Origin of the sequence: Pseudomonas hydrolytica, assembly GCF_021495345.1 — a bacterium.
GTDB lineage: Bacteria > Pseudomonadota > Gammaproteobacteria > Pseudomonadales > Pseudomonadaceae > Aquipseudomonas > Aquipseudomonas hydrolytica.
The window spans coordinates 3672557-3782760 of record NZ_CP099397.1 but is presented as its reverse complement, the minus strand read 5'-3'; the positions used below and the strand labels follow the sequence as shown (position 1 = coordinate 3782760).

The 110204-nt window shown below is 65.7% G+C and carries 112 protein-coding genes, 1 tRNA gene and 3 riboswitches (2 of these 116 running past the window's edge); of the genes, 43 read left to right on the top strand and 70 right to left on the bottom strand.

Annotated elements, in window-relative coordinates; all coding sequences use genetic code 11:
• Positions 1-1173, bottom strand: partial view of a transcriptional regulator GcsR gene (gene gcsR / locus L1F06_RS17710; RefSeq protein WP_012017952.1) — the 5' portion only. Its footprint begins 348 nt before the window's first position; 1173 of the gene's 1521 nt are visible here — the first part of the coding sequence; the start codon lies at positions 1171-1173; the stop codon falls past the left edge of the window.
• Positions 1174-1246: 73 nt separating this feature from the next.
• On the opposite strand from gcsR, the gene L1F06_RS17705 reads away from it, so the two are divergent.
• Entirely contained in the window at positions 1247-1453 is a 207-nt protein-coding gene (locus L1F06_RS17705; protein WP_096825968.1) for a hypothetical protein, read from the top strand.
• Positions 1454-1738: 285 nt separating this feature from the next.
• Here the strand turns inward: L1F06_RS17705 and L1F06_RS17700 are convergent, their stop codons facing one another.
• From L1F06_RS17700 to L1F06_RS17690, 3 genes are all read right to left on the bottom strand, one after another.
• On the bottom strand, positions 1739-2437 hold the full coding sequence (locus tag L1F06_RS17700; RefSeq protein WP_129481582.1) for an endonuclease: 699 nt from the start codon (positions 2435-2437) through the stop codon (positions 1739-1741).
• Between the two features lie 141 nt (positions 2438-2578).
• Positions 2579-3232, bottom strand: a complete 654-nt coding sequence (locus L1F06_RS17695; RefSeq protein WP_129481581.1) for a DsbA family protein — start codon at positions 3230-3232, stop codon at positions 2579-2581.
• Between the two features lie 106 nt (positions 3233-3338).
• Positions 3339-4469 carry a mechanosensitive ion channel family protein gene (locus L1F06_RS17690; protein ID WP_003245709.1) on the bottom strand — a complete coding sequence of 377 codons (1131 nt, stop codon included), beginning with the start codon at positions 4467-4469 and terminating at the stop codon, positions 3339-3341.
• A gap of 216 nt (positions 4470-4685) precedes the next feature.
• Here L1F06_RS17690 and L1F06_RS17685 point away from each other — a divergent pair, with 216 nt between their 5' ends.
• Complete coding sequence (locus tag L1F06_RS17685) at positions 4686-5240, top strand: GNAT family N-acetyltransferase (protein WP_129481580.1); 555 nt, start codon at positions 4686-4688, stop codon at positions 5238-5240.
• A gap of 247 nt (positions 5241-5487) precedes the next feature.
• Here L1F06_RS17685 and L1F06_RS17680 read toward each other — a convergent pair.
• The 9 genes from L1F06_RS17680 to L1F06_RS17640 all read right to left on the bottom strand — a co-directional run bounded on the left by L1F06_RS17680 (position 5488) and on the right by L1F06_RS17640 (position 15826).
• Positions 5488-5561 (bottom strand) — tRNA-Gly (locus tag L1F06_RS17680).
• A gap of 85 nt (positions 5562-5646) precedes the next feature.
• Positions 5647-6534, bottom strand: coding sequence for an alpha/beta fold hydrolase (locus tag L1F06_RS17675; RefSeq protein WP_003245680.1), 888 nt, complete (start codon positions 6532-6534; stop codon positions 5647-5649).
• Between the two features lie 391 nt (positions 6535-6925).
• Positions 6926-7618 carry a pseudouridine synthase gene (locus tag L1F06_RS17670; protein WP_129481579.1) on the bottom strand — a complete coding sequence of 231 codons (693 nt, stop codon included), beginning with the start codon at positions 7616-7618 and terminating at the stop codon, positions 6926-6928.
• A gap of 3 nt (positions 7619-7621) precedes the next feature.
• The gene (locus L1F06_RS17665; protein ID WP_129481578.1) at positions 7622-7828 is read right to left on the bottom strand and encodes a cysteine-rich CWC family protein; all 207 of its coding nucleotides are present in this window, start codon (positions 7826-7828) and stop codon (positions 7622-7624) included.
• Entirely contained in the window at positions 7828-9297 is a 1470-nt protein-coding gene (locus L1F06_RS17660; RefSeq protein ID WP_129481577.1) for a sensor domain-containing diguanylate cyclase, read from the bottom strand. Before L1F06_RS17660 ends, L1F06_RS17665 begins: the two co-directional genes overlap by 1 nt.
• A 149-nt stretch (positions 9298-9446) precedes the next feature.
• A complete protein-coding gene (gene uca / locus L1F06_RS17655; RefSeq protein ID WP_129481576.1) occupies positions 9447-13142 on the bottom strand; it encodes an urea carboxylase in 3696 nt (1231 codons plus the stop codon).
• A 166-nt stretch (positions 13143-13308) separates the two neighbouring features.
• Positions 13309-13944, bottom strand: coding sequence for an urea amidolyase associated protein UAAP2 (locus L1F06_RS17650; protein WP_129481575.1), 636 nt, complete (start codon positions 13942-13944; stop codon positions 13309-13311).
• A gap of 10 nt (positions 13945-13954) precedes the next feature.
• A complete protein-coding gene (locus L1F06_RS17645; RefSeq protein ID WP_129481574.1) occupies positions 13955-14683 on the bottom strand; it encodes an urea amidolyase associated protein UAAP1 in 729 nt (242 codons plus the stop codon).
• A gap of 75 nt (positions 14684-14758) precedes the next feature.
• On the bottom strand, positions 14759-15826 hold the full coding sequence (locus L1F06_RS17640; RefSeq protein ID WP_096825975.1) for a putative urea ABC transporter substrate-binding protein: 1068 nt from the start codon (positions 15824-15826) through the stop codon (positions 14759-14761).
• Positions 15827-15893: 67 nt separating this feature from the next.
• Positions 15894-15993: riboswitch (guanidine-I (ykkC/yxkD leader) on the bottom strand.
• A gap of 333 nt (positions 15994-16326) precedes the next feature.
• On the opposite strand from L1F06_RS17640, the gene L1F06_RS17635 reads away from it, so the two are divergent.
• Together L1F06_RS17635 and L1F06_RS17630 are read left to right on the top strand one after the other, a co-directional pair.
• Positions 16327-17352 carry an isopenicillin N synthase family dioxygenase gene (locus L1F06_RS17635; protein ID WP_129481573.1) on the top strand — a complete coding sequence of 342 codons (1026 nt, stop codon included), beginning with the start codon at positions 16327-16329 and terminating at the stop codon, positions 17350-17352.
• A complete protein-coding gene (locus L1F06_RS17630) occupies positions 17349-18281 on the top strand; it encodes a hypothetical protein (RefSeq protein ID WP_129481572.1) in 933 nt (310 codons plus the stop codon). Before L1F06_RS17635 ends, L1F06_RS17630 begins: the two co-directional genes overlap by 4 nt.
• A 163-nt stretch (positions 18282-18444) precedes the next feature.
• On the opposite strand, the gene L1F06_RS17625 is transcribed toward L1F06_RS17630, so the two are convergent.
• The 3 genes from L1F06_RS17625 to L1F06_RS17615 all read right to left on the bottom strand — a co-directional run bounded on the left by L1F06_RS17625 (position 18445) and on the right by L1F06_RS17615 (position 21648).
• Positions 18445-19269, bottom strand: coding sequence for an ABC transporter ATP-binding protein (locus L1F06_RS17625; RefSeq protein WP_129481819.1), 825 nt, complete (start codon positions 19267-19269; stop codon positions 18445-18447).
• A gap of 41 nt (positions 19270-19310) precedes the next feature.
• Positions 19311-20126, bottom strand: coding sequence for an ABC transporter permease (locus L1F06_RS17620; protein ID WP_003245663.1), 816 nt, complete (start codon positions 20124-20126; stop codon positions 19311-19313).
• Positions 20127-20311: 185 nt separating this feature from the next.
• A riboswitch (guanidine-I (ykkC/yxkD leader) is annotated at positions 20312-20412 on the bottom strand.
• A gap of 174 nt (positions 20413-20586) precedes the next feature.
• A complete protein-coding gene (locus tag L1F06_RS17615; RefSeq protein ID WP_012017966.1) occupies positions 20587-21648 on the bottom strand; it encodes a putative urea ABC transporter substrate-binding protein in 1062 nt (353 codons plus the stop codon).
• A 53-nt stretch (positions 21649-21701) separates the two neighbouring features.
• Positions 21702-21819: riboswitch (guanidine-I (ykkC/yxkD leader) on the bottom strand.
• Between the two features lie 204 nt (positions 21820-22023).
• On the opposite strand from L1F06_RS17615, the gene L1F06_RS17610 reads away from it, so the two are divergent.
• From L1F06_RS17610 to L1F06_RS17600, 3 genes are all read left to right on the top strand, one after another.
• Positions 22024-22203, top strand: a complete 180-nt coding sequence (locus L1F06_RS17610) for a hypothetical protein (protein WP_129481571.1) — start codon at positions 22024-22026, stop codon at positions 22201-22203.
• On the top strand, positions 22203-22358 hold the full coding sequence (locus tag L1F06_RS17605) for a hypothetical protein (protein ID WP_003245659.1): 156 nt from the start codon (positions 22203-22205) through the stop codon (positions 22356-22358). The genes L1F06_RS17610 and L1F06_RS17605 overlap by 1 nt, the downstream gene beginning before the upstream one ends.
• 79 nt (positions 22359-22437) lie before the next feature.
• Positions 22438-22887: a hypothetical protein gene (locus L1F06_RS17600; protein ID WP_129481570.1), complete on the top strand. Its 450-nt coding sequence runs from the start codon at positions 22438-22440 to the stop codon at positions 22885-22887.
• Positions 22888-22890: 3 nt separating this feature from the next.
• Here the strand turns inward: L1F06_RS17600 and L1F06_RS17595 are convergent, their stop codons facing one another.
• Positions 22891-23802, bottom strand: a complete 912-nt coding sequence (locus L1F06_RS17595; RefSeq protein ID WP_012017967.1) for a LysR family transcriptional regulator — start codon at positions 23800-23802, stop codon at positions 22891-22893.
• Between the two features lie 97 nt (positions 23803-23899).
• On the opposite strand from L1F06_RS17595, the gene L1F06_RS17590 reads away from it, so the two are divergent.
• The gene (locus tag L1F06_RS17590; protein WP_129481569.1) at positions 23900-25687 is read left to right on the top strand and encodes an alkyl/aryl-sulfatase; all 1788 of its coding nucleotides are present in this window, start codon (positions 23900-23902) and stop codon (positions 25685-25687) included.
• Positions 25688-25765: 78 nt separating this feature from the next.
• The gene (locus tag L1F06_RS17585; RefSeq protein ID WP_003245652.1) at positions 25766-26011 is read left to right on the top strand and encodes a DUF1145 domain-containing protein; all 246 of its coding nucleotides are present in this window, start codon (positions 25766-25768) and stop codon (positions 26009-26011) included.
• A gap of 356 nt (positions 26012-26367) precedes the next feature.
• Here the strand turns inward: L1F06_RS17585 and mmsB are convergent, their stop codons facing one another.
• From mmsB to L1F06_RS17550, 7 genes are all read right to left on the bottom strand, one after another.
• Positions 26368-27252 carry a 3-hydroxyisobutyrate dehydrogenase gene (gene mmsB, locus L1F06_RS17580; protein ID WP_129481568.1) on the bottom strand — a complete coding sequence of 295 codons (885 nt, stop codon included), beginning with the start codon at positions 27250-27252 and terminating at the stop codon, positions 26368-26370.
• Between the two features lie 28 nt (positions 27253-27280).
• Positions 27281-28117 (bottom strand): isocitrate lyase/PEP mutase family protein, encoded by an 837-nt coding sequence (locus L1F06_RS17575; protein ID WP_129481567.1) that lies wholly within the window; start codon positions 28115-28117, stop codon positions 27281-27283.
• A gap of 132 nt (positions 28118-28249) precedes the next feature.
• A complete protein-coding gene (gene dspII, locus L1F06_RS17570; RefSeq protein ID WP_129481566.1) occupies positions 28250-29353 on the bottom strand; it encodes an enoyl-CoA hydratase/isomerase DspII in 1104 nt (367 codons plus the stop codon).
• A gap of 115 nt (positions 29354-29468) precedes the next feature.
• On the bottom strand, positions 29469-30287 hold the full coding sequence (locus tag L1F06_RS17565) for an enoyl-CoA hydratase (RefSeq protein WP_003245646.1): 819 nt from the start codon (positions 30285-30287) through the stop codon (positions 29469-29471).
• Between the two features lie 94 nt (positions 30288-30381).
• The gene (locus L1F06_RS17560; protein ID WP_003245644.1) at positions 30382-31545 is read right to left on the bottom strand and encodes an acyl-CoA dehydrogenase family protein; all 1164 of its coding nucleotides are present in this window, start codon (positions 31543-31545) and stop codon (positions 30382-30384) included.
• Between the two features lie 6 nt (positions 31546-31551).
• The gene (locus L1F06_RS17555; RefSeq protein ID WP_003245642.1) at positions 31552-32799 is read right to left on the bottom strand and encodes a substrate-binding protein; all 1248 of its coding nucleotides are present in this window, start codon (positions 32797-32799) and stop codon (positions 31552-31554) included.
• A gap of 97 nt (positions 32800-32896) precedes the next feature.
• On the bottom strand, positions 32897-34393 hold the full coding sequence (locus L1F06_RS17550; protein WP_129481565.1) for a CoA-acylating methylmalonate-semialdehyde dehydrogenase: 1497 nt from the start codon (positions 34391-34393) through the stop codon (positions 32897-32899).
• Positions 34394-34516: 123 nt separating this feature from the next.
• Here L1F06_RS17550 and L1F06_RS17545 point away from each other — a divergent pair, with 123 nt between their 5' ends.
• The gene (locus L1F06_RS17545; RefSeq protein WP_003245638.1) at positions 34517-35398 is read left to right on the top strand and encodes an AraC family transcriptional regulator; all 882 of its coding nucleotides are present in this window, start codon (positions 34517-34519) and stop codon (positions 35396-35398) included.
• Positions 35399-35611: 213 nt separating this feature from the next.
• Here the strand turns inward: L1F06_RS17545 and L1F06_RS17540 are convergent, their stop codons facing one another.
• Entirely contained in the window at positions 35612-36025 is a 414-nt protein-coding gene (locus L1F06_RS17540) for a PaaI family thioesterase (RefSeq protein WP_003245635.1), read from the bottom strand.
• A gap of 97 nt (positions 36026-36122) precedes the next feature.
• Complete coding sequence (locus tag L1F06_RS17535) at positions 36123-36935, bottom strand: HDOD domain-containing protein (RefSeq protein WP_129481564.1); 813 nt, start codon at positions 36933-36935, stop codon at positions 36123-36125.
• Between the two features lie 137 nt (positions 36936-37072).
• Here L1F06_RS17535 and ung point away from each other — a divergent pair, with 137 nt between their 5' ends.
• Complete coding sequence (gene ung, locus L1F06_RS17530) at positions 37073-37762, top strand: uracil-DNA glycosylase (protein WP_012017976.1); 690 nt, start codon at positions 37073-37075, stop codon at positions 37760-37762.
• A gap of 49 nt (positions 37763-37811) precedes the next feature.
• Here the strand turns inward: ung and L1F06_RS17525 are convergent, their stop codons facing one another.
• From L1F06_RS17525 to L1F06_RS17500, 6 genes are all read right to left on the bottom strand, one after another.
• Complete coding sequence (locus tag L1F06_RS17525) at positions 37812-38672, bottom strand: DUF6279 family lipoprotein (protein WP_129481563.1); 861 nt, start codon at positions 38670-38672, stop codon at positions 37812-37814.
• A gap of 192 nt (positions 38673-38864) precedes the next feature.
• The gene (locus L1F06_RS17520) at positions 38865-39566 is read right to left on the bottom strand and encodes an ABC transporter ATP-binding protein (RefSeq protein WP_003245626.1); all 702 of its coding nucleotides are present in this window, start codon (positions 39564-39566) and stop codon (positions 38865-38867) included.
• A 3-nt stretch (positions 39567-39569) separates the two neighbouring features.
• Entirely contained in the window at positions 39570-40337 is a 768-nt protein-coding gene (livG, locus tag L1F06_RS17515; RefSeq protein WP_003245625.1) for a high-affinity branched-chain amino acid ABC transporter ATP-binding protein LivG, read from the bottom strand.
• The gene (locus L1F06_RS17510) at positions 40334-41605 is read right to left on the bottom strand and encodes a high-affinity branched-chain amino acid ABC transporter permease LivM (protein WP_129481562.1); all 1272 of its coding nucleotides are present in this window, start codon (positions 41603-41605) and stop codon (positions 40334-40336) included. The genes livG and L1F06_RS17510 overlap by 4 nt, the downstream gene beginning before the upstream one ends.
• Positions 41602-42525 carry a high-affinity branched-chain amino acid ABC transporter permease LivH gene (livH, locus tag L1F06_RS17505; protein ID WP_003245622.1) on the bottom strand — a complete coding sequence of 308 codons (924 nt, stop codon included), beginning with the start codon at positions 42523-42525 and terminating at the stop codon, positions 41602-41604. The genes L1F06_RS17510 and livH overlap by 4 nt, the downstream gene beginning before the upstream one ends.
• 117 nt (positions 42526-42642) lie before the next feature.
• On the bottom strand, positions 42643-43764 hold the full coding sequence (locus tag L1F06_RS17500) for a branched-chain amino acid ABC transporter substrate-binding protein (protein WP_012017980.1): 1122 nt from the start codon (positions 43762-43764) through the stop codon (positions 42643-42645).
• 294 nt (positions 43765-44058) lie between these two features.
• On the opposite strand from L1F06_RS17500, the gene L1F06_RS17495 reads away from it, so the two are divergent.
• Positions 44059-44376 carry a DUF2288 domain-containing protein gene (locus L1F06_RS17495; protein WP_012017981.1) on the top strand — a complete coding sequence of 106 codons (318 nt, stop codon included), beginning with the start codon at positions 44059-44061 and terminating at the stop codon, positions 44374-44376.
• A gap of 92 nt (positions 44377-44468) precedes the next feature.
• Positions 44469-44837 carry a DUF5064 family protein gene (locus L1F06_RS17490; protein WP_003245616.1) on the top strand — a complete coding sequence of 123 codons (369 nt, stop codon included), beginning with the start codon at positions 44469-44471 and terminating at the stop codon, positions 44835-44837.
• Positions 44838-44910: 73 nt separating this feature from the next.
• Here the strand turns inward: L1F06_RS17490 and L1F06_RS17485 are convergent, their stop codons facing one another.
• The 3 genes from L1F06_RS17485 to pyrC form a co-directional block, all read right to left on the bottom strand.
• Complete coding sequence (locus tag L1F06_RS17485) at positions 44911-45129, bottom strand: bacterioferritin-associated ferredoxin (RefSeq protein WP_003245614.1); 219 nt, start codon at positions 45127-45129, stop codon at positions 44911-44913.
• A gap of 169 nt (positions 45130-45298) precedes the next feature.
• Positions 45299-45973, bottom strand: coding sequence for a ribonuclease T (rnt, locus tag L1F06_RS17480; RefSeq protein ID WP_003245612.1), 675 nt, complete (start codon positions 45971-45973; stop codon positions 45299-45301).
• Entirely contained in the window at positions 45970-47016 is a 1047-nt protein-coding gene (pyrC, locus tag L1F06_RS17475; protein WP_129481561.1) for a dihydroorotase, read from the bottom strand. The genes rnt and pyrC overlap by 4 nt, the downstream gene beginning before the upstream one ends.
• Before the next feature lie 194 nt (positions 47017-47210).
• On the opposite strand from pyrC, the gene L1F06_RS17470 reads away from it, so the two are divergent.
• The 4 genes from L1F06_RS17470 to L1F06_RS17455 all read left to right on the top strand — a co-directional run bounded on the left by L1F06_RS17470 (position 47211) and on the right by L1F06_RS17455 (position 51094).
• Positions 47211-48158: a flagellar protein MotY gene (locus L1F06_RS17470; protein WP_129481560.1), complete on the top strand. Its 948-nt coding sequence runs from the start codon at positions 47211-47213 to the stop codon at positions 48156-48158.
• Positions 48159-48273: 115 nt separating this feature from the next.
• Positions 48274-49491, top strand: a complete 1218-nt coding sequence (locus tag L1F06_RS17465) for an argininosuccinate synthase (RefSeq protein WP_003245607.1) — start codon at positions 48274-48276, stop codon at positions 49489-49491.
• A gap of 70 nt (positions 49492-49561) precedes the next feature.
• A complete protein-coding gene (gene gloA, locus L1F06_RS17460; RefSeq protein ID WP_003245604.1) occupies positions 49562-49954 on the top strand; it encodes a lactoylglutathione lyase in 393 nt (130 codons plus the stop codon).
• A 123-nt stretch (positions 49955-50077) separates the two neighbouring features.
• Complete coding sequence (locus tag L1F06_RS17455) at positions 50078-51094, top strand: GGDEF domain-containing protein (RefSeq protein WP_003245602.1); 1017 nt, start codon at positions 50078-50080, stop codon at positions 51092-51094.
• A 44-nt stretch (positions 51095-51138) separates the two neighbouring features.
• Here L1F06_RS17455 and L1F06_RS17450 read toward each other — a convergent pair whose 3' ends face one another.
• The 9 genes from L1F06_RS17450 to metG form a co-directional block, all read right to left on the bottom strand.
• Positions 51139-51318, bottom strand: a complete 180-nt coding sequence (locus L1F06_RS17450; RefSeq protein WP_003245600.1) for a PA3496 family putative envelope integrity protein — start codon at positions 51316-51318, stop codon at positions 51139-51141.
• Between the two features lie 111 nt (positions 51319-51429).
• Positions 51430-52068, bottom strand: coding sequence for an endonuclease III (nth, locus tag L1F06_RS17445; protein WP_003245598.1), 639 nt, complete (start codon positions 52066-52068; stop codon positions 51430-51432).
• On the bottom strand, positions 52065-52772 hold the full coding sequence (locus tag L1F06_RS17440) for an electron transport complex subunit E (protein WP_129481559.1): 708 nt from the start codon (positions 52770-52772) through the stop codon (positions 52065-52067). The genes nth and L1F06_RS17440 overlap by 4 nt, the downstream gene beginning before the upstream one ends.
• Complete coding sequence (gene rsxG / locus L1F06_RS17435) at positions 52769-53404, bottom strand: electron transport complex subunit RsxG (RefSeq protein ID WP_129481558.1); 636 nt, start codon at positions 53402-53404, stop codon at positions 52769-52771. Before rsxG ends, L1F06_RS17440 begins: the two co-directional genes overlap by 4 nt.
• Positions 53405-53406: 2 nt before the next feature.
• A complete protein-coding gene (locus L1F06_RS17430; RefSeq protein WP_129481557.1) occupies positions 53407-54438 on the bottom strand; it encodes an RnfABCDGE type electron transport complex subunit D in 1032 nt (343 codons plus the stop codon).
• A 299-nt stretch (positions 54439-54737) separates the two neighbouring features.
• Positions 54738-57377, bottom strand: coding sequence for an electron transport complex subunit RsxC (rsxC, locus tag L1F06_RS17425; protein ID WP_129481556.1), 2640 nt, complete (start codon positions 57375-57377; stop codon positions 54738-54740).
• A complete protein-coding gene (gene rsxB, locus L1F06_RS17420) occupies positions 57374-57949 on the bottom strand; it encodes an electron transport complex subunit RsxB (protein WP_012017990.1) in 576 nt (191 codons plus the stop codon). The genes rsxC and rsxB overlap by 4 nt, the downstream gene beginning before the upstream one ends.
• The gene (rsxA, locus tag L1F06_RS17415; RefSeq protein WP_003245591.1) at positions 57946-58530 is read right to left on the bottom strand and encodes an electron transport complex subunit RsxA; all 585 of its coding nucleotides are present in this window, start codon (positions 58528-58530) and stop codon (positions 57946-57948) included. Before rsxA ends, rsxB begins: the two co-directional genes overlap by 4 nt.
• A 123-nt stretch (positions 58531-58653) precedes the next feature.
• Positions 58654-60690, bottom strand: coding sequence for a methionine--tRNA ligase (gene metG / locus L1F06_RS17410; RefSeq protein WP_129481555.1), 2037 nt, complete (start codon positions 60688-60690; stop codon positions 58654-58656).
• Positions 60691-60850: 160 nt separating this feature from the next.
• Here metG and apbC point away from each other — a divergent pair, with 160 nt between their 5' ends.
• Positions 60851-61939, top strand: a complete 1089-nt coding sequence (gene apbC / locus L1F06_RS17405; protein ID WP_096825996.1) for an iron-sulfur cluster carrier protein ApbC — start codon at positions 60851-60853, stop codon at positions 61937-61939.
• A gap of 262 nt (positions 61940-62201) precedes the next feature.
• Here the strand turns inward: apbC and L1F06_RS17400 are convergent, their stop codons facing one another.
• Positions 62202-62411, bottom strand: a complete 210-nt coding sequence (locus tag L1F06_RS17400; protein WP_003245585.1) for a cold-shock protein — start codon at positions 62409-62411, stop codon at positions 62202-62204.
• 301 nt (positions 62412-62712) lie between these two features.
• Here L1F06_RS17400 and dcd point away from each other — a divergent pair, with 301 nt between their 5' ends.
• Both dcd and L1F06_RS17390 read left to right on the top strand, forming a co-directional pair.
• Positions 62713-63279 (top strand): dCTP deaminase, encoded by a 567-nt coding sequence (dcd, locus tag L1F06_RS17395; protein WP_003245582.1) that lies wholly within the window; start codon positions 62713-62715, stop codon positions 63277-63279.
• A 136-nt stretch (positions 63280-63415) separates the two neighbouring features.
• On the top strand, positions 63416-63628 hold the full coding sequence (locus tag L1F06_RS17390; protein ID WP_012017993.1) for a hypothetical protein: 213 nt from the start codon (positions 63416-63418) through the stop codon (positions 63626-63628).
• Between the two features lie 95 nt (positions 63629-63723).
• On the opposite strand, the gene nadE is transcribed toward L1F06_RS17390, so the two are convergent.
• Genes nadE through L1F06_RS17375 form a run of 3 tightly spaced genes read right to left on the bottom strand, consistent with a single transcriptional unit; the run spans position 63724 to position 66402 of the window.
• Positions 63724-64551: an NAD(+) synthase gene (nadE, locus tag L1F06_RS17385; RefSeq protein WP_129481554.1), complete on the bottom strand. Its 828-nt coding sequence runs from the start codon at positions 64549-64551 to the stop codon at positions 63724-63726.
• A 10-nt stretch (positions 64552-64561) separates the two neighbouring features.
• Positions 64562-65761 carry a nicotinate phosphoribosyltransferase gene (gene pncB, locus L1F06_RS17380; RefSeq protein WP_012017995.1) on the bottom strand — a complete coding sequence of 400 codons (1200 nt, stop codon included), beginning with the start codon at positions 65759-65761 and terminating at the stop codon, positions 64562-64564.
• The gene (locus tag L1F06_RS17375) at positions 65758-66402 is read right to left on the bottom strand and encodes a nicotinamidase (RefSeq protein WP_129481553.1); all 645 of its coding nucleotides are present in this window, start codon (positions 66400-66402) and stop codon (positions 65758-65760) included. Before L1F06_RS17375 ends, pncB begins: the two co-directional genes overlap by 4 nt.
• 140 nt (positions 66403-66542) lie before the next feature.
• Here L1F06_RS17375 and L1F06_RS17370 point away from each other — a divergent pair, with 140 nt between their 5' ends.
• On the top strand, positions 66543-67232 hold the full coding sequence (locus L1F06_RS17370; RefSeq protein WP_129481552.1) for an NUDIX domain-containing protein: 690 nt from the start codon (positions 66543-66545) through the stop codon (positions 67230-67232).
• A gap of 258 nt (positions 67233-67490) precedes the next feature.
• Here the strand turns inward: L1F06_RS17370 and L1F06_RS17365 are convergent, their stop codons facing one another.
• From L1F06_RS17365 to L1F06_RS17350, 4 genes are all read right to left on the bottom strand, one after another.
• Entirely contained in the window at positions 67491-70004 is a 2514-nt protein-coding gene (locus L1F06_RS17365) for a penicillin acylase family protein (protein ID WP_129481551.1), read from the bottom strand.
• 173 nt (positions 70005-70177) lie between these two features.
• Positions 70178-70642, bottom strand: a complete 465-nt coding sequence (locus L1F06_RS17360; protein ID WP_129481550.1) for a DUF2489 domain-containing protein — start codon at positions 70640-70642, stop codon at positions 70178-70180.
• Between the two features lie 7 nt (positions 70643-70649).
• Entirely contained in the window at positions 70650-70841 is a 192-nt protein-coding gene (locus L1F06_RS17355; RefSeq protein ID WP_003245566.1) for an SEC-C metal-binding domain-containing protein, read from the bottom strand.
• Positions 70842-70846: 5 nt separating this feature from the next.
• Complete coding sequence (locus L1F06_RS17350) at positions 70847-71344, bottom strand: LEA/WHy family protein (protein ID WP_177490996.1); 498 nt, start codon at positions 71342-71344, stop codon at positions 70847-70849.
• Positions 71345-71536: 192 nt separating this feature from the next.
• Between L1F06_RS17350 and L1F06_RS17345 the strand changes: the two genes are divergently transcribed.
• Complete coding sequence (locus L1F06_RS17345) at positions 71537-72091, top strand: hypothetical protein (RefSeq protein WP_012018001.1); 555 nt, start codon at positions 71537-71539, stop codon at positions 72089-72091.
• Between the two features lie 108 nt (positions 72092-72199).
• Here the strand turns inward: L1F06_RS17345 and L1F06_RS17340 are convergent, their stop codons facing one another.
• From L1F06_RS17340 to L1F06_RS17330, 3 genes are all read right to left on the bottom strand, one after another.
• On the bottom strand, positions 72200-73321 hold the full coding sequence (locus tag L1F06_RS17340) for a hypothetical protein (protein ID WP_129481549.1): 1122 nt from the start codon (positions 73319-73321) through the stop codon (positions 72200-72202).
• A 66-nt stretch (positions 73322-73387) separates the two neighbouring features.
• Positions 73388-73870, bottom strand: a complete 483-nt coding sequence (locus tag L1F06_RS17335; RefSeq protein WP_129481548.1) for a YchJ family protein — start codon at positions 73868-73870, stop codon at positions 73388-73390.
• 4 nt (positions 73871-73874) lie between these two features.
• On the bottom strand, positions 73875-74372 hold the full coding sequence (locus tag L1F06_RS17330; protein ID WP_129481547.1) for a DUF6231 family protein: 498 nt from the start codon (positions 74370-74372) through the stop codon (positions 73875-73877).
• A 163-nt stretch (positions 74373-74535) separates the two neighbouring features.
• On the opposite strand from L1F06_RS17330, the gene L1F06_RS25035 reads away from it, so the two are divergent.
• The 4 genes from L1F06_RS25035 to L1F06_RS17310 all read left to right on the top strand — a co-directional run bounded on the left by L1F06_RS25035 (position 74536) and on the right by L1F06_RS17310 (position 77248).
• Positions 74536-75168, top strand: a complete 633-nt coding sequence (locus L1F06_RS25035; protein WP_003245555.1) for an OmpA family protein — start codon at positions 74536-74538, stop codon at positions 75166-75168.
• 131 nt (positions 75169-75299) lie between these two features.
• Positions 75300-76034: a PA1041 family peptidoglycan-binding anchor lipoprotein gene (locus tag L1F06_RS17320; protein WP_012018005.1), complete on the top strand. Its 735-nt coding sequence runs from the start codon at positions 75300-75302 to the stop codon at positions 76032-76034.
• Between the two features lie 118 nt (positions 76035-76152).
• Positions 76153-76494, top strand: coding sequence for a DUF1145 domain-containing protein (locus L1F06_RS17315; protein WP_232460365.1), 342 nt, complete (start codon positions 76153-76155; stop codon positions 76492-76494).
• The gene (locus tag L1F06_RS17310) at positions 76487-77248 is read left to right on the top strand and encodes a hypothetical protein (RefSeq protein ID WP_012018007.1); all 762 of its coding nucleotides are present in this window, start codon (positions 76487-76489) and stop codon (positions 77246-77248) included. Before L1F06_RS17315 ends, L1F06_RS17310 begins: the two co-directional genes overlap by 8 nt.
• A gap of 18 nt (positions 77249-77266) precedes the next feature.
• Here L1F06_RS17310 and L1F06_RS17305 read toward each other — a convergent pair whose 3' ends face one another.
• Complete coding sequence (locus tag L1F06_RS17305; protein ID WP_003245547.1) at positions 77267-77731, bottom strand: CopD family protein; 465 nt, start codon at positions 77729-77731, stop codon at positions 77267-77269.
• Positions 77732-77870: 139 nt separating this feature from the next.
• On the opposite strand from L1F06_RS17305, the gene dinG reads away from it, so the two are divergent.
• Positions 77871-80015, top strand: coding sequence for an ATP-dependent DNA helicase DinG (dinG, locus tag L1F06_RS17300; protein ID WP_012018009.1), 2145 nt, complete (start codon positions 77871-77873; stop codon positions 80013-80015).
• A gap of 1 nt (position 80016) precedes the next feature.
• Here dinG and mnhG read toward each other — a convergent pair whose 3' ends face one another.
• From mnhG to mbhE, 6 genes are read right to left on the bottom strand one after another with little or no spacing between them, the layout of a single operon-like run.
• Positions 80017-80358, bottom strand: a complete 342-nt coding sequence (gene mnhG, locus L1F06_RS17295) for a monovalent cation/H(+) antiporter subunit G (RefSeq protein WP_003245543.1) — start codon at positions 80356-80358, stop codon at positions 80017-80019.
• The gene (locus L1F06_RS17290; RefSeq protein WP_003245540.1) at positions 80355-80666 is read right to left on the bottom strand and encodes an MrpF/PhaF family protein; all 312 of its coding nucleotides are present in this window, start codon (positions 80664-80666) and stop codon (positions 80355-80357) included. The genes mnhG and L1F06_RS17290 overlap by 4 nt, the downstream gene beginning before the upstream one ends.
• Entirely contained in the window at positions 80663-81160 is a 498-nt protein-coding gene (locus tag L1F06_RS17285) for a Na+/H+ antiporter subunit E (RefSeq protein WP_096826009.1), read from the bottom strand. The genes L1F06_RS17290 and L1F06_RS17285 overlap by 4 nt, the downstream gene beginning before the upstream one ends.
• Positions 81160-82656 carry a proton-conducting transporter transmembrane domain-containing protein gene (locus tag L1F06_RS17280; RefSeq protein ID WP_129481546.1) on the bottom strand — a complete coding sequence of 499 codons (1497 nt, stop codon included), beginning with the start codon at positions 82654-82656 and terminating at the stop codon, positions 81160-81162. The genes L1F06_RS17285 and L1F06_RS17280 overlap by 1 nt, the downstream gene beginning before the upstream one ends.
• Positions 82653-83057, bottom strand: a complete 405-nt coding sequence (locus L1F06_RS17275; RefSeq protein ID WP_003245535.1) for a Na+/H+ antiporter subunit C — start codon at positions 83055-83057, stop codon at positions 82653-82655. Before L1F06_RS17275 ends, L1F06_RS17280 begins: the two co-directional genes overlap by 4 nt.
• Positions 83057-85777 (bottom strand): hydrogen gas-evolving membrane-bound hydrogenase subunit E, encoded by a 2721-nt coding sequence (gene mbhE, locus L1F06_RS17270; RefSeq protein ID WP_012018013.1) that lies wholly within the window; start codon positions 85775-85777, stop codon positions 83057-83059. The genes L1F06_RS17275 and mbhE overlap by 1 nt, the downstream gene beginning before the upstream one ends.
• A gap of 239 nt (positions 85778-86016) precedes the next feature.
• Here mbhE and L1F06_RS17265 point away from each other — a divergent pair, with 239 nt between their 5' ends.
• The 15 genes from L1F06_RS17265 (at position 86017) to L1F06_RS17195 (ending at position 100751) form a co-directional block, all read left to right on the top strand.
• Positions 86017-87162: an EstA family serine hydrolase gene (locus L1F06_RS17265; protein WP_003245532.1), complete on the top strand. Its 1146-nt coding sequence runs from the start codon at positions 86017-86019 to the stop codon at positions 87160-87162.
• An 82-nt stretch (positions 87163-87244) separates the two neighbouring features.
• Positions 87245-87898, top strand: a complete 654-nt coding sequence (locus L1F06_RS17260; protein ID WP_003245530.1) for an OmpA family protein — start codon at positions 87245-87247, stop codon at positions 87896-87898.
• A gap of 34 nt (positions 87899-87932) precedes the next feature.
• Positions 87933-88580, top strand: coding sequence for a pyridoxamine 5'-phosphate oxidase (gene pdxH / locus L1F06_RS17255; protein ID WP_012018014.1), 648 nt, complete (start codon positions 87933-87935; stop codon positions 88578-88580).
• A gap of 73 nt (positions 88581-88653) precedes the next feature.
• Positions 88654-89769 carry a sugar diacid recognition domain-containing protein gene (locus L1F06_RS17250; protein ID WP_012018015.1) on the top strand — a complete coding sequence of 372 codons (1116 nt, stop codon included), beginning with the start codon at positions 88654-88656 and terminating at the stop codon, positions 89767-89769.
• Between the two features lie 194 nt (positions 89770-89963).
• Positions 89964-91331: a GntP family permease gene (locus tag L1F06_RS17245; RefSeq protein ID WP_129481545.1), complete on the top strand. Its 1368-nt coding sequence runs from the start codon at positions 89964-89966 to the stop codon at positions 91329-91331.
• 55 nt (positions 91332-91386) lie between these two features.
• Positions 91387-92529, top strand: coding sequence for a glycerate kinase (locus L1F06_RS17240; protein ID WP_129481544.1), 1143 nt, complete (start codon positions 91387-91389; stop codon positions 92527-92529).
• 124 nt (positions 92530-92653) lie between these two features.
• A complete protein-coding gene (locus L1F06_RS17235) occupies positions 92654-93115 on the top strand; it encodes an outer membrane lipoprotein (protein ID WP_003245518.1) in 462 nt (153 codons plus the stop codon).
• Positions 93116-93494: 379 nt separating this feature from the next.
• Positions 93495-96287 (top strand): monovalent cation/H+ antiporter subunit A, encoded by a 2793-nt coding sequence (locus tag L1F06_RS17230; RefSeq protein WP_129481543.1) that lies wholly within the window; start codon positions 93495-93497, stop codon positions 96285-96287.
• Between the two features lies 1 nt (position 96288).
• On the top strand, positions 96289-96618 hold the full coding sequence (locus tag L1F06_RS17225; RefSeq protein ID WP_003245515.1) for a Na+/H+ antiporter subunit C: 330 nt from the start codon (positions 96289-96291) through the stop codon (positions 96616-96618).
• Entirely contained in the window at positions 96615-98120 is a 1506-nt protein-coding gene (locus tag L1F06_RS17220; protein ID WP_129481542.1) for a monovalent cation/H+ antiporter subunit D, read from the top strand. Before L1F06_RS17225 ends, L1F06_RS17220 begins: the two co-directional genes overlap by 4 nt.
• Positions 98117-98614, top strand: a complete 498-nt coding sequence (locus L1F06_RS17215; protein ID WP_003245511.1) for a Na+/H+ antiporter subunit E — start codon at positions 98117-98119, stop codon at positions 98612-98614. Before L1F06_RS17220 ends, L1F06_RS17215 begins: the two co-directional genes overlap by 4 nt.
• Positions 98599-98868, top strand: a complete 270-nt coding sequence (locus L1F06_RS17210; protein ID WP_003245509.1) for a K+/H+ antiporter subunit F — start codon at positions 98599-98601, stop codon at positions 98866-98868. The genes L1F06_RS17215 and L1F06_RS17210 overlap by 16 nt, the downstream gene beginning before the upstream one ends.
• Positions 98869-98880: 12 nt before the next feature.
• Positions 98881-99219: a Na+/H+ antiporter subunit G gene (locus tag L1F06_RS17205; RefSeq protein WP_003245508.1), complete on the top strand. Its 339-nt coding sequence runs from the start codon at positions 98881-98883 to the stop codon at positions 99217-99219.
• 94 nt (positions 99220-99313) lie between these two features.
• Entirely contained in the window at positions 99314-100219 is a 906-nt protein-coding gene (locus L1F06_RS17200; protein WP_129481541.1) for a DMT family transporter, read from the top strand.
• Between the two features lie 16 nt (positions 100220-100235).
• A complete protein-coding gene (locus L1F06_RS17195; RefSeq protein ID WP_129481540.1) occupies positions 100236-100751 on the top strand; it encodes a GNAT family N-acetyltransferase in 516 nt (171 codons plus the stop codon).
• Positions 100752-101081: 330 nt separating this feature from the next.
• On the opposite strand, the gene L1F06_RS17190 is transcribed toward L1F06_RS17195, so the two are convergent.
• The 3 genes from L1F06_RS17190 to L1F06_RS17180 form a co-directional block, all read right to left on the bottom strand.
• Positions 101082-102695 (bottom strand): NAD(P)/FAD-dependent oxidoreductase, encoded by a 1614-nt coding sequence (locus tag L1F06_RS17190; protein ID WP_129481539.1) that lies wholly within the window; start codon positions 102693-102695, stop codon positions 101082-101084.
• An 85-nt stretch (positions 102696-102780) separates the two neighbouring features.
• On the bottom strand, positions 102781-103788 hold the full coding sequence (gap, locus tag L1F06_RS17185; RefSeq protein WP_129481538.1) for a type I glyceraldehyde-3-phosphate dehydrogenase: 1008 nt from the start codon (positions 103786-103788) through the stop codon (positions 102781-102783).
• Positions 103789-103946: 158 nt separating this feature from the next.
• Positions 103947-104615, bottom strand: coding sequence for a COG3650 family protein (locus L1F06_RS17180; protein WP_129481537.1), 669 nt, complete (start codon positions 104613-104615; stop codon positions 103947-103949).
• Between the two features lie 226 nt (positions 104616-104841).
• Between L1F06_RS17180 and L1F06_RS17175 the strand changes: the two genes are divergently transcribed.
• The gene (locus tag L1F06_RS17175; protein WP_129481536.1) at positions 104842-105723 is read left to right on the top strand and encodes an RluA family pseudouridine synthase; all 882 of its coding nucleotides are present in this window, start codon (positions 104842-104844) and stop codon (positions 105721-105723) included.
• A 116-nt stretch (positions 105724-105839) separates the two neighbouring features.
• Here the strand turns inward: L1F06_RS17175 and L1F06_RS17170 are convergent, their stop codons facing one another.
• From L1F06_RS17170 to L1F06_RS17150, 5 genes are all read right to left on the bottom strand, one after another.
• Positions 105840-106862 (bottom strand): AbrB family transcriptional regulator, encoded by a 1023-nt coding sequence (locus L1F06_RS17170; protein WP_129481535.1) that lies wholly within the window; start codon positions 106860-106862, stop codon positions 105840-105842.
• On the bottom strand, positions 106846-108366 hold the full coding sequence (locus tag L1F06_RS17165; RefSeq protein ID WP_012018027.1) for a tripartite tricarboxylate transporter permease: 1521 nt from the start codon (positions 108364-108366) through the stop codon (positions 106846-106848). Before L1F06_RS17165 ends, L1F06_RS17170 begins: the two co-directional genes overlap by 17 nt.
• 1 nt (position 108367) lies before the next feature.
• Entirely contained in the window at positions 108368-108811 is a 444-nt protein-coding gene (locus L1F06_RS17160; RefSeq protein WP_003245491.1) for a tripartite tricarboxylate transporter TctB family protein, read from the bottom strand.
• Positions 108812-108877: 66 nt separating this feature from the next.
• The gene (locus L1F06_RS17155) at positions 108878-109855 is read right to left on the bottom strand and encodes a Bug family tripartite tricarboxylate transporter substrate binding protein (RefSeq protein ID WP_003245489.1); all 978 of its coding nucleotides are present in this window, start codon (positions 109853-109855) and stop codon (positions 108878-108880) included.
• Between the two features lie 31 nt (positions 109856-109886).
• On the bottom strand, positions 109887-110204 hold the end of the coding sequence (locus L1F06_RS17150; protein ID WP_230090059.1) for an OprD family porin. Its footprint extends 948 nt past the window's final position; the window shows 318 of its 1266 coding nt (coding positions 949-1266); its start codon lies off the right edge, out of view — the gene reads right to left on this strand; its stop codon occupies positions 109887-109889.

Below are 110204 nucleotides of genomic sequence, written 5' to 3'. Positions count from 1 at the left end.
GATCTGCGCGCAGGCCTGGGCCATGAAGTGCTGGGCCAGCAGCAGGATGTCCTGGCCGCGCTCGCGCAGCGGCGGCACTTCCAGATTGAGCACGTTGAGGCGGTAGAACAGGTCTTCGCGGAAGCTGCCTTCGGCCACCATCTTTTCCAGATCGCGGTGGGTGGCGCTGAGGATACGCACGTCCACCTTCACCTCGCGGTCACCACCGACGCGGCGGAAGCTGCCGTCGCTCAAAAAGCGCAGCAACTTGGCCTGCAGATAGGGCGACATTTCGCCGATTTCGTCGAGAAACACCGTGCCCTGGTTGGCCAGCTCCAGCAGCCCCGGCTTGCCGCCGCGCTGGGCGCCGGTAAAGGCGCCGGGGGCGTAGCCGAACAGTTCGCTCTCGGCCAGGTTCTCCGGCAGCGCGGCGCAGTTCAGGGCGAGGAAGGGCGCATTGCGGCGCACGCTGACGGTATGACAGGCGCGTGCCACCAGCTCCTTGCCGGTACCGGTTTCGCCATGGATCAAGAGCGGTGCGTCGAGCGACGCCACGCGCAGGGCGCGGGCCTTGAGCGCACGAATCGGAGCGGACTCGCCGAGCAGCGAGTCGAAGCCCTCTGCATGATCATGATGCAGGGCGGCCAGGCGCTGACCCATGCGGCTTGGTGCATACAGGGTGAGCAGGCCGCCGGTCAGGCGTCCGTCTTCGGTGATCGGCTGGGCATCGAGCAGCAGCGGCTGGCCGGCGAAATGCACCTCGCGCAGCGGCTGGTGGAAACCGGCGGCGAGCAGCGATTGCTGCAGTGCGTCATCGGCGAACAGCGCGGCGATGCTCAGGCCTTCGGGCGTGCGACCGCACAGCTCCACCAGCGCCGGGTTGGCCAGCAGCACGGTGGCGCGGTCATCCACCGCCAGCACCGGGTCGGGCATGGCCGCGAGCAGGGCATCGAGCTGCAGGCGGCGACGCTGGCCGGGCAGAATGTCCACCACCTCCACGCTCTGCACGCCATGCACCTGCAGCAGCGCGCCGCGCAGCTCCTCGAGCACCGCGGCGCTCAGGGTCGGTGCGTCGATGTAGACGTTTGGCGGTACCATCTCCACCGCATCGAGGTTCAGATTGCGCCCGCCAAGCAGCGCCAGGACTTCCTGGGTGATGCCGACGCGGTCGATGAAACTGACGTGGATGCGCATTGATGACGGTCGAAATGGGCGAACAGGCGGCGATTATGCCTGCTCCGCCGCGCATGAGGAAAAGGGCAACACCGTGAGCACAGAAAAACCGAGCCGCGCCGACTACCACCGCGAGCACCAGGCCCGCGCCGACGCCGAGGCCCAGCGCCTGCTGGCGCGCAGGGCCGAGCTGCAGGAGCGCTGGCTGCCCTGGGTGGCGCAGGAGCTGTACCAGCTCAGCCCGCCGGAGTTCGCCAACATGGTGCGGCGCGAGCTGCAGCGGTTGACGAGCTCTTCGTAGGGTGCGCCGCGCGCACCGACCCACGGTTGCCGGCGAACACCCTTCCCGCTACCGGCACCTAGGCTGTGGCAGGGGCTCTAGCCGCGACCCATGATCGCTGGCCAACTCCTGCAATTGCCGTTTTGGTCGGTGCGCACGGCGCACCCTACGGGCCTCTTTTCCCCGCCGATCTCGCGCGCTATCGGGACCTGCTGCCGTAGGGTGCGCCATGGGCACCTGCTCTCAGCGATTCGGTGGCGATCGTGGAATATCGGGTGAAATGCGCTGCGCACGGCGCTCCCTGCGTTAGCCACGCCCCCGCGCGCACCGGCTCATATCCACCTTGCTCACGTACGGATTGCCCCAGCCCATCACGCAGGCCACCTGCTGGTTGCGCTGCTGCTCCCAGGGTTTGACCGGGTAGGCCTTGCTCCAGGCTTCGTAGAGCTGGCGATCCTGCTTCGACAGGCGCAGTTGGTAGCGGTCGGACATGTAGAAGTAGGTGCGCGCGATCATCCCGCGGATGGCCGGACGCGGCATCACCTTGCGCGCCTTGAAGTCCACCACCGTCTCGCATTGCCCGTACTGATGCGGTTTCTGCGGCAGCCAGGCGAAGCTGTAGTTGCTGCGGTCGCCGTTCACCTCGCCGATGCTCGGCACCAGGTTGTGCAGGTCGGCCTCGGCCTTGCGGAACTGCGCATCGTTGGCCGCGCAGTTCTTGCGGCCGCCTTTCTGCCAGCACTGGCGCTGATGGCCGATCACCCAGGCCGGGACGATATGTTCCCACTCGATGCGCTGGGCGCGATTGGCGTTCTTGCGGGGTGTGTAACCACAGGAGCGCAGATCGACCCGCTTGCCGCTGTACTTGCAGCCGCAATAGAACTCGGTGGACTGCTTGGCGTACAGCGGCCAGGCCAGGCGCTTGGCCTCGGCGAAAGTGGCGGGTGCGGCGTGCAGGGAAAGGGCTGTGAAACAGCAGAGCAGGGGCAGTAGACGTCGAATCATGGGGCGGCAGATTAGCCGTGGTCATCGCCGCTGTGAAGGTAAAAAGTCCAGTTTTATCAATAATTTATATGATGGCCAGAGGCCTTATGGGCTGTTTCGATGGTGGGTCGGTCGGGCCAGCATGAAGCGCCATCGGGGCGCTCAGAGCAGGGAAACGATCCGCGCGAGCAGCCGTTGCGGGCCTGTGTAGAGGTCCTGCCCAGCGATCACCTGATTTACCCCGTCAGCCCGCAACAGCAGCTGTGGCACACCGCCGGCCGGCATCGCTTGCCGCGCAGCGGCGACGCGGCGGGCCGTATTCTCGGCCAGCACGCGGTCATCGCGCAGGCGAGCGGCCAGTTCATCGGCATCGAGCCCGTGGCCGGCGCTGGCCGCGACATCGGCGGTAATGCGGCTGACGGCATCGACCGTGCAGGTATCCATCCCGTCGACGTAACGGGCGAGCTGCGCCACATGCAGCAGCTGTGGCTCCAGTGCCGTGTCCAGTGCGCCCAGTGCCACCAGCGCGCGGGTCAGCGGGGTGGAGTCGAACACGCCATCCGCTGCCAGCAGCACCCGGCTGCGATAAGCCTCGGTAAAGCGCTGCCCGGTCAACGCGACGATGCGCTGGTCGTTGTGCCAGGCATGCTCGGCGATGGCCGCCACCGGGCGTGGTTGCATGAACAGGCCCACCGGCATCATGCGCAGCGCGGCGCCATGGCGCTCGGCCAAACCTGCCAGCGCGGGGGCGCTGGCATAGCACCAGCCACACAGCGGGTCGAAGAAATACTGCAGTTCGAAAGAGTGGGGCGCCATGGTCGGGGTCTCCTGGGCGCCCCACTCTAAGGTTGCCTCGCGCGGTGATATACAGCACCCGGGTGGCAGGTCTGTTGCACGGATCGAGCAGATCCGTGGCCAGCGCCTAGCTGAACCTCGGCAGGCGCTGATCCGAGTCGCTGCCCTCGTTTTCCAACTGCTGCGGCAGGCCGGCGACCTTGAGTACCGGCATCTTCTCGCCCACCAGGCGCAGGTCGCGACGCGGCAGGGCGAAGCGCACATCCAGTTCGCGCAGGGCATCGAGCAGTTGCAGGTTGATCTCCTGCTGGATGTCCATGTACTGGTTGTAGTCCGAGGTCAGCACGATATACACCACCTCGAAGGTCAGCTGGCTTTCATCGAAGCCGAGAAAGTGCGCGCGGTCGAACCTGGCCTTGGGCGTGGCGCGGATGATGTCGCCGACCTTCTCGGCCACCTGACGCACCTTGTCGCTGGGCGTGTCGTAGTTGATGCCGAACTTGAAGACGATGCGTCGGGTATTCATGCGCTTGTAGTTGCGCACCACCTGCCGCAGCAGGTCGGCATTGGCGCACACCACCTGTTCACCGCTGAGGCTGCGGATGCGCGTGGTCTTCAGGCCGATATGCTCGATGGTCCCGGCCACCTCGCCGAACACCACGAAGTCGCCGATCTCGAAGGGCTTGTCGACGCCGATCGACAGCGAGGCGAACACGTCGCTGAGCACCGTCTGCACCGCCAGCGCCACGGCGATACCGCCAACACCCAGGCTGGCCACCAGCGCGGTGATATCCACCCCCAGGTTGGCCAGGATCGACAGCAGCATCACCGACCACACCACGATCAGGATCATGATGCTGATGATGGTGGTCATCACCGGGTTGTAGGTGCCGCCTTTCTTCATCACCAGGCTGCGCGACCACAGGCGCACGCCGGTATCCACCCACAGCGCCACCTGCAAGGCCAGGGCGACGAACCAGGTATGGCTCAACGCGCTCTGCCAACTGCCGGGCAGCTCCGGCAGGCGCAACGCCAGCAACAGGGAAAAGGCCAGCAGCAACAGGCGGCTGGTACGGCCGATCACCACCGCCACGAAGTGCGGCCAACTGCCGTCCTGTTCCTTCGACCAGGCCATCAATCGCTTGTGCAGGGTGCTGACCAGGGTGCGCAGCACGCTGTAGATCAGCGCGGTGGCCACTACCACGATTGCCACGTTGAGCCAGAGATCGCGGTCAAGCCAGATATTCCACTGTTCCATCGCCAGGGGCCTCCAGAAAAGGACATATAGGTTTCTGGTGGCGTTGGTGGGCAGAAGTTCCGGGGAACGAGTGGCTTTGGTTGGAGGTGCTGAGTCATTCTTCACCTGGGCCTGCAGCATTCCCCATGAAGCTCAGGGCCTGGCCGGCTTTGACGTCATGTAGGACCGTACCGGCTCCAGCTACCACCGAGGGTATACCCCTGCAAGGAAACCACGATGAGCGAAGAGCGCCTGCTGCGCCGTGAAGAAATTCCACAGCTCTGGGAGATAGACCGTAGCGAAGTGATCGAACAGCTTTATTCCGTCGAGGCCGGCCAACTAGTGCTGCGCCCGGAGTTTTACGACATGCGCGGCTGGCCGCAGGGGGAGGCCGAGCACTACACGCCGATCCTGCTCGATTGCTTCGACCGCGGTGGATGGTTTTTGGGCCTCTACGATCAGGGACGCCTGATAGGCGCGGTGGTACTCGACACGCGTCGTCTCGGCCCAGACGGCGACTGTCTGCAACTGAAGTTTCTCCATATCAGCCATGCTTACCGCAGCCGCGGCCTCGGTGCTCATCTCTTCCGCCGCGCCGCGGCGCAGGCCCGCCTGCTGGGCGCCAGCGCGCTCTACGTTTCGGCTACGCCGTCGCAGAACACGGTGGATTTCTATCGAAGACTCGGTTGCAGCCTATGTGCTAAACCGGATGAGGAGCTGTATCGGTTGGAGCCAGAGGACATCCACCTTATTTACCGAATACAAACGCGGGAAACGGACAAGCACCGTTAGTATGATGGTCTCGTTGGCTGCGGTATTTCTGACGATGTCTTACAGCGCTTTCGATAGGTTTTTTCTCATGGGCTGGCTTGTCTTGCCTCATTTGTGAGAAAAGGGGACAGATTTATTTTTCTCTCCAGCGCCTTTTTGTGTGATCGCAAAAAAGCGCCATCCCTCCCGGCCCGAACCCTTGCGGTCAAGCCCTTCAAACGCCAGAAACGAAAAAGCCCCGTCAGTGATGACGAGGCTTTTGCTTGGCTGGAGCGGGTGATGGGAATCGAACCCACGGCTCTAGCTTGGGAAGCTAGGGTATTACCATTATACGACACCCGCAGCGGGTGCCTTTATACCGGAACCTGCGGCGGAAATGAAGCGCGGAGCAGAGCGACAGGTACATTCGCTCCGCGCTTGAGGCCGCTCATACTGCCATGGCCTGCAGTTCCTGCAGCTCGCCGCGCGTCGGCAGTTGCAGGCGCTTGCTGGGGGCGTTGAAGAAGTCCAGCAGCACGCGCTGGGTCTGCAGCCAGGCAGCCTTGTGTTCCATGTCGAGGAAGTGGCCGGCGTCGTTGATTACGGCGAATTCGGCGTGCTCGATATGCTGGGCGAACAGGCAGGCGTCTTCCACCGAGGTGTATTCGTCGCGGTCGCCGTTGACGAATATCAGCGGGATATCGATGGCCTGCAGGCATTCCTTGCCGCAGTGCGCTTCCATGCTCAGGACCTGCTTGATGTGCGCGTACATCTGCCGGTATTCGTGCTCGTCCAGGGTGCTGACGTGCTTGTGGTTGAAGCGCTTGAACAGCGATGGCAGGTGCTTGCCGATGGTGCTGTTGACCAGCAGGGCGATGTTGTCGCGATCCACCGCGTTGAGAAAGCGCAGGCCCTTGTGCAGGTAGTCGAGCATCGGCACGTTGAGGATTGGCGAGAAGGAGCAGATCGCCGCCCGTTCCAGGGTGGCCGGGCGCTGGGCCAGGGCGAGCATGGAGGCGACGCCGCCCCAGGAGAAGGACATCAGGTAGTTGGCGCCGTAGTGGTCGATCAGCTTGAGCAGGATCGCGGCTTCGTCTTCCTTGCTGATGGGGGTGAAGTCGCTGTTGTACGGTTTCGACTGGCCGGCGTAGGGCAGGTCGAAGGCGACCACGTTGAACTGCGGTTGCAGGTATTTGACGGTCTGGGTGAACGAGGCTGTTGTGGCCAGGGAGCCGTTGACCAGGATTACGGTCTTGCTTGCTGCCGGGTTGCCGTAGAACTCCGTGTGAACCTTGTGCTTCCTGTTGATCTCGACGACTGCGGTTTCTGGCCTCATGTCGTTTCCTCCTGGCGCAAATGGGTCAAGGCGAGCGGGTGGCCGTTCGCAAGCTTCGGGCAGTCAGGAAAACGCCTGGACGTGACAAGCTGATGTCAGGCGAGAGATTTTTGGAATTCTTTTATTTTCAAACAGTTAGGATCGAAACAGGCGAGCGCTCCAAGCCTTTTCGGAGGCCGGAGAGGGGGCGGTGTTACCAGGCAGGAATCCAGTCGGCGCAGAACGCCAGTAACCGAAGAAACGCTTAGATGTCCGGTAGTGACCGATTGGTCATCTCAGGACTTGTGATTCGATTCAAGCAGTTGCCTTGCAGCCATGCAAGGGCGAGTCACATCTTTATCGCGGTTTCTGGATACCGTTGGTCGGGTTGTAAGGTTCGGCGCCTGTGCGATCAGACGCTGGCGATTTCTGCGGCGGTCAGCGCGCGGTACTGGCCGGGCGCCAGCCGCGGGTCGAGGACGATCTCGCCCATGCTCTCGCGATGCAGCGCGACCACGCGATTGCGGAAGTGGCCGAACATGCGCTTGACCTGATGGTAACGGCCCTCGAACAGGGTCAGGCGGGCGCTGTGGCTGCCCAGCAGTTCGAGCCGGGCGGGCAGGGTGGTGAGGTCTTCGAAGGCGAAGTACAGGCCGCGCTCGAACACTTCGGCGTATTCGGCGGTGATCGGCTGTTCGGTGCTGACGTGGTAGACCTTGGGCTTGCGCTGCTGCGGCTGGGTGATACGCCGCGACCAGCGACCGTCGTTGGTGATCAGCAGCAGGCCGCTGGTGTTGAGGTCCAGGCGCCCGGCCAGGTGCAGGTCGTGCTTGTCCGGTTCGTCGAGCAGGTCGAGCACGGTGCGGTGTTCGTCATGCGCGGTGGCGCTGACCACGCCGACCGGTTTGTGCAGCATCCAGTAGCGCGCGCTGCGTCCGGCCTGGAGCAGTTCGTCGTCCAGCTCCACGCGCTGGAAATCGCGCACGTCGAAACGCGGGTCGCGGACGGTCTCGCCATCCACGCGCAGGCGCCCGGCGCAGATCAGCAGGCGGCTGTCCTGCCGGCTGAAACGGGGGAAGTTGCTGAGAAAGCGATCCAGGCGCATGGCTCAGTTCTGCTCGCGGCGCTCGGCGGCTTTCACTGCGCCGGCGCAGGCCGGGCACAGGCAGGCCTGGTTGCGCTGCTCGGGCGTCAGGCGCTGCAGCGCGGCCGGATCGATCTGCACGTCGAAGCACCTGCAGGGTTCGTCCTGGCGACCGTTGGCCAGGCTGCACTGGTTGCTGCGGCCGCACAGCGGGCAGTGTTGGCTATCCATCAGGGATCGACGCAGACGCGGTCGCGCCCGGCCTGCTTGGCGCGATACAGCGCGCGATCGGTACGGCCGAGCAGGTCGTGCAGGGTTTCGCCCTCTTGCCACTGGCTGAGGCCGAGGCTGACGGTGACCTGCAGGGCCTCGCCTGCAACCGGGTAGCGCTGCTCGGCGCATTGCTGGCGCAGTTTCTCGGCCAGCTCATGGGCGGCGTTGCGGTCGGTGTTCTTCAGCAGCAGGATGAATTCCTCGCCGCCCCAGCGGCAGAGGATGTCCGCCTGGCGCAGGCTGCCGCGCAGCTGGCGGGCGAAGCGGCGCAGCACGTCGTCGCCGGCCAGATGGCCATGGGCGTCGTTAAGGGCCTTGAAGTTGTCCAGGTCCAGCAGCACCGCGCACAGCGGGCTGCTGTCTCGCTGGGCCTCCTGCAGTGCCTGCGCGGCGAGGATGTCGAAGCCGCGGCGGTTGGGCAGTTCGGTGAGGCTGTCGGTGGTGGCCAGGGCGGCGATGCGGCGCTGGTAGCGGCGTGTGGCGAGGTAGACCAGAAGCAGCACGGCCAGGGTGATCAGGGTGCAGATCAGCAGGTTGAGGTAGAGGCTCTTGCGGATGCCGGCCAGGGCGCCTTCCTCGTGCTTGTCAACGAACAGGTACCAGTCCAGTTCGGGGATGTAGCGCACGTTGAGGAAATGGCCGCGGCCGTGCTCCTGATAGCTGAAGTTGCCGCTCTCGGGGCGCGGCAGTTCGAACAGCAGGTTCTCCAGGCCGTCGATGGTATTGAGCGCCTGGCCACGGCGAGATCCCATTGGGCCGCCATCGGCACCGGTCAGTACCAGCAGGCCGCTGCGGTCGGTGAAGAAGATGCTGCGGTCGTAGCGCCGCTGGTAGTCGTCCACCAGCTTGACCACGGCATCCACGGTGAGGCCGACGCCGGCCACGCCGATAAAGCGTTCCTCATAGTCGAACACCTTGAAGTTGATGAAGAAGGTCAGCTGATCCGCATTGGCCATGTCCGGGTCGACGCTGATTTCGTAAGGTTCGCTCATCTGGCGCACGCGGAAGTACCAGGCGTCGCGTGGCTCGTCCTCGCGGACCTGCTTGAGCACGCCCTTGGCCTGATAGTAGGTGCGGGTGCGTTCGGAGATGAAGAAACTGGTGAAGGTGCCGTAGTGGTCCTGGATTTCACGCAGGTAGCGGGTGATGGGCTCGGGATCGAGCTCGCCGGCCAGCGCCCAGTCGCGCAGGAAGGTATCGCGCGACATCATCGAGGCGATCTGCGTCGGGCGGATCAGGTCTTTCTGGATCTCGGAGTAGATGTTGTCCGAGGTCAGCGGCAGCTCGGTGTTGACGATGTTGTGGCGAATGCTTTCGCGCGAGGCGTGGTAACTGGCCAGGCTGGTGGCGAGAAAGCCCCCCAGCAGCAGGGTGCCCAGCAGTAGCAGAAGGGTGAACTGGGCCTTGCGGGAAGTGCTGAGTGGCATGAGGTCCGAGCCTTGATTGCGTGGCCCAATGCTAGCGTGCCGTCGCCGACGCGTCATCGTTGCCTTTGGTATTAACCCTCTTCTGCGTACTTCAGGGCCACCGGTTCGGTCCGGCGGCCCTGATTTTCCGTTGACCTGTCGCCTACGCTTCAGGCCTCTTCCAGCACCACCACGCGCTGCCCGGCGCGTACCGGCGAGCCGGGCTGCACACGCACCTCGCGCACGGTGCCGGCCACCGGTGCGGTCAGCGGAATCTCCATCTTCATCGATTCGAGAATCACCAGCACGTCGCCGGCCTGCACCTGTGCGCCGGCTTCCACCTGCACCTGCCAGAGGTTGCCGGCGATATGGCTGTCGATGCCGTGCTGACCGGCCCCCAGCGGCGCATCATCGCCAAGCTCGGCGGCCACTTCCTCGACTTCGAAATGCGCCTGACCCGATTCGATCCATCGCTGGCGCTCGGCATCGAAAGCCGCGCGCTGCTGCTGGCGGAAGGCGGCGATGCCCTCTGCTTCTTCATCGAGAAACTGCTGGTAGTCGGCCAGGGCCAGTTCGCTGTGCTCGATGCGCAGCGGGTAGCGGCCCAGTGGGAAGTCGCGGCGGATGCGCAGCAGTTCGTCGGCACTCACCGGGTAGAAGCGGATCTGGTCGAAGAAGCGCAGCAGCCAGGGCTTGCCGTCGAAGGCCTCGACCTCGCGGTAGCGGTTCCACATCTGCAGGGTACGGCCGACGAACTGATAGCCGCCGGGGCCTTCCATGCCGTACACGCACATATAGGCGCCGCCGATGCCGACGGAGTTCTCCGCCGTCCAGGTGCGCGCCGGGTTGTACTTGGTGGTGACCAGGCGATGGCGCGGGTCCAGCGGCGTGGCCACCGGCGCGCCGAGATAGACGTCGCCCAGGCCCATCACCAGGTAGCTGGCGTCGAACACGGTGCGGTACACCTCGTCGAGGTTCGGCAGGTCGTTGATGCGGCGGATGAACTCCAGGTTGCTCGGGCACCAGGGGGCGTCCTTGCGCACGGTGGTCATGTATTTCTCGATGGCCAGCTGGCAGGCCGGGTCGTCCCAGGACAGCGGCAGGTGGACGATGCGCGACGGCACCTTCAGATCCTTGGCGGCGCATACCGCGTCCCACTCGCCGGCGACTAGGTCGAGCAGGCGCTGCAGCGGCAGGGTTTCCGGCTGGTAGTGCACCTGCAGCGAGCGAATGCCGGGGGTGAGGTCGATCACGCCGGCGAGCCGCTTGGCCTCCAGCGCCTGCATCAGCGCGTGGCCACGGAAGCGCAGCACCAGGTCCAGTTCCGGCTGGCCAATTTCCAGCAGCAGGTGGGTGTCGCCGGACAGGCGTGCGACCAGGCGGGTGTCGGCCTGGCCGATGTCGAGGACGATGGGGCTTTGTAGCCCGGATGCAATCCGGGATTCAGGCGCTGCGTTTTCCCCGGATTGCATCCGGGCTACGGTCGCGTCTGTAGGAGCGGATTTATCCGCGATTTCGGTGTTGCCTGCATCGCGGCTGAAGCCGCTCCCACAAAGGCTGGTGCATTCGCTGGCACTGGCTTTGGCCAACTCCCGTGCCGTGGCGATATCCACCGGCACGAAGCGTACCTTGTCGCCGGCCTTGAGCTGGCCGAGCTGCCACAGGTCGGCCTCGATGATAGTCACCAGGCAGACGAAGCCGCCCAGGCTGGGGCCGTCCGGGCCGAGGATCACCGGCATGTCGCCGGTAAAATCTACCGCGCCGATGGCGTAGGGGTTGTCGTGAATATTGGACGGGTGCAGGCCGGCTTCGCCGCCGCTGTCGCGCACCCATTCCGGTTTCGGCCCGATCAGGCGCACGCCGGTGCGGCTGGAGTTGAAGTGCACTTCCCACTCGGTGGCGAGGAAGCTGTCGACATAGGCGGGTGTGAAGTATTCCGGCGTGCCGTGCGGGCCGTAGATCACGCGCAGTTCGCGTACGGCCGGCAGGGATGGGCAGAGTTCGGCGGGCAGTTGCGCGCCGCTGCCGGTATCGGCCAGCGGCAGCAGGTGCAGCACGTCGCCGGCGCGCAGTGCACGGCCGCCATGGCCGCCGAACTGGCCGAGGGTAAAGGTGCTCTTGCTGCCCAGGTAATCCGGCACCTGAATGCCGCCGCGAACGCTCAGGTAGCTGCGCGCGCCGCTGCCTGCGATGGTGCCGAGCGTCAGGGTGCTGCCGGCCTCGATCAGCAGGGCGGTGTTCATCGGCTGTTCTAAGCCATCGATGCTCAGCGGAATCTCGGCGCCGGTGACGGCGACCACGGCGTCCGTATTGAAGCGCAGGGTCGGGCCGCTCATGGTGATTTCCAGGCCGGCGGCGCCCTCTGCGTTGCCCAGCAGGCGGTTGCCCAGGCGCAGGGCGCGATCATCCATCGGCCCGGACGGCGGTACGCCCACGGCCCAGTAGCCGAGGCGGCCGGGATAGTCCTGCACGCTGGTTTGGGTGCCGGCGCCGAGCACTTCGAAGGTGCTGGCCTGATAGACGAGGTTTTCCAGGCAGCGGGTCCAGGGATGGCCGCTGGCGAAAGGCGCATCGCTAAGGATCTGGCGCAGGTAGTCGCGGTTGCATTCCACGCCGTAGAGCAGGGTGCCTGCCAGGGCCTGATCCAGCGCATGGGAGGCTTCTTCGCGGCTTTGCGCCCAGGTGATCAGCTTGGCGATCATCGGGTCGAAGTAGGGCGGAATCTCGCAGCCGGCTTCGACCCAGGTGTCGATACGCAGGGCCTCGCCGTCAGTGGGCGGGAAGGTCACGGCAGTCAGCAGGCCGGGGCTGGGCTGAAAATCCCGGCCCGGATCTTCGGCGTACAGGCGTGCCTGGATGGCGTGGCCGTTGGGCTTCAGGCCTTTGGCCAGTTCGCTCAGCGGCGGTAGATCGCCGGCCGCCAGTTCGATCATCCAGCGCACCAGGTCGACGCCCCACACCTGTTCGGTGACGCCGTGCTCGACCTGCAGACGGGTGTTCACTTCGAGGAAGTAGAAGCGCTCGGCCTCGCTGTCGTAGACGAATTCGACGGTGCCGGCGCTACGGTAATTCACCGCCTTGGCCAGCTTGATCGCCGCCGCGCACAGCGCCTCATTCATGCCGGCGGGCAGGTTCGGTGCCGGTGTTTCTTCCAGCACCTTCTGGTTGCGCCGTTGTACCGAGCAGTCGCGCACGCCGAGGGCGAGCACCTCGCCCTGGCCGTCGCCGAATACCTGCACTTCCAGGTGGCGGGCGCGCTGGATGTACTTCTCGATAAATACGCCGCTGTCGCTGAAGTTGTTCTGCCCCAGGCGCTTGACCGCCTCGAAGGCTTCGCTGAGTTCGGCGGCCGAGCGGCAGACGCGCATGCCGATGCCGCCACCGCCGGCAGTGCTTTTCAGCATCACCGGGTAGCCGACCTGTTCGCCGGCCTTGAGCGCGGCGTCGAGGTTTTCCAGCAATTCGGTGCCTTCGAGCATGGGCACGCCATGTTGCTTGGCCAGGGCGCGGGCGGTGTGCTTGAGGCCGAATACGCGCAGTTGCTCGGGCGTGGGGCCGACGAAGGCTATGCCGGCGGCTTCGCAGGCTTCGGCGAAGGCGGCGTTCTCGGAGAGAAAGCCGTAGCCGGGATGGATGGCCTGCGCGCCGCAGGCCTTGGCCGCGGCGAGAATCTTGTCGACCACCAGGTAGGTCTGCGCGGCGGGGCCGTCGCCGAGGCAGAAGGCTTCATCGGCCTGCTGGATATGCAGGCTGGCAGCGTCTGCCTCGGCATACACGGCTACGCCGCTGACGTTCAGTTGACGCAGGGTGCGCAGGATGCGGCAGGCAATGGCGCCACGGTTGGCGATCAGGAGTTTGTCGAACATCTTCATTGACCCTCGAAGGGCGTGGCGGGCCGTCCCGCCGTCATTCGTCATGTGCCACGGTCGTCCGTGGTGGAAATCCGGGTGATGCGTGTTGCGCGTGCTGGGGACAAATTTTGCAGGGCCGGTGAAAACCCGCCGGGCCTTGGCGGGTTTCACCCGCCCTGCGTCAGTTCCACACCAGCACTTCGGCCGGGGTCGGGTTCCAGCCGTTGCAGGGGTTGTTCAGTTGCGGGCAGTTGGAGATCAGCACGATGACATCGGTCTCGGCCTTGAGCTCCACGTACTTGCCGGGCGCGGAGAGGCCGTCCTCGAAGGTCAGGCCGCCTTCCGGCGTTACCGGCACGTTCATGAAGAAATTGATATTGGCGCCGAGGTCGCGCTTGCTCAGACGGCCGTCGTGCAGGCTGGCGCGCAGGAAGTTGTCGCGGCAGCTGTGCATATAGCGCTTCTCGAGTGCATACCTGACGGTGTTGCTCTCCTGCGCGCAGGCGCCGCCGAGGGTGTCGTGGCGGCCGCAGGTGTCGGCGACTATGGTCAGCAGCGGTTTGCCGAGGTTGGAGTAGAGCACCGTGCCGGTGGTGAGGTAAACCTTGTTCTGCTTGCGCAGGGTGCGCTGCGGGTCGAAGCGTTCGCGCGGGTTCTTCGCGGCGAAGAACAGGGTGTCGATCGCCTGGTTGCCTTCCAGGTCATGCAGGCGCAGGGTCTGCCCGGCCTTGACCTCGAACAGGTAGGGCTCGCCCGCCGGGATGGTGTGGCGGAAGCTGGCGGTCTCGGGATGCAGGTTGCTTGCGGTCAGGCTCATGTGTGCGCCCTCAGAGATACTGACGTTCGGTGTTGTGAAAGCCGCGGCCGTTCTCCGGGCGCAAGGTGCGGCAGAGCAGGGTGATGCCGTCGCTGGCGACCTTGCTCCAGGTCAATTGCACCGGCTTGGGCGCGTACTGCGGGTTGGGGTCCATCGGGTGCTGCAGGGCGGTGAGCACCACCAGCGTGTCCATCGGCGCATACAGCTCGATATGGTCGCCGGCCTTGGAGTTGTTCGGCTGGAAGTGGAATACGCCATCGGCGTCGACGTCCACGCGGCTGAACAGGTTGAGGTTCATCAACAGGTCTTGCAGGTTGAGGTCCCACTTGCCCATTTCCACCAGCAGGTTGTCCATGCCGTTGCGGAAGAAGCCGTTGCGCAGTTCCTGATAGCGGCCCTGGCCGTATTTCTCCAGCACTTCGGAGGCCGATAGCACTCCACCGAAGCTGTCGTGCCAGCCACAGGTATCCGCGGTGATGGCGGCCAGCACGCGGCCCATGTCCGAATACAGGCAGTGGCCGGCGGTGAGTTTGGCGGTGTGCTGGCATTTCAAGGTATCGGGCAGGTTCAGCCGCTCGCTTTTCTCGAGGGCGTTGAACAGCAGCAGGCTGACGTTGGCGCCGCCTTCGATATCGGTGATGCGCAGCAACTGGCCGCGCTTGAGCACGAAGGACGTGTGGCCGCCGCCGGGGACAGTTTCCTCATAGAGGGTAGGGCGGAGGGTGAGGGCAGTTGTCATGGGTACCTCGGGATCAAAGCCGTATCGTCAGGCGCCGGCAGTGGCGCCTGATCATCGTTGTGAGGGGCGTGAGGGTCAGAGCTTGCCGTCGACGGCCATCTGTATGTAGCTCGGGTCGAAGCGCAGCTTGATGTTGGCGCTGTCGCCGGTAGTCACGTCGCCCGCGAAGGTCATGCCGATGGCGTCAGCGCTGCGCGCGCCTTCACCGAGGATGCCGTGCTCGAAGCTGAAGTTGGCGACCTTGGTCATGGTCTCCGGCAGGGCCGGGCTGGTGACGAAGTCCAGGGTTTCCTTGGGTGTGTAGAACAGCTTGGTAGTCGCCAGCTGGGCCTGGAATCCGGCCAGGTCGGTACCGGAGGCCTTGGCCATTTCGGTCAGCGCTTCGGTGGCTTGCGGGGTGCCGGACTGCATCAGGTCGAGAATCTCGAACCAGGCGCCGACCAGGGCTTTGCCGAAGTCCGGGTTGTCCTTCAGCGTCTGGGTGTTGACCACCATCATGTCGAGGATTTCACCGGGGATCTTCGAGGAGTCGAACACCTCGGTGCTGCCCGGCTGGGCCTTGATCTCGGCGAGCATCGGGTTCCAGGTGGCGGCGGCCTGCACGCTGGGGGTGGAGAAGGCGGCGATGATGTCGGCGTCGGAGGTGTTCACCACGCTCACGTCGCGCTCGCTCATGCCGGCGCTTTCCAGCGCGCGGGCGAGGAAGTAGTGGGATACCGACAGCTCCACCAGGTTGACCTGCATGCCCTTGAGGTCGGCCAGGGTCTTGCCTTCGCCCTTGATCAGCAGGCCGTCGTTGCCGTTGGAGTAATCGCCGACGATCAGCGCGGTGCTGTCCACGCCGCCGGCGGCGGGAATGGTCAGGGCGTCCATGTTGGTCATGGTGCAGCCGTCGAACTGGCCGACGCTGTACTGGTTGATGGATTCCACGTAGTCGTTGAGCTGCACGACATCGATGTCGATGCCGTACTTCTTCGCCCATTTGTCGATGATGCCGGAGGTGCTGGCATAGCCCCAGGGCATCCAGCCGGCGTAGAGCGTCCAGCAGACACTGAAGCTGTCTTTCTTCTCGGCGTGGGCGCTGAAGCTGAGCAGCGCGGCCAGACCGGCAGCGGCGAAGGAGAGCAGACGGTACTTGCGCATTGGAACCTCCAGTCTTGTTGAGTACGGGCAGGAGTCGCGGCACGTTTCGAATGGTTCGAAAGGCGCGTTCTCCCGGGCTTTTATCCCGCCGTGTAACCTCACTGGAGGTCGATGACTCTCGGACCAGTCACCCGCCTGCGCGGATCGGAACCCTAGTCATCCATTTCGCAAATTGTGGTGCCGCGATTCCGGGAAAACCCGGTTGTAACCTGCACACCTGAGCTTTAGCGAATAGCGTGCCAGCTCGCCGGAGCCCGTGACTGCGCGCTTGGGTGATGCTGCTCGCGGTTTGCGTGCTGCCTGATGGGGCCTGGGCGGTGTTCATTGCACCGTTCGGGGGCAATTCGGCTCAAAGCACCGCGCCTTGGCGGCATGATGGCGGTGGCATGGAAATCGCTATCGACCCCGTTGCAGGGGCGGCCTTGCTGCCGCCCTCGGGACGACCCGACCCGCTGCTCGTCTGGACGACCAGGTAACTCACTTGTTCAAGGGAGATTGCCATGGCGCATACCCATTTCACCTCGATTCCCCTGATCGACGTCTCGGGCTTGTATAGCGAGCATCCTGCCGAGCGCCGGCTCGTAGCCGATGAGCTGGGCCGTGCCGCGCGCGAGGTCGGCTTTCTGCAGATCACCGGGCACGGCATTGCGCGTGAGCTGCGCGACGGTTTGGTCGACCAGGCGCGCCGCTTCTTCGCACGCCCGCTGGAGGAGAAGATGCGCTTTTACATCGGCCAGTCGAGCAACCACAGCGGCTACGTGCCGGAGGGCGAGGAGCAGTTTGTCGGCGGCAGCAAGGATCTGAAAGAGGCCTACGACGTCAATTACGACTACACCGAGGCGGCTCAGGTCTATCCGCTGCTGGGCCCGACGCAGTGGCCGGACTCGGCGGACTTCAAGCGCGAGGTCAGTGCCTACTACCGCGCCGCGCTGGCGCTGGGCGACACGCTGTTTCGCGGCTTCGCCCTGGCGCTGGGGCTGGCCGAGGACACCTTCGCCGGCATCACCCGGCAGCCCACCAGCCAGCTGCGCATGATCCATTACCCGCTCGCCCCCGATCCGGTGGCCGACCGTCCCGGTATCGGCGCGCACACCGACTACGAATGCTTCACCATCCTGCTACCCACCGCCGAAGGTTTGCAGGTGCTCAACGGCGACGGGCAGTGGATCGACGTGCCGCTGGTGGAGGACGCCTTCGTGATCAATATCGGCGACATGCTGGAGGTGCTCAGCAACGGCCATTTCGTCGCCACCTCGCACCGCGTGCGCAAGGTCAGCGAGGAGCGCTTCGCCTTCCCACTGTTCTGCGCCTGCGACTACCCGACGCGCATCGCGCCGATCCCCGGTCTGCCGCCGCGCGGTGAGCGGGTGTACGCGCCGGTGAGCTGTGGCGACCACCTGTTCGCGCAGACGGCGCAGACCTTCCGCTATCTGCGAGAGCGGCTGGAGGACGGCTCACTGCAATTGCCGGATGGTGCGGCGGGTTTGTCCAGCTTTGGTCAAGGCGGCCGGGAGGTGACGGCATGAACCTGCTGGAACTGGCTGCACGTTACCCGCAGCGCGCCGAGGGCGGTGTGCCGGACTGGATGCTCGGGCACTTTCGTCGGCGCACCATCAGCTTCGCCGATGGCCGCAGCGATGAGCGCACCCAGGTGCACTGGCTGCAGAGCCGCAGCTTCACCATCGACCTGCGCCTGCCGGACGCACCCGCGCTGCCGGTGCGGGCCTGGCAGGACTACGATGCCGCCGAGCTGCGCCAGCTTGCCAATCATGAGGGCTGGGTGGCTGACAGTATCTGGGAGAACGGCTACTTGAGCTGGCGCGGCGGGGTGTCCCTGCAACTGCACAACCGCTGGCCGGAGCCGGCGCAGTTGCAGCGCATCGGCAACTGCATGATCGAGTTCGGCACCAGTGGTGCCTATGTCGAGGACTGGCGCCTGCAGGCCAGCGGCGGGCCGTTGATCAGCCTGCGTCTGCTGGAGGAGTGCGATGCCGAAACCGGCCAGGTGCTGCAGCGCGGCGGTGGCCTGATTCTCTGCGGCGACCGGCTTGGCTGGATGCACGGGCGGGCGGTGGAGCCGGGTGAGTCAGCGCTGCAGCTGCGCGAGCGAGCGGAGCGGGCGCAGGGTGATGGACAGGCCCTGGCCGCGCTATTCGACTGCGAAACCTCGCTGGCCTATGCCGATCAGCCGGGCCGGTATCGGGTGGTGCTGTCCACCCCGCCGGCGCGGGTCGGGCAGCGCGTTTCGCTGGAAGGCTACGAGATCCCGGCGGCCGGGCGCGTGTGCCAGCACCTGCAAAGGCCGGACGGCCGTGCGGTGGTGCGCACCTTCCTTATCGATACGCTGGAGCCGGACTGGCGCGCCGATCTCGCCACGCCCTGTACCGACGAGGCGCAGCGCTGGTTTGCCACGGAGGGGGAAACGCTGGCGCGCTATCTCGAGGTGTTGAGCTAGGGGAGCTTCCTTGCCGGAGGCACAGGTGGTGCGCACGGCGCACCCTACGTTCTGCAACGCGGTGTGCGCTTCGTAGGGTGCGCTGTGCGCACCAGGCTGGCCGCTCCGTAGCCCGGATGCAATCCGGGGAAAAGGTGCCGGCTATCCCCGGATTTCATCCGGGCTACGGTTCGTTGCGCGCGGCGATACGCTCGGCCAGCTCGCTGGGCAGTTGCACCTGCGCCCGGCGCGCCGCGTTCAGCGGAATGTCATAGGTGATCCGCGCCCCGTATGCACCGGGCGCCTGCGGGTCGTGGCGTACCTTGTCGAACACCAGCAGGCGGGTGCCGAGGCTGAAGCCTTCGGACAGGTCGTGGGTGACCATGAACACGGTCAGGCGGGTTTCCTGCCACAGCTCCAGCAGCAGTGCGTGCATGTCCTTGCGGATGCCGGGGTCGAGGGCGCCGAAGGGCTCGTCGAGCAGCAGCATGCGCGGTTGCATCACCAGCGCCTGGGCGATGGCCAGGCGTTGCTGCATGCCACCGGAGAGTGCGCTGGGGTATCTGTTCAGGGCATGGCCGAGGCCGACCTTGGTGAGGATTTCCGCAGCGCGCTCGCGGGCCTCGCGCTTGGCGGCACCGAACAGCCGGCCCAGCAGCTTCGACTTCGGCAGCTCCAGACCGAGGGCGACGTTGTCCAGCACGCTCAGATGCGGAAATACCGAGTAACGCTGGAACACCACACCCCGGCTCGGATCGGGCTCGTTGGGCAGCACCTGACCACGCAGCAGCAGTTCGCCGCGGCTCGGGCGTTCCTGGCCGAGGAGCATGCGCAGGAAGGTGGACTTGCCACAGCCGGAGGCGCCGACCAGGGTGCAGAATTCGCCTTCATTCACCTTGAGGTTGAGGCGTTCGAGCACGACCTGGTCGCCGTACTCCTGCCACAGGTTGCGCGCTTCGATAAAGGCGGTTGTCGCCGGGCTCGCGGCCGTAGCGCTGGATTCGCTCATGGCAGGTTCCCTCAGCGGGACGATATGTTGGCTGAACAGGGTCATGCCTTGCCTCCTTCATGCCAGGGGAAGCACAGGCGCAGCACCTGACGCAGGCCCAGGTCCATCAGCCAGGCCAGCAGGGTGATCCACACCACGTAGGGCAGGATCACGTCCATGGCCATGTAGCGGCGCACCAGGAAGATGCGATAGCCGAGGCCGTCGGTCGAGGCGATGGCCTCGGCGGCGATCAGAAACAGCCAGGCCGAGCCGAGCATCAGGCGCAGCGAGATCAGCAGGCGCGGCAGCAGCTGCGGCAGCACCAGGCGCAGGATCAGCGTCCAGGTGTTGGCGCCGAGGGTCTGCGCCTTGATCAGCAGCTCGCCGGGAATCTCGCGGGCGCGCTGTTCGATATCGCGGGCGATGCAGGGGGTGATGCCGATGGCGATCAGCATCACCTTGGACAGCTCGCCCAGGCCGAAGACGATGAACAGGATCGGCAGGATGGCCAGTGGCGGAATCATCGACAGCACCGTGAGCAGCGGTGACAGCGGTGCGCCGAACAGCGGGATGCTGCCGGCGGCGATGCCCAGCACCAGGCCCAGCAGCGCGGCGATGCCCAGGCCCATGCCCAGGCGTTGCAGGCTGGAGGCGGTGTCCTGCCAGAACAGGTACTGGCCGCTGCGTTTGTCCTCGGTGAAGGCCAGGCGGTCGATGGCATCGACCATCTGGCTGGCGCTGGGCAGCAGCTTGTCGTTGGGGTTTTCGGCCAGGCGGGTGGTCGAGGCACTGAAGTAGACGAACAGCAGCAGGGCGAAGGGCAGCAGGATCAGCAGCAGGCGGCCGCTGCGATCCGGGTGGCGATTGATCAGGCGCATGGGGAGTCCTCGTCGGGCCTGGAGCGAAATGCCTGCGCCGCTAGCGGGCGCAAGGGCGTGCGGGCATCGGGCCTTTGGGATGGGTGGCCGATGGCCGCTGAAACGAGTGGGGCATACCCATGGTGAACCTCCAGTTGGACAGGGGCGGGCAGGAGTGCGCGGCGGTTCCCCACGGATGGGGCGCGTTCTCCCGGGCTTTTGTCCCGCCGTGTAACCTCGCTGGAGGTCGCCAGCTCTCGGACCAGTCGCTCGCGGGTGGCGAGCCGGAACCCTAGCCGGCTATTGGCAAATTGTGGTGCCGCGATCCCGGCGAGCCGGGTTGTTCCTGCACGGGCTGTTCTTAGCGAACATCGTGCCATGCACCGCGAAGCGCAGCAGGCGGCGCTCGCTCGGCTGGCGTCGGGGCATGCGATGCGCTCTGCTGGTGCATTGGGCTCGGGTCGTGCTGCCTGCTGGGGCGTCAGAGTGCGCCGTCGGCGGCCAACTGCATGTAGTCGTGATTGAAACGCAGCAGGATGCGCTGTGGGTTACCCAAAGTCCGTTCGCCGCTAAAGGCGATCCCCAGATTGGTCAGCCCCAAGCCGCTCTTGCCCAGCAGGCCGTGGGCATCGGCGAAGCGCGCCACCCGTTGCATCAGATCCGGCAGCTTGCCGGTGCGCGCGAAGTTCAGCGCGGTGCGCGGCGAGTAGAACGAGCGCAGGGTGCCCAACTGGGCCTCGAAATCTTCTGCGGTGGTGTCGGCAGCGGCCGCCATTCTGGCCCGGGCCTCGCGCCCGGCCGGGGTGGGCAGGCCGAGCAGGCGCTGGGTCTCGAACCAGGCGCCGGTCAGTGCGCGGCCGAACTCCGGGTGCTGCGCCAGGGTCTGGCTGTCGACCACGGTGAGGTCGAGGATTTCACCGGGAATCAGATTGGAGCTGAACACCTGGCTGACCTCGGCCTTGCGGCGGATCTCGGAGAGGATCGGGTTCCAGGTGATCACCGCGTCGCCCTTGCCGGCGAGGAAGGCCTCGGCGATTTCGGTGTCGGAGACGTTGATGATGGTCACGTCGCTCTCCTCGAGCAGGGCCCACTCCAGCGCGCGGCTGAGCAGGTAATGCGACACCGAGTTCTCCACCAGCAGCACGCTCTTGCCCTTGAGGTCCTGGATTCGCAGGCCGCTGCCGCGCAGCAGCAGGCCGTCGGCGCCGTTGGAGAAGTCGCCGATGATCAGCGCGGTGCTGTCCTTGCCGGCGGCGGCGGGAATGGTCAGGGCATCCATGTTGGTCATGGTGCAGGCGTCGAACTGGCCGGCGCTGTAGCGCTCGATGGAACCGACGTAATCCGGCACTTCCTGCACCTGAATGTCGATGCCGTACTTGTCTGCCCACTTCTTCACGATGCCCTGTTCGGCGGCATAGCCCCAGGGCATCCAGCCGGCGAAGATCGACCAGCACAGCTTGAAGGTCTTGGGCGCGGCCTGGGCCGTTGGAGCGCCGAGCAGACAGGCGCAGAGCAGGGCGGTGAGCAGGGAGCGAATGGACATGGAAAACCTCGGGTTATGGACGAAAGCGGGAAGGCGGGCAGCCGTGCTGCGCGTTCTCCCGGGCTTTTATCCCGCCGTGTAACCCCGCGGCTTCCCGCCGCTCCGAGGTCGCCCACTCTCGGACCAGTCACCCACCCGTGCGGGTGGGCCGGAACCCTAGTCGGCCATTTCTGTTAGCAGCACTGATCGCCTTCCCGCTGCGGCGCCTTGCCAAGCGAGGAGCGTGCCAGTGACCGTGACGAGCCCGTGATCGCCGTCACTCGGCTGCACGGAACGTGATCCAGCGCAGATTGTCGAACGAGCATGCTGATGGAGCCATGCCGGCTGCGGTGGTCGGGCGTCCAGCAGATACTGGAAATTCGAGGAGTATTCCAAATGCGTGGTTTGACTGTGATGGCGCTGGCGTTGTTGCTGGGCGGTTGTAGTTTCAGTGCCCCGGGCGTGCATGCCCGGGTCGGCGATCCCGATGTGATTCGTGTCGACGTGGGTGGCCGCGGCTACCACGGCGGCGGTCACTTCTGTCCGCCGGGGCTGCGCATGCAGGGGCGCTGCTGATGAAAACCTTCGGCATGTTGCTGCTGGCGATGAGCCTGGCTTTCGGTCTTTCCGGCTGCAGTGTGAGGCTGCCGGGTATTGGCATCGATATCGGCGATGGCGGCGGTGGGCCTCCCCACTGTCCGCCGGGGCAGGCCAAGAAAGGTCGTTGCTGATCCAGTCCCGGGCCTGGCGGTCCGGCCTCTTCCCTCGGGGGCGCGGTGCGCGTCCCCCGCTTCCCCTGCGGAGGCTTTCATGTCCTACAGAACCCTGATCGCTGCCTTGCTGTTCATCCCGCTCAGTGGCTGCACCGTGTACGGTGACGGCTACGACCGTGGCTACCGCGGCCATCATCACTCGCACCACTATTACGACGGCTACCGCCGCGATTACTCGCCGCCGGTCTATGTCACGCCGCGTTACTACTATTACGACGACCGCCGGTACGACCGTCATCGCCACGATTCCAAGCGTTATGTGCCGGCACCGCCGCCGCGTCATCACTATGGCCACGATCATCGTCATCGCGACGGCCACAAGTACCACCAGCCGCCGCGCCACGACTACCGCCGCGACCAGCGTCGCCAGGAACATCGCAATCAGCAGACGCAGCGCAGTTGGGGCACCAGCCGCAGCACCCAGCTGCAGTTTTCCAACGGACGCGCCAATGAGCGCCAGCAGCGTAGCGGCGAGCGGCGCTGGTGAGGCTCAACCCGCCACGCGCGGAGTCGCTGCATCCAGCTGACGAATCTCCTCGACCATGGCCTGCGCCGCCGGCGACAGGCTGTGTCCGGCGCGGCTGACCAGGCCATAGGCCGACTGCTGCTGCAGGCTCGCCGGGGCCAGCGGCAGCAGGCTCAGTTGGCCGGCTGCGACCTCTTCGGCGATCACGTCCCAAGGCGCCATGCTCAGCACGTCGCTGTCGGCCACCAGGCGCTTGAGCACGAGAAAGTTGTCGCACTGCACGCTCAAGGGTTGCGCGCGTCCGCTGGCGTGACCCAGGCTGCGCTCGACCGCCTGCGGCAACTGCGTGCCGGCCAGGGGAAAGTCCAGCAGGTCGCGCGGTTGCAGATCGCGCCGCTGCAGTAACGGGTGCGCCGGGCGGCAGAACAGCACGCCCCGATGCACGCGCAGCGGTTCGATCTGCAGCTGCGTATCACCCTGCAGCTCGCGGATATCGGCGACGAACAGCTCGATGGCCGAGTCCAGCAGGCTGTCGCGCAGTTCCAGCCAGTTGCCGATGTCCAGCTTCACCTGCACCCGCGGATACCGCTGCAGCAATTGCCCGAGGGCCTGCGGTATCAACCGCGCGGCCGGGTAGGGGCCGGCGCCGAGGCGCAGCTCGCCGGCTTCAAGATTGCCCAGCTGGTTGACCGCATTGCTCAACGCCAGGCTGCCGGCCAACAGGCGGCGGGCATGTTCCAGCACCAGTTGGCCGTGGGCGGTCAGGCTGATGCCGCGGCTATGGCGGTCCACCAGGCTGCAGCCGAGCTGCGCCTCCAGGGCCTGGATGCTGCGGCTCAACGCCGGCTGGCTGAGGTGCACGGCCTCGGCGGCACGGGCGAAGTGACCGTGTTCGGCGAGGGCCACGAAGTGACGAAGCTGGCGTAGGTCGTTCATGCGTGCTCTGCATTGGTTCTTGGGTTCGAATGCATTGGAATTATCAGCTGGCCTTTGCCAACCTGCCAGTACTTCAACAACAAGACGTCCTATCGCCATGAGCACCTTCTCTCGCTTTGGCGGCCTGCTGCTGGCCGCTGCCTTGCCCCTGGGCGCACAGGCCGAACTGCCGGCCGAGCGTATCGAGCCGAGCATTCACGCCGAGCTGGCCGCGCACACCAGGCACTTCGCCCAGCAGATCTACCGCGTCGCGGGCAATGTCTATTCGGCGGTCGGCTGGCAGTTGGGCAACGTGGTAATGATCGAGGCGCCCGAGGGGCTGATCATCGTCGACACCGGCGAGTCGGTCAGCGAGTCGCGTAAGATCATGGCCGAGTTCCGCAAGCTCAGCGACAAGCCGATCAAGGCGGTGGTCTACACCCACTTCCACCCGGATCACATCAACGGCGTGCAGGCGTTCGTCAGCCGCGAGCAGGTCGAGCGCGGCGAGGTGCAGATCTATGCCCACGAGACGCTGCTGCAGAACGTGGTGGCGCAGGGCGCGCTGGTCGGGCCGATCCTCGGCGTGCGCTCGGCCTACAGCTTCGGCTCGTTCCTGCCGGCCAGCGATCAGGAGGGGATGAACGCCGGTATCGGTCCGCTGGCCAAGGCCGAGCCGTCGTCGTTCATCGCTCCGACCGTGACCTTTGGCGAACGCCTGGACACCAGGATCGCCGGTCTCGACGTGCAGTTTCTGCACGTCCCCAGCGAGGCGCCGGATGAGATCATCCTGTACCTGCCGGACAACCGCGTGCTGATCAGTGCCGAGGTCGATCAGGGGCCGACCCTGCCGAACATCCATACGCTGCGCGGCACCAGGTTCCGCGACCCGGTGCAGTGGGTCGAGAGCCTGGACAAGCTGCGCGCCTACCGGGCCGAGCATATGGTGCCGCTGCATGGTCGCCCGGTCAGCGGCCAGGACAGGGTCGAGGAAGTGCTACGCATGACCCGCGACGGTATCGCCTACATCCATGACCAGACCGTGCGCTGGATGAACAAGGGCCTGACCCCGGACGAGCTGGTTGAGCAGGTCAAGCTGCCGCCGCACCTGGCCGGCTACACGCCTTATCTGCGCGAGTACTACGGCACGGTGAAGCACAGCGTACGGCAGATCTACAACGGCTACCTGGGCTGGTTCCAGGGCGACCCGGTGGCCCTCGACCCGACCCCGCCGCGGCTGCAGGCCGAGCGGCTGATCGCCCTGGCCGGCGGTCGTGAAAAGCTGTTGCTGGAGGCCGGCAACGCCTATCTGAAGGGCGACTATCAGTGGGCCGCCGAGCTGGCCGGCTACGCCATCCGCGTCGACCACGACGACAAGCTGGCGCGCGAAATCAAGGCGCGCAGCTTTCGCAAGCTGGGTTACGCCAGCATGAACATCAACTGGCGCAACTGGTACCTGATGAGCGCCATGGAACTGGAGGGCAAGCTCGACGGCGACGCCATCCGTCAGCGCTCGCTGGAAATGCGCAAGGTGTTCCTCTCGCCGGACATGGTGCGCAGCTTCACCCCGCAGAGCTTCCTGCAGAACTGGGTGACCCGCATCGACCCGCAGAAGGCCGGCGATCTGGAACTGACCCTGGGCTTCAGCTTTCCCGATGTGGACGAGCAGTGGGCGCTGGAGGTTCGGCGCGGCGTCGCGCAGCTGCACAAGGGTATTCCCGAAGGCACCGAGCTGCGCCTGAGCATGGACAAGCGCTTCATGGAAACCCTGCTGACCGGCGAGGGCGGCCTGGTCAAGGGGGGGCTGCTGGGCGATGTGAAAGTCGATGGCAACCTGCTGGAGATTCGTCGTTTCCTCGCCTGCTTCGACTTCGCCGACGAGGCGTTCGGATTGACGCTGCGCTAGGGCGCGCCAGTCGAAAGAAGGGCGGTGTGCTGCCGTTCGGCTGGGCACACTGCAGGTTCATCCATTCGGAGGCTGACGATGAACCTGCTGTCTTTCGCCAAGGGCGCCCTGGCCATGTTCTGGCTGGTGGCGCTGCTCAATCTCTTCTACCCCTTCGCCGCGCCGCTGGGCGGCTGGGTCAACTGGGCCGCCCTGGCGGTGCTGCTGGCGCATGTGGGCGAGCTGGTGCTGTTCGGCTCGCGCCTGCGGGGCCTGCCGCTGTTGTGGTGGCAGCGCCTGCAGGTGCTGCTGTTTGGTGTTTTGCATTTGCAGACGCTGCGTTGAGCTCCGATGGTCCTGGTGCGCGCAGCGCACCCTACGATGGGGCGGCCCCGTAGGGTGCGCCATGCGCACCAGCTCTACCGGGAAACGCCATGGTGCGCGCAGCGCACCCTACGATGGGGCTCGGCTCCCGTAGGGTGCGCCATGCGCACCAGCTCTACCGGGAAACGCCATGGTGCGCGCAGCGCACCCTACGAGGAGGGCGCGGCTTCCGTAGGGTGCGCCATGCGCACCAGCTCTACCGGGAAACGCCCCGGTGCGCACAGCGCACCCTACGATGGGGGCGGCTCCGTAGGGTGCGCCGTGCGCACCAGCTCTACCGGGAAACGCTACGGTGCGCGCAGCGCACCCTACGGGCGCTATTGCACGAACAGCTGCTGCACCACCGAGAAATCCTGCTTGCCCTTGCCCTGTTTGAGCAGCAGGCGATACAGCTGCAGCGCCAAAGCGCCCATGGGCGTGCTGTTGCCGCTGTGGCTGGCGGTTTCCTGGGCCAGGCCGAGGTCCTTGGCCATCAGCTCGGCCATGAAGCCGCCGCTGTAGCCCTTGGACGCCGGGACGTTCTCCATCACCCCGGGCCAGGGGTTGTACTTCTCCAGTGTCCAGTTGCCGCCGGAGCTCTGCCGCATGATCTCGGCCAGCACCGCCGGCTCCAGGCCATTGGCCACGCCCATGGCCATGGCTTCGGCAGTGGCGATCATCTGCACGGCGAGCACCTGGTTGTTGCACACCTTGGCCACCTGGCCGGCGCCGTCCGGGCCGGCATGGAAGATGTTTCTGCCCATGGTGGCGAGGATCGGCCGGGCTTTCTCCAGCGCCTGGGCCTCGCCGCCGACCATGAAGGTCAGGGTGCCGGCGGCAGCGCCAGCCGTGCCGCCGGACACCGGCGCATCGAGCAGGGCGACGCCGCGCTCACGGGCAGCGGCATGTACCTTGCGCGCGGACTCCGGGGCGATGGTCGAGCACTCGATCACCAGCGTGTCGGCGGGCAGCCGCGCGAGCAGGCCGTCTTCGCCCAGGTACAGGCCTTCCACATGGCGGCTGGCCGGCAGCATGCTGATCACCACCTGTGCCTGATCGCTGGCCTCGGCGGCGCTCTCGGCTGCCACCGCGCCTTCGCCGGCCAGGGTGTCGACGGCGCTGCGCACCAGGTCGAAGACTTTCAGCGGATAACCCGCCTTGAGCAGGTTTCGGGCCATGGGCAGGCCCATATGGCCGAGGCCGATAAAGGCGATCTGGGTCATCTCGGTTCTCCTTTCGTGTTTTTGCCAGCTATTGCCCGGCTTTGAACAGGTCGTTGAGTTCGGCGAAGGAGGTGGCATCCCTGGCGAAGTCGCAGTTGCCGCGCCGCAGCTCTCGCGCGGCGCGCAGGAAGCCGCCCAGGGCTGTGCGTGCCAGGCTGGAGCCGACGCTGACCCGGCGTACGCCCAGCTCACTCAGGTCATCCAGGGTCAGCGCGATCCCGGGCAGGCCCATCAGTACGTTGACCGGCCGTGGCGCAACGGCGCGCACCACGGCGTCGATCTGCTCGCGCGTGGTCAGCCCTGGCGCATAGAGCACGTCCGCTCCGGCTTCAGCATAGGCCTCGAGCCGCTTGAGGGTGTCGCGCAGGTCCTGGCGCCCGTGCAGGAAGTTCTCCGCGCGGGCGCAGAGGGTGAAAGGAAAGGGCAGGCTGCGCGCCGCGGCCACCGAGGCGCGGATGCGTTCCACCGCCAGCTCCAGGGGATAGATGGGCGCATCCACACGTCCGCTGGCATCTTCGATGGAGCCGCCCACCAGTCCGCAGGCGGCGGCCTGCAGCAGGGTGTCCGCACAGCCTGACGGGTCGTCGGCGAAGCCGTTCTCCAGGTCGGCTGCCACCGGCAAGGGCGTGGCGGCCACGATGGCGCGAGCATTGGCCAGGGTTTCCTCGCGGCTGATCAGACCTTCGCCATCGGGGCGGCCAAGCGCAAAGGCCAGGCCGGCGCTGGTGGTGGCCAGGGCTTCGAAACCCAGGGCCGCGAGTATCTTCGCCGAGCCGGCATCCCAGGGGTTGGGCAGTACCAGCAGCTCGTCGCGTTGATGCAGGGCCCGGAAGGTCAGGGCTTTTTGCAACTGCTTGTCGTCCATGCCGGTACTCCTCTGAGGGCGTCGTGTCTGCTCTATCGCGAATGAATTCGCTCCGTGACCGATACCCCGGATTGCACTCGGGCTACGGGGCATATGTAGGGTGCGCCGTGCGCACCGAGTCGGCGCAGGTTCCTACAGATCCGCCAACGGATGTTCACCCTCCCAGGCCGGCGCGAAGTGCGCTTCGATCACCGCCTCGGGAATCGCGGCCACGTCCGGCCAATGCCAGTGCGGCGTCTGGTCCTTGTCGATCAGGCGAGCGCGCACGCCTTCGGGGAAGTCCGGGTGGCGGCAGCAATTCAGGCTCATGGCGTATTCCATGCGGAACACCTCGGCCAGCGACAGGTGCCGCGCGCGGCGGATCTGCTGCCAGACCAGGTGCGCGGTCAGCGGGCAGCCATGGGCCAGGGTCTTGGCGGCGCGGGCGAGCAGGGCGTCGTCATCCTGCTGCAGGGCGCTGATGGCCTGAACCGCCGCCGGCAGGTCGGCGACATCGAGCAGCTCGTCGATACGCTCGCGGCGCGGCAGCCACTGGGCCGCCGGCAGTTCGCCGCGCGCCTCGTTCTCCAGTGCGCGCAGCAGGCTGTGCAGTTGCGCGGCCGGCTGCTCGCGCCAGTTCAGCTGCACCAGGCCTTCGAGCAGGGCATCCTGCTGGTCGTCGCGCAGAAAGCGGTCGGCCAGGTTCAGGTCCAGCGCATCGCGGGCGTTGATGCTGGCGGCGGTGAGGCCGAGAAACAGGCCCAGACGCCCCGGCAGACGGGCAAGGAACCAGCTGCCGCCGACATCCGGATACAGGCCGATATTGATTTCCGGCATGCCCAGTCGGCTGCTCGGCGTGACGATGCGGACGCCGGCGCCCTGCATCAGGCCCATGCCGCCGCCCAGCACGTGGCCGTGGGCCCAGCAGATGAAGGGTTTGGGATAGCTGTGGATGCGGTGGTCGAGGCGGTATTCGTCGGCGAAGAAGCGCCGCGCCAGCGGCGGCACCTCACCGGGGTGTTCGCGGCACCGCTGCACCAGCTGCACCACGTCGCCGCCGGCGCAGAAGGCTTTCGGGCCGTTGCCGCGCAGCATCACGCAGGCGATGGTCGGGTCTTCGGCCCAGGCTTGCAGGCGCGCATCGAGCGCCTGGATCATCGGCAGGGTGAGAGCGTTGAGGCTCTTCTCGGCGTCCAGGCTGGCGATGCCGATGCGGTAGCCATGCAGGCTGGGGCGTTCTTCGAATTGCAGGTTCATAGGGGTTTCCAGCGTAGGGCGGATGACACTTTATCCATCCACCGTGCGGTTATTGGGTTGCCGATTGTGGTGCGCACGGCCTGGGCGGCCCCGCGGCACCCTACGGAGCCGCGACTCATTTGTTGCGCCACTGCGGGTCGCGTTTTTCCAGGAAGGCGTTGACGCCCTCGCGGGTATCGTCGGCGTCGAACAGGTCGACGAAGCGCTCGCGCTCTTCCGGCAGCCAGGTGTTCGGGCCGCGCTCGCGCGCGCCCTGGATCAGCGGCTTGATGGTGCGCACCGCCACCGGGCTCTGCCGCGCCACCTTGGCGGCCAGCAGCAGGGCGCTGCCGCGCGCCTCGCCGGTATCCACCACCTGCTCGACCAGGCCGATGCGCAGGGCGGTTTCGGCGTCGATACGCTCGCCGCAGAGGATCATGCGCTTGGCCCAGCCTTCACCCACCAGCCAGGGTAGCGCCTGGGTGCCGCCGGCGCACGGCAGCAGGCCCACGGCCGCTTCCGGCAGGGCCATCTGCGCCTGGCGTTCGGCGATGCGGATGTCGCAGGCCAGGGCGCATTCCAGGCCGCCGCCCATGGCGTAGCCGTTGATCGCGGCGATGGACACGCCGCGGAAATCGCGCAGGGTCTCGAAGGCTTCGCCGAAGCGTCGGGCCATCTCGCGGGCGCGCGCCTTGTCGCCGTCGGCGAACATGTTCAGGTCGGCGCCGGCGGAGAAGAACTTCGGTCCCTGGCCGGTCACCACCAGGGCGTAGACCTCGTCGTCACGGTTGAGGTGCTCGACCACCTGCTTGAGGCCGATCAGCGAGTCGCGGTCCCAGGTGTTGGCCGGCGGATGGTTGATGGTGATCAGCGCGGTATGGCCGTGCTTTTCCACGGTCAGCTTGTGGGTCAGGTCGAAGATGCCGGATTTGTAGGTTTCCAGTGCGGTAGTCATGAGATTCCCCGTTATGGCTTCATTGTAGGAGCCCAGGTGTTGGCGACCTCGTCGAGATCGCCGGCCACCGGCGCCTGCGGGTGCGCTGTCTGGTTCAGAGCAGGCGATCGAGCATGCCGCCCTGCTGCAGCAGGCGGCGCGCGACGATCACCCGCATGATCTCGTTGGTGCCTTCCAGTATCTGGTGTACACGGGCATCGCGTACCCAGCGTTCCAGTGGATAGTCATTCAGATAGCCGTAGCCGCCGTGCAGTTGCAGGGCTTCGTTGCAGACGCTGAAGCAGTGATCGGTGGCGAAGCGCTTGGCCATGGCGCAGTAGAGGCTGGCCTCGCCATGGCCGCGGTCGAGCTTGTGCGCGGCCAGGCGCACCATCTGCCGGCTGGCGGTGAGGTCGGTGAGCATGTCGGCGAGCTTGAACTGCAGCGCCTGGAATTCGCTGAGGGGCTTGCCGAACTGTTTGCGTTCCTCGACGTAGCGCAGGCTCTGCTGCAGCGCCGCCTGGGCCGCGCCGAGCGAGCAGCTGGCGATATTCAGACGCCCGCCGTCGAGGCCCTTCATGGCGTAGACGAAGCCTTCGCCCTCGGGGCCGATGCGGTGGCTGGCGGGGATGCGCACGCCGTCGAAGGTGATGGTGCGGGTCGGCTGCGCCTTCCAGCCCATCTTGTCCTCGTTGCGTCCGTAGCGCACGCCAGGGGCATCGGCCGGCACCAGGAAGCAGGAGATGCCCTTGGCGCCGTCCTCGCCGGTGCGCGCCATGACGATCAGCACATCGGTCGAACCCGCGCCGGAGATGAAGCATTTGCTGCCATCGATGACGTAATCGTCGCCGTCACGCCGCGCGCGGGTGCGCAGGTTGGCGGCGTCCGAGCCGGCATCCGGCTCGGTCAGGCAGTAGGAGGCGAGCAACTGGCCGGAGGCCAGGCCCGGTAGCCAGGCGTCCTTGAGCTCGGCACTGGCGAAGCTGGCGAGCATCCAGGTGGCCATGTTGTGGATGGTCAGGTAGGCGGTGGTGGCTACGCAACCGGCCGCCAGCTGTTCGAAGATCAATGAACTGGACAGCCGTGACAGCCCCAGCCCGCCATCCTCCTCCTTCAGATAGAGGGCCAGATAGCCCTGCTCGGCGGCGCGGCGGATCACCTCCAGGGGGAAGTGGTGGTCGCGGTCCCAGTCCGCGGCATGGGGCGCCAGTTCCCGCGTGGCAAAGGCGCGGGCACTGTCGGTCAGCAGGCGTTGCTCGTCATTGAGTTCGAAGTCCATGGCATCTCATTGCAAGGTCAGGGGTTGGCCGCCGGCCCGGCGCTCGGCCTGCCAGTCGGCGAGGCTGGGCAGCGCCGTGCTGGCGTCGAGGCGGTCGACGATTTCGAAGTAGTCCTGCTTGAGCGGGTCCTTGAGCACCTCGTCGCGCGGCTTCACTTTCACCGCGTAGACCGTCTGCAGGTTCTGGTGATCGAAGGCGCGCCATTGCTGCTCGCCCTTCAGCAGGCTGTAGCGGTGGCCCTCCAGCGCCTTGATCAGCGCTTCGCTATCGAGGCTGTTGGCGCGCTTGGCGGCATCGGCCCACTGCTGGACGATGCTGTAGGCCGAAGCGGCGGAGCTGGAGGGGTACATCTGGTAGCGGGTCTTGAAGGCCTGGACGAAGGCTTCGCCACGCGCGGACTTCTCCAGCGCCGGCACGCGCCAGGTCCAGGGTTCGGTGCCGATCACGCCCTGCATCAGGTCCGGGCCGGCTTGTTCGACCATGCTCTGGGTGAGGTTGGGGGCGACGATCTGCATGCGCTCGGTCAGGCCCAGGTCCTTGGCGATGCGCATGGCGCGCACCAGGTCCTCGCCGAACAGCACCAGGGCGAGGATGTCGGCCTTGCTCGCGGCGGCCTGGGTCAGGGCATCCTGATAATCGGCCAGGCGCGCGCCAGGGAAGGGGACGCGCACGCCGGCGTGCTGGGCGGCGTTGTCGCTCGAAGTGGCCTGGCGCAACGAAGCCTCGCTGGTATGGCCCCAGGTGTAATCGGCCGTGACGTAGAAGTAGCGCTTGTTCGGCAAGGTCTTGCTCAGGTACTGGCCGAGCACCTTGGCGCTCATCCAGGCGTTGTTGCACTCGCGGAACATGTAGCGGTGGCCGTCCTTGCCGGTGGTGTCGTTGGAGTAGGTGAGGGTGCCGAAATACAGCAGGCCATGCTGCTTGGCGCGTTTGCCGGCGGCGATGGCCACGGCGCTGGAGGCACCGCCGAAGAGCATCACCGCGCCTTCGGCGGCCAGCTTGTCGACGTTCTTTTCCGCCTTGGCCGGGCGCGAGGCGGTGTCCTTGCTGGACAGGCGCAGGGGCCTTCCCAGCACGCCGCCAGCGGCATTGATCTCGTCGATGGCCAGCAGGGCTCCACGCATCTGCGCCAATCCCTCCTCCTTGTATGGTCCTGTGCGCGGGTAGTTGAGCCCGAGGGTGATCGGCTCGGCAGCTTGCACGCAGGCGGTAACCCCGGCCCACAGGGCCAGGATGGCTGTGAGTTGGCGCATTGCAGTTCTCCTTGTTTTTGTTCTGCAGAGAACCGTTTTACGCCGCTCGTCCAGTTCGGGTGATCGTCTATTAGTCTAAGAAAGCATCACCCAGTTCTCATTTCAGCTGGATAGTCATGTTCGGACCCTCGCCGAGTGGCTTGTCGTCGAACCAGCGGGTCGTGACCGTCTTGGTTTCGGTGTAGAAACGCACCGCCTGCTTGCCGTAGGCGTGCAGGTCGCCGTAGAACGAACCCTTCCAGCCGGTGAAGGAAAAGAACGGCAGCGGCACCGGAATCGGCACGTTGATGCCGACCTGGCCGACCTCCACCGCGTGCTGGAAGTGCCGCGCGGCGCCGCCGGAGCGGGTGAACAGGCTGGTGCCGTTGCCGTAGGGGCTGGCGTTGACCAGTTCGATGGCCTCTTCCAGGCTGTCCACCTCCATGCACACCAGCACCGGGCCGAAGATCTCCTCGCGGTACAGGCCCATCTTCGACGTCACGCCGCGGAACAGGGTCGGCCCGACCCAGTTGCCGTCCGGGTAGCCCTCCACCGTGCACTGCGAACCGTCGAGCAGGCACTCGGCGCCCTCGGCCTTGCCTTCATCGATCAGGCGCAGCACGCGCTGGCGTGCCTGCGGGCTGATCAGCGGGCCGTAGGCGGCGCCGCCATCCTGCCAGTGACCGGGGCGCAGTGCGGCCATCTGCGTCGCCAACTCGTCGATCCACTGTTTTGCCTCGCCGACGAACACCGCCACGCTGATCGCCATGCAGCGCTGCCCGGCGGCGCCGCAACTGGCGCCGAGCAGGTTGCTGAGCACCTGATCCTTCGGCGCGTCCGGCATGATCACCATATGGTTCTTGGCTCCGGCGAAGGCCTGCACCCGTTTCAGGTGCTGGGTGCCGGTGCGGTAGACGTGCTGGCCCACCGTTACCGAGCCGACGAAGGACACCGCGCGTACCGCCGGGTGCACCAGCAGGGCGTCGACCTGCTCGCGACCGCCATGCAGCACCTGCAGCACCCCGGCCGGCGCGCCGGCCTCGAGGAAGAGTTCGGCCAGACGGTTGGGCGTCATCGGGTCCTGTTCCGACGGCTTGAGGATGAAGGTATTGCCGCAGGCGATGGCCAGCGGAAACATCCACAGCGGGATCATCGCCGGGAAATTGAACGGGGTGATGCCGACGCACACGCCCAGCGGCTGAATCCAGCTGGCGGTGTCGATCTCGCGAGCGACGTTCTCCACCGTCTCGCCCATCACCAGGCTGGCGATGTTGGCGGCATGCTCGGCCACTTCGATGCCGCGCCACACATCGCCCTTGGCATCGGCGAAGGTCTTGCCGGTTTCCGCGGCGAGAATCTCCGCCAACTCGTCGTGATGTTCCTTGAGCAGATGCTGGTAGCGCAGCATCAAGCGGGCCCGCTCCGATACCGGCACCTCGCGCCAGGCGAGAAAGGCCTGCTGGGCGCTGGCCACGGCCGCCTCGATTTCCTCGGCGGTGGCCTTGGGGGCGAGGGCGAGCACCTCCTGGGTGGCCGGGTCAGTGACTTCGATCAGTTCGTGAGCCTGGCTGGCGCGCCATTGACCGTCGATCAGTTGCGGCAGGGTACGGGGCATGCTCGCCTCCTTTGTTCTTGTACCGTCTCTTTATAGCCACTCGACGCCGCCTTGTGGATTGACGATCTTGGCCTGCGGATGGACGATCTTGTCATTCATGAGCGTTTGCAAGGAATGATCGTCATGGGCCTGCGGGTGGAAACCTCCAACTGGCCGCTGCCACTCGGCGGGCAGCGCTTCATCACGCCGCCGCGCCTGCGCCGCCTGCTGGTACGCCATCCGCTCAGCTCGGGCTGCTATCCCCTGGCCATGGGCTTCTACCCTGACGCGGCCGGACACCAGATGCGGCGCCTGCAGCCGGACGATCACCTACTGATCTATTGCCGCTCCGGCAGGGGCTGGCTGGAAGCGACGGATGGACGATTCGAGGTTGCTGCTGGCGATCTGCTGCTGCTGCCCAAGGACGTGCCGCATGCCTATGGCGCCGATGGGCAAAGCCCCTGGACGATCTATTGGGTGCACTTCGACGGCAGCCTCAGCGAGGACTTCCTGCGTCTGCTGGGCGCGCAGACGCTGCGGCGCATCGGTGTGCAGCCGCGTTTGCTCGGCGACTTCGAGGCGCTGCTGGGTCTGCAGCGGCAGGGCCTCAACGCCTTGCCCTTCATCCATGCTGCGCACCGCCTGCAGGCGATGCTCAGCTCCCTGGCGGTGCTGCCGGCGCGGGTCAGTCTGAAATCCGGGCGGGTGCTGGATATCGAAGCGGTGCAGGCGGTGATGCGCGCCCACCTGCACGGCAACCTCAACCTCGACGAACTGGCGGCGCAGTTCAAGCTCTCGCGCTTTCACTTCGCCAAGACCTACCGCGCGCTGACCGGCCATGCGCCGATCCAGGACTTCATCCAGCTGAAGATGGCGCTGGCCTGCCGTCTGCTCGACCGTGGCGATATCGAGGTGCGTCAGGTCGCCGAGCAGCTGGGTTACGAGGACCCCTATTACTTCTCGCGGCTGTTTCGCAAGGTGGTGGGCATGGCGCCCAGCCATTACCGGGCGCTGCATCAGGGCTAGCAGGCTGTTGAAAACTACCTGCGTTGCCATTGCTGCGTTAAAAACAGCCTCGTGCGCGAGTCCGAGCTAGGCGCCCCCATCAAAATGCTCATTTACAACACGTAAAGTCGGACGCGACCCCGGTCGTTTTTCGGCTGTTTTTGCGGGGCCGCCATCGGTATTGCACTGGCTGCCTCGCCTACGTTTTTCAACGGCCTGCTAGTCGCGCGTCCGCTACACCCGCGCGATGGTCGCCAGGCCGGTGGCCACCAGCTTCTCCTGGCCATCTTTCAGGGCGAACACATCGGCCCGGCAGACTGCCTGGCGCTGCCCGGCCTTGAGCACTTCGGCGCGGCACAGCAGGCGTTCGCCGAGCGCCGGGGCAAGCAGGTTGAGTTTGTATTCGCTGGTGACCACGTCGCCGACCATCGACGCCGCGGCCCAGGCGCAACCGCTGTCGACCATGAAACCGACCACCGCGCCGTGCATGTAGCCATGGTGCTGGCACAGGTCGGGGCGGCTGCGTACCTGCAGGCTGACCCGGCCCGGCGCGAAGTCGAGCAGCTCGGCGCCGAGCAGTTGGGCGAAGGTGGAGTGGGCGAGCGCCTGTTCCAGACGCTCGCGGCTGATGCCGATGGAGTCGCTCATGTGACCTCCTGCGCGGGCTGTGCGAGAGAGTCTCGACCGCCGCGTGGGCATGGGCAAGCTGCATCCAGTTGCCTGATGAGGCTGCATAGCAGAGGCTTCAGGCGAGCAGGCGCTTCCACAGGTTCAGCTCGTCGGCGAGCTCCTGTCTCAGTTCGCCGAGCGGTTGCTCCAGACCCAGCTTCGCCTGCGCCGGCAGCGGCTCGGGCAGCGACCGGTTGCTCTGCAGAGCGCTGGCCAGCAGTACCAGATCCGCCAGGTCGGCAGCGCCGTCATGCTGGCGTTGCCATTGGCCAAAGAGGCGCGTGGATTCGATCACTGCCGAGGGCAGCTGCCAGCGCGTCAGAATCAGAGCGCCGAGGTCACCGGACAGCTGGTCGCACAGCTCGTGCAGCGTATCGCTCTCGCGCGGCACGTTCGGCCAGTGCTCCAGCTCCGAGAGCAGCGGCAGGCTGCCGATGTCCTGCAGCAGGCCGCCGAGCATGGCGTCGTCCAGCGACAGGCCGGTGCGCTGGGCCAGGACCGCGCAGTGGGCGGCGCGCTCTCGGGCGCTGCGCCAGCGCGTGCGAAAGGCCTGCTGCAGGGCCGGTTCGGTACTGGTGAACAGATGCTGCAGGCTGAAGCCCAGCACCAGATCGGCCAGCTGGCGGGTGCCCAGGCGGCTCAGCAGTTCGCGCAGCGAGCTGCAGGCGCGGTCGCCACGCAGCAGGGGCGTGTTGGAAAACTGCATCAGGTACGCGGCCAGCGGCGGGTCGCCGGTGATCACCCGGGTCAGCTGTTCCAGGGAGGTTCGCGGGTCATCCAGCAGCTTGCGGATGCGAACGGCGGCTTCAGGCATCTGCGGAATCCTGGCTTCGCCCTTGAGGAAGCGGTTGAGCAACGCCATGCGCAGGGTATCGGTAGAGGTGGGCATCGGCTTGGGTTCATCGGTTGAGGCGATGCCGGAAAGGCTAGCAAAGCATCCTGCGTGGCGCCGGCAAGCGCTTTCTTGACTTGCATCCCCCCCTTCTCTAGCGTGCCTGCACTCGTTTTGTCGCTGCAGGAACTGTCATGACCGAAGATCGCATCAAGCTCGAAGCCAGCTGGAAACACGCGCTGCGCGAGGAGTTCGACAAGCCCTACATGAAGGAGCTGCGCGAGTTCCTGCGGGCGGAGAAGGCCGCCGGCAAGGAGATCTATCCGCCGGGCCCGCTGATCTTCAACGCCCTCAATTCCACGCCGCTGGACCAGGTCAAGGTGGTGATCATCGGCCAGGATCCATACCACGGGCCGGGTCAGGCGCACGGGCTGTGCTTCTCGGTGCAGCCGGGCGTGCAGACGCCGCCGTCGCTGGTGAACATCTACAAGGAACTCAAGCGCGACCTCAATCTCGACATCCCCGCCCACGGCTACCTGCAGAGCTGGGCCGATCAGGGCGTGCTGCTGCTCAACACCTCGCTGACGGTGGAGCGCGGCAATGCCGGCTCGCACGCGGCCAAGGGCTGGCAGCCGTTCACCGACCGGGTGATCGAGGTGGTCAGCGAGCATCAGCCCAAGGTGGTGTTCCTGCTCTGGGGCAGCCATGCGCAGAGCAAGCAGCGCCTGATCGACCCGACCAAGCATCTGGTGCTGCGTTCGCCGCATCCATCGCCGTTGTCCGCCCATCGCGGTTTCATCGGCAACGGTCATTTCAGCCGCTGCAACCAGTTCCTCGCACAGAACGGCATGAGCCCCATCGACTGGCGTCTGCCGGCGCTATAGCCGCGATTGCAGCCTATGGCTCAGGGGCAGGCTGCGCGCGCCCGTCGTTTCAACGGCTGGCTACCGACTCGCCCGCTTGGCACTGCTGCGCGGCCAGGTCGGCCTGCAGGCTGCTCAGGCGCTGCTGTGCCCGTCTGAGCTGCGAGTCGTCGGCCTGCGCGATGAGGTCGACGATCATCTCGGCCATGGCCTGGCGATTGGCCTGGTAGCTGGCCTTGTAGGCGTCGGTGTAGAACCGTTCGCGCTCCTGCAGCAGCGCCGCCATGCGTGCGTCGAAGTCATCGCCGCGGCGTGCCTCGAGCGCTTCGCGCAGGGCCTGCTGCCAGGCCAGGCGGTTGTCCAGCCACACCCGATTCTGCGCGCCCAGGCCCTCGGCCCAGTCGTCGACCCGTTGGCGCTGCGCCGCGTTGAGCTTGCCGAACCAGGGCTGCAGGCGCTCGCTCATGCGCTCGGCGCGGCGGGCGATCTGCTGCTCCAGCGGCGGTTCGAGAAACTCTTCGCGCAGTTCGGCGTTCTGCTCGTCGAGGGCGGCGAACAGTTGCTCCACCTGGCGCGGGCTCAGGCCGCGCAGCAGCTCGGTGGCGCTCGGGGTGATCTCCACGGCGATGCGCTGCATGGCGCTGTCGAAGGCTTCCAGCTGGCCGGCCAGAGCCTGGCTGTCGCGGCTGCTCAGCGCTTGCCGGCTACGCTCCAGCCAATCCACATAGCGCGGCAACTCCACGCTGCAGTGCCAGCTCAGGTGCTCCTGCAGCTGCGGTTTGAGCCAGGCCTTCTGTTCGCTGTTCAGGGCCACGTAGTCGCCGAGCTTCCAGGGAATCAGCCGGTCCAGATTGCGGTAGGCCAGGTCGATGCGGCTGCAGGCACCGAGCAGCAGGCTGAGGACCAGTAGCAGGAGCAGGGATTTGCGCATGGGCGTGGTCTCGCAAGGCTTGAGACCCTGAGCCTAATCCCCGGGGAGGAGGGTGCAAGGGGGCGGAAATATTCGCTTAAGACTTTGCCGTTTCGTTGGCTACGCCCCGCGCACCAGCCAGGCGTCGTCCAAATGCATCCCGGAAAATAAAAAAACCGCCCCGAAGGGCGGTTTCCATGTCGCAGGTTGCGCTCAGCCACCGAGGTAGGCGTCGCGTACCTTCGGGTCGTTGAGCAGCTCTTCGCCGCTACCTTGCATGACGATGTGGCCGTTCTCCAGCACATAGCCACGATCGGCCAGCTTCAGCGCCTGGTTGGCGTTCTGCTCGACCAGGAAGATGGTCACGCCGTCTTTGCGCAGTTGCTCGATGATGTCGAAGATCTGCTGGATGATGATCGGCGCCAGACCCAGCGACGGCTCGTCGAGCAGCAGCAGGTTGGGCTTGCTCATCAAGGCACGGCCGATGGCGAGCATCTGCTGCTCGCCACCGCTCATGGTGCCGGCACGCTGGGCGAAGCGCTCCTTCAGGCGCGGGAACAGGTGCAGGACCTTGTCCAGTTGCGCCTGATTCTCCGCCTTGTCGCCGAAGAAGCCGCCCATGGCCAGGTTTTCCTCGACGGTCAGGCGGGCGAACACGCGACGGCCTTCCGGCACGATGGCGATGCTCTTGCGCATGATCTCCGGGGTATCCATGCCCACCAGCTCTTCACCCAGGTAACGGATGCTGCCGCTGGTGGCGCGCGGGTTGCCGCACAGGGTCATCAGCAGGGTCGACTTGCCGGCGCCGTTGGCACCGATCAGGGTGACGATCTCGCCTTTCTGCACTTCGATGCTGACATCGTGCAGCGCCTGGATCTTGCCGTAGAAGGTTGAGACGTTGTTGAAGCTCAGCATGGATTACGCCTCCCCCAGATAGGCTTTGATCACGTCCGGGTTGTTGCGGATGTCGTCCGGCGTGCCGTCGGCCAGGGGAGTGCCCTGGTTGATCACGTAGATGTGGTCGGAAATGCTCATCACCAGCTTCATGTCGTGCTCGATCAGCAGCACGGTGACGTTGTGTTCGTCACGCAGCACGCCGATCAGCGCCTTGAGGTCTTCGGTCTCGCGCGGGTTGAGGCCGGCGGCCGGCTCGTCGAGCATCAGGATGCTCGGGCGCGTCATCATGCAGCGGGCGATTTCCAGGCGACGCTGCTGACCGTAGGCCAGGGTACCGGCACTGCGGTTGGCGAAGTCCACCAGGTTGACCTGCTCCAGCCAGTAGGCGGCAAAATCCATGGCCTCGCGTTCGCTGCGGCGAAAGCCCGGGGTCTTGAACAGGCCGGCCAGGTAGCTGGTGTTGAGGTGGCGATGCTGGGCCACCAGCAGGTTTTCCACCGCGGTCATGTCCTTGAACAGACGCACGTTCTGGAAGGTCCGCACCACGCCCTTGCGCGCGATCTTGTGGCCCGGCAGGCCTTCGATCGACTCGCCGTTCAGGCGGATGCTGCCGGAGGTCGGCTGGTAGAAGCCGGTCAGGCAGTTGAACACGGTGGTCTTGCCGGCGCCGTTCGGGCCGATCATCGAGACCACCTGCTTTTCCTTGACGTTGAGGCCCACCTCGTTGACGGCCAGCAGGCCGCCGAAACGCATGGTCAGGCCGCTTACTTCGAGAATCGTGCGGCTCATCGCTTCAGCTCCAGGTGGGGACGTTGCATCGGCAGCAACCCTTGCGGGCGCCAGATCATCATGAAGATCATGACCAGACCGAAGAACAGCATGCGGTACTCACTCAGTTCCCGCATTTCCTGCAGCATCACCATGACGATGGCAGCGAGGATCACGCCCAGCTGCGAGCCCATGCCGCCGAGTACCACGATGGCGAGGATCATCGCCGACTCGATGAAGGTGAACGACTCCGGCGTCACTAGGCCCTGACGCGCGGCGAAGAAGCTGCCGGCGAAACCTGCCAGGCTGGCGCCGATGGTGAAGGCCGAGAGCTTGATCACGGTCGGGTTCAGACCCAGTGCACGGCAGGCGATCTCGTCCTCGCGCAGGGCTTCCCAGGCGCGACCGATCGGCATGCGCAGCAGGCGGTTGACCAGGAACAGGGTCAGCAGCACCAGCAGCAGGGCGATCAGGTAGAGGAAGATCACCTTGTACTGCGAGTTGTAGGCGATCTCGAAGAAGCCATGGAAGGTCGGCATGTCCGCCGGCACGCGGCGCTCGAAGGACAGACCGAACAGGGTCGGCTTGTTTTCGTTGGCGATGCTCAGACCGTTGGGGCCACCGGTGTACTCGGTCATGTTGCGCAGCAGGATGCGGATGATCTCGCCGAAACCGAGGGTGACGATGGCCAGGTAGTCACCGCGCAGGCGCAGCACCGGGAAGCCCAGCAGGAAGCCGAACAGCGCCGCCATCATGCCGGCCAGCGGCAGGCAGATCCAGAAGCCCAGACCGAAGTAGTGCGCCAGGATCGCGTAGCTGTAGGCGCCGACGGCGTAGAAACCGACGTAGCCCAGGTCGAGCAGACCGGCCAGGCCCACGACGATGTTCAGGCCGAGGCCGAGCATCACGTAGATCAGGATCAGCGTGGCGATGTCCACCGCGCCGCGGCTGGCGAAGAACGGCCACACCAGTGCCACCATGACCATCGCCAGGATGATCCAGCGCTGGGTGGAGGGCAGGGTGAGGAAGTTGCCGATCTGGCCGGAGCCGCTGGGCAGCTTGGGCAGTTGGGCCCAGGCCGGGGTGATGCGGTCACGCAGCAGTTGCCAGAGGAAGATCAGCGCGGCGGCGCCGCCGATGCACCAGAGTTCGAAGGCGGTGGCGCCTTCCACGCGCAGGCTGATGCCCACGGTGGTCAGCTTCAGGCCCAGGACCGGGTAGGAGATGATCAGCACCAGCAGGGCGCTGAAAATCGCGGATTTGAGGCTCTTGATGGTGGTGAGGCTCATACCTTTTCCACCTCCGGGCGGCCAAGGATGCCGGTGGGACGGAACAGCAGCACCAGCACCAGCAGGCTGAACGCCACCACGTCCTTGTATTGATCGCCGAAGATATCGGCGCCGAAGGCTTCGGCCACACCCAGCAGCAAGCCGCCGAGCACCGCGCCCGGAATGCTGCCGATACCGCCGAGTACCGCGGCGGTGAAGGCCTTGATGCCGGCGAGGAAGCCCAGGTGCGGGTTGATCACGCCGTAGTTCATGCCCAGCAGCACCGAGGCGATGGCGGCCAGCGCCGCGCCGATGACGAAGGTCAGGGCAATGATGTTGTTGGTGTTGATGCCGAGCAGGTTGGCCATCTTCAGGTCTTCGGCGCAGGCGCGGCAGGCGCGGCCCAGGCGCGAACGGGAGATGAACAGGGTCAGACCGATCATGGCGACGAAGGTCACGATGAAGATCAGCACCTGCATGTAGGACACCACCACGCCGTTGGCGGCGCTTTCACCGAGGATGAAATTGCCAGGCAGCAGGCTGGGGATGGCCTTGTCCTTGGAGTCCTGTGAAAGCAACACGGCGTTTTGCAGGAAGATCGACATGCCGATCGCGGAGATCAGCGGGATGAGACGGTTGCCGCCGCGCAGTGGGCGGTAGGCCACCCGTTCGATGCTGTAACCGTAGGCACTGGTGACGATCATGGTGGCGGCGAACGCCGCGATCATCACGAAGGGCACGGCTTCCAGGCCGAACATGGCGAGGCCGGCGATCACGGTGAAGGCTACGTACGAGCCAATCATGTAAACCTCGCCATGGGCGAAGTTGATCATGCCGATGATGCCGTAGACCATGGTGTAGCCGATGGCGATCAGGGCATAGGTGCTGCCAATGGTCAGCCCATTGAGCAGCTGTTGCAGGTAGTGATAAAGATCAGGCATTGCCTAACTCCTGGGCGCTTGCGTAAAGCGGCGCTTGTGGCGCAGCGCGAGGCCGGAATTCTTCTAATAAACAAAGCCCACTGCTGGAGGCAGTGGGCTTTGGCTCAGACAGGAAGCTTACTTGGCTTCGGACTTGGTGCCGTCCTGGTGCCACTCGTACACCACGAAGCTGAAGTCCTTCAGATCGCCCTTCTCGTCGAAGGCCAGGGTGCCGGTGGGGGTGTCGAAGCTGTTGGCGCGCAGGGCTGCGGCCACTTTGGCGGTGTCGGTATCGCCGGCTTTCTCGATGCCTTCAGCGATGACCTGAACGGCAGCGTAGGCTGGGAACACGAACGGACCGCTCGGGTCTTCGTTCTTGGCCTTGAAGGCCTCGACCAGCGCCTGGTTCTTCGGATCCTGGTCGAAGGACTTCGGCAGGGTCACCAGCAGACCTTCGGAGGCGGGACCTGCGATGGCGGAGATTTCCTTGTTACCCACGCCTTCCGGACCCATGAACTTGACGTTCAGGCCACGCTCCTTGGTCTGGCGCAGCAGCAGGCCCAGTTCCGGGTGGTAGCCGCCGTAGTAGACGAAGTCGACGCCAGCCTGATTCAGCTTGGCGATCAGAGCGGAGAAGTCCTTGTCGCCGGCGTTGATGCCTTCGAACAGGGAAACCTTCACGCCTTTGCCTTCCAGGGTCTGCTTGACCGCGGTGGCGATGCCTTCGCCGTACTGCTGCTTGTCGTGGATGACGGCAACGTTCTTCGGCTTGACGTGGTCGGCGATGAAGTTACCGGCGGTCGGGCCCTGCAGGCTGTCCAGACCGATGGTGCGGAACACCAGCTCGTAGCCACGAGCGGTGATGTCCGGGCTGGTGGAAGCCGCGGTGATCATCAGGATGCCTTCATCTTCGTAGATGTCGGAAGCCGGTTGAGTGGAGCTGGAGCACAGGTGGCCAACCACGAACTTGACGCCGTCGTTGACGATCTTGTTGGCAACGGCCACGGCCTGCTTCGGATCGCAAGCGTCGTCATAGACCACGCCTTCGAGCTGGGCGCCGTTCACGCCGCCAGCCTTGTTGATCTGCTCGATGGCCATCTTGGCGCCGATGAATTGCATCTCACCGTACTGAGCGACGGCACCGGTCACCGGACCGGCCAGGCCGATCTTGATGTTGTCGGCCGCCATCGAATAGCTGGCCGCCCCCGCCAGTGCCATTGCCGCGAACAGCTTGGAAATCTGCTTAGTAGCCTTGTTCATGAGTGCTCCACTCTTGTGTTTATCGTTGTTGTAGTTCTTGCGGCCGAAGCTGCAGAACCGGGTCCATTATCCCGGTAAAGCCTCCGGCAACTGTACCGGAGCAGTTTAGAGCGCGAATTTGCGCCTTGAAAAGCCGGTAGCTGGAGGCGAAACACGGGGGTGTCGCGTAATTGCAAGGAATGTATAGAAAAACGGCGTGGCTTCAGTCGGTTGGCGAGCGTCGTGCGGTTGCCAGAGGGGCTGCTGACGCTATCATTGCGCGCCCTCATTCACGCCATCGACACAGGCCACACCATGACGGATCAATCTAGCACCCTCTATGCCAAGCTGCTTGGCGAAACCGCGCCGATTCGCTGGCAGGAATTGCAGCCTTTCTTCGCCCGTGGCGCGTTGCTCTGGGTCGAGGGCAATCAGGATCTGGTCGCGGTCGCGCAGGCCGTGGCCGAGAACGATCAGGCACGTGTCGCGCAGTGGATGAGCGAGGGGCTGGTGGGCCGCCTCGAGGATGCGCGTGCCGAAGATCTGCTGACGCGCGATCCGCAGCTCTGGGCCGTGGTGGTGGCGCCCTGGGTGCTGGTGCAGGAAAGGGCAGGGGACGGGACGCTGCACTGAACGAGGGCGCAGCAGCGCAGCGGCGATCGGTCTAGACTCTGCGAACGCTCCCGTCAGGGAGTTCCAGACGCGCAGTTTCAAAGGAGGGGACCATGTTCGAACCTGGCCATCTGCACCGCAGCAATCCGCCTGGCCTGGGCGGGCAGCCGGCGTACAGCATCGATTTCTACTACGAGGTCCGCAAGGACTCCCCGGAGGGTCCCATGCTGCATGGGCGCCTGGTGGGCGAGATCGACGGCAAGGCCTTCGAGGAAGTCTTCGAGATGCACCGCGATACAGCCTTCAACTTCGCCAGCGTGATATCCCGGCTGGTGGCCAAGCATGGTCTGCACCCCAACAACAGCCCGATCATGCGTGCGCACAAGGAGTATGACGCGATCTTCGAGGACATCCGCGCCAAGCTGCACGCCAAGCCGGGCGAGGCGGTGAACCTCGACCATGTGGAGCGCGACGGCCTGTAGCCTTCGCGCGCGACCAACGTTCGGGCGAAAAAAAACCGGATCATTCGATCCGGTTTTTTGTTTCATTCATCTATCAGGCGGCCGCGAAACCGGCGGGGTAGGCCAGGCTGGCCTGGCTGCTCTGCACTTCGGCGATGGTCTCGCGTACCACCTGCTTGGCCAGGCAGGCGCACTTGCCGCACTGGCTGGCGATGCCCAGGGTGCCGCGGACTTCACGGTAGCTGCAGCAGCCTTCATAGACCGCGTCGCGGATTTGCGTATCGGTGACACCTTCACAGAGGCAGACGTACATAAGCAAGGCTCGTCTTGGTAGTTCTGTTCGATGGGTCGGATACTAATGTTAATGAGAATGCTTGTCAAAGATCGATTGCGAATGCTCGCATCTCCTGACGAACGGTGCAGGCCCCAGGCCTGATATGAAAAAACCGGCGTGCGCCGGTTTTTTCATGAGCGGGTTGCCCCTACTGATCGAACTCGTCCCAGCCGCCCATTTCCTTCCAGCGGTTGACGATGCCGCAGAACAGCTCGGCCGTCTTTTCGGTGTCGTAGCGCGCCGAGTGCGCCTCCTTGCCATCGAACTCGATGCCGGCGGCCTGGCAGGCCTTGGCAAGCACGGTCTGGCCGTAGGCGAGGCCGGCCAGGGTGGCGGTATCGAAACTGGAGAAGGGATGGAAGGGGTTGCGCTTGATTCCGCAACGCGCCACCGCGGCGTTGAGAAAGCCCAGATCGAAGCTGCTGTTGTGGCCCACCAGGATGGCGCGCTTGCAGCCGGCCGATTTGATCGACTTGCGCAGGCCCTTGAAGATCTCGCCCAGGGCATGCTCCTCGCTCACCGCCATGCGCAGCGGGTGATCGAGCTTGATGCCGGTGAACTCCAGCGCTGCCGCCTCGATATTGGCGCCCTCGAAGGGCTCGATGCGGAAGAAGTGCGTGTGATCCGGATAGAGAAAGCCGCCCTCGTCCATGGCGATGGTGGTCGCGGCGATTTCCAGCAGGGCGTCGGTGGCGCAATTGAAGCCACCGGTCTCGACGTCCACTACCACCGGCAGGTAGCCGCGAAAGCGCGCGGCCATCGGGGTGCGCGGGCCGGCAGGCAGGCTGGGTTCGAGCTCGTCGTCGTAGCTGTCTTCGCTCACGCCTGGCCCTCCAGCAGCTTCCAGCGCAGGGTTTCGCCGGCACGCAGCGGTACCACGCTGTTGTCGCCCAGCGGCAGGCTGGCCGGCACGGTCCATTCCTCACGCGCCAGGGTGATGCTGTCGCTGTTGCGCGGCAGGCCGTAGAAGTCCGGGCCGTGGAAGCTGGCAAAGGCTTCCAGCTTGTCCAGCGCCTTGCGCTGTTCGAACGCCTCGGCGTACAGCTCGATGGCGGCGAAGGCGGTGTAGCAGCCGGCGCAGCCGCAGGCGGCTTCCTTGGCGTGCTTGGCGTGCGGAGCCGAGTCGGTGCCGAGGAAGAACTTGACGTTGCCGCTGGTGGCCGCGTCGAGCAGGGCTTCCTGGTGCACGTTGCGCTTGAGGATCGGCAGGCAGTAGAAGTGCGGGCGAATACCGCCAACTAGCATGTGGTTGCGGTTGTACAGCAGGTGGTGCGCGGTGATGGTGGCGCCGACGTTGGCCGAGGCCGCCTCGACGAACTGCACCGCGTCACGGGTGGTGATGTGCTCGAACACCACTTTCAGCGTGGGGAAGCGCTCGACCACGCGGGTCAGATGCTCGTCGATGAAGGCCTTTTCGCGGTCGAACACGTCGATCTCGGCGCGGGTCACCTCGCCATGCACCAGCAGCAGCATGCCGACTTCGGCCATGGCTTCCAGCGCCGGGAAGATCTTGTCGATGCTGGTGACGCCCGAGTCGGAGTTGGTGGTGGCACCGGCCGGATAGAGCTTGGCCGCATGCACGAAGCCGCTGGCCTTGGCCGCGCGGACGTCCTCGGGGCTGGTGTTGTCGGTGAGGTAGAGCACCATCAGCGGCTCGAAGCGGCTGCCGGCCGGGCGCGCAGCGAGAATGCGCTGGCGATAGGCGTCGGCCTCGGCGGCATTGCGTACCGGCGGAACCAGGTTGGGCATGATGATGGCGCGGCCGAAAGTGCGCGCGGCATCGCCGACGGTGTGTGGCAGCACCGCACCATCGCGCAGGTGAATGTGCCAGTCATCGGGACGCAGGAGAGTCAGGCGGTCGGACATGGGGGTTTCCAGGCGGGTAAAACGTGAGCGGAATGCTACCGGAAACCGTCGGAAAATGCGCTGTGAGGGTGCGCCAGGCAATTTGTTCGCCTTGGCGCTGCGCTGAGTTCTGCGCTTTCCCGAACGAATTCGCCCCTACAGTTTTCCGCGCTCGTACCGATAGCAAAGCGAACGACGTTTTCCTGGAGCCGACCGTGCGTGCGCCCCAATCTCTTCTCATCAGCCTGCTGGCGAGCATGCCTCTGTGCCTGTCGGCGCACGCCATCAGTTTCCAGACGCGGATCGAGCAGGTGGAATGGAAGGTAGAGGGCGATCAGTTCGAGTGCCGCCTCAGTCAGTCGATCAGCAACTTCGGCAGCGGCGAGTTCGTGCGCCGTGCCGGTGAGCAGGTGACCTTCCGTCTCAAGGCGCGCGAGCGCTGGATGGGCGCCGGCTCGGCGACCTTGCTGGCGGCAGCGGCGCCCTGGCAACCGGGGCGTGGTGACATCAATCTCGGCGTGGTCAGTGTTGGCAACGGCGAGGTGCCGTTCAATAGCTCGCAGGAGCAGGGTGCGCGGCTGCTCACCGGTCTGCTGGAAGGGCGTAGCCCGCTGGTGCGTCACCGCACCCTCAATGGCGGCGACAACCTCGAGGTGCGCCTGCTGCCGGTGAAGTTCCACAAGGCCTACGAGGAATACCAGGCGTGCACCGCCAAGCTGCTGCCGGTCAACTTCGAGCAGATTCGCCAGGCGCAGATCGGCTTTCCCGGCGGCGGGATCGAACTGGATGCCATGGCCAAGGCCAAGCTCGACATCATTCTGGACTTCGTCAAGGCCGACCCCAGCATCAACAGCTTCCAGATCGACGGTCACGCCGACAACAGCGGCAATCGCCTGACCAATCGCGACCTGTCCCGCCGCCGCGCATTGGCCGTGCAGGAGTATCTGGTGGCCGGCGGTGTGCCGACGGAGCAGATTACCGTCCGTTTTCATGGCGAGCGCTACCCGCTGGTGCCCAACAACAACGAGGCCAACCGCGCCAAGAACCGCCGTGCCACCCTGCGTCTGGACCGCGCGGCGCCGGCCGAAGTCGCGCCGCCCAGCGCTCCCGCAGACCCTGCCCCGACCGCGCCGGCCGACCCGGCTGGCAGCACGCCGTCCTGACCCTTCGGAGCGCAGCTTTGGTCGCTTCATCGTCACAAGCTGTCGCGCCACTGTAAATTGGCCCGCGGGGTCAGTAGAATCACCGGTTTTACCGTACAACCCGTGGAGTGATGGCATGGCGGACGTCAAAAAGGTAGTTCTGGCCTATTCCGGTGGCCTGGACACCTCGGTGATCCTCAAGTGGCTGCAAGATACCTATAACTGCGAAGTGGTGACCTTCACCGCCGATCTCGGCCAGGGCGAGGAGGTCGAGCCGGCCCGCGCCAAGGCTCAGGCCCTGGGCGTCAAGGAAATCTACATCGACGACCTGCGCGAAGAGTTCGTCCGCGATTTCGTCTACCCGATGTTCCGCGCCAACACCATCTACGAAGGCGAGTACCTGCTGGGTACCTCCATCGCCCGTCCGCTGATCGCCAAGCGCCTGATCGAGATCGCCAACGAGACCGGCGCTGACGCCATCTCCCACGGCGCCACCGGCAAGGGCAACGACCAGGTGCGTTTCGAGCTGGGCGCCTATGCCCTGAAGCCGGGCGTCAAGGTCATCGCCCCCTGGCGCGAGTGGGACCTGCTGTCGCGCGAGAAGCTGATGGACTACGCCGAGAAGCACGCCATCCCGATCGAGCGCCACGGCAAGAAGAAGTCGCCGTACTCCATGGACGCCAACCTGCTGCACATATCCTACGAGGGCGGTGTGCTGGAAGACACCTGGACCGAGCACGAAGAAGACATGTGGCGTTGGACCAAGTCGCCGGAAGCGGCGCCGGACACCCCGACCTACATCGAGCTGACCTACCAGGCCGGTGACATCGTCGCCATTGACGGCAAGGCGATGACCCCGGCCCAGGTGCTGGCCGAGCTGAACCGCATCGGCGGTGAGAACGGCATCGGTCGCCTGGACATCGTCGAGAACCGCTACGTCGGCATGAAGTCGCGCGGCTGCTACGAGACCCCCGGCGGCACCATCATGCTCAAGGCCCACCGCGCCATCGAGTCGATCACCCTCGACCGCGAAGTGGCCCACCTGAAAGACGAGCTGATGCCCAAGTACGCCAGCCTGATCTACAACGGTTTCTGGTGGAGCCCGGAGCGTCTGATGCTGCAGCAGATGATCGACGCCTCCCAGGCCAACGTGAACGGTGTGGTGCGCCTGAAGCTGTACAAGGGCAACGTCATCGTCACCGGGCGCAAGTCCGACGATTCGCTGTTCGACGCCAACATCGCCACCTTCGAGGAAGACGGCGGCGCCTACAACCAGCAGGACGCGGCGGGCTTCATCAAGCTCAACGCCCTGCGCATGCGCATCGCTGCCGGCAAGGGCCGCAAGCTGATCTGATAAGCTGAGCGCCTTGTGAGACGAACCCCGGCCACAAGCCGGGGTTCTGCTTTTAGAAGAGGAAAAACTGATGAGACTGCTGCATACCATGCTGCGCGTTGGCGATCTGGACAAGTCCATCGCCTTCTACACCGAGGTGCTGGGCATGACCCTGCTGCGCCGCAAGGACTACCCGGACGGTCAGTTCACCCTCGCATTCGTCGGCTATGGCGACGAGGCGCACAACAGCGTGATCGAGCTGACCCACAACTGGGGCGTTGACAGCTACGAGCTGGGCACCGGCTACGGCCATATCGCCCTGGAAGTGGAAGACGTCTACAAGGCCTGCGAGGACATCCGTTCGCGCGGCGGCAAGATCACCCGCGAGCCAGGCCCGATGAAGCATGGCAACAGCATCCTGGCCTTTGTCGAGGACCCGGACGGCTACAAGATCGAGTTGCTCTCGCCCAAGCGAAACGATTGACAGTCATCGGTCTTTGTAAGTAAATGCTTACAAAAATAGTGGCCATTCGCTGACTGGCGAGGTGCCTCCATGAAGACCGATTCCCAAGCTCTGCGCCTCGTTCGTGTGGTTCAGGAGCTTTCTATGGCGAAGGATGTGGACCGCGTAGCGGAGATCGTCCGAAGCGCGGCCCGCGAGCTGACCGGTGCCGACGGCGCCACCTTCGTCCTGCGCGATGGGCTGCAATGCTTCTATCGCGACGAGGACGCCATCTCGCCCCTGTGGAAAGGCCAACGTTTCCCCTTGAGTGCCTGCATCAGCGGTTGGGCCATGCTCAACCGCAGTGCTACCGTGATTCCCGACATCTACGCCGACCCGCGCATTCCCCATGAGGCGTATCGGCCGACCTTCGTCAAGAGCCTGGTCATGGTGCCGATCCGTACCCTGGAGCCGATCGGCGCCATCGGTACCTACTGGGCCGAGTACTGCCACGCCACCGACGAGCAGGTGCAACTGCTACAGGCGTTGGCCGATTCCACCTCGGTGGCTCTGGAGAATGTCCAGGTCTATGCCGAGCTGGAGCGCCGCGTCGAAGAGCGCACGGCGCAGCTGGCCGAAGCCAATCGACGCTTGCAGGAAGAGGTGCGGGAACGCCAACTGGCCGAGCAGGCAGTGCGCCAGCTGTCGCTGATCGACGACCTGACCGGTTTGTACAACCGTCGCGGCTTTCGCCTGCTGGCCGAGCGCGAACTGCGCGCGGCGCGGCGGCGCAAGGGGCGCTGCCTGCTGCTGTATGCCGACCTCGACGAGCTCAAGCCGGTCAATGATCGCTTCGGCCACGGCGCCGGGGATCGCTTGCTCAAGGCGGCGGCCGACGTGCTCAAGGCGCAGTTCCGCAACACCGACGTGATCGCCCGGCTGGGCGGCGACGAATTCGTCGTGCTGGCCAGCGACTACAGCGACAGCGAAGAGGTGCTGCGGCGTCTGGAGCAGGCATTGCGTGGCAGAGAGGGCGGCGCCGGGCAGCGTCTGTCGATGAGCATGGGGGTCAGCGAGTCGTCGCTGAATCCCGACGAGGGGCTCGACAGCCTGCTGGTCCAGGCCGATGCGGCGATGTACGCCAACAAGTGCGCGCGCCGTGCCTTGCGCGCGGTGAGCTGAAACGAAAAAGCCCCGCGGTTGGCGGGGCTTCTTGCGTGGCGCGATCAGATATCGAAATCGTATTCGGCCAGCTGCTTGTGCAGGCGACGCTCTTCGAGGAAGTTGTCGATGATGCGGCGCTTGGTCAGGTTGGTCTTGGCGACTTCCACCGCAGGCTCGGCATCGTCCGATTCATCCGCGACAAAGTCTTCGTCCAGCTCGAGGTCTTCTTTGTCAGTGCTCATCTATTCCACTCCAGGCCAGTTACCGGGGCCATTTGCGCACCTTATAGCGGCAAAAAATGAGCGGGTAAAAAAGATTTTTTCAATCAGAGCATCGCTGCTTTCTATGACCGATCAATCGTCGGAAGTCTTGGCCTTGTACTCGCACAGATCCTCGATGCGGCAGGCGCCACAGCGCGGTTTGCGTGCGGTGCAGACGTAGCGTCCGTGCAGGATCAGCCAGTGGTGGGCGTCGAGCAGATAATCCTTGGGCACGAACTTGAGCAGCTTCTTCTCCACCTCGACCACGTTCTTGCCCGGCGCGATGCCGGTGCGGTTGCTGACGCGGAAGATGTGCGTGTCCACGGCCATGGCCAGCTGGCGAAAAGCCGTATTGAGCACCACGTTGGCAGTCTTGCGGCCGACGCCGGGCAGGGCTTCGAGGTCCTCGCGGTTGTCCGGCACCTGACTGCCGTGTTTCTCGATGAGGATGCGGCAGGCCTCGATGACGTTCTTCGCCTTGCTGTTGTACAGGCCGATGGTCTTGATGTACTCGGAAAGTCCCTCGACGCCCAGGGCGTAGATGGCCTCCGGCGTATTGGCCACCGGGAACAGCTTGGCCGTGGCCTTGTTGACGCTGACGTCGGTGGCCTGGGCCGATAGCGTCACGGCTACCAGCAGCTCGAACGGCGTGCTGTAGGCCAGCTCGGTCTTCGGCTCGGGGTTGTCCTCGTGCAGGCGGCGGAAGATTTCCAGGCGTTTGGCGGCGTTCATTCGATGACTCCGGTCACTCGAACCCGACGGCTTTGTGCAGGGGCTTCGGGCGCGGTGGCCTTGGCCCGTTCCGCGGCGATCTGGTCGATGCGGTTCTTGCCGGCGATCAGCAGGCCCAGGACGATAAAGGCGCCCGGCGGCAGGATGGCCAGCAGAAAGCCCTTGTAATCCTGTACCAGGGTGAGCTTCCACTCGGCGGCAATCGGGCCGAACAGCAGGTGCATGTTGGCGAACAGGGCGCCGGTGCCGAGCAGCTCGCGGATGGCGCCGATCATGACCAGCACCAGGCCGAAGCCCAGCCCCATCATCAGACCGTCATAGGCGGCGCGGGCCGGGTCGTGCTTGGCGGCGAAGCCGTCGGCGCGGCCGAGGATCACGCAGTTGGTGGTGATCAGCGGGATGAAGATGCCGAGGATCTGGTACAGCTCGTAGGTGAAGGCCTGCATCAGCAGCTCGATGCAGGTGGTCAGCGCGGCGATGATCATGACGAAGGCAGGCAGGCGCACGGCGGTGTTGACCACGCCGCGCACCAGCGACACGGCGGTGTTGGAGCACACCAGCACCACCGCGCTGGCCAGGGCCAGGCCGAGGGCGTTGACCGTGGAGTTGCTCACCCCCAGCAGCGGGCACAGGCCGAGCAGCTGCACCAGCGCCGGGTTGTTCTTCCACAGGCCGTTGAAGCTGATTTCGCGATAACTGGTCATTGCTCGTCCTCCGCCAGGCCCAGCAACTGGGCGCGGTGCTTGTCGAAGTAGCGCAGGGCGCCGTGCACGGCCTTGACCACGGCGCGCGGGGTGATGGTGGCGCCGGCGAACTGGTCGAACTCGCCGCGATCCTTCTTCACCGCCCAGCCGTCTTCGCCAGGGTTGTTCAGGGACTTGCCCTCGAAGCTGCGCACCCAGTCGCTCTTGGCCAGTTCGATCTTGTCGCCCAGGCCCGGGGTTTCCCGGTGGCCAAGCACACGCACGCCGGCCAGACGGCCGTCGGCGAAGATGCCCACCAGCAGGTGGATGGCGCCGCTGTAACCGTCCGGTGCGGTCACCGGCAGAATCAGCGCGCTGGGCTGCTCGCCCTTCAATGCCAGGTAGGCCGACTGCGGGCTGCGGTGGCCCAGCTCGGGGGCATTGAGTTCGATGCGGTTGTCCAGCAGGTGGTTGTCGTAGCTGCCTGCCGGCAGGATTTCGGCCAGGGCGCGCACCTGCGCTTCGCGCTCGGCGGCGGCGATACGCGTGGCGGTGCCCTGTTGCAGCAGGGCCACGCTGCCGACGGTGCCAATGGCGAACAGGCCGAGCACCAGGGCGTTCTTCAGCATCGAGCGGCTGATTTCCGGCAGCATGCTCATTCTCCCAGCTTGAAGCCGCTGTTGGGCTTGCGATGGCCGTAGCTGCGCGGCCGGGTGTAGTAATCGATGGTCGGCGCCGCGAGGTTCATCAGCAGCACGGCGAAGGCCACCGCGTCCGGGTAGCCGCCCCAGGCGCGGATCACGTAGACCAGTACGCCGACGCCGATGCCGAACACCAGACGCCCGCGATTGCTGGTCGCGCCGGAAACCGGGTCGGTGACGATGAAGAAGGCGCCGAGCATGGTGGCGCCGGTAAGCAGGTGGAACAGCGGCGAGCCGTTGGAGTCCGAGCCGCTACCATTCCAGAACAGCAGGCTCATGACGAACAGCGCAGCGAGCATGCCCACCGGCGCGTGCCAGGTGATCAGGCGTTTGTGCAGCAGGTACAGGCCGCCGGCGAGGAACGCCAGGTTGACCGCCTCGCTGCCGGCACCGCCGAAATGGCCGAAGGCCGGATTGGCGGCGCGCAGCTCGTCGATGGTCAGGCTCTTGTTCACTTTCAGCGCGTCCAGCGCGGTGGCCTGGGCCCAGCCATCGGGCAGGCTGGCGATACCGAGTATGTGCTTGATGCCGTCCAGCGCAGCGACGCCGTGCGGCGCGGGCCAACTGGTCATCTCCACCGGGAAGGAGATCAGCACCACCACATAGCCGAGCATGGCCGGGTTGAAGGGGTTCTGCCCGAGGCCACCATAGAGCTGCTTGCCGAAGCCGATGGCGAAGCCGCAGGCGATCAGGGTCAGCCACCAGGGCGAGTAGGGCGGCAGGGCCAGGGCCAACAGCACGGCGGTGACCAGGGCGCTGTAGTCCTTGAGGAAGAAGGCCACCGGGCGCTTGCGTGCGGCCAGCAGCGCGGCCTCGAAGCCCAGCGCGCAGAGGCTGGCCCAGAGCAGGTTGAACAGGGTGCCGGCGCCGAACAGCCAGGTCAGCGCGAGGATGCCCGGCACGGTGGCCAGCAGCACCTGCAGCATGACCTGCTGGGTACGGTTGCTGCCCTTGGCGTGGGGCGATGTGATGCGGGGCAGGGCCATCGGCGCTCCTGTTACTGCGTTCGTATTGAGCGCAGTGGTGTTCATTCCCCGGATTGCATCCGGGCTACGGTTGTCTGTGCCGCCCGGGTGCTCCGACGCGGCGGATATCTTTTGTAGCCCGGATGCAATCCGGGGCGCTGTACCGGCGTGCCGGCGTTTTCGTTCCCCCTCTCCCGTTTACGGGAGAGGGCCGGGGAGAGGGTGCGGCGTACTGGCCCTCTCCCCAACCCCTCTCCCACAAGTGGGAGAGGGGCTTTAATCGTTGTGCTGCCTGCCCTGGAGGTAATCCGGGGCGATCGCTACGGCTGGTATTCGGCCAGCTTGCGTTCGGCTTCGGCCAGGCGTGTACGCGCCTGTTCCAGCGCCTCGCCAGAGGCGCTCTCTTCACGCTCCAGCTTGCGCAGGTCGGCGCGGGCGAAGGCCACCTCGGTCTTTAGCGCCTTGAATTTTTCGTCCACGCCGGGGCGTTCGGTGCGTACCAGCTCCGGCGCCGGCTTGCCCGAGGCCGCCTCGGCTACATGCAGAGCCTGTTCGGCGGCGGCCAGGGCATCGCGCAGAGGCTGCAGGTCGGCTTCGTCGGCGCCGGCATTCTCGGCCTTCTTCAGCTCGGCGCGTTTCATCGCCAGTTCGACCTTGGCCTTTTTCAAGGCGTCGTCACCGGCGGGTTTGGCGGCAGGGGCGGGTGTCCGGCCTTCCAGATCGGCCAGGGCTTTCTCGGCTGCTTCCAGTTGCTGACGCAGACGGGCGAGTTCGGTCTGCTGGTCGTCGTCCGGGTTTTCGATCTTCTCCAGCTTGCGCAGCTGGGCCTTGAGCATGGCGGCTTCGATCTTGGCCTTCTTCAACGCTTCGTCGCCGGCCGGTTTGGCGGCGGGGTCGGGCGCCTGGCTTTCCAGATCGGCCAGAACCTTCTCGGCGGCTTCCAGCTGCTGGCGCAGGCGAGCGAGTTCGGCCTGCTGGTCGTCGTCCGGGGTCTCGATCTTTTCCAGCTTGCGCAGCTGGGCCTTGAGCATGGCGGCGTCGATCTTGGCTTTCTTCAGCGCCTCGTCGCCGGCCGGTTTGGCAGCGGGGGCAGGCGCCTGCTTTTCCAGATCGGCCAGGGCCTTCTCGGCGGCTTCCAGCTGCTGGCGCAGGCGAGCGAGTTCGGCCTGCTGGTCGTCGTCCGGGTTTTCGAGCTTTTCCAGCTTGCGCAGCTGGGCCTTGAGCATGGCCGCGTCGATCTTGGCCTTCTTCAGCGCTTCGTCGCCGGCCGGTTTGGGCGCCGGGGCAGGGGCAGCTGCCTGTGCGTCGGCCAAGGCCTTTTGCGCGGCCTCTGCAGCGGCACGAAGCTCGGCGACCTGGGTCTGCAGCTCCGGCGTGTCGTGGGCGGCCAGCTGTTTTTCCGCCTTCTTCAGCGCGACCTGGGCCATGCTGGCTTCGATCTTGAGTTTCTTCAGCGCGTCATCGGCCGGCGCGGCTGCCGTTACCGCAGGTGCCTCGGCCTGCGCCGCCTTGGCGCGGGCGGCTTTTTCCGCGCGCGCCTTGCGCTCGGCTTCCTTCTGTTCCTCGGCGCGGCGCAGGCGTTCTTGGCGCTGTTCGAAGCGCTGCTTGGAGTGCTCGGCCTTGAGCTGCTTCTGTTCCAGCTCGCGGATTTCCGCCTTGGCCGCACGGTAGTACTGCACCAGCGGAATGCTCGATGGGCAGACGTAGGCGCAGGCACCACACTCGATGCAGTCGAACAGGTTGTGCGCCTTGAGCTGTTCGTGTTCCTGGCCCAGGGCGAAGAAGTGCAGTTGCTGCGGCAGCAGGCTGGCCGGGCAGGCCTCGGCGCATTCGCCGCAGCGGATGCAGGGCATGGCCGGTGGTGGCGGTGGTAACTCGGCGGCGGTGCTGGCCAGCAGGCAGTTGCTGGTCTTGATCAGCGGCACCTCGAGGCTGGGCAGGGTAAAGCCCATCATCGGTCCGCCCATGATCAGGCGATTGAGTTTGCCGGTATCCAGCCCGGCGAATTCCAGCAGCTCGCCCACCGGCGTGCCGAGCAGCGCCTCGACATTGCCCGGGCGTGCCAGCGCCTCGCCGGTCAGGGTGGTGATACGCGAAATCAGCGGTTTGCCCAGCACCACCGCGTCGTGAATGGCCGTGCAGGTGCCGACGTTCTGGCAGAGGATGCCGATATCGGCCGGCAGCCCGCCCGAGGGCACCTCGACACCGGTGAGAATCTGGATCAGCTGCTTCTCGCCGCCGGAGGGGTACTTGGTGGGGAAGACCCGCACCTGGTAGCTGCGCTCGCTGCAGGCGCTGCGCACCGCGGCGATGGCCTCGGGCTTGTTGTCCTCGATGCCGATCAGCACCTGATCGGGCTGGATCAGCTGCACCAGGATATCGATGCCGGAAACCAGCTCGCCGGCGCGCTCGCGCATCAGCAGGTCGTCGGCGGTGATATAGGGCTCGCACTCGGTGCCGTTGATGATCAGGGTGTGGATCTTCTGCGTCGGCCGGGCGGTGAGCTTCACCGCGGTGGGGAAGCCGGCGCCGCCCAGGCCGCTGATACCCGCCTCGCGGATCAGCGCCAGCAGCTCGGCGGATGCCATATGCCGGTAGTCGGCATGCGGCTTCAGTTCGATCCACTCGTCCAGGCCGTCGCTGTCGATGACGATGGCCGGCGCCAGCATGCCGGAGACATGCGGGTAGGGCTGCGGGCCGATAAAGCTGACGGTACCGGAGGTCGGGGCATGCAGCGGCGCGCTGACGAAGCCGTTGGCTTCGGCAATCTTCTCGCCCTTGCGCACCCGTTGGCCGACCACCACGCAGGGCTCGGCGACTGCACCGATATGCTGGCCGAGCGGCAACACCAGGCGCTTGGGCAGCGGCGCCTGCTGGATCGGCGTGCGGTTGGACAGCTCCTTGCGCTCGGCAGGGTGGATGCCACCCGGGATATCCCAGATCTTTTCCTGCGCGCTCATGCCGCCTGCTCCCGGTCGCTGGCGATCAACTGGCCGGGCGCCAGCGGTTTGTCCCATTTCCAGCTTTGCACGGTGCTACCGACTTCGATCATGTCGATGCAGTCCACCGGGCAGGGTTCGACGCAGAGGTCGCAGCCGGTGCATTCGCTGACGATCACCGTGTGCATCTGCCGCGCAGCGCCGACGATGGCGTCCACCGGACAGGCCTGGATGCACTTGGTGCAGCCAATGCATTCTGCTTCGCGGATGAACGCGACCATCTGCGGCTTCTCGCCTTCCACCGCATCTAGCGGCTCGGGTTCGACGTCCAGCAGGTCGGCCAGCGCCTGGATGGTCGCCTCGCCGCCGGGCGGGCACTTGTTGATCTTGTCGCCACCGGCGATCGCCTCGGCGTAGGGCTTGCAGCCGGGGTAGCCGCACTGGCCGCACTGGGTCTGCGGCAGCAGGGCGTTGATCTGCTCGGCGATGGGGTCGCCCTCGACCTTGAAGCGCACCGCGGCGAAACCTAGGATGGCGCCGGCGATCAGGCACAGGCCGAGCAGGGCGAGTACGGCGACGAGAACCAGGCTCATAGCTTGATCAACCCGGCAAAGCCCATGAAGGCCAGCGACATCAGGCCGGCGGTGATCATGCCGATGGCCGCGCCCTGGAAGGACTTCGGTACGTCGGCGATGGCGATGCGCTCACGCATGGCGGCGAACAGCACCAGCACCAGGGAGAAGCCCAGGCCGGCGGCGAAGCCGTTGACGGTGGCGGTGATGAAGGTGAACTCGGCCTTGTTGGCGTTGAGCAGGGCCACGCCCAGGACGATGCAGTTGGTGGTGATCAGCGGCAGGAAGATGCCCAGCACGCGATACAGCAGCGGGCTGGTCTTGTTCACCACCATCTCGGTGAACTGCACGGTCACCGCGATCACCAGGATGAAGCTGATGGTGCGCAGGAATTCCAGGTCCAGCGGCTTGAGCACGTACTGCTGCACCAGGTAGCTGCACATGGCGGCCAGGGTCAGCACGAAGGTGGTGGCCAGCGACAGGCCGATGGCGGTTTCGATCTTCTTCGACACGCCCATGAACGGGCACAGGCCGAGAAACTGCACCAGCACAAAGTTGTTGACCAGGATGGCGCTGACCATGATCAGGACGAGTTCGGTCATCGGGTTGCCGTCGAGTGCGCAAAGGCCGTAGGAAAAGGGCGCCTATTATCGGGAAGCGCGTAGATGCAAACAAGCCGGCATTGGCCGGCTTGTTCGATGCCTATAAGTAAGCCTAGCTGGCGCTTACTTGACGCGCTGACCCGGCTTGGCGCCGCTGTCCGGGCTGAGCAGGTAGATTTCCTCGCCACCGGGGCCGGCCGCCAGGACCATGCCTTCGCTGATACCGAACTTCATCTTGCGCGGCGCCAGGTTGGCGACGTACAGGGTCAGGCGGCCTTCCAGCTTGCTCGGGTCCGGGTAGGCGGACTTGATGCCGGAGAACACGTTGCGCTTCTCGTCACCGATATCCAGCGACAGGCGCAGCAGCTTGTCGGCGCCTTCGACGAACTCGCACTTCTCGATCAGGGCGATACGCAGGTCGACGGCGGCGAAGGCATCGAAGTTGATCTCGGCGGCCAGCGGGTCCTTGGCCAGTTCGCCATTGCCCTGTGGCTTGGACGCTTCGGCGGCCAGATCTTCCTTGGAGGCTTCGACCATGGCTTCGATCTTCGCCGGCTCGATGCGGGTCAGCAGCGGGTTGAACGGGTTGAGCTGGTGGTTGGCCAGCGGCAGCGTGAGGTCGGCCCAGGTTTGCGGATTCACATTGAGGAAGGCTTCGGCATCGGCGGCCAGCTTCGGCAGCACGGGTTTCAACATGATCACCAGCTGGCGGAACAGATTGATGCCCAGCGCGCAGATTTCCTGCACCTCGGCCTGCTTGCCTTCGACCTTGTTCAGGGCCCAGGGCGCCTTGTCGGCGATCCAGGCGTTGGCGCGGTCGGCCAGGGCCATGATCTCGCGCATGGCGCGGGAGAAATCACGTGCTTCGTAGGCCTCGGCGATGCTCGGCGCAGCGGCCTGGAAGGCGTCCCACAGCTCCGGCTCCGGGTTGGCGGCGACCAGCAGGCCATTGTTGCCCTTGTGGATGAAGCCGGCGCAGCGGCTGGCGATGTTGACCACCTTGCCGACCAGATCCGAGTTAACCTTCTGCACGAAGTCCTCGAGGTTCAGGTCCAGATCGTCGACGCCGCGGCCCAGCTTGGAGGCGTAGTAGTAGCGCAGGTACTCCGGGTTCAGGTGATCCAGATAGGTGCGCGCCTTGATGAAGGTGCCGCGCGACTTGGACATCTTTTGCCCGTTCACCGTCAGATAGCCGTGCACGTTGACCGCAGTGGGCTTGCGGTAGCCGGCGCCTTCGAGCATGGCCGGCCAGAACAGGGCGTGGAAGTTGACGATGTCCTTGCCGATGAAGTGGTACAGCTCGGCGGTGGAATCCTTGCCCCAGAACGCATCGAAGTCCAGCTCCGGGCGTTTGCTGCAGAGGTTCTTGAAGCTGGCCATATAGCCGATCGGCGCGTCCAGCCAGACGTAGAAGTACTTGCCCGGCTCGCCGGGAATCTCGAAGCCGAAGTAGGGCGCATCACGGCTGATGTCCCACTCCTGCAGGCCGCCGTCGAGCCATTCGGCGATCTTGTTGGCCACCGCCTCCTGCAGCGCGCCTGAGCGGGTCCACTGCTTGAGCATGGCCTCGAAGTCCGGCAGCTTGAAGAAGAAGTGCTGCGACTCCTTGAGTACCGGCACCGCGCCGGAGATGGCCGAGCGCGGATTCTTCAGCTCGGTCGGTGTATAGGTCGCGCCGCACTTCTCGCAGTTGTCGCCGTACTGATCCTCGGCGCCGCACTTCGGGCAGGTGCCCTTGATGAAGCGGTCGGCGAGGAACATGCCCTTTTCGGGGTCGAAGTACTGGGTCACCGCGCGGGTGGCGATATGGCCCTTGTCGCGCAGCGCCAGGTAGATGGATGCCGACAGCTCGCGGTTTTCCTGCGAGTGGGTGGAGTGGTAGTTGTCGAAGTCCACCAGGAAGTCGGCGAAGTCGGCGGTGTGCTCGGCCTGCACGTTGGCGATGAGCTGCTCGGGGGTGATGCCTTCCTTCTCGGCGCGCAGCATGATCGCCGAGCCGTGGGCATCGTCGGCGCAGACGTAGATCGCCTGATTGCCGCGCAGCTTCTGGTAGCGCACCCACATGTCGGTCTGCACGTACTCGAGCATATGGCCGAGGTGGATGGAGCCGTTGGCGTAGGGGAGGGCGCTGGTAACGAGAATCTTGCGGGCTTCGGTCATGGTGATCGGCTGCACTGGTAAAACGAGGGAAGTCGGCAACTATAAGGGAAGCGACAAGCTTCAAGCTACCTGCGGCAGGCAAAAGCGCATGCTGCGCTGCTTGGGGAGGCTGCTGCTATGATGCCCGCCTGATTTTCTGCCTGTCTTCTGGAGTTCTTGCATGAGTGCCGTCACCCGCGAAGCGGTCGAAGCCTGTCTGCGTCAGTTCACCGACCCCCATCTCGATCAGGACCCGGTCAGCGCCGGTTGCCTGCGCGAGGTCGACATCCAGGGCGCGCGCGTTACCGTACGTCTGGAGCTGGGCTACGCCGCCGGCCTGTTCAAGAACGGTTGGGCGCAGATGCTGCAAATGGCGCTGGAGAACCTCGATGGCGTCGACAGTGCGCAGGTAAAGGTCGACTGCGTGATCGACTCGCATCAGGGCCAGGCCCAGGTGCCGGCACTGGCCGGGGTAAAGAACGTGATCGCCGTGGCTTCGGGCAAGGGCGGTGTGGGCAAGTCCACCACCGCGGCCAACCTGGCGCTGGCGCTGGCCCGCGAGGGCGCGCGCGTGGGCATCCTCGACGCCGATATCTACGGGCCCAGCCAGGGCATCATGTTCGGCATCGCCGAGGGTACGCGGCCGCAGGTGAAGGATCAGAAATGGTTCGTGCCGCTCGAGGCCCATGGCGTGCAGGTGATGTCCATGGCCTTTCTCACCGACGACAACACGCCGATGGTGTGGCGCGGGCCGATGGTCAGCGGTGCGCTGCTGCAGCTGATCACCCAAACCGCCTGGAACGACCTCGATTACCTGGTGGTGGATATGCCGCCGGGTACCGGTGACATCCAGTTGACCCTGGCGCAGAAGGTGCCGGTGGCCGGCAGCGTGATCGTCACCACGCCGCAGGACCTGGCCCTGCTCGATGCCAAGAAAGGCGTGGAGATGTTCCGCAAGGTGCACATCCCGGTGCTGGGTGTGGTGGAGAACATGGCGGTGCACATCTGCTCGAACTGCGGCCATGCCGAGCACCTGTTCGGCGAGGGCGGAGGCGAGAAGCTGGCTGCGCAATACGGCGTCGAGCTGCTGGCCTCCCTGCCGCTGTCGATGGCCATCCGCATGCAGGCCGATGACGGCAAGCCGACCACCATTGCCGATCCGGAAAGCCAGATCGCCATGATCTATCAGGACCTGGCGCGCAAGGTCGGTGCGCGCATCGCCCAGGCGGGCAAGCCGGCCATGCCCAGCATCGAGATCAGTGAGGACTAACAGCAGCCGCGCAGCGGCCTTCTGATGACCCTCTCCCATCTATGGGAGACGACTGCATGGATGCAGGAGGTAGAGCGACGCAGGATGCCCAAGCCGAGGGTGCCCGAAGGGCGGGAGAGAGCGATGTGCGACTGCGGCAGGTTGCAGAACCCTCTCCCCCGTCCCCTCTCCAATGCATGGGAGAGGGGAGGCAGGCATCTTCCAGACCCCCATAAAAAAGCCCCGCACTAGGCGGGGCTCTTTTCAAGCGGGGTAGTGCAGGTTAGATAACCTGAACTTCCTCAGCCTGCATGCCTTTCTGGCCACGGGTAGCCACGAAGGAAACCTGCTGGCCTTCCTTCAGGGATTTGAAACCGTCGCTCTGGATGGCTTTGAAGTGTACGAAGAGGTCGTCACCGGATTGCGGGGTGATGAAGCCGTAGCCTTTCTCATCGTTGAACCACTTGACGGTGCCAGTCTGACGATTGGACATGTGATGTCTCCTAACAAAAGTAATTACAGCCCTGGAAAAGCCCAGGCCGGGACTGAGTGCAACGAGTACTAGGAGTCGGACGATGTTTGGATCGAGATCTAGGCATCTAGTAGCGATTCGCGGTGACACATGCAGCACAGTGGGCACACCATACGTGTTTTTATCGCCGAGTGCGAATGGTCGATGCAGCTTTTTTGCAAATAACGACTGATGGGGCGGGCGGCACTCTTTGAAGCGTGGCGCCTGCATCGGTAAGATGCGCTCACTTTTTTTCGTAACCGCCCACTCAGGACACCTCGCCATGAGCATCAAATCGGACAAGTGGATTCGCCGCATGGCCCAGGAACACGGCATGATCGAGCCGTTCGTAGAGCGCCAGGTACGCGGTGCGGACTCCAGTCGAGTGATTTCCTACGGCGTGTCCAGCTACGGCTACGACGTACGCTGCGCCGACGAATTCAAGGTATTCACCAATATCCACTCGGCCATCGTCGACCCGAAGAATTTCGACGAGAAGAGCTTCGTCGACATCAAGAGCGACGTCTGCATCATCCCGCCGAACTCCTTCGCCCTGGCCCGCACGGTCGAGTACTTCCGCATCCCGCGCGACGTGCTGACCATCTGCCTGGGCAAGAGCACCTATGCGCGCTGCGGCATCATCGTCAACGTCACGCCGCTGGAGCCGGAGTGGGAAGGCCACGTGACCCTGGAGTTCTCCAACACCACCAACCTGCCGGCGAAGATCTACGCCAACGAAGGCGTGGCGCAGATGCTGTTCCTGCAGTCCGACGAGGCCTGCGAAGTGTCCTACAAGGACCGCGGCGGCAAGTATCAGGGCCAGACTGGTGTGACTCTGCCGCGAACCTGACAACCGCGGGAAAATGGAAGAAGCCGGGCATTGCCCGGCTTTTTCGTATCCGGCTCATGGCGCTGGTCGGAAAAGCTGAATCTTCCGCACGGGACGCTACTCAACCTGCAACAGCCCACGTTCAGGAGAGCCCTGCATGTCTCTTATCGATTTCAACGCCGGCGGCGTTCCCGGCCAGCCCGACCCTGATGTACCTGATCAGCCAGGTAGACCCGTGCCGCCGCAGGAGCCGGGTGAGCCGACGCTGCCGGATCAGCCGCCTCCGGCGCCCGTCGCCAGTTGTCGGCCGCGGCAGGTGTACGAGCGCAGTGCCCCGCCGGCCGAACGGATCGCCGGGGAAAGTCACTGATTGCAGCCACCGACGCAGCATGAACTGCTGGTCGGACGGTGCCGAATGCGAAGAAGCCGGGCAATGCCCGGCTTCCTGGTTTTCGTTGCCTGCGATCAGGGCACCAGCGGCAGCTCGCGCTTGTGGCGCGTGGCGTCATAGGTGCGCACGATGGTGGCATAGGCCTCGTCGCTGACGTTCTGGCCATGCAGGAAGGCATCGATCTCGGCGTAGGTCACGCCGTGAGCCTCCTCGTCCGGCTTGCCGGGGCGCAGTTCCTCCAGGTCGGCGGTGGGCGTCTTCTGTACCAGATGTTGTGGCGCGCCCAGGTGCGCGGCGATGGCGCGCACCTGGTGTTTAACCAGACCCGACAGCGGAGCGAGGTCACAGGCGCCGTCGCCGAACTTGGTGAAGAAGCCCATCACCGCCTCGGCGGCGTGGTCGGTGCCGATCACCAGGCCGTTGTTGGCGTTGGCGATGGTGAACTGGGCGACCATGCGAATGCGTGCCTTGACGTTGCCAATCACGAAGTCGCGACGGGCGTCGCTCAGCTGTTGCAGGTGGCTGACCTGCTCGCTGAGGCCGATTACGCTGGCGGCGATGTTGACCGTGGCCTCTTCATCGGCATTGACGAATTTCAGCGAATCCTGGGCGTCGTGCTCGTCGTGCTGGGTGTTGTGCGGCAGACGCACGGCGATGAAGCGATAGTCGGCGTCGCCGGTCTCGGCACGCAGCTCCTCGACCGAGAGCTGGGCCAGGCGTCCGGCCGTGGTGGAGTCCACGCCGCCGCTGATACCCAGCACCAGTACCTTGAGGCCGGACTGCTTGAGGGTGTTCTTGATGAAGGTCTTGCGCCGTTCGATCTCGGCGACCAGCGCGGCATCGTCGGCGAAGGGGGGCACCACGTCGAGGGCGGCGGCGATTTCGGCTTGGCGGTTACTCATGTCTAGGTCCTCACTGGGTGACGCGAAAGACGTGTTTCAGGTAGCTGACGAAATTCTCGTCGCGGCACTGGGTCTTGCCGGGTGTGTCGGAGATCTTCGCCACGGGCTGGCCGTTGCAGGCGATCATCTTGATCACGATGTTCATCGGCTCGACGCCGGGTATGTCGCAGGTCAGGTTGGTGCCGACCCCGAAGCTTACGTGGATTCGTCCGGAAAGTGCACGGTAGAGCCGTAGCGACTTGGGCAGATCGAGCCCGTCGGAGAACACCAGGGTCTTGCTCAGCGGGTCGATGCCGAGTTTCTCGTAGTGGGCAATGGCCTTTTCCGCCCACTCCAGCGGGTCGCCGGAATCGTGGCGCAGGCCGTCGAAAAGCTTGGCGAAATACAAGTCGAAGTCGGCCAGGAAGGCATCCATGGTGATGCAGTCGGTCAGGGCGATACCCAGCTGGCCGCGGTATTCACGCACCCAGCAATCGAGGGCGGCTATCTGGCTGTCGATCAGCCTGGGGCCCAGTTGCTGGTGCGCCATCAGCCATTCGTGGGCCATGGTGCCGATGGGTTTGAGGTCGAATTCGCGGGCCAGGTGCACGTTGCTGGTGCCGACGAAACGCCCTGGGAAATCACGCTTGAGGATGTGCACCGCCTGTTCCTGCACGCGGTAGGAAAAGCGCCGGCGGGTGCCGAAGTCGGCGAGCTGGAAACCGGCCAGCTCGTCCTCGCTGGCCTCGGCGCGCAGCCAGTCGAGCTTCTGGTAGAGGCGCTCGGCAGCCTGCTCCAGCAGTACCTCGCGGTAGCGATAGCGGTTGCGCACTTCGCTGACGATGGCCAGCAGCGGCACCTCGAAGAGGATCACGTGCAGCCAGGGGCCGCGCAGGCGAATGCTCAACTGGCCGTCTTCGATGCCCGTGTGGACGTAGCGCAGGTTGAAGCGGAACAGGCTGAGAAAGCGGATGAAGTCGGGCTTGATGAACGGGATGCGCTCGAGAAAGGCGAGCTGGTCCGCGGTGATGCTCAGCTCGCTCAGGCGCTCGATCTGGTAGCGAATTTCGGCCAGGTAGGGCGTCAGGTCCTCGCTGCTGCGGCAGCGGAACTCCCATTCCACCTCGGCGTTGGGGTAGTTGTGCAGCACCGCCTGCATCATGGTCAGCTTGTAGAAGTCGGTGTCGAGCAGGTTCTGCACGATCCGTTCGGCGAAGATACTCTCGCTCATCCTTGGGTCTCCGTGGCTAAGGCGCTGTCCAGCTCATCCAGGCTGGATGCAAGTGTGATGCCCTGTTCGCGCATGGCGGTACAGGCTGCATCGGCGGTGTTGCGGGCGATGGCGCGGCAGGCCGGCAGGTAGACGGTCACTGCGAAGCCGGCGCGGCGCAGCTGCAGGGCCGTGGTTTTCACGCAGTAATCCAGGGCCAGGCCGCCGACCAGTATGTGGTCGACTGCATTGTGCCGGAGAAATTCGATCACGCCCGTGCTGCGCTTCTCGGCCAGGTCGTGGTAACAGGCGCCGTAGGGGTGCAGGTCGGGCTCCACGCCTTTCCATACGAAGTAGTCGTAATCCAGCGGCGCAGGCAGGCCTTCGAGCAGCTCGAAGCCGGGCGTGCCGGGCACGCAGTGGCTGACCCAGGTCAGATCGGCATTGGCCAGGGGCAAGGGCTGCAGCATCTGTGCGTGGCTGTCGACCACCCAGGCGGCCCGCGGGCTGTGGGCATCCTTGCTGCCGATGCGCAGCTGGGCGCGTGTGGCCAGCTGATTCAGCGCCGGGACGATGGCATCGCCTTCGGGTACGGGCAGTTCGCCGGGGCACAGCGGGGTGAAGCCTTTCTGGGCGTCTACGTCGAAGCTGGCGATCTTCATGGTGCGCTCCTCTCTGCGCTTGGATGACTACATATTTCATCTGATGAAATATGTAGTCAAGCGTTTTTTCATGGAAACAGGTGAAAGACCGCGAGTTATTGGTCAAGATGAAATAAGTAAACGAAGCAGTGAGAGTGCCTATGAGTGCAGCGGAAGTTCTCGCCGGGGTCGATATCGTGGCCCTGAGGCTGAATGGGGAAGGGGTTTTGCAGGTGCTGCTGGCTCGCCGCCAGCGCGAGCCCTATGCCGGGCAATGGGCGCTGCCGGGAGTACTGGTCAACGGCCGCTGCGCCGATGCCAGCCTGGATGCCGCGGCTGCCCGTGCCCTGGCAGACAAGGCGCGCCTGCAACCGCAATACCTGGAGCAGGTGGCCACGGTGGGCAATGGCGTGCGCGACCCGCGCGGCTGGTCGCTGAGCACCTGCTACCTGGCGCTGCTGGCGCCTGACGTTGAGCCGCAGGATGAACATCTGCAGTTCATCGATCTGTCGGCGCTAACCACAGGCCAACAGGCCTTGCCGTTCGACCATGGACAACTGGTGCGCCTGGCGATGGAGCGGTTGCAGGGCAAATCGGTTTACAGCTCGTTGCCGCTCTATCTGCTGGCACCACGCTTTACCGTGACGGAGGCGCTCGCTGCCTTTCAGGCCTGCCTCGGCGAGCCGGTGCAGCACACCACGCTGCGCGGCAGGCTGGAGCGCATGAAGACGCAGGGCTGGATAGTCGATACCGGAGAGAAGAACTACCCGAAGATGGGACGACCCCAGGTGCTGCTGGAGCGGCGGCCGGCGGCAGGCGTGTTCATATTCGACCGCAGCCTGCTGGCCTGAGGGACCGAGCGCAAAGCTGCGGGCAAAAAAATAGGCGCCAGAGGCGCCAGGAGCTTTGCAACACGATGCATGGCTTATGAGCCTGAACGTTTGGTTAAGTTCAATTCCGGTGATGGGAAAAGGCCATCTTTTCGCGCCGGCTTTTCTACAGGCAAAAGAAAAGGCGCCAGAAGCGCCTTAAACGATGATCTATGGAGTAAGTCGAATATTCAGAGTGGTGCGCTGAGGAAAAGGTTCAGCGCACCCGACGAACGGTCATCATTTGCCCGGCATCAGCAGCAGACGCTGGTTGCCGTAGACCTTATCCAGATTCTCCGATTTGAACGGGAAGCTCATGTAACCGGCCTTGAGCCAGGCGTCTATGCCGTCGGCGTAGTGCGGGCTGGCCGGGTTGCCCGACTGGCCGGAGCTGTTGACGCCGATCAGCGGCTCGTCGGCGGCGAAGTCCACCACGATGCGCATGGCCGGAACCAGCCAGGTATCGAAGTTTTGGCCCCAGGCATAGGCGGCGACGTTGAGGGTGCTGTGGTCGCCGCCGGCCGGGTAGGGGCCGCGGTCCAGATAACCTTTCAGGGCATTGATGCTGCTGCGCTGGCCGGCGCTCATGTAGGGCGCCAGGCGGGTGGTGTCGGTCACCCATTCGTAGGTGTGCAGCTTGCCCCATTGCCAGTTGCGCCGCTCAGCGCCCAGGCGGCTCTCGAGCAGGGTGATGCTGGCCGCCAGGCTGCGCGCCAGGATGGTCGGCTTGTCTTCCTGCTCGGGCGTGCGGACGTCGTTCCAGAACGGGCTGTCGGCGCGGCCGAGCAGGTGGTCGGCTTGTGCCGAGTAGGAGGCGTTGGCGGTTTGCACCAGTGCGTTCCAGGCCGGGCCGTCTTCCGGGCCGAGCTCGTCGAGGAAGATCTGCCGCGCGCTTTCGTGGAGGAAGGCGCCGTAGATGGCGGCATCGGCCGAGCTGGCAGCCAGTTTGCCGTCGAACGCCAGGAGGCGTTTCAGGGCTTCGTCGGCACGTTCGCGCTGGCCGGCCGGCAGCGCCGCGATGGCCTGGCGCAGCGGGTCGTGCATGGCCGGGTCGTTGAACATGGCCTGCAGCTTGGCGACGAAGGGCGAGGTCTGGTCGTACTGCATGGCGATCATGCTGCGACCGTCGTGGCTGCCCCGGCCGGCCAGTTCGGCGATGCGCTCGGCGCGCTCCGGGTAGTACCAGGAGCTGGACAGCTGCATGCCGTAGCCCGGCGGTACGCTGCGCTCGTTGGCGGTGCCCAGCCAGCCTTGCGGTGGGTCCTGATCGTAAGGATGCAGCATCGGGTCGGCGAAGCCGTCCCAGGTGTAGCGCTCGTCCCAGCCGGGGGAGGGCAGCAGGCCACGGCCGTCGCGGCGGTTCGGGTAGCGTCCGGTGACCTGCCAGCCGATGTGCTGGGCATCGGCGAAGACGATGTTCAGCGGCATCGCGCGAATCTCGCGAGCGACCTCGAAGGCCGCGTCCACCGACTGCGCGCGGGACAGGTCGAAGAAGGCATCGAGGCTCTGGTCGCGCTCGAACTGCGTGGTCTTGAGCGCCAGGCCGTAGCCGCTCTGCACGGGTAGCGGCTGCAGCGGATGCTTGCGTTCGCCCAGCACCGAATTGAGCAGCGGGCCGTTGCGCGTTTCGAAGAGCGTTTCGCGGATCGGTCGCTGACCCTTGATGAAGAAGGTTTCCTGGCGCTCGGTGACCGGCAGCCATTTGCCGTCGGCCTCGTACATCAGGCGGCTGCCTTCGCGGCGGATGCGCTCGAGATAGAGGTCCTGATTGTCGCCCATGACCATGGTCATGCCCCAGGCCAGCTTGCCGTTGTAGCCGGCGACCACCGCCGGCACGCCGGCCAGCGAGACGCCGGCGGCCTGGTACTTGGGCGAGCGGATCTGCACGAAATTCCACAGCGAAGGCATCGCCAGCGGCAGGTGCGTGTCGTTGGCCAGCAGGCTCTTGCCGCCACGGGTTCGCTGCGGCGCGATGGCCCAGTTGTTCGAGGCGGCGACGCCGAGCATGTGCTGTTCGGCGATCTGCGCGGCGGTGCGGGAAATCGCCTGCAGACCCGGCAGCTGGCCTTTCAGGTCGAGGCCGGCGAGCTTTTCCGCTTCGGCGAAGGGTAGCGGCTCGTCCGGGTAGATGGGCAGCAGCCAGGGCAGCTTGTCGGCGCCCACACGCTGCGCCAGGGTCAGCGCGGCGACCTCTTCCTGCAGGTTCACCGACAGGCCGAAGTTGAGCAGGCAGAACAGCAGCACCGAGTCCTCGGGCTTCCAGTACTCGGGACGGTAGCCGGCTTCGGCCAGGTCCATCGGCAGGCTATCGCGGTAGCGGAACATGTAGGCGTTGACGCCCCGCGCATAGACCTCGAAGAAGCGTTTCAGGCGCGGTGAGGCGTCGGCGTAGAGGATCTCCGCGCTTTTCTTCAGGTTCACCGCGCGCATGAAGCGGTCCATCTCCAGCACGCCGGGGCCGGCTATTTCCGCCAGGCGGCCCTGGGCCAGCAGGCGCATGCCGACCATCTGGCTGAGGCGGTCGCCGGCGTGCACGTAACCCAGGGTGAACAGCGCGTCGTGGAAGGTACCCGACTCGATCAGCGGCATGCCGAGGGCGTTGCGCCGTACCGATGCGCTTTCGGCAATGCCCTGCACACGCTCCACGCCACGGGTGGGCGGCACGCTGTCGGCATAGCGGCTGTTGAGAAAGGATTGGCAGCCGGCGAGGCCGGTCAGCGAGGCGGCAAGAGTCAGGTAGGCCAGCGTACGCATGGCGGTTGTCCTTGGAGTGCGAGCGTTCAGAAGGGCGACAAGGGTGCGCGAAGCGCCGGTCGGGCTGCGACCGGCGCCAAAGTCGCCAAGGTAAAGAGGCTGGTCTGGCCTGACAAGGGGGCGGCCAGCTGCCTGCTCATCGCCGCAGGCGTGCGCCGCTGCTGGGGACGTGCTCAGGCCCTGTCCGGCCGGCTGGCGAGCCCTTCGTCGAGCAGCCAGCGCGCTGCCGTGCGGGCGGCGGCCTTGTGTTGCAGCTCCAGCTCGGTGAAGCGCTTCTCGAAGCGTCGGCGTGCGGGCTTGTCCAGCGCCTTCCAGGCGGCGTGGGTGGGCACGTCGGCGGTGGCTTCGAACAGCTGGTGAAAGACCTGGCAGCGGGCATCGTTGCTCAGGGCGCTGTCGTAGTTGTCGAGCAGCACCTTGATGCGGATGGCACCTTCGATCAGCGGCAGCTGCTCGTCCAGCAGGCTGCTGGCGAGGATGTTCAGGTCACCGCCGAGCCGCTGCCGGCGTTCCTGCTCGGCGGCGGCCTGGCTTTCCTGCTGCGCCCAGACGCGGCGCCACAGGTGCCAGGCATACGCCGCCAGCGCAGCGATCAGCAGCAGACCGGCCAGCACGAGCGTGAGCGTTATCGTGCTCATCCGAGCCTCAGGCGCCGTGGCACTTCTTGAATTTCTTCTGACTGCCGCAGGGGCAGGGGTCGTTGCGGCCGACATCCTTCAGGGCGTTGCGCACCGGCTCCTGATGGCCGTGATTGCAATGCGGCCCGTGAACGTGACCATGGTCATGCTGGTGATCATGGTTGCAGTCGGGGCCGTGGACGTGGGGTTGGTTGCTCATTGCGGTTACTCCGGGATGAAATCGCCCGGAATTATCTCGCCATTGCGCGCCATGTGCACGCGGCGTCCGAACAACATGCCGGTTTTTACCTCGCCCTTGAGGCTGTAGCGGATCGGCACGTCGGGTTTTTCCAGCGCCTTGACGATCTGTCGCACGTGGCGCCAGAGGTTGGTACGCACCGGTACCTCGAACACGTGATGGCCATGCGCAGGCACGGTGAACCACTCGTTGGAATGCCCTTCGGCCAGCAGCATGCCGTTGAGGTGGACGTTGTAGTCCAGCCCGCGCACCGGCAGGTTCACGCCGTTGGGATTATCGATACGAAAGCGCAGGCGGAACTCCTGTTCGAGCAGCCTGGCCTTGACCACATCAACTTTGATGAGTTGGACATCCGGGTCCTTGAAACTACCTGTCATCCAGGTAGAGCATCCTGTGAGGCCAGAAAGCAGGCCGAAAAACATCAATAGGCTGATAATTCTTATCATTTGCGCCTGAGAAAGCATTTCATACCCCCGTTGCGCCCCAGTGTAACAAGCAAGCGCTCGGCTGCAACCGGGCAAGAGCCATTATTTTCAATACGATACGGTTGCTCTTCACGGTCTGGACGGTTCGAAACAACATGGATGAGACGCCTGCAGTATTAGCGCAAAAAAACCTGCGCCATACTGCAACCTGAATAGGACAGGAGTGTGACCATGAGTCGCTATGAGATCGCCTTCTCCGGGCAACTGGTGCCTGGCGCCCAACCGGAGCTGGTCAAGGCCAACATGGCCAAGCTGTTCCAGGCTGACGCCCAGCGCATCGCTCAGCTGTTTTCCGGCCGTCGCATCGTGATCAAGAACAATCTCGATGCGGCCGGGGCGGAGAAGTACCGGGCGACGCTGGAGCGCGCCGGTGCGCGGGTGGAAGTGGTCGACATGGACATGCCGATTGAGGAGGTCGAGCTGGCGCCTCCGCCTCCGCTCGAAACGGCCGGCGCACCGGTGGTGCCGGCCGCAGCGCCCAGGCCGGGACGCCTGCAGGTGGCTCCGCGCGACGAGTACATGGCGGCATTCAGCGAAGTGGATGCGCCCGACTTCGGCATCGCCCCGGTAGGTGCCGATCTGCAGGACGCCAAGCCCGATGCCCAGGCGCCTCGCGTCGACCTCTCGCAGTTCAGTCTGGCCCCGGTGGGCAGCGACATGGGCCAGGCCAAGGCCGAGGCCGCCGCGCCACCGCCGGATACCTCGCATCTGAAACTGCAGGAGTGAGCGGCATTCTGCGCGCTGGGGCCGGCCGCACTGGCTTGAAGGAACGCCGCGACGTCGGCCGCGGCATTCGCTCCGCTTAGCGGCCTGCCTGCAGGGCGGGCAGATCGGTCAGCCTGCCTGGTTCTTGCATTTGGCTTCGGCCTCTTCCGGTTTGAGATTGCGTACCGTGACGAAGAACAGCTCACAGGTCTGCATCTTGTCCGTCACCTGCCACTTCTGGGTACAGGCGGCGAGGGTCTGCTGCGGGTTGCCCGCAGGCTGCTGACCCATGCCGGCCTGCCAGCAGGCGGCGCTCAGATCCTGCCCCATCACCCGGATTCCGGTGGCGTTGGCCTTGTCTTCGCTGCCCTGGTTGTTGGCCGGATCGGCTGCGTACCAGATATAGCTGGGATGGTTGGCACCCAGCACGGAAACCAGCTGGCCGGGTGCCGCGCTGATCTGCCCGAGGCCGAGCACGGGCAGGTTCACGCCGTACTGCTGCTTGATCCAGTTGCGCACCGGGCTGCCGAAGGCAACCATCGGCAGCGTACCGTCGCCCTTGCCGGCGCTGAGTTCGCTGACCATGCGCTGCTGGTAGCTGTTGAAGTAGCCGTAGACGCCCTCCAGGGCGCTGCCGGCGCTGGCCGGTGCGGCGATGGGGGCGATATCGACGATGGTCTGATAGGCCGGTGTCTGGGCCTGGGGAATGCCGTTGTAGCTGAGCAGCGCGGCCCAGCGGTCGGTGGTGCTGGAGCGCAGGTAGTCCTGAGCCTGGGTCAGCGAGTAATCGGGTGGGAAATGCAGCAGCTCGACGCTCTTGCGGTTCTCCAGCGCCATACCCAGCGGCAGGAAGAAGTACCAGTTGTACTGCCACTTGCCGTCGCGGTTCAGCTGGCTGGCGCCTTGGTAGGCGAGGTCGCCGGAATCGAGCAGCTGCTGCAGGGAGCGCCCGTAGCCCTGCGGCGTGCCTGAAAAATACGCCTGAATGCGCTCCCCGTTGCGCAGCACGCGTACGCTGGCCTGGTCGTAACCGTCGCGTGCCAGGCTCTGTTTCAGGTAATGCTCGACGGTCTGTTCCAGCGTCCAGTCGCGGTAGCAGATCACGCTGCAGTTGTTCGGATAGGCGAACAGCCGGCTGACGCGCTGGCTGTCGCCCAGATCCGTGTAGTCCCCTGTCGGCCCATTGGGCTGTCCGGCGCAGCCCATAAGCAGGCTGGCCAGGATGAACGCGATACCACTCTTCTTGTGCATGGCCTTCTCCTTGTTGAATGTCCCTGCGGACGCTTCAACTCAAGCAGAAAGCGGTGCGAGTGCCAGTCAGGTGCCGAGATAGGGGGCGCAGCACTTATTGAATTTCTGCCCGCCCTGGCAGGGGCAGGGGTCGTTGCGCCCGGCTTTCAAGGGCGCAGTCGGGTCGAGGAAGTACCAGCGCCCCTGAACCTGGACGAAGGCCGAGCATTCGCGATGGCAGTGCTCGCCGTTCTCGTCATGCCAGCGCGCGGTGAAGGTGACCTGCGCATGCTCGGGTTGGCCGCCGAATACCTCGCTGCCTTCGACTTCTAGGCCCAGCCAGGTGGCCTGGGCGCTCCAGGCGGCCATGGCTTCGCGGTCCAGGGCGCTCTGCTGCACGGGCAGGGTGGTGGCGACCAGATAGTCCACCAGGCCCAGCACATACGCGCTGTAGCGCGAGCGCATGAGCAGCTCGGCACTGGGGGCGTGGCTGCCGGCATGGTAGGGACCGCAGCATTGGCCGAGTAGTTTGCCGCTGCCGCAGGGGCAGCTTGGATCGAGCTGGCTCATCGCCTCACCACCAGTATTTGCCGAAGTTTTCCGGGTTGGCCCAGAACTTGGCGTTGAGCCAGTCGGGGACCTGCTTGTAGTCGAGCAGATCGTAGGTAAACAGATGCAGGGTCTGTCCCTCGCGCTGGAACTGCTCGCTGGCCTGCATGGCGAGGGCGAAGAAATCGGTTTCGCGCCAATCGCTCGCCTGCAGATCCACCAGCACGGCGACCCGGCTGGCATTGAGATTACGAATGCCGCCCAGCAACTGCAGGCCTTCGCGCTTGGGCATGTGCTCGAGGCAATCGACCAGCAGGGCCAGGTCGAAGCGCTGTGCGGCCAGTTCTGGCGTCAGCGCGGCGGCCGGCGCCAGGCTCACGCTGCAGTCCGGATGCACGCTCTGGAAGGCGCTGAGTGCGGGCAGCTCGCTGGCGCCGAGCAGCAGGAGCTTCGCCGGGCTGTAACGGTCGAGCAGCGCGGCCAGGGCCTGCTGCGGGGTACGGGAACTTGGGCTGGCGGTCATGGAACATCCTCGAAAACTCGACAAAGACTAACGTGACGCCGGGAACAGGCCTAGAGTCCGAGGAAATTATGCGCAATACCTCCTATAGCTGGCGGATTGCACAACTCCTGTCTTTACTACCATTGAATCGGTTATGGGCCGATGAACATTGGAGACCTAAAGTATGAGCATCACAAGGAACGCTGTACCCCTGATTCTGGCCAGTACCCTGTTGACCGGTTGCGCCGGCTTGCAGAAATCCGACTGGCCCACCTGTGCGGCGGTGGGCGGTGTCGGCGGTGCTGCGCTGGGTGCGATCGAAAGCTCCACCTGGGCGGGTGGCGGCGCCGTGCTTGGTGCCGGCATGGCGGCTGCCTACTGCTGGGTGCATGGCGCCGATGCGCAGCAGGTTGCCGTGGCCGAGGAAGTCGTCGTCGAAGAAGTCGTGGTCGCCGAACCTCGGGCCGAGGCGGTGCGGGTCGAGCTGGACGTCAAGTTCGACTTCGACAAGTCTCAGGTCAAGCAGGAAAGCTACGGCGACATCAAAGCGCTGGCCGACTTCATGAAGCAATACCCGCAGACCAGCACCGTGGTCGAAGGGCACACCGACTCGGTGGGCAGTGACGCGTACAACCAGGGCCTGTCCGAGCGCCGCGCCAATGCGGTGCGCGAGGTACTGGTCAACCAGTACGGCGTCGAGTCCAATCGCGTCCAGGCAGTGGGTTATGGCGAAAGCCGCCCGGTTGCCGACAACGCCACCGCCGAAGGCCGTGCCATCAACCGTCGCGTAGAAGCCGAGGTCGAGGCTCAGCCCTAAGCCGGGGTAATGCCTGAGCAGAGCCCGCCCGGCCACAAGCCGCGCGGGCTCTGCTGTTCTTGTGCTCAAGCGAAGCGGCGTCTTTACTCCTGTGTTACCGGCATTCAGTCGGTAACACAGGAGACACCGCCATGAGAGCCCACCTTTCGAGGGTTTTACCTTTTCTCTTGGTCAGCAGTGTTCTCTCCGGTTGTGCCACGACTTCCAGTACGGGAGACGCGCCGCTCAACCAGGGGAACTGGCCCCTGTGCAGTGCGATCGGAGCCCTGGCCGGTGGCGGCCTGGGTGCCATCGAGAGTTCCACCTGGGCAGCAGGCGGCGCTGTCGCCGGTGCGCTGCTCGGCACCATCATCTGTTACGCGCAGGATGGCGACGAGGACGGTGACGGCGTGTTCGACCGCCGCGACCGCTGCCCCGGCACGCCTGCCGGTACCGCCGTGAGCCATAACGGCTGCCCGTTGCCGCAGTACCCCGCCAGCGCCCCTGTTGCGCCTGCCATGGAGCCGGTAGCGCAGGACGAAGTCATCGTCCTGAGCGACCTGGGCAACGTGCTGTTCGCCTTCGACTCCGCGGAACTGACCGCCGAGGCGCGGCGCCTGCTCACCGATGTCAGCGCACGGTTGACCGGCGCCAGCCTGGTCTCGGTGAAGGTCGTCGGCCATACCGACAGCGTCGGCTCGGACGCCTACAACCAGGGTCTGTCCGAGCGCCGTGCGCGTAGCGTGGCGGATTTCCTCGTCGCCCAGGGCGTGCCGGCCGGCAAGCTCAGCACCGAAGGACGCGGCGAGAGCCAGCCGGTGGCGGACAACGGCAGTGATGCCGGGCGTGCGCAGAACCGCAGGGTAGAGCTGTACGTTTCCCGTTGAGCAACGAGCGTGCCTCGGACCGGGGAGGGTCTGAGGCTCGCCGCCTTGTCGCCAGGCGCTAGACGAAGTCATGCAAAAACGCCCTCCAGACTGGTGGTCCGGGCCGCGAGCGGTTAACGTGCTGCGCTACTGGAAAACCGAGCGAGAGGGCGGGATGAAAGCACTGTTGATTGCTGGCAAGGCGCTGACCTTGTCGTTCTGGCTGGTATTCGGCGCGGCCCTGGTCAAATGGGTGGGGCCCCCCTTCGAACAACTGATCCACCTGCTGGCGGCATTCCTCCTGGTTCTGCATGGGGTGCAGCTCTGGCTGTTCGCCGACACCTTGACCGGGCGCAGCAATCCCTGGCTCGACCGGTTGCAGGTACTGCTGTTCGGCATCTTCCACCTCTACCCGCTGAAGCCGACGGTGGCGGCTGCCGCCGAGGCATCGGCCGCAGCCGAGGAGGCGGCGCATGCGTAATCTGCTGCTGGTGCTGTGGCTCGGCGCCGCCACGGCGGCAGCCGATACGCAGATCACGGTACCTTCCCACGCCCTGATGCGCCTGCCCAATGCCGGCAGCGCGTTGCAGCTGGAGCGTCTGGAAGTGGCGGATCATGCCACGTTGCTCATCCCGGCTACGCTCACGGAGCTGCGCATCGGCCAACTGCTGATGGGGCGCGAAGCACGTATCGGTGTGGCGCCCAGCGAGCAGGCGCTGCGCCTGGAAGTGCTGGACGGCGAGATCGCCCCGGGCGCCTGGATCAGCGCCAGGGGCGCCGCGGGCAGCTATCAGCGACCCGCGACAGCAGGACGTGAAATCCATCTGAAGCTGCACCGGCTGACCTTCGACGATCTCACTCTGGACGTACGTGGCGGGCGCGGCACGCCTGGCTATGCGGGCCTGGACGGCGCCCATGGCCAGCCGGGCGGTTGCACCTGGGGGCAGGCCAGTGCCGGCCATGACGGTCAGGACGGCAGCGACGGTCTGGCGGGCGCCGCAGGCGGCAAGGTGACGCTGGAAGCCGCGCAGCACGTCGAGGTGGAGCGTCTGCGCGTGCTGCTCGATGGCGGTGCAGGCGGCGAAGCCGGGGCCGCGGGGCGTGCCGGTCGCGGTGGCAAGGCCAAGGGTTGCCTGCTCTACGGAGTCGATGGCGCCCCGGATGGCAAGCCCGGGCAAGCCGGGCGCGAAGGTCCGGCAGGGCCCGATGGCGCGTTGCAGGTGCTGCGTTTCTGATCGAGGCGGGCAGCGTCCTCAGAAGGACGGACGCATCGCCACCAGCGCCATCAGCGACAGGCCGATCAGCAGGTTGCTGCCCACCAGCTTGCGAATCTTGCCCAGTACCTCGCCGCCGGCAGGCCAGTTCTCGCTGGCCACCGCGCGGCGCAGCTCCGGCAGCCGCAGCGCCTGGATGCGCAGGAACAGGGCGAGCATCACCAGATACAGACCGATCATGATCTGCACGTAGCGCGGTGCGCCATCGAGGCCGCCATGGCTCAGATGCAGCATGGCGAAACCGCTCAGCGGCAGCGTCACCACCGCCACCCAGACCCAGACGAAGAACTTCTCGAACACGCCCAGCCACAGACGCAGGCGCGCCGGCGCTTCCAGCGCCTGCACGGCAACAGGGCGCAGGATCATCCAGGCGAAGAACATGCCGCCGACCCAGATGACGGCGGCCAGCAGATGCAGGGCGTAGAGCGGGGCGTAAGGGGTCATGCGCGGTCTCCGGACGAGTGGGCAGGCCTCTGGCGAAACTCGAGGGCACGTGAGTCTGCGCCGAAGCGATTGGCGCGCTATGATAGCGGCCGATCCGCGAATACTGAAAATTTATCCAGCCTTTTTCGTTCCAGAACTCATGCTCAGTACCGAACTCAAGTCCCAGATCCAGGGCGCCTACTCGCGCTTTCTCGAAGCCAAGTCGCTGAAGCCGCGCTATGGCCAGCGTCTGATGATCGCCGAGATCGCCAAGGTGCTGGGCACCATCAAGACCGACGACGAGGGCAAGCGCCTGGGCGAGCCGGCCGTGGTCGCGGTGGAGGCGGGCACCGGTACCGGCAAGACGGTGGCCTACAGCCTGGCCACCATTCCCACCGCCAAGGCCGCCGGCAAGCGCCTGGTGATCGCCACCGCGACGGTCGCCCTGCAGGAGCAGATCGTGCACAAGGACCTGCCGGATCTGCTGCGTAACAGCGGGCTGAATTTCAGCTTCGCCCTGGCCAAGGGCCGTGGCCGTTACCTGTGCCTGTCCAAGCTCGATCACCTGCTGCAGGACGGCGCCGCGCAGAGCGCCACTGCCCAGCTGTTCGAGGAAGAAGGCTTTCGCATCGACGTCGACGAGCAGGGGCAGAAGCTGTTCACCGCGATGATCGAGAAACTGGCCGGCAACAAGTGGGACGGCGACCGCGACAGCTGGCCGGAGGAGCTGGAAGACAGCCGCTGGGCGCAGCTGACCACCGACCACAGCCAGTGCACCAACCGCCACTGCCCGAACTTCCAGCAGTGCGCCTTCTACAAGGCACGCGAGGGCATGGGCAAGGTCGACGTGATCGTCACCAACCACGACATGGTGCTGGCGGACCTGGCCCTGGGCGGCGGCGCGGTGCTGCCCGACCCGCGCGAGACCATTTATGTCTTCGACGAAGGGCACCACCTGCCGGACAAGGCCATCGGCCATTTCGCCCATTTCACCCGCCTGCGCTCGACCGCCGACTGGCTGACCCAGATCGACAAGAACCTGACCAAGCTGCTGGCGCAGAACCCGCTGCCGGGCGATCTCGGCCGCCTGATCGAACAGGTGCCGGAGCTGGCCCGCGAGCTCAAGACCCAGCAGCAGTTCATGTTCAGTGCCTGCGAGCAGATCGCCGACTTCAAGGCCGGCGAGGACATGGAGGGGCGCGAGCGCCCGCGTCACCGCTTCGTCGGCGGCGTGGTGCCGGAGCACCTGACCGAGCTGGGACTGGAGCTGAAGAAGGGTTTCTCCAAGCTCAACGACCTGTTCACCGGCGTCACCGAGCTGCTCAAGGAAGCCATGGACGGCGAGGGCGCGGTGGGCATCGCCAGCCATCAGGCCGAGGAGTGGTACCCGCTGTTCGGCAGCCTGATGGCGCGGGCCAAGGGCAACTGGGAGCTGTGGCTGGCCTTCACCGCCGAAGACCCCGAGGAAAGCCCGCCCATGGCGCGCTGGCTGACCCTGGCCGAGAGCGGCGCGCTGTTCGACATCGAGGTCAACGCCAGCCCGATCCTGGCCGCCGAAACCCTGCGCCGCAACCTGTGGAACGTCGCCCACGGCGCTCTGGTGACCTCGGCCACCCTTACCGCGCTGGGCACCTTCGACCGTTACCGCATGCGCGCCGGGCTGCCCAAGGTGGCGGTCACCGCCATCGTGCCGAGCCCCTTCCACCACGCCGATGCCGGGCTGCTGCGCGTGCCGGATCTGAAGGCCGACCCGCGCGAGGCGGCGCTGCACACCGCCGCCATCGTGCGCGAGTTGCCGGAACTGGTGGCCGGCAGCCGCGGCACGCTGGTGCTGTTCTCCTCGCGCAGGCAGATGCAGGATGTGTTCGACGGCCTCGACCGCGACTGGCGCAAGCGCGTGTTCATCCAGGGCAACCTGTCCAAGCAGGAGACCCTGAACAAGCACAAGGCGCGTGTCGACTCGGGCGAGGAGAGCGTGCTGTTCGGCCTGGCCAGCTTCGCCGAGGGCGTCGACCTGCCTGGCGCCTACTGCGAGCACGTGGTGATCGCCAAGATTCCCTTCGCCGTGCCGGACGACCCGGTGGAGGCGGCGCTGGCCGAATGGATCGAGGCGCGCGGCGGCAATCCGTTCATGGAAATCGCCGTGCCGGACGCCTCGCTGCGCCTGGTGCAGGCCTGCGGCCGCCTGCTGCGTACCGAGGCCGACCGCGGCACCATCACCCTGCTGGACCGGCGCGTGGTCACCCAGCGCTACGGCAAGGCCATTCTCAACGCGTTGCCGCCGTTTCGTCGGCAGATCGACTGAGTCACTCGCCTTTCTGGTGACTGCGCTCCAGATCGTCGCCCAGGCGTCCCAGTGTCGGCCTGATACCGGCGCGGTGGGCGGCGCGGGCCACGGCATGGGCGGCCAGGGGCGCGCTGGCCAGCAGGATGAGCAGGCCGAGCAGAGCCTCCAGGGCCAGTTCGCCACTGCTGGCCAGCGCCACGGCGCCCAGCAGCAGCACCGCGCCGAGTACTCCGGCCTTGCTCGCCGCGTGCATGCGGCTGTAGCTGTCCGGCAGGCGCAGCACGCCAATCGCGCCGAGCAGGGAAATCAGTGCGCCGGCAAGCACCAGCAGCGATGCCAGCCAGGCCTGTACTTCGTTCATGGTCGTTCCTCGCGTTTGCCCGGAAGCTGGCTGTGGGCGTCATCGAACAGGAAGGCGAAGGCCGCGGTGCCGAGGAACGACACCAGTGCCAGCAGCACGGCGACATCGACGAACAGCGCCTCGCCGCGCATCAGGCAGAGCAGCGCCATGGCGGCCACCGCCAGCAGGGTCAGGGCGTCGATGGCCACCGCACGGTCCGGGCGGCTCGGCCCGCGCAGCAGACGGTAGAGCACGATCAGCCCGCTCAGCGCGAGCAGGGCGGCGGCCAGGGGCAGGACCCAGGCGGCACCAGCCAGATGCAGGGTCATGGGCTTACTCCTTCGCGTTTGCCGGCATCGAGCCAGGCCAGCAGGCGGCGTTCCAGCTCGGTCAGAATGTGCGTCACGTCCTCGCTGCGCCGGGCGTCGAGGGCGTGGATGTAGAGAAGGCCGCGCTCCTCGTCGTATTCCAGGGCCAGGGTGCCGGGGGTGAGGGTCAACAGGGTGCCGAGCAGGGTGACCTTGTCCACCTCGCGGCGGGTGACCGGGTAGGCCAGCACTGCCGGCTCCACCTCCACCCGCCGTGCCAGCACCAGGGTGGCGACGTGGTAGGTGGCGAGGAACACCTGGGCGATGAACCACAGACAGAAGCTGATGCCATGTTCCAGGCTTTGCGCATAACGGCGCAGACGCGCCACGGCCAGGCCCAGCAGGCGGGCGAGCAGATAGAGCGCCGCGAAGGCCAGCAGGCCGCCGCCCAGATGAGCGCTGCCGAGGCTCCAGGCCAGGCCCGCGCTGGCCAGCAGATGGACGAGAAATGGCATCAGTTACCTCCCACTGCTGCGAAGGGCTGCAGATAGGCCTGCGGATCGGCCAGTTGCGCCGCGGCGGCCACCGCGTAGTCGATCAGGGGGCCGGCGCCCAGGCCGATCAATACCGTGAGCAGGGCCAGGCCGGCCATGCCCAGCCAGGCCGCGCGCATGCCAGGCACCGGCTGCAGCGCCTCCTCGCCCTGCGGATGGGGTTTGAGAAAGGCCTCGTTCCAGATCTTGTTCATCGACAGCAGGGTGAACACCCCGGTCAGCAGGGCGATGCCGGCAGCCCACCAGGCGGCGGCATCCAGGCTGGCCTTGACCAGCAGGAACTTGGCCCAGAAACCGGACAGCGGCGGTATGCCGGCCAGCGACAGGGCGGGGATGGCAAACAGCAACGCCAGCCAGGGCATGCGCCGGTACAGGCCGCCCATGGCCACCAGGCGTTCGGAGCCGCAGATGCGCGCGGCCAGCCCGCCGATGAAGAACAGGTTGGCCTTCACGATGATGTGGTGGATCAGGTAGAACACCGCGCCGGCCAGGGCCAGCGGGGTGGCCAGGGCGAGGCCGAGGATCATGTAGCCGACCTGGCTGACGATATGGAATGACAGGATGCGACGCACCTCGGTCTGCGCCGCCGCGCCCAGCACGCCCACCAGCATGGTGGCGCAGGCGACCCACAGCAGCAGCTGGTGCGGCAGACCGTATTCCGGCCAGAGCAGGGTCACCAGACGAATCAGCGCGTACACCCCGACCTTGGTCAGCAGGCCTGCGAACATCGCCGAGACCGCCGTCAGCGCCACGTGGTAGGTGGCCGGCAGCCAGCCGAACACCGGGAACAACGCGGCCTTGATGGCGAACGACAACAGCATCAGCAGCAGCGCCGGGGTGACGCCGGGCGGCGCTTCGCCGCTGCGCATGATCATCGCCAGCTCGCCCATGTTCAGCGTGCCGCTGGCGCCGTAGACCAGGCCGGCGGCGAGCAGGAAGATCAGTGTGGCGAACAGGTTCAGCGCCACGTAGGTCATGCTGCCGGCCAGCCGGCGGCTGCCACCGCCCAGGGCCATCAGGGCGAAGGAGGCGATCAGCAGCACCTCGAACCAGACGTAGAGGTTGAAGATGTCGGCGGTGATGAAGGCGCCGCAGATGCCGGTCAGCAGGCCCTGGACGAACAGGTGGAAATCGCGGCCGATGCGCGTGTCGTTGTCCTTGGCTATGCCGTAGAGCAGGGTGACCAGGGCGATCAGTGCGCTGATGGCGATCATCACCGCCGACAGGCGATCGATCACCAGGCTGATGCCGAACGGCGCCTGCCAGCCACCGACCTGGCCGCTGAGCACCACGCCATGAGCCGCCTGCCAGACCAGCGCCAGGCCCGCCGCCAGCAGCAGGCCGGTGCCGCCCAGGCTGAGCGCGCGCACCGCCAGCAGATGGCGCCGCAGCACGGTGGCCAGCAGCAGGCTGCACAGCGGGATCAGAATCGGTGCAACGAGCAAAGCCTGGTTCATCGACGTGCCTCTGCGCCGTTGCCATCGCTTTCATGTTCGCCGGCATGCCAGTCCGGCGCCGGCTGCTCGGTGATCGAGCTGACCGAGTCGGTGGTCTTGTCGCCGTGCAGTTCGCGGGTGCGCTTGAGCAGTGCCAGGGCGAAGACGAACAGGCTGAAGCCGATGACGATGGCGGTCAGCACCAGTGCCTGCGGCAGCGCATTGGCGGTACTGGCGCCGTTGCCGGCGTCGACGAAGGCCGGACGTTCGCCGAAGAAGCGTCCGGCAGTGAGTACGCCGAGGTTTATCGCGTTGCCCAGTACCACCACCCCCAGCACCACGCGCTTGAGGTTGCGGTCCAGAAGCATCCACAGACCCAGCCCGGCCAGGCCTCCGGTAGTGATTGCGGCGAGCCATTCCATCAGTGGCGTACTCCCGTCAGCTTGTCGATCATGTGCAGGGCGGAGCCGAACACGGTGAGGAATACGCCGACATCGAACAACAGCGGCGTACCCAGCGGCAGTCCGCCGGGGAAGATCCATAGGCCGGTGAGAAAGGCGCTACCGGCGAGCAGGCCGAGAATGCCGGCACCTGCCGCGCAGCCCAGACCGATGCCGATCAGCTGTGCCGGTGGCAGCGGCAGCACCCGGCGAATCTGCCCGTGGCCGTAGGTCAGCACCAGCAGGATCAGGCCGCAGGCCGCCACCAGACCGCCGATGAAGCCGCCGCCCGGCAGGTTGTGGCCACGCCACAGCAGCAGCAGCGAGGCCGCCATCATCAGCCAGGCCAGCGGGCGCAGGCCCTGGCGCAGCAGCGGCGAGGTGAAGGCGTCTTCGCCGCCGTGCTCGTTGCCGATGCGCTGGCCACTGCCGAGCAGACTGGCGGCGGCCAGGGCGGAAAGGGCCACCACGAGGATCTCGCCCAGGGTGTCGAAGGCGCGGAAGTCCACCAGAATCACGTTGACCACGTTGTGCCCGTGCCCGCCCGGCAGGCTGTTGGCCTGGTACCACTGGGCGACCTCGCCCGGCAGCGGCAGGCTGACCGCCAGCAGCAGGGCGCCGGTCACGCTGAGGCCGAAGAGGATGGCCACGCCGGCATGCAGGCGGCGCTTCCAGGGGGCGCGTGCGCCGCTCGGCGGCACGGTGGGCATCTTGCGAAACACCAGGGCGAGGAAGATCAGGCTGAGGGTTTCCACCATCAGCTGGGTCATGGCCACGTCCGGCGCGTTGACCGAGACGAAGATCATCGCCAGGCCCAGGCCGCAGGCGCCGAGCGCGGCCAGCAGGGTCAGGCGCCCAGGGAGGAAGGCCGCCGCCACGCCGCCGGCCAGGGCCACCAGGCAACCGGCCGCGCCCAGCAGGGAGATGGGGCTGTAGCTGCCCTGCAGCAGTTGCGGCAGCGCCGGCAGCAGGCCGACGGCCAGCAGCCCGCCGACCGCCAGGGCCAGCAGCACCAGATGCTGGCGCAGCGAACCGTGCTGAAAGCGTGCCGCCAGCAGCCCGGCGAAAAAGAACACGCGCTTGAGCAGGCGATCCCAGAGCAGGTCGCCACTGACGTTCCAGGCAGCGTTGGCGCGATCCAGCACCTGCCTGACGCGATCGCGCAGCAGGTAGAAAAACACCCCCAGCGAGACCGTCACCAGGCTCGCCACCAGCGCCGGGGTAATGCCGCCCCAGAGGTACAGATTGACGTCCACCGGGCCGCGCGCCACCGCCTGCACGGCCGTATTGACCAGCCAGGTCTCCGGCCAGGCGTTCCAGGCGCCGAGGAAGAAGCCGCCGATGGCCAGCAGCATGGGGCCCAGCCACATCGGCAGGCCAACCTCGTGCGGCGTGCGCGGGTAGTCGCCACGCCTGCCGAGGAAGGTTTGCAGGAATACCAGGCCGGCGGCGGCGAACAGCAGGGCATTGGTGAGGATCATCACCAGGGTCACCGCCCAGCCGATATGACCCATCTCGATCAGGCCGCTGTACTTGAACTCCTTGGCGATGAAGCCGAAGAACGGCGGCAGGCCGGCGTTGGAGAACGCCGCCAGGGCCACGGCGGCGCCGGTCAGCGGCATGAAACGGATCAAACCGCCCAGGCGCGCCAGCTCGCGGGTGCCGGTGGCGTGGTCGATGGCGCCGACGGCCATGAACAGCGCACCTTTATAAAGGGAATGCGCCACCAGATAGAGGACGAAGGCCTGCAGGCCATAGCTGGTGTTGGTGCCGATCAGCATGGTCAGCTGGCCCAGCACGGTCACCGTGGTGTAGGCCAGCAGGCGCTTGAGGTCGGTCTGGCGGAAGGCGAGGAAGGCGCCCAGTACCGCGGTGGCGGCGCCGAAGGTGATCAGCAGGGTGCCCCAGCCGATGGAACCGCCGAGCACAGGATTGAGTCGGGCGAGCAGGTAGATGCCGGCCTTGACCATGGTTGCCGAGTGCAGATAGGCCGACACCGGGGTCGGTGCGTTCATGGCATTGGGCAGCCACAGGTGGAAGGGCACCTGCGCCGACTTGGTGAAGCAGCCCAGCAGCACCAGCAGCATGATGGCCGGCAGCAGCGCGTGGCCTTCGATCTGCTCGGCGCTGAGGCTGGAGAACTGCCAGTTGCCGGTGGCGCCGCCGAGCAGGATCAGCCCGGCCAGCAGTGCCAGGCCGCCACCGCCGGTGATCAGCAAGGCCTGCAGCGCAGCGCGGCGCGATACGGCTTTGTCGTGCTGAAAGCTGATCAGCAGGAACGAGGCGATGCTGGTCAGCTCCCAGAACACGAACATCGCCACCAAGTCGTCGGCCAGCACCAGGCCGAGCATGGCCAGCATGAACACCAGCAGGTAGGCATGAAAGCGCCCTAGATGGACATGGCTGGACAGGTAACTGCCGGCATACAGCACGATCAGGCTGCCGATGCCGCTGATCAGCAGGGCGAACAACAGGGAAAGCCCATCCAGGCGCAGGCTCAGGTTGATGCCCAGCGCCGGAATCCAGCTCAGGCTCTGCAGCACGGTCTCGCCACCGGCCACCAGCGGAATCTGCTGGACGAACCAGATGAACGCCACCAGTGGTGCCAGCATCAGCAGCCAGCCGGTGCGGGCGCCCAGCAGGCGCGTCAGCGCCGGCGCCGAGACAGCAGCCAGGGCGATCAGGGACAGTAGGTAGAGCACGCATTTCTCCTGTGCCAAGCGTCGGGGCCAAGGCTGCCGATAGACCGCGAACGCACTTCAGGTTGGCTCCAGCCTGCCTGGTAAAGGGCGCATGGCGGGCCGGTCATATCAGGCCGCGCTTTTTTCCAGCATAGGAAAAACCAATCGAAGATCGCTATTTTATGAAGTTTCAGAACATTGCATGATAGGCGGCCTTCGTTGCCGCCACGCTTGGCGCGCCACCCGAACAGGAGAACAGTGTGCAGATTCAGGGCTATTTCGACTTGCGCTTCGAGGCGGTGAAAGAGGCGTTCGCCGCCCTGTTCGAGGACCCGCAGGAGCGCGGTGCGGCCCTCTGCGTCAAGGTCGGCGGAGAGACGGTGATCGATCTGTGGGCCGGGGTGATGGACAAGGATGGCCGGCAGGCCTGGCACAGCGACACCATCGCCAATCTGTTCTCCTGCACCAAGCCGTTCGCCGCCGTGGTGGTCCTGCAGCTGGTGGGCGAAGGCAAGCTGGACCTGGACGCTCCGGTGGCCCGCTACTGGCCCGAGTTCGCCGCTGCCGGTAAGGAGCGCATCAGCGTGCGTCATCTGCTCTGCCATCAGGCCGGGCTGCCGGCGCTGCACCAGATGCTGCCGGCCGAAGCGCTGTACGACTGGCAGACCATGACCAGCGCGCTGGCCGCCGAAGAGCCCTGGTGGCCGCTCGGCGAGGGGCATGGTTATGCGCCCATCACCTACGGCTGGCTGGTCGGCGAGCTGATCCGTCGGGTGGAAGGGCGTGGCCCCGGCGAGAGCATCGCCGCGCGCATCGCCCGGCCATTGGGGCTGGATTTTCATGTCGGCCTGGCCGACAGCGAATTCGACCGCGTCGCCCATATCGCGCGCGGCAAGGGCAACCTCGGCGACGCCGCGGCGCAGCGCCTGCTGCGGGTGATGATGAGCGAACCTGCGGCCATGAGCACCCGCTCGTTCACCAATCCGCCGTCGATCATGACCAGCACAAACAAGCCCGAGTGGCGGCGCATGCAGCAGCCGGCCGCCAACGGCCATGGCAATGCGCGCAGCCTGGCGGGGTTCTACGCCGGGCTGCTCGACGGCAGCCTGCTGGAGAGCGAGCTGCTCGGCGAGATGACCCGCCAGCACAGTCTCGGTGAAGACAAGACCCTGCTGACGCGCACCCGCTTCGGCCTGGGCTGCATGCTCGATCAGGCCGATGTGGCCAATGCCACCTACGGCATGGGGCCCCGGGCGTTCGGTCATCCGGGAGCGGGGGGCTCCAGCGGGTTCGCCGACCCTGATCGGGACCTGGCGTTCGGCTTCGTGACCAACAATCTAGGACCGTTCGTCTTGATGGACCCCCGAGCGCAGAAACTTGCGCAAGAGATTGCGGACTGTATCTGATTGAAGCGGCTAAACTTGCGCCAGCTGATCGATACCATCCATAACGATCCGACCATTAGACTTGTGTGACCTCGGGGGCTTCATGCGTGCCAACACCATTTTCGCTTTCACCTGCTGCCTGCTGATTGCGGGCTGCGCCGGCTCGGAAAAGAAGGAAGTCGCCAAGGCGGCCGTGATGCCGCCGCCCCAGGTGACCCGCGCCTGGCTCGACGAGTACGAGCCGAAGCTGCGTGAAGCGGTCAAGGGCAGTCACTTCGAATTCGAGCGCCGCGAGAACCTGCTGGTGGTCACCGCACCGGTGCAGGGCTCGTTCAACCCGGACCGCCCGCACATGCTGCTGCCGGTCAGCCTCGGCCCCATCACTCGCGTCGCCAAGCTGCTGGAAAGCGACGAAGACATGGCCGTCGTGGTGCTCGGCCATGCCGACAGCAGTGGCGATGCCACCCGCAACCGTGAACTGAGCGACCAGCGCGCCCGCGCCGTCACCTCCATCTTCCGCCTCAGCGGCCTCAAGCAGAACCGCCTGCAGGTCATGGGCCTCGGTTCGGACATGCCGCGCGCCGCCAACGACAGCGCTGCCGGCCGCGCACTCAACCGCCGCGTCGAGATTCTGCTGACCTCGCGCGACACCATGCAGGGCCTGATCGCCAAATACAGCCAGCCGGCCAAGGCCGATGCCATCGACGGTCCCAAGGTAGCTGCCGCAGATCAAGGAAAATTGAGCAAGTCGGAGTAAGCTTGGCGGCATTTCCCCTCTGTGAGGAACTGCCATGACCCAGACGTTGGCCGACATGCGCCGCGACTACACCCGCGACGGCCTGAGCGAAGCCCAGGCCCCGCTGGATCCCTTTACCCTGTTTCGGCAGTGGTTCGATGATGCGGTGAAGACCGAGCAGTTGCCGGTCGAGCCCAATGCCATGACCCTGGCCACGGTCGACGAGGACGGGCGCCCGCACTGTCGGGTGTTGCTGCTCAAGGGACTCGACGAGCGTGGCTTCACCTTCTTCAGCAACTATGAAAGCGCCAAGGGTCGCCAGCTGGCGGCGCGCCCCTATGCCGCGATGACCTTCTTCTGGCCGAGCCTGGAGCGTCAGGTGCGTATCGAAGGGCGGGTCGAGCGTGTCACGCCGGCCGAGTCCGATGGCTACTTCCAGGTGCGCCCGCTGGGCAGCCGCATCGGCGCCTGGGCCTCGCCGCAGAGCCGGGTGATCCGGGATCGCGCCGAGCTCGAGAATCTGCTGGCGGAAACCGAGAAGCGCTTTCTCAATCAGGCCCCGCACTGCCCACCCCACTGGGGTGGCTATCGCCTGCTGCCCGAGCGCATCGAGTTCTGGCAGGGGCGGCCGAGCCGCTTGCATGACCGCCTCGATTACCGCCTGCAGGGCGAGGCCTGGATCCGTCAGCGCCTGGCGCCCTGAAACGCCTGCCTTCGCTGGCGTAGCGCGCCAGCGATCAGCCTACAATGGCGGCCTCACCCGCGAGGCCGCCTGCATGCTCGAACTCGACTCCACCCTGGCCCAGCACATCGTCGATCGTGCCATGGCCATCCTGCCGCACAACATCAACGTCATGGACGCCCAGGGAATGATCATCGGCAGCGGTGATCCCAGCCGTCTGCATACCCGTCACGAGGGGGCGCAACTGGTGCTGGCCAACCGCCGCGTGGTGGAGATCGACGCCCAGGCCGCAGCCTGCCTGCGTGGCGTGAAGCCCGGGGTCAATCTGCCGCTGCTGCATGCCGAGCAACTGATCGGCGTGCTGGGGATCACCGGCGATCCGGACATCGTCAGGCCTTACGCCGAGCTGGTACGCATGGCTGCCGAAATGCTGGTCGAGCACCGCGTGCTGCAGGCCGAGCGGCACTGGCAGCGGCATCAGCAGGAGGCCTGGCTGCGCCAGCTGCTGGATCCGCAGCAGCGGCTCAGCAGCCTGGAAGTCGAGGCCGAACGCCTGGGGCTGCAGCTCACCTGGCCGCGGCAGATATGCCTGCTGCGTCTGGTGGAGGAGGGCGATCCGCTGCCGCGCCAGGCACGTCTGCTCGCCGCGCTGGGTAGCAAGAGCGAGCATCTGCTGGCGCCGCTCGGGCGCCACGAGCTCTTGTGGTGCAGGCCGTACAGCGCCGGTCGCGATGACCATGCCTGGTTGGCGCAGGCCGATGAGCGTGAGTGGGGCATACGCTCGCTGGCGCTCAGCGACCCGCTGCACGACCTGGCCGAGCTGCGTCAGGCCAGCCTGGTGCTGCGCGACCTGCAGGCCTATGGCCTGGCGCGTTTTCCGGAGCGTCGCCTGTTGCCCTTGGAAGAGCTGCGTCTGCCGACCTTGCTCCATGCTCAGCGCCACAGCTGGTTGCTGCAGGGCTGGCTGGCGCCGCTGCGCCGGGTGTTGGCGCAGGACCCGCACGGCACCCTGCGCGCCACGCTGGAGGCCTGGTGCGCGCATGACGGCCAGGTGCAGCTGTGCGCGCAGGCGCTGGGCATCCACCGCAACACCCTGCGTTATCGTCTGGAGCGTATCGGCGAGCTCAGCGGACTGGACCTCGATCGCCTGGATCAGCGCCTGCAACTGTCGCTCGGGTTGGGCCTGCTGGAGTCGGGCGAGGCCGATTGATCCGCGAGCGCAGTCAGTGGATCGATCTTGTGGTCAAAGGTTGTGCATGTGCACAGCCGAAGCTGCATATGAATGCGCGTTGGTGGTGCCTGCGCACAGGGCGGGGCGAGGGTGGGCTGGGCGACAATTGAGGCGCCTGTCGGCATTCCCATCCGGGCCTGACGCCCGCCATAACAACAATGAGGAGACTGGTCATGGGCCTGGTCCTGATTCTGCTGGCACTGATCGCGTTCATCGTGCTGTCCACCACCCGATTGAAGCTGCATCCCTTTCTCGCCCTGCTGGCCGCGGCGCTGATCGCCGGTTTCGCCTACCAGCTGCCCAGTGGCGAAATCATCAAGACCATCACCGCCGGGTTTGGCGGCATCCTCGGTTACATCGGCATCGTCATCGTGCTCGGTACCATCATCGGGGTGATGCTCGAGCGCAGCGGTGCGGCCATCACCATGGCCGAGACGGTGATCCGTCTGCTGGGCCAGCGCTTTCCCACCCTGACCCTGTCGATCATCGGCTATCTGGTGTCGATTCCGGTGTTCTGCGACTCCGGCTACGTCATTCTCAACTCGCTGAAAAATGCCCTGGCCGCGCGCATGAAGGTTTCCGTGGTGGCCATGAGCGTGGCCCTGGCTACCGGCCTGTACGCCACCCACACCTTCGTGCCGCCGACGCCGGGACCGATCGCCGCCGCCGGTAACCTGGGCCTGGAAACCTCGCTGGGCCTGGTGATTCTGGTCGGCCTGCTGGTGGCTGCGGTCACCGCGGTGGCGGGCATGCTGTGGGCCAATCGTTTCCTCAAGCAGGACGACCACGAGCTGCTGGAAGAAGCGCCCAGCGAGCTGCTCGCCGACAATGTCGATTTCGCTGCGCTGCGTGCCCGCTACGGCAAACTGCCCAGTGCCTGGAAGGCGTTCTCGCCGATCTTCGTGCCCATCGTGCTGATCTGCCTCGGCTCGGTCGCGGCCTTTCCCAGCAAGCCGCTCGGCGAGGGCGTGCTGTTCGAGCTGCTGAGCTTCCTCGGCCAGCCGGTCGCCGCCTTGCTGGTCGGCCTGGTGCTGGCCTGCTCGCTGCTCAAGGGCGAGGGCAAGCGGCAGCAACTGCACGATCACGTGGCGCACGGCCTCAAGGAAGCCGCGCCGATTCTGCTGATCACCGGTGCCGGTGGCGCTTTCGGCGCGATTCTCAAGGCCACCGCGCTGACCGGCTATCTGGGCGACACCCTCTCGGCTCTGGGCATCGGCCTGTTCATGCCCTTCCTGGTGGCCGCCGCCCTGAAGAGCGCGCAAGGTTCGTCCACCGTGGCCCTGGTCACTACCTCGGCCATGGTGGCGCCGCTGCTGGGCAACCTGGGTCTGGACAGCGAGATGGGCCGCGTACTGACGGTGATGGCCATCGGTGCCGGTGCCATGACCGTATCCCACGCCAACGACAGCTTCTTCTGGGTGGTGACCCAGTTCAGCCGCATGAAAGTGGCCACCGCCTATCGCGCCCAGACCATGGCCACCCTGGTTCAGGGCGTGGCCGGCATGCTGGCCGTCTGGCTGCTCAGCCTGGTTCTGCTGTAATCCGCTTTATCGGCGGGCGACCTCGGGTTGTCCGCTCCTTTCGAGGTGTTTCATCATGAAAATCGTCATCGCTCCCGACTCCTTCAAGGAGAGCCTCAGTGCGCCCGAGGCGGCTGCAGCCATCGCGCGCGGCTGGCAGCGGGTGTTCCCCGCGGCCGAATGCCTGCTGCGACCCATGGCCGACGGCGGTGAAGGCACGGTGGATGCGCTGCTCGCCGCGGTCGGTGGCGAGCGCCGCGAGTGCTGGGTGCGCGGTCCCATGGGCGAGCCTGTGCGCGCCCACTGGGGCTGGCTGGGGGAGGGCACCGCGGTGATAGAGATGGCCGCCGCCAGCGGTCTGCACTGGGTGCCGCGCGAGCAGCGCGATGCCCTTGTAGCCAGCAGTTTCGGTACTGGCGAGCTGATCGCCGAGGCGCTGCAGGCTGGCGCCTCGCGCATCATCCTCGGCCTCGGCGGCAGCGCCACCAACGATGCCGGAGCCGGCTTGCTGCAGGCCCTGGGCATGCGCTTTCTCGATGACCAGGGTCGCGAACTGGCGGCAGGTGGAGCGGCACTGGCGGCGCTCGATCAGCTGGATCTGAGCGGCCTGGATGCGCGGCTGCTGCAGGTGCAGATCGAGGTCGCGGCAGACGTCGACAACCCGCTGTGCGGTGCGCGCGGAGCCTCTGCGGTGTTCGGGCCGCAGAAGGGCGCCACACCCGAGCAGGTTGCCGAGCTGGATACGGCCCTCGGCCGTTTCGCACGCATCGCCGCCGCGACGCTGGGCGAGGATCATGCCGAGTTCCCCGGTGTCGGCGCGGCCGGAGGGTTGGGGTTTGCCGCACGCGCCTTCCTCAAGGCCACCTTTCGCCCGGGTATCGAACTGGTGGCCGAGCTGTCCGGCCTGGCAGAGGCGGTGCAGGGCGCCGATCTGGTGATCACCGGCGAGGGACGGATGGATGCGCAGACCCTGCACGGCAAGACGCCGGTCGGTGTCGCGCGCGTCGCGCAGGATGCCGGCGTGCCGGTGATCGCCCTGGCCGGCAGCCTGGGTGAGGACTATCAGGCGCTCTACGATGCAGGTATCGAGGCAGCCTTCAGCCTGGCGCCGGGCCCGCTTTCGCTGGAGCAGGCCATGGCCGCTGCGGCCGGCGAACTCGAGGCCCGCGCGGTGGATATCGCCAGACTGTGGCACCTGGCCCAGGCCGGCGCTCGTTGAGCGCGGGCTGCGGGCAGAACCTAACTGAACTGTCTCTGTCTGAATCTACTATTGTTGGTGCAGGCTCGTGACAGTCGCGCGGACGCGGCGTCTAATGGATCGAGACATCTCTGGAGGAATTGCTATGCGTAAACCCACTCTGCTCATTACCTCGCTGGCCGCGCTACTGGCCCTCGGCGGCTGTCAGTCCAGCCTGACCGGAGACACCTATAGCCGCAGCGAGGCGCGGGCCGTGCAGACGGTACGCATGGGCACCATCGAGTCGCTGCGACCGGTGAAGATCGAGGGTACCAAGACCCCCATCGGCGCAGGTGCCGGTGCGGTTGTCGGTGGCATCGGCGGCAGTGGCATCGGCGGTGGCCGCGGCAGCGCGGTGATGGCGGTGGTCGGCGCGGTGGCCGGCGGCCTGCTCGGTGCCGCAGCCGAGGAAGGCCTGACCCGCACCCAGGGTGTGGAGATCACCGTGCGCGAGGACGATGGCACGCTGCGCGCCTACGTGCAGGAGGTCGAGCCCAACCAGGTGTTCCGCGTCGGTGAGCGCGTGCGCATCATGACCGTCAACGGCACCAGCCGCGTCACCCACTGAGCGCGGCCCAGAGCCGGAGTAGCTGCAGGGCTGCTCCGGCTTTTTTATGCCTGCCAGTAAAACCTCGGCCTGTGCCGGAAGGGATGCTCGGCGCCATTGGTAAAAAAGCTTGGTACATGCCTGTTGCCGCAGCCTGCGGCTGCTACTCTCGATGCCCGTTGGGCACGCCTGGGGCCGCGTGGTGTAACCAAGTGTGTTTAGTAATACTTCAATACATGACGTTGCATTGATAGTTATGGATAATCGGCGGTTATTCTTGTGCCGACAACGACTTAGCTGCTTCGTTGTGGTGCATTGGGGATTACCGTCAGGGAGTTGCGACTCCAATTCTCGTCGTCGGGACCGCGTTTCCGGCGTGCCAGCATAAGGGGTTTTGCCGATGGCGCTTGCGCTGATTGTCGCCTTGCCATTTCTTGGATTGTTTCTGCCGGTACTGGCCGACCGGCTGGGGCGCTCCGCCTGCGCCGTGGCCGCTGCCGTGGCGCCCGTGGTGGCGCTGGTCCTGCTGTTCAACTATCAGCCGGCGGTGTTTGCCGGCGAGGTGCTGCGGGTCAAGCTGGAGTGGCTACCCCACCTGGGCCTGAATCTCAGCCTGCGCCTCGATGGCCTGGGCTTTCTGTTCGCCCTGCTGATCCTCGGCATCGGCCTGCTGGTGATCCTCTACGCCCGCTACTACCTGGCCAAGACCGAGCCGATGGGTCGTTTCTTCGCCTTCCTGCTGCTGTTCATGGGCGCCATGCTCGGCGTGGTGCTGTCGGAAAACCTGCTGTTGATGCTGATGTTCTGGGAGCTGACCAGCCTGTCGTCGTTCCTGCTCATCGGTTTCTGGGGGTCGCGTTCCGATGCCCGCAAGGGCGCGCGCATGGCCCTGGCGATCACCGGTGGCGGAGGGCTGGCGCTGCTTGCCGGGATCCTGCTGCTCGGCCATATCGCCGGCAGTTTCGAACTGTCCCAGGTGCTGGCCGCCGGCTACGCGATTCGCGCCCACGAGCTGTATCCGCTGGCTCTGGCCCTGGTGCTGCTGGGCGTGTTCACCAAGTCGGCGCAGTTCCCGTTCCATTTCTGGCTGCCGCACGCCATGGCTGCACCGACGCCGGTTTCGGCCTATCTGCACTCGGCGACCATGGTCAAGGCCGGCGTGTTCCTGCTGGCGCGTCTGTACCCGGCACTGGCCGGTTCCGAGTGGTGGTTCTACATGGTCAGCCTGACCGGCCTGGCCACGCTGCTGGTGGGCGCGGGCATGGCGCTGTTCCAGCATGACCTCAAGGGGCTGCTGGCCTACTCGACCATCAGCCACCTGGGCCTGATTACCCTGCTGTTCGGTCTGGACACCCGCCTGGCTGCGGTCGCCGCGGTGTTCCACATCATCAACCACGCGACCTTCAAGGCGTCGCTGTTCATGGCGGCGGGCATCATCGACCACGAAACCGGCAGCCGCGACATGCGCCGCATCAACGGCTTGTGGAAGTACATGCCGCACACCGCCGTGCTGGCCATGGTGGCCGCTTCGGCCATGGCCGGGGTGCCGCTGCTCAACGGCTTCCTGAGCAAGGAGATGTTCTTCACCGAAACCCTGCACCAGCACCTGCTGGGCGGCTTCAACTGGGTGATTCCGGCTGCCGCGACCCTGGCCGGCGTGTTCTCGGTGGCCTATTCGCTGCGTTTCATCCACGACGTGTTCTTCAACGGCGAGCCGCTCGATCTGCCCAAGTACCCACCGCACGAGCCGCCGCGCTACATGAAGGTGCCGGTGGAAGTATTGGTGTTTCTCTGCCTGCTGGTCGGCGTGGTGCCGGCCTACACCGTGGCGCCGCTGCTGGCCGCGGCGGCTACTTCCACCCTGGGTGGCGACCTGCCGGAGTACAGCCTGGCGATCTGGCACGGCTTCAATCTGCCGCTGCTGATGAGCTTCATCGCGCTGTTCGGCGGCATCCTCGTCTACGCCTGCCGCAAGCCGCTGTTCCGTTGGTACGAGGGGCTGCCAAACCTGGATGCCAAGGACGTGTTCGATCAGGTGGTGCGCTACCTGACCCGCATGTCGGTGCGCATCACCACGTTTCTGGAGTGCGGGTCGCTGCAGCGTTACCTGGCCTGGATGATCGGCAGTGCCCTGACTCTGGTGGTGGTGGCGCTGTCGCCGCTCGACAGCCTCAGCGGTAGCGTGGCGATGACTCCGCTCGATCCCCTGACCGTGATCGGCATGCTGATCCTGATGGTGACCGCGGTGCTGACGGTGATCTTCCACCGTCGCCGACTGGTGGCGCTGATCATTCTCAGCGGTGCCGGTCTGATGGTGGCGCTGGCCTTCGCCCGCTTCTCCGCCCCGGATCTGGCGCTGACCCAGCTGTCGGTGGAGGTGGTGACCATCATCCTGCTGATGCTCATCCTGTACTTCATGAGCGACCGCACGCCGGCCGAATCAAGCAGCCTGCGCGGGCTGCGCGACCTGGTCCTGGCGCTGGGCAGCGGCACCATGGTGGCGATGCTGACCTACGCCGTGCTGACCCGGCCGTATCAGAGCATCTCCTCGTTCTTCCTCGAGAACAGCGTTTCCGGAGGCGGGGGAACCAACGTGGTCAACGTGATCCTGGTGGACTTCCGCGGCTTCGATACCCTGGGCGAGATCACCGTGCTGGCGATTGCCGCCATCGGTATCTATGCCTTGCTGCACAGCCTGCGCCTGCCGCACCCGACCCACGACAAGAACGGTCGCCCCTGGTCCAGCGATGCCCACCCGATGATTCTCGACAACCTGGCCCGCGCCATGCTGCCGATGGCGCTGCTGATTTCGGTGTTCATCTTCCTGCGTGGCCACAACCTGCCGGGCGGCGGCTTCATCGCCGGTCTGATCACCTCGGTGGCGTTGATTCTGCAGTACATCTCGCATGGCGTGACCTGGACCCAGGAGCGCCTGAAGTTCAGCTATCACGCCACCGCCGGCTGGGGCGTGCTGATCGCCGGTCTCACCGGTCTGGGCAGCTGGGCCTTCGGCTCGCCGTTCCTGACCTCGGCGTTCGGCCATTTCCATATTCTGCTGATCGGCGAAATCGAACTGGCCACCGCCATTCTCTTCGATCTCGGGGTGTATCTGGCCGTCGTCGGCGCCACCCTGCTGATCCTTTCCAACATCGGCCATGTCAGTCAGGACGAGTCGTGCAAGGAGGTCATCTGATATGGAGGCTATGTTCGCGATCACCCTTGGGGTACTGGCGGCCAGCGGCGTCTACCTGCTGCTGCGGGCGCGCATCTTCCCGGTGGTGATGGGCCTGACCCTGATTTCCTATGCGGTCAACCTGTTCATCTTCGCCACGGGGCGGCTGGGCACCGGCGTGCCGGCGGTGATCGGCAAGAGCGCCGAATACGGCGACCCGCTGCCGCAGGCGCTGGTGCTGACCGCCATCGTCATCGGCTTCGCCATGACCGCTTTCGTCGTGGTATTGGCCCTGCGCGGCCTGGGTGAGTTGAAAACCGATCACGTCGATGGCGAGGAGCCGCGCGCATGAGTCACGCCATCATCCTGCCCGTTCTGCTGCCGATGTTCTTCGGCGCGCTGCTGTTGGTCGGTCACGGCTGGTCGCGTGAGATCAAGCGGGGTATTTCCCTGCTGGGCTGCCTGGCACTGCTGCCGGTGTGCATCCATCTGCTGCTGCTGGCCGGGGCAGGGCAGTTGCAGGTCTATGCCCTGGGCAACTGGGCTGCGCCGTTCGGCATCATGCTGCTGCTGGACCGTTTCAATGCGGTGATGCTGCTGCTGACCGCGCTGCTCGCCACCTTCGCCCTGCTGTACGCCTGCCGCGGCGAGGATGAGCAGGGGCCGAACTTCCATGCCCTGTTCCAGTTCCAGTTGCTGGGCATCAACGGTGCGTTCCTCACCGCCGATCTGTTCAACCTCTTCGTGTTCTTCGAGATCCTGCTGATCTCGTCCTACGCGCTGCTGTTGCACGGCAATCGCGCCAGTCAGGTCAAGGCCGGGGTGCACTACGTGGTGCTCAACCTGCTGGGGTCGTCGTTCTTCCTGATCGGCGTCAGCCTGCTGTATGGCCTGACCGGCACGCTGAACATGCCCGACCTGGCCGCCCGCGTGGCCAGCGCCGATGTCGCCGATGCGCCGCTGCTCAAGGCCGCCGCCTATCTGCTGCTGATCGTCTTCGGCCTCAAGGGGGCGGTGCTGCCGCTGTACTTCTGGCTGCCGCGCGCCTATGCCGCGGCGCCGGCCTCGGTGGCTGCGCTGTTCGCCATCATGACCAAGGTCGGCTTCTACGCCATCGTGCGGGTGTTCACCCTGATCTTCGGCGAGCAGGCCGGGCCGCTGGCCAATCTGGGGCACGAACTGCTCTGGTGGCTGGCCCTGCCGACCATCGCCCTGGGCGTGATCGGCGCCCTGGGCGCACGCCAGTTGCAGGTGCTGCTGGCCTATCTGGTGGTGGTGTCGGTGGGCATGCTGATGGCCGGCTTTGCCATCGGCACCGCCGCGGCGCTGAGCGCCGCGCTCTATTACCTGGTGCACAGCACATTGATCAGTGCCGCGCTGTTCCTGCTCGCCGGCCTGGTGGTCGCCCAGCGTGATTCGGCCGGTGGCGATCTGCAGCAGGAGCGCGTGCTGCGGCAGCCGCTGTTGCTGGGTTGCCTGTTCTTCTTCGGTGCGATTTCCGTCGCCGGTCTGCCGCCGTTTTCCGGCTTCATCGGCAAGATGCTGCTGCTGCGCGCGGCCGAGCCGGGCTGGCAGGCCTGGAGCCTGTGGCCCGTGGTACTGATTGGCGGCTTGCTGACCCTGATCGCCCTCAGTCGCGCCGGTACCACGCTGTTCTGGCTTGGCCAGCAAACGTCGCCGTCGACGGCTGCGCCGGCCGATCGCATCAGTCTGTTGGCGGCCCTGGGGTTGCTGCTGGCCAGCCCGCTGCTGCTGATCGGCGCCGCACCGATCCTGGCCTATCTGGAAGCGGCAGCGGTGCAGTTGCTCGATCTGCAGCCCTACCTGTCGATCATCGCCGGAGGTGCGGCATGAAGCGTTTCTTCCCCCATCCCCGGATGATGCTGGTGCTGGCGGTGCTCTGGCTGCTGCTGGTCAACACCCTGAACCTCGGCCATGTGCTGCTCGGGCTGTTCCTTGGTTGGGCCATCGTCAACCTGTGCAGCGACTTCCTGCTGCACGTGCCGCGGGTCCGCAAACCGCTGGGGCTGGTGCTGTTCATCGGCAAGGTGTTCTACGACATCGTGGTGGCCAACCTGCAGGTGGTGCGCCTGGTGCTGGGGCCGAAATCCCGTCTGCAGCCGGCGTTCGTCGAGGTGCCGGTGGAGATCGACAACGAGTTCGTGTTGTCCGCACTGGCCTGCATCATCTCGCTGACCCCGGGGACGGTGTCGGCGAACATCAGTTCCGATCACAGGACGCTGCTGCTGCACGGGCTCGATGTGCCGGATCGCGACGAGCTGGTCGCGACGGTGAAGAGCCGTTACGAAGCGCCCTTGCTGGAGATATTCGAATGCTCGAGAACGTAGTCTTTCTGTGCATGGGCATCCTCACGCTGGCCATGCTGCTCAACGTCGCGCGCATGGTCGAGGGGCCCAACGTGGTGGATCGCGTGCTGGCGCTGGATACCCTGTACATCAACGCGCTGGCGCTGATCGTGCTGTTCGGCATCTGGCTGGCATCGGATCTGTTCTTCGAGGCCGCGCTGCTGATCGCGGTGATGGGCTTCGTCGGCACGGTCGCAGTGGGCAAGCACCTGCTGCACGGCGACATCATCGATTAAGGGAGAATGCCCATGCCGTTCTGGCTGGAACTGTTGATTTGCGCCTGCCTGATCCTCGGCAGCCTGTTCGCCCTGGTCGGTGCCATCGGTCTGTATCGCCTGCCGGATTTCTTCACCCGCCTGCACGGGCCGACCAAGGCCACGACCCTGGGCGTCGGCGGCACGCTGATCGCCTCGATGCTCTTCTTCGCTCATCACACCGGCAGCCTCAGCCTGCACGAGGTGCTGATCACGCTGTTCCTGTTCCTCACCGCGCCGGTCAGCGCGCATATCCTGTCCAAGGCGGCCATGCAGCAGAAGGTCGAGCTGACCGAGCGCACGCGGGGCCAGCCCTGGGACGACGATCACTGACGGTCGCCCACTGCCAGGCGCTTCTCGCGCCTGACTGTCACTGTCGCTGAGCAATCGCAGCCCCTACACTGCAGCTTTCGACAGGGAGAGTGCGATGCAGGGTAGGGGCAGTGCGCTGGCGATGGCCGCGCTGGTACTGGCGATGGCGCTGTGGGGCAGCTCCTTCATCGCGCTCAAGCTGGCGTTCGCCGAATTGCCGGCATTGTGGGTGATCGCCGGGCGCATGCTGCTCGGCGCGCTGGTGTTTCTCGCCGCCTGGCGCTGGCGCGGGCGTGTCGACTACCGCCGGGGTGACTGGAAATACCTGCTGGCGCTGACCGCCTGCGAACCCTGTCTGTACTTCATCTTCGAGGCCCTGGCGCTGCAACACACCAGCGCCTCGCAGGCCGGCATGATCACTGCGCTGCTGCCGCTGCTGGTGGCCCTTGGCGCCTATCTGTTCCTCCGTGAGCGTCTCACTCGCACCACCCTGGCCGGCTTTGCCCTGGCACTCGGCGGCGCGCTCTGGCTGAGCCTGGCCGGCAGCGCCGACGAGCATGCGCCCAATCCCTTGCTGGGCAACTTCTTCGAGCTGCTGGCGATTCTCTGCGCCACCGCCTATACGCTGCTGCTCAAGCACCTGACCGGGCGCTATTCGCCCTTCATTCTGACCGCGCTGCAGGCGTTGGTCGGCTCGCTGTTCTTCGTGCCGCTGGCGGCGTGGCAGGCCGACTGGCCGAGCAGCTTCAGCCCCCAGGGGCTGGCGGCAGTGGCCTACCTCGGCGTGGTGGTGACGGTGGGCGCCTATGGACTGTTCAATTTCGGCGTCAGTCGTCTGCCGGCCAGCCAGGCCACGGCCTTCACCAACCTGATCCCGCTGTTCACACTGATGTTCGCCGCCGTGCTGCTGGGCGAGCGCTTGAGCGCTGAGCAGATGTTGGCGGCGGGGCTGGTGTTCGTCGGGGTATTGCTCAGCCAATGGCGCAGCCGCGCACCACTGCCGGCCGGTGTGCTGGATTGAAAGGCGAGTCGCAAAGATGAGTCAGTTGCTCATGCGCCAGGCCGCCAGCGGGGATATCGAGGCGCTCTGTGCGCTGCTCCTCGAGCATGGGCCCAACCCCTGGAATCATCTGCCGGAGGCGGAGGTGCGCAGCCATCTTGCAGCCATCGCCGAGGGTGCGACGCTGGCGGTGCTGGCCGAGGAGCAGGGGCGCTTGCAGGGGTTCGTCAGCTATCGCCTGACCAAGGATTTCGCCACCCATCAACCGCTGGCGTGTGCCGGCGACGTACATGGCTATATCTGCGAGGCGGTGGTGCATCGCGACTGCGTCGGCCGCGGACTCGGCGCCCGCCTGCTGGGCGAGGCGGTGCAGGACCTCTGGCGCCTGGGCGTGCACGACATCTATATCGATCGCCACGAGGAGAATGCCGCCTCGGCCGGAATGATGCGCAAGGCCGGTTTCACCGAGCTGCTGACCTACGCCGATCCGGCGCGGCGGCCCAACGGCTCGGGGCGTTCGACGCTGTGCTGTCTGCGTCACGAGGATCTGTGATGCTTCGGTGGCCCAGGCATCGCTGTTCTGCTTAGCACCGTGTTTCACTTCGAAAAACGGCCGAATAGCCTTATCTCGGCTGCGAGTATCACGAGAGCCGTGAGCTGGCGCATCACTGTAGGGTGGGTTAGGCGCCTGTCGGAAAGGCTGATGAGGCCGCAAGCTGAGTTGCGCCGTAACCCACCATTGGCGCAACGCAGGGCCATCGCCTGGTGGGTTACGCGGCGCACTAGGATGGCGGTGGCCGCACGTTCGCAGGCTTGGCGCCGCTAACCCACCCTACAGGGGGGCGCGGTACGGGGAGAGGGTTGCGCTACCTGCACAGGCCAGCTACCGGGACAACCCGAGCATATCCTTGGCCACCGCCTCGGCCACGCGAATGCCGTCGACCCCGGCCGAGAGGATGCCGCCGGCATAGCCCGCGCCTTCGCCGGCCGGGTAGAGGCCCTTGAGGTTCAGGCTCTGCAGGTCGTCGCCGCGGGTGATGCGTACCGGCGAGGAGGTGCGCGTCTCGATGCCGGTGAGCACCGCATCGGCCAGGTCGAAACCCTTGATCTGCTTGCCGAAGGCCGGCAGCGCTTCGCGGATGGCTTCGATGGCGAAGTCCGGCAGCGACGGCGCCAGATCGCCCAGTTTCACCCCCGGCTTGTAGGAGGGCTGCACCTCGCCCAGAGCGGTGGACGGTTTGCCTGCGATGAAATCGCCCACCAGTTGCCCGGGCGCCTCGTAGTTGCGTCCGCCGAGTACGTAGGCGTGCGATTCCAGGCGCTCCTGCAGCTCCACGCCGGCCAGCGGGCCGCCCGGGTAGTCCTGCTCGGGGGTGATGCCGACGACGATGCCGGCGTTGGCGTTGCGCTCGTTGCGCGAATACTGGCTCATGCCGTTGGTCACCACACGCTCCGGTTCGGAGGTGGCGGCCACCACGGTGCCGCCCGGGCACATGCAGAAGCTGTACACCGAACGGCCGTTGCTGGCGTGGTGCACCAGCTTGTAGTCGGCGGCGCCGAGTTTCGGATGGCCGGCGTACTTGCCGAGGCGTGCGCGGTCGATCAGCGACTGCGGGTGCTCGATGCGGAAGCCCACCGAGAAGGGCTTGGCCTCCAGGTACACGCCGCGGGCATGGAGCATGCGGAAGGTGTCGCGCGAGCTGTGGCCGAGGGCGAGGATCACGTGGCGGCTGATGAGCTGCTCGCCGCTTTCCAGCACCACGCCGGTAAGCTGGCCGTCTTCCATCAGCAGGTCGCTGACGCGCTGCTGGAAGCGTACTTCGCCACCAAGGGCCTTGATTTCCTCGCGCATGGTGGCGACCACACCGGTCAGGCGGAAGGTGCCGATATGCGGCTTGCTGACGTAGAGAATCTCGTCCGGCGCGCCGGCCTTGACGAACTCTTCCAGCACCTTGCGCCCGTAGTGGTTGGGGTCCTTGATCTGGCTGTACAGCTTGCCGTCGGAGAAGGTGCCGGCGCCGCCTTCGCCGAACTGCACGTTGGAGGTCGGGTCGAGCACGTTCTTGCGCCACAGCCCCCAGGTGTCCTTGGTGCGCTGGCGCACCTCCTTGCCGCGCTCCAGCACGATGGGACGCAGGCCGGCCTGGGCCAGGATCAGCGCGGCGAAGATGCCGCAGGGGCCGAAACCGACCACGATGGGGCGTTCATCCAATGGCGCCTCGGCCTTGCCCACCGGCTTGTAGGTGATATCCGGCGCCGGGCCGACGTGCTTGTCGTCGCTCAGGCGGGCGAGCAGGGCGGCTTCATCCCGTAGTTCACAGTCGATGGTGTAGATGAACGGCATGTCGCCGAACTTCTTGCGCGCATCGTAGCTGCGCTTGAACACGCTGAAGGCCAGCAGGTCGGCATCGTCGATACCCAGGCGCTGGACGATGGCCGGGCGCAGGGCCTCTTCGGCATGGTCGAGGGGCAGTTTCAGTTCGGTCAGGCGAATCATGGCGAATATCCCGCAGGGCCGGTGGTGATCCGGCAAGGTGAAGAAGGGCGGCGATTGTACAGGATCGCCGCCTGCAGGTCGTCGCTCAGGCCGCCTGCGGCAGCGGCCAGGCCAGCAGCACGTCGAGCATGCGGTTGGCGAAGGCCCATTCGTTGTCGTACCAGGCCAGCACCTTGACCAGATCGTCCTGTACCCGGGTGTGATTGAGATCGACCACGCAGGACACCGGGTAGGCATTGAAGTCACTGGAGACCAACGGCAGCTCGTTGCATTCCATCACGCCCGGGGTCATGCCGCGGGCGCCGGCCTGCAATGCCGCATTGATCGCCTCGCGGCTGGTCGGGCGCTCGGCGGTGAAGGTCAGATCGAGCAGCGATACATTGGGCGTCGGCACCCGCACCGACAGGCCGTCGAGGCGCCCGGCCAGTTCCGGCAGCACCAGGCCGATGGTCTTCGCCGCGCCGGTGCTGGTGGGGATCATCGACAATGCGGCGGCGCGGGCGCGGTAGAGATCGCTGTGGGCCTTGTCCAGCAGATTCTGGTCGTTGGTGTAGGCGTGCACGGTATTGACCAGGCCCTGGCGAATGCCCACCGCCTCGTGCAGCACCCTGGCCAGCGGGGCCAGGCAGTTGGTGGTGCAGGAGGCGTTGGAGACGACCTGCTGGTTGGCCAGCAGATCATGGTTGACGCCATAGACCACGGTCAGGTCGGCGCTTTCCAGCGGGTGCGAGAGCAGTACCCGCTGCGCCCCGGCTGTCAGGTGCTGTTCGACCTGCTCGCGCTTCTTGAACTTGCCGGAACATTCCAGCACCAGATCGACCCCGAGGCGGTTCCACGGCAGGTTGAAGGCGTCGCGCTCGCTGAGCAGATGGACCGCCTGGCCGGCCACATGCAGTTGTTCGCCCTGCAGTCCCACCTCGCCCGGGAAACGACCGAAGGTGGAGTCGAAGCGGGTCAGGTGGGTCAGGGTGGCGTGGTCGCCGAGATCGTTGATGGCGATCAGGCGGATGCGCTGCTGCAGATCACGCTGCACCAGGGCGCGCAGCAGCGCGCGGCCGATGCGCCCGTATCCGTTGAGGGCTACTCGTAACATGGTTCTCTCCTTTCAACTGTGCTGCCTTGAGCTTAGGAGCAGGGAGAGGGGGCTGCCGCGCAGGACTGTGGCAAAAGACTTCCGGGATAGGGTTTTGACGTCGCTGGCGACAGCCTGGAAGAGGCTGGCGCCAGAGCATCCGGCGCCAGCGCGGGCGGTCAGTTGCGCGCACCACCGAAATGGGCGCAGCCGCGCAGCACCTGGCCGTCCAGGCGCAGCTCGGCGCTGAGGTGGTTGACGGCGCCGCTCATGCCGTCGACGCAGCGCTGCGGTGCCACCCAGAGATCGAGACGGCGGCCGTTGGCTTCGCTGCTGAAACTCAGGCGGCCCTCCGGCAGTTGCTCTTCCAGGTAGGGCAGGGCCAGCGGCTCATGACCGGGACGGTTGAGGACCAGGCCCTTGTTGCCGACTTCCACCTGCCAGAACGGCTCGTTGCCTGCGGCGCGCAGGGTCAGGCGCTTGAAATTGAGGTCGTCGCAGCCGTGGCCTTCACCCTGGATACGGTACAGCTGGCTGAGTTCGAAGCGGCCATCGCTGCCATTGCCCTGGCTACCACCCAGCTGGCCGGCCAGATCGGCGAACAGGCTGGCCTGACCGTCGGCCAGCAGTTGGCCGGCTTCGCGGGTCACCCCGGTGTTGCCGTCGACCACGACGAAGCGTCGCTGCTCCTGGCAGGGGGTAAAGAACAACTGGCCGCCCTGGGCCTGCAGCTGGCCCTGCAGGCGCGTAGCGGGAGGTGGGCCTTCGGGCTTGCCGGTATAGACCTGGCAGGCAGTCAGAAGCGGTAGCAGGGCGAAGCTGGTGAGCAGAGTACGGGTGATGGACATGAAAGCCTCCGAACGGGAGCCGCCACCATAGCCACAGGTGTGCGCCGGCTCAAGCCGTTAGCGTGGAAGTCGCCGAGCGCCGCCCTCCTTGCTGCTGGCGCAGGGCGGCCATGCCGCGCAGGCTTTCATCGCTCGCGGTACCGTCGTGGCGTGCCCCGGCTTTGACGGCGCGCACGGGCTGCGGCCTAATGCGCCGGATCAGCCGCTGCCCCCGAGTTTTTCCGCCATGCCCAGTCCCACCATGCGCCCCAGCACCCTGCACCTGCCCCAGGGCGAGTGGGCGACCGTGCTCGATTGCCTGTGCGATCACTTCCCGGCCATCGACCGTTCCACCTGGCTGCAACGCATGGAGCGTGGCCGCGTGCTGGATGCCGAGGGCGCGCCCATCGGCCCGCAGCATCCCTACCGGGTCGGGCTCAAGGTGCGCTACTTCCGCGAGGTGCCGAACGAGACGCCGATTCCCTTCAAAGCGCACGTGCTGTGGCAGGACGAGCACCTGCTGGTGGCGGACAAGCCGCATTTCCTGCCGGTGATGCCGGCCGGCGAGTACGTCGAGCAGACCCTGCTGGCGCGGCTGGTGCGTAGCACCGGCAATCCCGATCTGGTGCCGATCCATCGTATCGACCGCCTCACCGCCGGGCTGGTGCTGTTCTCCGTCGACCCGCGTAGCCGCGGCCAGTACCAGGCGCTGTTTCGTCAGCGTGCGGTGGAAAAGCGCTACGAGGCCATAGCCCCGGCGCTGCCGCAGCTGCAGTTTCCCCATGTGCATCGCTCGCGCATGGTGGAAGGCGAGCCGTTCTTTCGCATGCAGGAAGTGGCGGGCGAGGCCAACAGCGAGACGCGCATCGAGGTGCTGGAGCGTCGTGGCGAGTTGTGGCGCTATGGGCTTTCGCCGGTGACGGGCAGGAAGCATCAGCTGCGCGTGCATCTGGCCGGCCTCGGCGCGCCCATCGTCGGCGACGATTTCTATCCCGAGCTGCACGAGAGTCGCAGCCAGCCGGACGATTACGCCAAGCCGCTCAAACTGCTGGCGCGCGGCCTGCGTTTCGTCGATCCGCTCAGCGGGCAAGTCCGTGAGTTCGAGAGCCAATTGCAGTTGCAGTGGTAGCGCTGGTGCGCATGGCGCACCCTACACGTTCGCACCAATCGTGGCGGCGGTGCGTCGTTCCGTAGGGTGCGCCGTGCGCACCAGATGCGTCATAAAAAAAGCCCGCACGAGGCGGGCTAAGCGTGGCGTTTGCTCCAGAGCCTGAACAACGGCTCGGCGAGAAACATCACCAGAAACAGCCGCAGCACCTGCAGTGCGGTGACCAGCGCCACCGACAGCTGCAGCGCCTCGGCGGTCAGACACAGCTCAGTGATGCCGCCGGGCATCATGCCCAGCATCAGCGACAGGTGATCCTCACCGGCCAGCCAGCCCAGCGCTTCGCCGAGCAGGGCTGCGGCGAGCATCGCCAGCAGGGTGAACAGCAGCACGCGGGCGAGAAAGCCCGGGGCGCTGCGAAAGAAGGCGCGGTCGAAATGGCAGCCCAGGGCGCAGCCGATCAGCCATTGGCCCAGTTGCCCCAGGCCCGGTGGCAGCCCGATATGCAGGTCGAAGGTGGCGCTGGCCAGGGCGCAGGCGGTCAGTGGGCCGAGCATCCAGGGGTTGGGTTGTTTCAGGCGTGCCCAGAGCATGGCCAACAGTCCGCCGGCGGCCAGCAGGGCGAGCAGCCAGGTCCAGTCGACCGGCAGGGGTGGCGGGGCGCTGACAGCGGGCAGGCCCCAGGTGAACAGCGCCGGAATCAGCAGTACCACCAGCAGCAGGCGCAGGCTGTGGGCGGCAGCCACGCGGGCCGGTTGGGCGTCGTGACGCAGCGCCAGGTTGACCATCTCGCTGGCGCCGCCAGGCATGCTGGCGAAGAACGCGGTGGCGCGGTCGACACCGGCACGGCGCAGGATGGCGATGCCGATCAGGCTCAGCAGCAGAGTGCCGAAGGCGCCCATGACCACCACCGGCAGGTGGCTGACGATCTGCTCCAGCACCTCGCTGGTGAAGTGCAGGCCGATGCCGCTGGCCACCAGCCACTGGCCGGCCTTGCGCCCGCCGGGCAGTTCGCTGAAGGCGCGGTTGCTGAGGCAACGCAGGGCGATCACCGCCAGCAGGGATCCGACCATCCACGGCAAAGGCCAGCCGGCGAGGCTGGCCAGGTAGCCGCCGACCGCACCGGTCAGCGGCGTTACCCACAGATCACGCGGTAGCGGCATCGGCCTGCGCCTTGAGCTGCTTGCGCCGGCGCATCCAGCGGATGCCCGGCAGGGCCAGCATCAGCACCACCAGCGCCCACAGGGTCAGGGTGATCGGGCTGCCCCAGAGGATGCCCAGATCGCCGGCGGAGATCGACAGGGCGCGGCGCAGGTTGTCTTCCATCAGCTCGCCGAGGACGAAGCCGAGGATCAGCGCCGACAGAGGGAAGTCCAGCTTGCGCAGGATGTAGCCGAACACGCCGAGGCCGATCATCAGCACCAGGTCGAACACCGTGCTGTGCACCGCGTAGACGCCGACCATGCTGATCACGGTGATCGCCGGCACCAGCACCCAGTTGGGTACGGCGAGCATGCGCGAGAACAGGCCGACCAGCGGGATGTTCATCACCAGCAGGATGACGTTGCCGATGAACAGCGAGGCGATCAGGCCCCAGACCACGTCCGGCTGCTGCTCGAACAGCAGCGGGCCGGGGGTGATGTTGTACAGGGTCAGTGCGCCGATCATCACCGCCGTGGTGCCCGAGCCGGGTACGCCGAGGGTCAGCATGGGGATCAGCGAGCCGCAGGCCGAGGCGTTGTTGGCTGCTTCCGGAGCGGCCAGGCCGCGCAGGTCGCCCTCGCCGAAACGGCCCTTGGGCCCGGCCAGGCGCTTCTCGCTCATGTAGGTCATGGCGCTGGCGATGGTCGCGCCGGCACCGGGCAGGGTGCCGATGACGAAGCCGGCCACGGCGCTGCGGATCATGGTCCAGAAACTCAGGCAGAACTCCTTGAAGTTGAACAGCAGACGCCCGCTGGCCTTGACCGCCTGCTGGCCGCTGTGGGTCTTCTCCAGCATCAGGAGGATCTCGCTGACGCTGAAGAAGCCGATCACCACGATGACGAACTGGATGCCGTCGGACAGGCTGACGCTGTCGAAGGTGAAGCGGTACACGCCAGTGGTCGAGTCCACCCCGACCGTGGCCAGGGCCAGGCCGATCAGCGCCGCCATCAGGGTCTTGACCGGCTTGTCGCCGACCATGCCGCCGAGGCAGGCGATGGCGAAGATCATCAGCACGAAGTACTCGGCCGGGCCGAAGGCCACCGCCCATTTCGCCAGCAGCGGAGCGAACAGCACCACGCCGCAGGTGGCGATGATGCTGCCGATGAACGAACTGACCGCCGACAGCGACAGGGCGATACCGGCCTTGCCCTGACGCGCCAGCGGGTAGCCGTCGAGGGTGGTCATCACTGCCGCGGCGTCACCGGGCACGTTGAGCAGAATGGCGGAGATACGCCCGCCGTACTCGCAGCCCAGGTACACGGCGGCAAGCAGAATCAGTGCGGTTTCCGGCGGCAGACCGAGGGCGAAGGCCAAAGGCAGTAGCAGCGCCACGCCGTTGATCGGGCCAAGGCCCGGCAGCAGGCCGACCACGGTGCCGACGAAGGCGCCGAACAGCGCCACCAGCAGGTTGGTCGGCCGGGTGGCGACGTCGAAGCCCTGCATGAGGAAGTTGAGGGTTTCCATTTCAGCTCTCCACGAAAGCGTCTAACAGGCCGAGCGGCAGGGGCACGTCCAGCAACAGGTCGAACAGGCTGTACAGCAGCACGCCCATCGCCACGGCGCTGATGGCGCACGGCAGCGGGCGGCCGGTGAACAGCAGGCCGAGGGCAAAGGTGGCCAGGGTGGTGCTGACGACGAAGCCGAGCAGCTCGAAGGTCAGCGCATAGGCCAGCAGCACCACCACGCACAGGGCGCTGCGCAATGCCATGGGGACGTCCAGGCGTTGCTCGAGCAAGCCGGGTTTGATCATCAGCCACAGGCTGCCGGCACCCATCAGGGCCAGCAGCAGCAGGGGATAGGCGCGCGGGCCGACCGGGTCATAGGCGAAGGGCGCCTGGAAGCCCCAGGCAAGGACGGCGAGCCAGACGCACAGCAGCAACCAGATCGCGGAGAACAGGCGAACGTACATGGTGATTTACCTCAGGGGCGTCGACCGCCGAGTGCCGGCGGCCGAACGCGGATTGCGCAAGACGTGCTACTGAACCAGGCCGAACTCGCCGGCCAGCGCCTTGTATTCCTGCACCTGCTTGAGCACGAAGGCGTTGAGCTCGTCGCCGGTCAGCGACAGGGGGAAGAGGTCGCGCTGCTCACGCAGGGTGGCGAAATCGTCACGAGCGAGCATCTGGTCGAACTGGCCTTTCCACCAGTTGTAATCCTCGTCGCTGACCTGCGGGCCCATGTAGAAGCCGCGGATCACCGGCCAGCTGATGTCGAAGCCCTGCTCCTTGGCGGTGGGGATGTCGGCCAGTTTGCCCGGCAGGCGCTCGTCGGCCAGCACGGCGAGGATGCGGATCTTGCCGGCCGCCAGCTGCGGGGTGACTTCGCCGAGGCCGCTGGAGGTGACCTGGACGTGGCCGCCGAGCATGGCGGTGAGGGTTTCGCCACCGCCTTCGAAGGCGACGTAGCGCAGGTTCTGCGGGTCGATACCGGCGGCGCGGGCGATCAGTGCCGTCTGCATCCAGTCCTGACCGCCGATGGTGGCGCCGGCGCCGAATACCACGCTGCTCGGATCCTTCTTCAGGGCCTCGACCAGTTCGCCGAGGTTCTGCCAGGGCGCATCGTCACGCACGGAAATGGCGCCGTAGTCGGTGCCGATGGCCGCCAGCCAGCGCACGGCGCTCTCGTCGTAGCGGCCGAACTTGCCCTGGGCCAGGTTGAGCAGGGAGCCGGAAGAGAAGGCGGTGATGGTGCCCGGGTCCTTGGCGCGCTGCGCGACCACCGCATTGTAGGCCACGGCGCCAACGCCGCCGGGCATGTAGGTGACGCGCATCGGCGCCTTGAGCAGACCGGTGTCCTTCAAACCGCTCTGGGCCAGCTTGCAGGTCAGGTCGAAGCCGCCACCGGGCTTGGCCGGGGCGATGCATTCGGGGCGCTTGGGTTCGGCGGCCAGCAGCTGGCCGGCGAAGGCCAGGCAGGAAACCGCCAGGGCGGCACGGGTCAGGGCAGATTTCATGTTGGATTATCCTCGCGGGTCTTGTTGTTGTTTACCAGATCGGCAGGCTGTAGCCGACGATGACACGGTTCTCGTCCGCATCGCGGGCGAAGTCGGAGCGGAAGCTGGCGTTGCGCAGGCGCACGTAGAGGTCCTTGAGCGGGCCGGTCTGCACCACGTACTTGAGTTCGATATCGCGTTCCCATTCGCCGCCACGCTCGTCGCTGCCGGCGATGCGGGCATCGTCGCCGCGGATGTAGCGGGTCATGAAGGTCAGGCCGGGGACGCCGAGGCTGGCGAAATTGAAGTCGTAACGCGCCTGCCAGGAGCGCTCGTCGGCATTGGCGAAGTCGTTGATCTGCACGAAGTT

Excerpts from the sequence above, each read along its gene's own strand:
- L1F06_RS17345 (WP_012018001.1), top strand. The coding sequence starts at position 71,537 with ATGAGTCGCTATGAGATCGCCTTCTCCGGGCAACTGGTGCCTGGCGCC.
- gloA (WP_003245604.1), top strand. The coding sequence starts at position 49,562 with ATGAGACTGCTGCATACCATGCTGCGCGTTGGCGATCTGGACAAGTCC.
- rsxC (WP_129481556.1), bottom strand. The coding sequence starts at position 57,377 with ATGAGCGCGCAGGAAAAGATCTGGGATATCCCGGGTGGCATCCACCCT.
- L1F06_RS17370 (WP_129481552.1), top strand. The coding sequence starts at position 66,543 with ATGAGTGCAGCGGAAGTTCTCGCCGGGGTCGATATCGTGGCCCTGAGG.
- L1F06_RS17400 (WP_003245585.1), bottom strand. The coding sequence starts at position 62,411 with ATGTCCAATCGTCAGACTGGCACCGTCAAGTGGTTCAACGATGAGAAA.
- L1F06_RS17575 (WP_129481567.1), bottom strand. The coding sequence starts at position 28,117 with ATGGACGACAAGCAGTTGCAAAAAGCCCTGACCTTCCGGGCCCTGCAT.
- L1F06_RS17340 (WP_129481549.1), bottom strand. The coding sequence starts at position 73,321 with ATGCACAAGAAGAGTGGTATCGCGTTCATCCTGGCCAGCCTGCTTATG.
- L1F06_RS17155 (WP_003245489.1), bottom strand. The coding sequence starts at position 109,855 with ATGAAATCTGCCCTGACCCGTGCCGCCCTGGCGGTTTCCTGCCTGGCC.
- L1F06_RS17200 (WP_129481541.1), top strand. The coding sequence starts at position 99,314 with ATGCAGGGTAGGGGCAGTGCGCTGGCGATGGCCGCGCTGGTACTGGCG.
- L1F06_RS17545 (WP_003245638.1), top strand. The coding sequence starts at position 34,517 with ATGGGCCTGCGGGTGGAAACCTCCAACTGGCCGCTGCCACTCGGCGGG.
- L1F06_RS17495 (WP_012017981.1), top strand. The coding sequence starts at position 44,059 with ATGACGGATCAATCTAGCACCCTCTATGCCAAGCTGCTTGGCGAAACC.
- metG (WP_129481555.1), bottom strand. The coding sequence starts at position 60,690 with ATGACCGAAGCCCGCAAGATTCTCGTTACCAGCGCCCTCCCCTACGCC.
- L1F06_RS17550 (WP_129481565.1), bottom strand. The coding sequence starts at position 34,393 with ATGCCCCGTACCCTGCCGCAACTGATCGACGGTCAATGGCGCGCCAGC.
- L1F06_RS17615 (WP_012017966.1), bottom strand. The coding sequence starts at position 21,648 with ATGTCCATTCGCTCCCTGCTCACCGCCCTGCTCTGCGCCTGTCTGCTC.
- L1F06_RS17235 (WP_003245518.1), top strand. The coding sequence starts at position 92,654 with ATGCGTAAACCCACTCTGCTCATTACCTCGCTGGCCGCGCTACTGGCC.
- gap (WP_129481538.1), bottom strand. The coding sequence starts at position 103,788 with ATGTTACGAGTAGCCCTCAACGGATACGGGCGCATCGGCCGCGCGCTG.
- L1F06_RS17440 (WP_129481559.1), bottom strand. The coding sequence starts at position 52,772 with ATGACCAGTTATCGCGAAATCAGCTTCAACGGCCTGTGGAAGAACAAC.
- L1F06_RS17430 (WP_129481557.1), bottom strand. The coding sequence starts at position 54,438 with ATGGCCCTGCCCCGCATCACATCGCCCCACGCCAAGGGCAGCAACCGT.
- L1F06_RS17210 (WP_003245509.1), top strand. The coding sequence starts at position 98,599 with ATGCTCGAGAACGTAGTCTTTCTGTGCATGGGCATCCTCACGCTGGCC.
- L1F06_RS17690 (WP_003245709.1), bottom strand. The coding sequence starts at position 4,469 with ATGGAACAGTGGAATATCTGGCTTGACCGCGATCTCTGGCTCAACGTG.
- L1F06_RS17360 (WP_129481550.1), bottom strand. The coding sequence starts at position 70,642 with ATGAGCACGATAACGCTCACGCTCGTGCTGGCCGGTCTGCTGCTGATC.
- livG (WP_003245625.1), bottom strand. The coding sequence starts at position 40,337 with ATGAGCCGCACGATTCTCGAAGTAAGCGGCCTGACCATGCGTTTCGGC.
- pncB (WP_012017995.1), bottom strand. The coding sequence starts at position 65,761 with ATGAGCGAGAGTATCTTCGCCGAACGGATCGTGCAGAACCTGCTCGAC.
- L1F06_RS17335 (WP_129481548.1), bottom strand. The coding sequence starts at position 73,870 with ATGAGCCAGCTCGATCCAAGCTGCCCCTGCGGCAGCGGCAAACTACTC.
- dcd (WP_003245582.1), top strand. The coding sequence starts at position 62,713 with ATGAGCATCAAATCGGACAAGTGGATTCGCCGCATGGCCCAGGAACAC.
- L1F06_RS17490 (WP_003245616.1), top strand. The coding sequence starts at position 44,469 with ATGTTCGAACCTGGCCATCTGCACCGCAGCAATCCGCCTGGCCTGGGC.
- L1F06_RS17280 (WP_129481546.1), bottom strand. The coding sequence starts at position 82,656 with ATGAACCAGGCTTTGCTCGTTGCACCGATTCTGATCCCGCTGTGCAGC.
- L1F06_RS17670 (WP_129481579.1), bottom strand. The coding sequence starts at position 7,618 with ATGCGCCTGGATCGCTTTCTCAGCAACTTCCCCCGTTTCAGCCGGCAG.
- L1F06_RS17660 (WP_129481577.1), bottom strand. The coding sequence starts at position 9,297 with ATGCCACTCAGCACTTCCCGCAAGGCCCAGTTCACCCTTCTGCTACTG.
- rsxG (WP_129481558.1), bottom strand. The coding sequence starts at position 53,404 with ATGCTGCCGGAAATCAGCCGCTCGATGCTGAAGAACGCCCTGGTGCTC.
- nth (WP_003245598.1), bottom strand. The coding sequence starts at position 52,068 with ATGAACGCCGCCAAACGCCTGGAAATCTTCCGCCGCCTGCACGAGGAC.
- L1F06_RS17455 (WP_003245602.1), top strand. The coding sequence starts at position 50,078 with ATGGCGAAGGATGTGGACCGCGTAGCGGAGATCGTCCGAAGCGCGGCC.
- L1F06_RS17485 (WP_003245614.1), bottom strand. The coding sequence starts at position 45,129 with ATGTACGTCTGCCTCTGTGAAGGTGTCACCGATACGCAAATCCGCGAC.
- L1F06_RS17225 (WP_003245515.1), top strand. The coding sequence starts at position 96,289 with ATGGAGGCTATGTTCGCGATCACCCTTGGGGTACTGGCGGCCAGCGGC.
- L1F06_RS17450 (WP_003245600.1), bottom strand. The coding sequence starts at position 51,318 with ATGAGCACTGACAAAGAAGACCTCGAGCTGGACGAAGACTTTGTCGCG.
- L1F06_RS17595 (WP_012017967.1), bottom strand. The coding sequence starts at position 23,802 with ATGAACGACCTACGCCAGCTTCGTCACTTCGTGGCCCTCGCCGAACAC.
- L1F06_RS17465 (WP_003245607.1), top strand. The coding sequence starts at position 48,274 with ATGGCGGACGTCAAAAAGGTAGTTCTGGCCTATTCCGGTGGCCTGGAC.
- L1F06_RS17245 (WP_129481545.1), top strand. The coding sequence starts at position 89,964 with ATGGGCCTGGTCCTGATTCTGCTGGCACTGATCGCGTTCATCGTGCTG.
- L1F06_RS17510 (WP_129481562.1), bottom strand. The coding sequence starts at position 41,605 with ATGAGCCTCACCACCATCAAGAGCCTCAAATCCGCGATTTTCAGCGCC.
- pdxH (WP_012018014.1), top strand. The coding sequence starts at position 87,933 with ATGACCCAGACGTTGGCCGACATGCGCCGCGACTACACCCGCGACGGC.
- L1F06_RS17205 (WP_003245508.1), top strand. The coding sequence starts at position 98,881 with ATGCCGTTCTGGCTGGAACTGTTGATTTGCGCCTGCCTGATCCTCGGC.
- L1F06_RS17640 (WP_096825975.1), bottom strand. The coding sequence starts at position 15,826 with ATGCGCAAGTACCGTCTGCTCTCCTTCGCCGCTGCCGGTCTGGCCGCG.
- L1F06_RS17560 (WP_003245644.1), bottom strand. The coding sequence starts at position 31,545 with ATGGACTTCGAACTCAATGACGAGCAACGCCTGCTGACCGACAGTGCC.
- L1F06_RS17320 (WP_012018005.1), top strand. The coding sequence starts at position 75,300 with ATGAGAGCCCACCTTTCGAGGGTTTTACCTTTTCTCTTGGTCAGCAGT.
- L1F06_RS17190 (WP_129481539.1), bottom strand. The coding sequence starts at position 102,695 with ATGATTCGCCTGACCGAACTGAAACTGCCCCTCGACCATGCCGAAGAG.
- L1F06_RS17305 (WP_003245547.1), bottom strand. The coding sequence starts at position 77,731 with ATGACCCCTTACGCCCCGCTCTACGCCCTGCATCTGCTGGCCGCCGTC.
- L1F06_RS17500 (WP_012017980.1), bottom strand. The coding sequence starts at position 43,764 with ATGAACAAGGCTACTAAGCAGATTTCCAAGCTGTTCGCGGCAATGGCA.
- L1F06_RS17220 (WP_129481542.1), top strand. The coding sequence starts at position 96,615 with ATGAGTCACGCCATCATCCTGCCCGTTCTGCTGCCGATGTTCTTCGGC.
- L1F06_RS17610 (WP_129481571.1), top strand. The coding sequence starts at position 22,024 with ATGCGTGGTTTGACTGTGATGGCGCTGGCGTTGTTGCTGGGCGGTTGT.
- L1F06_RS17170 (WP_129481535.1), bottom strand. The coding sequence starts at position 106,862 with ATGCCGCTACCGCGTGATCTGTGGGTAACGCCGCTGACCGGTGCGGTC.
- L1F06_RS17250 (WP_012018015.1), top strand. The coding sequence starts at position 88,654 with ATGCTCGAACTCGACTCCACCCTGGCCCAGCACATCGTCGATCGTGCC.
- dspII (WP_129481566.1), bottom strand. The coding sequence starts at position 29,353 with ATGAACCTGCAATTCGAAGAACGCCCCAGCCTGCATGGCTACCGCATC.
- L1F06_RS17605 (WP_003245659.1), top strand. The coding sequence starts at position 22,203 with ATGAAAACCTTCGGCATGTTGCTGCTGGCGATGAGCCTGGCTTTCGGT.
- L1F06_RS17260 (WP_003245530.1), top strand. The coding sequence starts at position 87,245 with ATGCGTGCCAACACCATTTTCGCTTTCACCTGCTGCCTGCTGATTGCG.
- L1F06_RS17240 (WP_129481544.1), top strand. The coding sequence starts at position 91,387 with ATGAAAATCGTCATCGCTCCCGACTCCTTCAAGGAGAGCCTCAGTGCG.
- L1F06_RS17330 (WP_129481547.1), bottom strand. The coding sequence starts at position 74,372 with ATGACCGCCAGCCCAAGTTCCCGTACCCCGCAGCAGGCCCTGGCCGCG.
- apbC (WP_096825996.1), top strand. The coding sequence starts at position 60,851 with ATGAGTGCCGTCACCCGCGAAGCGGTCGAAGCCTGTCTGCGTCAGTTC.
- L1F06_RS17700 (WP_129481582.1), bottom strand. The coding sequence starts at position 2,437 with ATGATTCGACGTCTACTGCCCCTGCTCTGCTGTTTCACAGCCCTTTCC.
- L1F06_RS17290 (WP_003245540.1), bottom strand. The coding sequence starts at position 80,666 with ATGACCCTGCATCTGGCTGGTGCCGCCTGGGTCCTGCCCCTGGCCGCC.
- L1F06_RS17195 (WP_129481540.1), top strand. The coding sequence starts at position 100,236 with ATGAGTCAGTTGCTCATGCGCCAGGCCGCCAGCGGGGATATCGAGGCG.
- dinG (WP_012018009.1), top strand. The coding sequence starts at position 77,871 with ATGCTCAGTACCGAACTCAAGTCCCAGATCCAGGGCGCCTACTCGCGC.
- L1F06_RS17645 (WP_129481574.1), bottom strand. The coding sequence starts at position 14,683 with ATGACAACTGCCCTCACCCTCCGCCCTACCCTCTATGAGGAAACTGTC.
- L1F06_RS17175 (WP_129481536.1), top strand. The coding sequence starts at position 104,842 with ATGCCCAGTCCCACCATGCGCCCCAGCACCCTGCACCTGCCCCAGGGC.
- L1F06_RS17390 (WP_012017993.1), top strand. The coding sequence starts at position 63,416 with ATGTCTCTTATCGATTTCAACGCCGGCGGCGTTCCCGGCCAGCCCGAC.
- uca (WP_129481576.1), bottom strand. The coding sequence starts at position 13,142 with ATGTTCGACAAACTCCTGATCGCCAACCGTGGCGCCATTGCCTGCCGC.
- L1F06_RS17695 (WP_129481581.1), bottom strand. The coding sequence starts at position 3,232 with ATGGCGCCCCACTCTTTCGAACTGCAGTATTTCTTCGACCCGCTGTGT.
- pyrC (WP_129481561.1), bottom strand. The coding sequence starts at position 47,016 with ATGTCCGACCGCCTGACTCTCCTGCGTCCCGATGACTGGCACATTCAC.
- L1F06_RS17525 (WP_129481563.1), bottom strand. The coding sequence starts at position 38,672 with ATGCGCAAATCCCTGCTCCTGCTACTGGTCCTCAGCCTGCTGCTCGGT.
- L1F06_RS17630 (WP_129481572.1), top strand. The coding sequence starts at position 17,349 with ATGAACCTGCTGGAACTGGCTGCACGTTACCCGCAGCGCGCCGAGGGC.
- L1F06_RS17665 (WP_129481578.1), bottom strand. The coding sequence starts at position 7,828 with ATGGATAGCCAACACTGCCCGCTGTGCGGCCGCAGCAACCAGTGCAGC.
- L1F06_RS17555 (WP_003245642.1), bottom strand. The coding sequence starts at position 32,799 with ATGCGCCAACTCACAGCCATCCTGGCCCTGTGGGCCGGGGTTACCGCC.
- L1F06_RS17675 (WP_003245680.1), bottom strand. The coding sequence starts at position 6,534 with ATGAGGCCAGAAACCGCAGTCGTCGAGATCAACAGGAAGCACAAGGTT.
- L1F06_RS17165 (WP_012018027.1), bottom strand. The coding sequence starts at position 108,366 with ATGGAAACCCTCAACTTCCTCATGCAGGGCTTCGACGTCGCCACCCGG.
- livH (WP_003245622.1), bottom strand. The coding sequence starts at position 42,525 with ATGCCTGATCTTTATCACTACCTGCAACAGCTGCTCAATGGGCTGACC.
- L1F06_RS17375 (WP_129481553.1), bottom strand. The coding sequence starts at position 66,402 with ATGAAGATCGCCAGCTTCGACGTAGACGCCCAGAAAGGCTTCACCCCG.
- mnhG (WP_003245543.1), bottom strand. The coding sequence starts at position 80,358 with ATGAACGAAGTACAGGCCTGGCTGGCATCGCTGCTGGTGCTTGCCGGC.
- ung (WP_012017976.1), top strand. The coding sequence starts at position 37,073 with ATGACCGAAGATCGCATCAAGCTCGAAGCCAGCTGGAAACACGCGCTG.
- L1F06_RS17585 (WP_003245652.1), top strand. The coding sequence starts at position 25,766 with ATGAACCTGCTGTCTTTCGCCAAGGGCGCCCTGGCCATGTTCTGGCTG.
- L1F06_RS17565 (WP_003245646.1), bottom strand. The coding sequence starts at position 30,287 with ATGACTACCGCACTGGAAACCTACAAATCCGGCATCTTCGACCTGACC.
- L1F06_RS17215 (WP_003245511.1), top strand. The coding sequence starts at position 98,117 with ATGAAGCGTTTCTTCCCCCATCCCCGGATGATGCTGGTGCTGGCGGTG.
- L1F06_RS17685 (WP_129481580.1), top strand. The coding sequence starts at position 4,686 with ATGAGCGAAGAGCGCCTGCTGCGCCGTGAAGAAATTCCACAGCTCTGG.
- mmsB (WP_129481568.1), bottom strand. The coding sequence starts at position 27,252 with ATGACCCAGATCGCCTTTATCGGCCTCGGCCATATGGGCCTGCCCATG.
- rsxB (WP_012017990.1), bottom strand. The coding sequence starts at position 57,949 with ATGAGCCTGGTTCTCGTCGCCGTACTCGCCCTGCTCGGCCTGTGCCTG.
- L1F06_RS17160 (WP_003245491.1), bottom strand. The coding sequence starts at position 108,811 with ATGTACGTTCGCCTGTTCTCCGCGATCTGGTTGCTGCTGTGCGTCTGG.
- rsxA (WP_003245591.1), bottom strand. The coding sequence starts at position 58,530 with ATGACCGAACTCGTCCTGATCATGGTCAGCGCCATCCTGGTCAACAAC.
- L1F06_RS17590 (WP_129481569.1), top strand. The coding sequence starts at position 23,900 with ATGAGCACCTTCTCTCGCTTTGGCGGCCTGCTGCTGGCCGCTGCCTTG.
- L1F06_RS25035 (WP_003245555.1), top strand. The coding sequence starts at position 74,536 with ATGAGCATCACAAGGAACGCTGTACCCCTGATTCTGGCCAGTACCCTG.
- L1F06_RS17365 (WP_129481551.1), bottom strand. The coding sequence starts at position 70,004 with ATGCGTACGCTGGCCTACCTGACTCTTGCCGCCTCGCTGACCGGCCTC.
- L1F06_RS17520 (WP_003245626.1), bottom strand. The coding sequence starts at position 39,566 with ATGCTGAGCTTCAACAACGTCTCAACCTTCTACGGCAAGATCCAGGCG.
- nadE (WP_129481554.1), bottom strand. The coding sequence starts at position 64,551 with ATGAGTAACCGCCAAGCCGAAATCGCCGCCGCCCTCGACGTGGTGCCC.
- L1F06_RS17275 (WP_003245535.1), bottom strand. The coding sequence starts at position 83,057 with ATGGAATGGCTCGCCGCAATCACTACCGGAGGCCTGGCCGGGCTGGGT.
- L1F06_RS17285 (WP_096826009.1), bottom strand. The coding sequence starts at position 81,160 with ATGCCATTTCTCGTCCATCTGCTGGCCAGCGCGGGCCTGGCCTGGAGC.
- L1F06_RS17620 (WP_003245663.1), bottom strand. The coding sequence starts at position 20,126 with ATGCGCCTGATCAATCGCCACCCGGATCGCAGCGGCCGCCTGCTGCTG.
- L1F06_RS17650 (WP_129481575.1), bottom strand. The coding sequence starts at position 13,944 with ATGAGCCTGACCGCAAGCAACCTGCATCCCGAGACCGCCAGCTTCCGC.
- L1F06_RS17600 (WP_129481570.1), top strand. The coding sequence starts at position 22,438 with ATGTCCTACAGAACCCTGATCGCTGCCTTGCTGTTCATCCCGCTCAGT.
- L1F06_RS17180 (WP_129481537.1), bottom strand. The coding sequence starts at position 104,615 with ATGTCCATCACCCGTACTCTGCTCACCAGCTTCGCCCTGCTACCGCTT.
- L1F06_RS17230 (WP_129481543.1), top strand. The coding sequence starts at position 93,495 with ATGGCGCTTGCGCTGATTGTCGCCTTGCCATTTCTTGGATTGTTTCTG.
- L1F06_RS17355 (WP_003245566.1), bottom strand. The coding sequence starts at position 70,841 with ATGAGCAACCAACCCCACGTCCACGGCCCCGACTGCAACCATGATCAC.
- L1F06_RS17625 (WP_129481819.1), bottom strand. The coding sequence starts at position 19,269 with ATGAGCGAATCCAGCGCTACGGCCGCGAGCCCGGCGACAACCGCCTTT.
- L1F06_RS17540 (WP_003245635.1), bottom strand. The coding sequence starts at position 36,025 with ATGAGCGACTCCATCGGCATCAGCCGCGAGCGTCTGGAACAGGCGCTC.
- L1F06_RS17635 (WP_129481573.1), top strand. The coding sequence starts at position 16,327 with ATGGCGCATACCCATTTCACCTCGATTCCCCTGATCGACGTCTCGGGC.
- L1F06_RS17350 (WP_177490996.1), bottom strand. The coding sequence starts at position 71,344 with ATGCTTTCTCAGGCGCAAATGATAAGAATTATCAGCCTATTGATGTTT.
- L1F06_RS17310 (WP_012018007.1), top strand. The coding sequence starts at position 76,487 with ATGCGTAATCTGCTGCTGGTGCTGTGGCTCGGCGCCGCCACGGCGGCA.
- L1F06_RS17535 (WP_129481564.1), bottom strand. The coding sequence starts at position 36,935 with ATGCCCACCTCTACCGATACCCTGCGCATGGCGTTGCTCAACCGCTTC.